The 115,343-nt window shown below is 72.3% G+C and carries 95 protein-coding genes and 2 pseudogenes (2 of these 97 cut by a window edge); 43 read left to right on the top strand and 54 right to left on the bottom strand.

The genetic code is table 11. From position 1 onward, the window contains the following. Positions 1–1,675, bottom strand: the 5' portion of a protein-coding gene (locus tag ACZ4MF_RS13245; protein ID WP_467492122.1) for an MFS transporter. Its footprint begins 146 nt before the window's first position; 1,675 of the gene's 1,821 nt are visible here — the first part of the coding sequence; the start codon lies at positions 1,673–1,675; its stop codon lies off the left edge, out of view. A gap of 81 nt (positions 1,676–1,756) precedes the next feature. Here ACZ4MF_RS13245 and treY point away from each other — a divergent pair, with 81 nt between their 5' ends. Both treY and ACZ4MF_RS13255 read left to right on the top strand, forming a co-directional pair. Then, positions 1,757–4,123 (top strand): malto-oligosyltrehalose synthase, encoded by a 2,367-nt coding sequence (treY, locus tag ACZ4MF_RS13250; protein WP_467492123.1) that lies wholly within the window; start codon positions 1,757–1,759, stop codon positions 4,121–4,123. A 191-nt stretch (positions 4,124–4,314) separates the two neighbouring features. After that, the gene (locus ACZ4MF_RS13255; protein WP_467492124.1) at positions 4,315–5,565 is read left to right on the top strand and encodes a M14 family zinc carboxypeptidase; all 1,251 of its coding nucleotides are present in this window, start codon (positions 4,315–4,317) and stop codon (positions 5,563–5,565) included. A 22-nt stretch (positions 5,566–5,587) separates the two neighbouring features. Here the strand turns inward: ACZ4MF_RS13255 and ACZ4MF_RS13260 are convergent, their stop codons facing one another. Both ACZ4MF_RS13260 and ACZ4MF_RS13265 read right to left on the bottom strand, forming a co-directional pair. Beyond that, on the bottom strand, positions 5,588–6,004 hold the full coding sequence (locus tag ACZ4MF_RS13260; RefSeq protein ID WP_467492125.1) for an SSI family serine proteinase inhibitor: 417 nt from the start codon (positions 6,002–6,004) through the stop codon (positions 5,588–5,590). Between the two features lie 127 nt (positions 6,005–6,131). Then, positions 6,132–6,683: an FHA domain-containing protein gene (locus tag ACZ4MF_RS13265; RefSeq protein WP_467492126.1), complete on the bottom strand. Its 552-nt coding sequence runs from the start codon at positions 6,681–6,683 to the stop codon at positions 6,132–6,134. Positions 6,684–6,863: 180 nt separating this feature from the next. Between ACZ4MF_RS13265 and treZ the strand changes: the two genes are divergently transcribed. Beyond that, entirely contained in the window at positions 6,864–8,609 is a 1,746-nt protein-coding gene (gene treZ / locus ACZ4MF_RS13270) for a malto-oligosyltrehalose trehalohydrolase (protein ID WP_467492127.1), read from the top strand. A 26-nt stretch (positions 8,610–8,635) separates the two neighbouring features. Here treZ and ACZ4MF_RS13275 read toward each other — a convergent pair whose 3' ends face one another. The 4 genes from ACZ4MF_RS13275 to ACZ4MF_RS13290 all read right to left on the bottom strand — a co-directional run bounded on the left by ACZ4MF_RS13275 (position 8,636) and on the right by ACZ4MF_RS13290 (position 12,576). Next, positions 8,636–9,574, bottom strand: coding sequence for an aminoglycoside phosphotransferase family protein (locus ACZ4MF_RS13275; protein WP_467492128.1), 939 nt, complete (start codon positions 9,572–9,574; stop codon positions 8,636–8,638). Positions 9,575–9,639: 65 nt separating this feature from the next. Further along, complete coding sequence (locus ACZ4MF_RS13280; RefSeq protein ID WP_467492129.1) at positions 9,640–10,767, bottom strand: aminopeptidase P family protein; 1,128 nt, start codon at positions 10,765–10,767, stop codon at positions 9,640–9,642. Positions 10,768–10,998: 231 nt separating this feature from the next. Continuing rightward, a complete protein-coding gene (locus ACZ4MF_RS13285; RefSeq protein WP_467492130.1) occupies positions 10,999–11,592 on the bottom strand; it encodes a PDZ domain-containing protein in 594 nt (197 codons plus the stop codon). Between the two features lie 117 nt (positions 11,593–11,709). Then, entirely contained in the window at positions 11,710–12,576 is an 867-nt protein-coding gene (locus tag ACZ4MF_RS13290; protein ID WP_467492131.1) for a LysR family transcriptional regulator, read from the bottom strand. 92 nt (positions 12,577–12,668) lie between these two features. On the opposite strand from ACZ4MF_RS13290, the gene ACZ4MF_RS13295 reads away from it, so the two are divergent. Continuing rightward, positions 12,669–13,391 carry a CTP synthase C-terminal region-related (seleno)protein gene (locus ACZ4MF_RS13295; RefSeq protein WP_467492132.1) on the top strand — a complete coding sequence of 241 codons (723 nt, stop codon included), beginning with the start codon at positions 12,669–12,671 and terminating at the stop codon, positions 13,389–13,391. A 48-nt stretch (positions 13,392–13,439) separates the two neighbouring features. Here ACZ4MF_RS13295 and phsA read toward each other — a convergent pair whose 3' ends face one another. Then, entirely contained in the window at positions 13,440–15,317 is a 1,878-nt protein-coding gene (gene phsA, locus ACZ4MF_RS13300) for an O-aminophenol oxidase PhsA (RefSeq protein WP_467492300.1), read from the bottom strand. A gap of 148 nt (positions 15,318–15,465) precedes the next feature. Continuing rightward, complete coding sequence (gene cyc2, locus ACZ4MF_RS13305; protein WP_467492133.1) at positions 15,466–17,628, bottom strand: germacradienol/geosmin synthase Cyc2; 2,163 nt, start codon at positions 17,626–17,628, stop codon at positions 15,466–15,468. A 183-nt stretch (positions 17,629–17,811) separates the two neighbouring features. On the opposite strand from cyc2, the gene ACZ4MF_RS13310 reads away from it, so the two are divergent. Both ACZ4MF_RS13310 and ACZ4MF_RS13315 read left to right on the top strand, forming a co-directional pair. Next, on the top strand, positions 17,812–18,612 hold the full coding sequence (locus ACZ4MF_RS13310; protein ID WP_467492134.1) for an alpha/beta fold hydrolase: 801 nt from the start codon (positions 17,812–17,814) through the stop codon (positions 18,610–18,612). Continuing rightward, positions 18,609–19,871, top strand: coding sequence for a cytochrome P450 (locus ACZ4MF_RS13315; protein WP_467492135.1), 1,263 nt, complete (start codon positions 18,609–18,611; stop codon positions 19,869–19,871). Before ACZ4MF_RS13310 ends, ACZ4MF_RS13315 begins: the two co-directional genes overlap by 4 nt. Here the strand turns inward: ACZ4MF_RS13315 and ACZ4MF_RS13320 are convergent. The 3 genes from ACZ4MF_RS13320 to ACZ4MF_RS13330 form a co-directional block, all read right to left on the bottom strand. Beyond that, on the bottom strand, positions 19,848–21,059 hold the full coding sequence (locus ACZ4MF_RS13320) for a damage-control phosphatase ARMT1 family protein (protein WP_467492136.1): 1,212 nt from the start codon (positions 21,057–21,059) through the stop codon (positions 19,848–19,850). The two genes, ACZ4MF_RS13315 and ACZ4MF_RS13320, sit on opposite strands and share 24 nt — an antisense overlap. A 22-nt stretch (positions 21,060–21,081) precedes the next feature. Beyond that, positions 21,082–21,729, bottom strand: a complete 648-nt coding sequence (locus ACZ4MF_RS13325; protein WP_356021811.1) for a ScbR family autoregulator-binding transcription factor — start codon at positions 21,727–21,729, stop codon at positions 21,082–21,084. 536 nt (positions 21,730–22,265) lie between these two features. Further along, positions 22,266–22,916 carry a Tat pathway signal sequence domain protein gene (locus ACZ4MF_RS13330; protein ID WP_467492137.1) on the bottom strand — a complete coding sequence of 217 codons (651 nt, stop codon included), beginning with the start codon at positions 22,914–22,916 and terminating at the stop codon, positions 22,266–22,268. Between the two features lie 780 nt (positions 22,917–23,696). On the opposite strand from ACZ4MF_RS13330, the gene ACZ4MF_RS13335 reads away from it, so the two are divergent. Together ACZ4MF_RS13335 and ACZ4MF_RS13340 are read left to right on the top strand one after the other, a co-directional pair. Then, positions 23,697–24,395 (top strand): DUF6230 family protein, encoded by a 699-nt coding sequence (locus ACZ4MF_RS13335; RefSeq protein ID WP_467492301.1) that lies wholly within the window; start codon positions 23,697–23,699, stop codon positions 24,393–24,395. Positions 24,396–24,400: 5 nt separating this feature from the next. Beyond that, positions 24,401–24,856, top strand: a complete 456-nt coding sequence (locus tag ACZ4MF_RS13340) for a DUF6114 domain-containing protein (protein WP_467492138.1) — start codon at positions 24,401–24,403, stop codon at positions 24,854–24,856. A 106-nt stretch (positions 24,857–24,962) separates the two neighbouring features. Here the strand turns inward: ACZ4MF_RS13340 and tatA are convergent, their stop codons facing one another. Together tatA and ACZ4MF_RS13350 are read right to left on the bottom strand one after the other, a co-directional pair. After that, positions 24,963–25,253 carry a Sec-independent protein translocase subunit TatA gene (gene tatA / locus ACZ4MF_RS13345; protein WP_467492139.1) on the bottom strand — a complete coding sequence of 97 codons (291 nt, stop codon included), beginning with the start codon at positions 25,251–25,253 and terminating at the stop codon, positions 24,963–24,965. Between the two features lie 55 nt (positions 25,254–25,308). Next, on the bottom strand, positions 25,309–25,677 hold the full coding sequence (locus ACZ4MF_RS13350) for an ArsR/SmtB family transcription factor (RefSeq protein ID WP_467492140.1): 369 nt from the start codon (positions 25,675–25,677) through the stop codon (positions 25,309–25,311). Between the two features lie 208 nt (positions 25,678–25,885). Between ACZ4MF_RS13350 and ACZ4MF_RS13355 the strand changes: the two genes are divergently transcribed. Further along, complete coding sequence (locus ACZ4MF_RS13355) at positions 25,886–26,341, top strand: tellurite resistance TerB family protein (protein WP_402064377.1); 456 nt, start codon at positions 25,886–25,888, stop codon at positions 26,339–26,341. 97 nt (positions 26,342–26,438) lie between these two features. Here ACZ4MF_RS13355 and ACZ4MF_RS13360 read toward each other — a convergent pair whose 3' ends face one another. After that, positions 26,439–27,404, bottom strand: coding sequence for an ABC transporter substrate-binding protein (locus ACZ4MF_RS13360; protein ID WP_467492141.1), 966 nt, complete (start codon positions 27,402–27,404; stop codon positions 26,439–26,441). Positions 27,405–27,636: 232 nt separating this feature from the next. Between ACZ4MF_RS13360 and ACZ4MF_RS13365 the strand changes: the two genes are divergently transcribed. The 4 genes from ACZ4MF_RS13365 to ACZ4MF_RS13380 are packed head-to-tail and all read left to right on the top strand — an operon-like array spanning position 27,637 to position 31,963. Further along, positions 27,637–30,462: an ATP-binding protein gene (locus ACZ4MF_RS13365; protein ID WP_467492142.1), complete on the top strand. Its 2,826-nt coding sequence runs from the start codon at positions 27,637–27,639 to the stop codon at positions 30,460–30,462. Further along, positions 30,459–30,935, top strand: a complete 477-nt coding sequence (locus tag ACZ4MF_RS13370) for a roadblock/LC7 domain-containing protein (protein ID WP_356021795.1) — start codon at positions 30,459–30,461, stop codon at positions 30,933–30,935. The genes ACZ4MF_RS13365 and ACZ4MF_RS13370 overlap by 4 nt, the downstream gene beginning before the upstream one ends. 31 nt (positions 30,936–30,966) lie before the next feature. Further along, on the top strand, positions 30,967–31,377 hold the full coding sequence (locus ACZ4MF_RS13375) for a DUF742 domain-containing protein (protein ID WP_467492143.1): 411 nt from the start codon (positions 30,967–30,969) through the stop codon (positions 31,375–31,377). Further along, positions 31,364–31,963, top strand: a complete 600-nt coding sequence (locus ACZ4MF_RS13380) for a GTP-binding protein (protein ID WP_467492144.1) — start codon at positions 31,364–31,366, stop codon at positions 31,961–31,963. The genes ACZ4MF_RS13375 and ACZ4MF_RS13380 overlap by 14 nt, the downstream gene beginning before the upstream one ends. A 6-nt stretch (positions 31,964–31,969) precedes the next feature. Here ACZ4MF_RS13380 and ACZ4MF_RS13385 read toward each other — a convergent pair whose 3' ends face one another. The 6 genes from ACZ4MF_RS13385 to ACZ4MF_RS13410 form a co-directional block, all read right to left on the bottom strand. Further along, on the bottom strand, positions 31,970–32,638 hold the full coding sequence (locus tag ACZ4MF_RS13385) for an ABC transporter permease (protein ID WP_467492145.1): 669 nt from the start codon (positions 32,636–32,638) through the stop codon (positions 31,970–31,972). Continuing rightward, the gene (locus tag ACZ4MF_RS13390; RefSeq protein ID WP_356021787.1) at positions 32,635–33,288 is read right to left on the bottom strand and encodes an ABC transporter permease; all 654 of its coding nucleotides are present in this window, start codon (positions 33,286–33,288) and stop codon (positions 32,635–32,637) included. The genes ACZ4MF_RS13385 and ACZ4MF_RS13390 overlap by 4 nt, the downstream gene beginning before the upstream one ends. Next, positions 33,285–34,433 (bottom strand): ABC transporter ATP-binding protein, encoded by a 1,149-nt coding sequence (locus ACZ4MF_RS13395; RefSeq protein WP_467492146.1) that lies wholly within the window; start codon positions 34,431–34,433, stop codon positions 33,285–33,287. The genes ACZ4MF_RS13390 and ACZ4MF_RS13395 overlap by 4 nt, the downstream gene beginning before the upstream one ends. Before the next feature lie 126 nt (positions 34,434–34,559). After that, complete coding sequence (locus tag ACZ4MF_RS13400; RefSeq protein WP_467492147.1) at positions 34,560–35,279, bottom strand: FAD:protein FMN transferase; 720 nt, start codon at positions 35,277–35,279, stop codon at positions 34,560–34,562. A 1-nt stretch (position 35,280) separates the two neighbouring features. Then, entirely contained in the window at positions 35,281–35,721 is a 441-nt protein-coding gene (locus ACZ4MF_RS13405) for an FMN-binding protein (protein ID WP_467492148.1), read from the bottom strand. A gap of 15 nt (positions 35,722–35,736) precedes the next feature. Next, on the bottom strand, positions 35,737–37,074 hold the full coding sequence (locus ACZ4MF_RS13410) for a ferredoxin reductase family protein (protein WP_467492149.1): 1,338 nt from the start codon (positions 37,072–37,074) through the stop codon (positions 35,737–35,739). A gap of 150 nt (positions 37,075–37,224) precedes the next feature. Here ACZ4MF_RS13410 and ACZ4MF_RS13415 point away from each other — a divergent pair, with 150 nt between their 5' ends. Together ACZ4MF_RS13415 and ACZ4MF_RS13420 are read left to right on the top strand one after the other, a co-directional pair. Then, positions 37,225–37,917, top strand: a complete 693-nt coding sequence (locus ACZ4MF_RS13415; RefSeq protein ID WP_467492150.1) for a response regulator transcription factor — start codon at positions 37,225–37,227, stop codon at positions 37,915–37,917. Then, positions 37,914–39,350: a sensor histidine kinase gene (locus ACZ4MF_RS13420; RefSeq protein WP_467492151.1), complete on the top strand. Its 1,437-nt coding sequence runs from the start codon at positions 37,914–37,916 to the stop codon at positions 39,348–39,350. The genes ACZ4MF_RS13415 and ACZ4MF_RS13420 overlap by 4 nt, the downstream gene beginning before the upstream one ends. Before the next feature lie 41 nt (positions 39,351–39,391). Here the strand turns inward: ACZ4MF_RS13420 and ACZ4MF_RS13425 are convergent, their stop codons facing one another. The 5 genes from ACZ4MF_RS13425 to ACZ4MF_RS13445 all read right to left on the bottom strand — a co-directional run bounded on the left by ACZ4MF_RS13425 (position 39,392) and on the right by ACZ4MF_RS13445 (position 44,337). Next, positions 39,392–40,591 (bottom strand): PP2C family protein-serine/threonine phosphatase, encoded by a 1,200-nt coding sequence (locus tag ACZ4MF_RS13425; protein WP_467492302.1) that lies wholly within the window; start codon positions 40,589–40,591, stop codon positions 39,392–39,394. A gap of 417 nt (positions 40,592–41,008) precedes the next feature. After that, entirely contained in the window at positions 41,009–41,416 is a 408-nt protein-coding gene (msrB, locus tag ACZ4MF_RS13430) for a peptide-methionine (R)-S-oxide reductase MsrB (RefSeq protein WP_467492152.1), read from the bottom strand. A gap of 14 nt (positions 41,417–41,430) precedes the next feature. After that, positions 41,431–42,822, bottom strand: coding sequence for a UDP-N-acetylmuramate--L-alanine ligase (gene murC / locus ACZ4MF_RS13435; protein ID WP_467492153.1), 1,392 nt, complete (start codon positions 42,820–42,822; stop codon positions 41,431–41,433). A 112-nt stretch (positions 42,823–42,934) separates the two neighbouring features. Beyond that, positions 42,935–43,408 (bottom strand): indole-3-glycerol phosphate synthase, encoded by a 474-nt coding sequence (locus ACZ4MF_RS13440; protein WP_467492154.1) that lies wholly within the window; start codon positions 43,406–43,408, stop codon positions 42,935–42,937. 128 nt (positions 43,409–43,536) lie between these two features. Next, on the bottom strand, positions 43,537–44,337 hold the full coding sequence (locus ACZ4MF_RS13445; protein WP_467492155.1) for a pyrimidine reductase family protein: 801 nt from the start codon (positions 44,335–44,337) through the stop codon (positions 43,537–43,539). 37 nt (positions 44,338–44,374) lie between these two features. On the opposite strand from ACZ4MF_RS13445, the gene zapE reads away from it, so the two are divergent. The 7 genes from zapE (at position 44,375) to ACZ4MF_RS13480 (ending at position 50,843) form a co-directional block, all read left to right on the top strand. After that, positions 44,375–45,478, top strand: coding sequence for a cell division protein ZapE (gene zapE, locus ACZ4MF_RS13450; RefSeq protein WP_467492156.1), 1,104 nt, complete (start codon positions 44,375–44,377; stop codon positions 45,476–45,478). Between the two features lie 166 nt (positions 45,479–45,644). Continuing rightward, positions 45,645–45,968, top strand: coding sequence for a hypothetical protein (locus ACZ4MF_RS13455; protein WP_467492157.1), 324 nt, complete (start codon positions 45,645–45,647; stop codon positions 45,966–45,968). 105 nt (positions 45,969–46,073) lie between these two features. Beyond that, entirely contained in the window at positions 46,074–46,655 is a 582-nt protein-coding gene (locus tag ACZ4MF_RS13460; protein ID WP_467492158.1) for a carbonic anhydrase, read from the top strand. Positions 46,656–46,663: 8 nt separating this feature from the next. Beyond that, the gene (locus tag ACZ4MF_RS13465) at positions 46,664–48,175 is read left to right on the top strand and encodes a SulP family inorganic anion transporter (protein ID WP_467492159.1); all 1,512 of its coding nucleotides are present in this window, start codon (positions 46,664–46,666) and stop codon (positions 48,173–48,175) included. Between the two features lie 181 nt (positions 48,176–48,356). Continuing rightward, the gene (locus ACZ4MF_RS13470) at positions 48,357–49,322 is read left to right on the top strand and encodes a slipin family protein (RefSeq protein WP_467492160.1); all 966 of its coding nucleotides are present in this window, start codon (positions 48,357–48,359) and stop codon (positions 49,320–49,322) included. Between the two features lie 10 nt (positions 49,323–49,332). Further along, the gene (locus tag ACZ4MF_RS13475; RefSeq protein ID WP_467492161.1) at positions 49,333–49,905 is read left to right on the top strand and encodes a YbhB/YbcL family Raf kinase inhibitor-like protein; all 573 of its coding nucleotides are present in this window, start codon (positions 49,333–49,335) and stop codon (positions 49,903–49,905) included. Positions 49,906–49,985: 80 nt separating this feature from the next. After that, positions 49,986–50,843 (top strand): polysaccharide deacetylase family protein, encoded by an 858-nt coding sequence (locus ACZ4MF_RS13480; protein ID WP_467492162.1) that lies wholly within the window; start codon positions 49,986–49,988, stop codon positions 50,841–50,843. Here the strand turns inward: ACZ4MF_RS13480 and ACZ4MF_RS13485 are convergent. Together ACZ4MF_RS13485 and ACZ4MF_RS13490 are read right to left on the bottom strand one after the other, a co-directional pair. Next, on the bottom strand, positions 50,835–51,506 hold the full coding sequence (locus tag ACZ4MF_RS13485) for an ABC transporter (protein ID WP_467492163.1): 672 nt from the start codon (positions 51,504–51,506) through the stop codon (positions 50,835–50,837). The genes ACZ4MF_RS13480 and ACZ4MF_RS13485 overlap by 9 nt on opposite strands. Continuing rightward, positions 51,503–52,405: an ABC transporter ATP-binding protein gene (locus tag ACZ4MF_RS13490; RefSeq protein ID WP_467492164.1), complete on the bottom strand. Its 903-nt coding sequence runs from the start codon at positions 52,403–52,405 to the stop codon at positions 51,503–51,505. The genes ACZ4MF_RS13485 and ACZ4MF_RS13490 overlap by 4 nt, the downstream gene beginning before the upstream one ends. Positions 52,406–52,515: 110 nt before the next feature. Here ACZ4MF_RS13490 and ACZ4MF_RS13495 point away from each other — a divergent pair, with 110 nt between their 5' ends. From ACZ4MF_RS13495 to ACZ4MF_RS13525, 7 genes are all read left to right on the top strand, one after another. Continuing rightward, positions 52,516–53,205 (top strand): peptidyl-tRNA hydrolase, encoded by a 690-nt coding sequence (locus ACZ4MF_RS13495; RefSeq protein ID WP_467492303.1) that lies wholly within the window; start codon positions 52,516–52,518, stop codon positions 53,203–53,205. 14 nt (positions 53,206–53,219) lie between these two features. Further along, positions 53,220–53,858 carry a TetR/AcrR family transcriptional regulator gene (locus tag ACZ4MF_RS13500; protein ID WP_467492165.1) on the top strand — a complete coding sequence of 213 codons (639 nt, stop codon included), beginning with the start codon at positions 53,220–53,222 and terminating at the stop codon, positions 53,856–53,858. 77 nt (positions 53,859–53,935) lie between these two features. Then, positions 53,936–54,544, top strand: coding sequence for a TIGR03086 family metal-binding protein (locus ACZ4MF_RS13505; RefSeq protein WP_467492166.1), 609 nt, complete (start codon positions 53,936–53,938; stop codon positions 54,542–54,544). Positions 54,545–54,689: 145 nt separating this feature from the next. Further along, complete coding sequence (locus ACZ4MF_RS13510; protein WP_467492304.1) at positions 54,690–56,075, top strand: MbnB/TglH/ChrH family RiPP precursor modification enzyme; 1,386 nt, start codon at positions 54,690–54,692, stop codon at positions 56,073–56,075. A 250-nt stretch (positions 56,076–56,325) separates the two neighbouring features. Next, positions 56,326–57,084, top strand: coding sequence for a DUF4142 domain-containing protein (locus ACZ4MF_RS13515; protein ID WP_467492167.1), 759 nt, complete (start codon positions 56,326–56,328; stop codon positions 57,082–57,084). Positions 57,085–57,187: 103 nt separating this feature from the next. Continuing rightward, the gene (locus ACZ4MF_RS13520; protein ID WP_467492168.1) at positions 57,188–57,973 is read left to right on the top strand and encodes a TIGR04222 domain-containing membrane protein; all 786 of its coding nucleotides are present in this window, start codon (positions 57,188–57,190) and stop codon (positions 57,971–57,973) included. Between the two features lie 150 nt (positions 57,974–58,123). Further along, entirely contained in the window at positions 58,124–59,824 is a 1,701-nt protein-coding gene (locus ACZ4MF_RS13525) for an alpha/beta hydrolase (protein ID WP_467492169.1), read from the top strand. Here ACZ4MF_RS13525 and hemQ read toward each other — a convergent pair. Both hemQ and hemG read right to left on the bottom strand, forming a co-directional pair. Then, positions 59,773–60,504 carry a hydrogen peroxide-dependent heme synthase gene (gene hemQ / locus ACZ4MF_RS13530; protein WP_071373478.1) on the bottom strand — a complete coding sequence of 244 codons (732 nt, stop codon included), beginning with the start codon at positions 60,502–60,504 and terminating at the stop codon, positions 59,773–59,775. The genes ACZ4MF_RS13525 and hemQ overlap by 52 nt on opposite strands. Positions 60,505–60,509: 5 nt before the next feature. After that, positions 60,510–61,964: a protoporphyrinogen oxidase gene (hemG, locus tag ACZ4MF_RS13535; protein WP_467492170.1), complete on the bottom strand. Its 1,455-nt coding sequence runs from the start codon at positions 61,962–61,964 to the stop codon at positions 60,510–60,512. A gap of 191 nt (positions 61,965–62,155) precedes the next feature. On the opposite strand from hemG, the gene ACZ4MF_RS13540 reads away from it, so the two are divergent. Further along, positions 62,156–63,157 (top strand): DUF4349 domain-containing protein, encoded by a 1,002-nt coding sequence (locus ACZ4MF_RS13540; protein WP_467492171.1) that lies wholly within the window; start codon positions 62,156–62,158, stop codon positions 63,155–63,157. Positions 63,158–63,184: 27 nt separating this feature from the next. Further along, entirely contained in the window at positions 63,185–64,597 is a 1,413-nt protein-coding gene (locus tag ACZ4MF_RS13545) for an FAD-dependent oxidoreductase (RefSeq protein ID WP_467492172.1), read from the top strand. Here ACZ4MF_RS13545 and ACZ4MF_RS13550 read toward each other — a convergent pair. Beyond that, positions 64,594–64,881, bottom strand: a complete 288-nt coding sequence (locus tag ACZ4MF_RS13550) for a hypothetical protein (RefSeq protein ID WP_356021735.1) — start codon at positions 64,879–64,881, stop codon at positions 64,594–64,596. The two genes, ACZ4MF_RS13545 and ACZ4MF_RS13550, sit on opposite strands and share 4 nt — an antisense overlap. A gap of 91 nt (positions 64,882–64,972) precedes the next feature. Between ACZ4MF_RS13550 and ACZ4MF_RS13555 the strand changes: the two genes are divergently transcribed. Continuing rightward, entirely contained in the window at positions 64,973–65,797 is an 825-nt protein-coding gene (locus ACZ4MF_RS13555) for a rhomboid family intramembrane serine protease (protein ID WP_467492173.1), read from the top strand. Position 65,798: 1 nt separating this feature from the next. On the opposite strand, the gene hemE is transcribed toward ACZ4MF_RS13555, so the two are convergent. After that, on the bottom strand, positions 65,799–66,866 hold the full coding sequence (gene hemE / locus ACZ4MF_RS13560; protein ID WP_356021731.1) for a uroporphyrinogen decarboxylase: 1,068 nt from the start codon (positions 66,864–66,866) through the stop codon (positions 65,799–65,801). Between the two features lie 98 nt (positions 66,867–66,964). Here hemE and ACZ4MF_RS13565 point away from each other — a divergent pair, with 98 nt between their 5' ends. From ACZ4MF_RS13565 to ACZ4MF_RS13575, 3 genes are all read left to right on the top strand, one after another. Further along, positions 66,965–67,642, top strand: a complete 678-nt coding sequence (locus ACZ4MF_RS13565) for a DUF3000 domain-containing protein (protein WP_467492174.1) — start codon at positions 66,965–66,967, stop codon at positions 67,640–67,642. Positions 67,643–67,923: 281 nt separating this feature from the next. Further along, entirely contained in the window at positions 67,924–68,580 is a 657-nt protein-coding gene (locus ACZ4MF_RS13570; RefSeq protein ID WP_069778144.1) for a response regulator transcription factor, read from the top strand. Positions 68,581–68,714: 134 nt separating this feature from the next. Beyond that, a complete protein-coding gene (locus ACZ4MF_RS13575) occupies positions 68,715–70,004 on the top strand; it encodes a ribonuclease D (protein WP_467492175.1) in 1,290 nt (429 codons plus the stop codon). On the opposite strand, the pseudogene ACZ4MF_RS13580 reads toward ACZ4MF_RS13575, so the two are convergent. Continuing rightward, positions 70,002–70,097, bottom strand: a pseudogene (locus tag ACZ4MF_RS13580) (carbohydrate ABC transporter permease); the annotation flags it as partial. The gene ACZ4MF_RS13575 and the pseudogene ACZ4MF_RS13580 sit on opposite strands and share 3 nt — an antisense overlap. Positions 70,098–70,264: 167 nt before the next feature. Between ACZ4MF_RS13580 and ACZ4MF_RS13585 the strand changes: the two are divergent. Both ACZ4MF_RS13585 and ACZ4MF_RS13590 read left to right on the top strand, forming a co-directional pair. Beyond that, positions 70,265–71,482 (top strand): thiolase family protein, encoded by a 1,218-nt coding sequence (locus tag ACZ4MF_RS13585; RefSeq protein WP_356021727.1) that lies wholly within the window; start codon positions 70,265–70,267, stop codon positions 71,480–71,482. After that, positions 71,479–73,608: a 3-hydroxyacyl-CoA dehydrogenase NAD-binding domain-containing protein gene (locus tag ACZ4MF_RS13590; RefSeq protein ID WP_467492176.1), complete on the top strand. Its 2,130-nt coding sequence runs from the start codon at positions 71,479–71,481 to the stop codon at positions 73,606–73,608. The genes ACZ4MF_RS13585 and ACZ4MF_RS13590 overlap by 4 nt, the downstream gene beginning before the upstream one ends. Positions 73,609–73,660: 52 nt before the next feature. On the opposite strand, the gene ACZ4MF_RS13595 is transcribed toward ACZ4MF_RS13590, so the two are convergent. Further along, a complete protein-coding gene (locus ACZ4MF_RS13595) occupies positions 73,661–74,677 on the bottom strand; it encodes a DUF8189 domain-containing protein (RefSeq protein WP_467492177.1) in 1,017 nt (338 codons plus the stop codon). Positions 74,678–74,747: 70 nt separating this feature from the next. Here ACZ4MF_RS13595 and ACZ4MF_RS13600 point away from each other — a divergent pair, with 70 nt between their 5' ends. Further along, complete coding sequence (locus tag ACZ4MF_RS13600) at positions 74,748–75,161, top strand: NYN domain-containing protein (protein WP_467492178.1); 414 nt, start codon at positions 74,748–74,750, stop codon at positions 75,159–75,161. 238 nt (positions 75,162–75,399) lie between these two features. Here ACZ4MF_RS13600 and ACZ4MF_RS13605 read toward each other — a convergent pair whose 3' ends face one another. The 9 genes from ACZ4MF_RS13605 to ngcE all read right to left on the bottom strand — a co-directional run bounded on the left by ACZ4MF_RS13605 (position 75,400) and on the right by ngcE (position 87,460). Then, positions 75,400–76,923: an amino acid permease gene (locus ACZ4MF_RS13605; RefSeq protein WP_467492179.1), complete on the bottom strand. Its 1,524-nt coding sequence runs from the start codon at positions 76,921–76,923 to the stop codon at positions 75,400–75,402. Positions 76,924–77,088: 165 nt separating this feature from the next. Then, positions 77,089–79,017: a 1-deoxy-D-xylulose-5-phosphate synthase gene (gene dxs, locus ACZ4MF_RS13610; protein WP_467492180.1), complete on the bottom strand. Its 1,929-nt coding sequence runs from the start codon at positions 79,015–79,017 to the stop codon at positions 77,089–77,091. A 135-nt stretch (positions 79,018–79,152) separates the two neighbouring features. Next, positions 79,153–80,463, bottom strand: a complete 1,311-nt coding sequence (locus ACZ4MF_RS13615; RefSeq protein WP_362821576.1) for a sugar ABC transporter permease — start codon at positions 80,461–80,463, stop codon at positions 79,153–79,155. Beyond that, positions 80,460–81,251, bottom strand: a complete 792-nt coding sequence (locus ACZ4MF_RS13620) for an ATP-binding cassette domain-containing protein (protein WP_467492181.1) — start codon at positions 81,249–81,251, stop codon at positions 80,460–80,462. The genes ACZ4MF_RS13615 and ACZ4MF_RS13620 overlap by 4 nt, the downstream gene beginning before the upstream one ends. A 212-nt stretch (positions 81,252–81,463) precedes the next feature. After that, positions 81,464–82,582, bottom strand: coding sequence for a substrate-binding domain-containing protein (locus ACZ4MF_RS13625; RefSeq protein ID WP_467492182.1), 1,119 nt, complete (start codon positions 82,580–82,582; stop codon positions 81,464–81,466). Between the two features lie 120 nt (positions 82,583–82,702). Further along, positions 82,703–83,914 (bottom strand): ROK family transcriptional regulator, encoded by a 1,212-nt coding sequence (locus ACZ4MF_RS13630; RefSeq protein ID WP_467492183.1) that lies wholly within the window; start codon positions 83,912–83,914, stop codon positions 82,703–82,705. A gap of 215 nt (positions 83,915–84,129) precedes the next feature. After that, positions 84,130–85,053, bottom strand: coding sequence for a carbohydrate ABC transporter permease (locus ACZ4MF_RS13635; protein ID WP_467492184.1), 924 nt, complete (start codon positions 85,051–85,053; stop codon positions 84,130–84,132). A 6-nt stretch (positions 85,054–85,059) separates the two neighbouring features. Beyond that, complete coding sequence (locus ACZ4MF_RS13640; RefSeq protein ID WP_356021707.1) at positions 85,060–85,986, bottom strand: carbohydrate ABC transporter permease; 927 nt, start codon at positions 85,984–85,986, stop codon at positions 85,060–85,062. 28 nt (positions 85,987–86,014) lie between these two features. Then, positions 86,015–87,460, bottom strand: coding sequence for an N-acetylglucosamine/diacetylchitobiose ABC transporter substrate-binding protein (gene ngcE, locus ACZ4MF_RS13645; protein WP_467492185.1), 1,446 nt, complete (start codon positions 87,458–87,460; stop codon positions 86,015–86,017). 351 nt (positions 87,461–87,811) lie between these two features. Between ngcE and ACZ4MF_RS13650 the strand changes: the two genes are divergently transcribed. Further along, the gene (locus ACZ4MF_RS13650; RefSeq protein WP_467492186.1) at positions 87,812–91,615 is read left to right on the top strand and encodes a GH92 family glycosyl hydrolase; all 3,804 of its coding nucleotides are present in this window, start codon (positions 87,812–87,814) and stop codon (positions 91,613–91,615) included. A 326-nt stretch (positions 91,616–91,941) separates the two neighbouring features. After that, positions 91,942–94,611: a SpoIIE family protein phosphatase gene (locus ACZ4MF_RS13655; RefSeq protein ID WP_467492187.1), complete on the top strand. Its 2,670-nt coding sequence runs from the start codon at positions 91,942–91,944 to the stop codon at positions 94,609–94,611. Here the strand turns inward: ACZ4MF_RS13655 and ACZ4MF_RS13660 are convergent. Both ACZ4MF_RS13660 and acnA read right to left on the bottom strand, forming a co-directional pair. After that, on the bottom strand, positions 94,572–96,086 hold the full coding sequence (locus ACZ4MF_RS13660) for a HAMP domain-containing sensor histidine kinase (protein ID WP_467492188.1): 1,515 nt from the start codon (positions 96,084–96,086) through the stop codon (positions 94,572–94,574). The genes ACZ4MF_RS13655 and ACZ4MF_RS13660 overlap by 40 nt on opposite strands. Before the next feature lie 159 nt (positions 96,087–96,245). Next, positions 96,246–98,960, bottom strand: a complete 2,715-nt coding sequence (gene acnA / locus ACZ4MF_RS13665) for an aconitate hydratase AcnA (protein WP_467492189.1) — start codon at positions 98,958–98,960, stop codon at positions 96,246–96,248. A gap of 370 nt (positions 98,961–99,330) precedes the next feature. Here acnA and ACZ4MF_RS13670 point away from each other — a divergent pair, with 370 nt between their 5' ends. After that, complete coding sequence (locus tag ACZ4MF_RS13670) at positions 99,331–100,860, top strand: helix-turn-helix domain-containing protein (protein WP_467492190.1); 1,530 nt, start codon at positions 99,331–99,333, stop codon at positions 100,858–100,860. Between the two features lie 478 nt (positions 100,861–101,338). Here the strand turns inward: ACZ4MF_RS13670 and ACZ4MF_RS13675 are convergent, their stop codons facing one another. The 4 genes from ACZ4MF_RS13675 to ACZ4MF_RS13690 all read right to left on the bottom strand — a co-directional run bounded on the left by ACZ4MF_RS13675 (position 101,339) and on the right by ACZ4MF_RS13690 (position 105,829). Further along, positions 101,339–102,442 (bottom strand): sugar ABC transporter substrate-binding protein, encoded by a 1,104-nt coding sequence (locus tag ACZ4MF_RS13675; RefSeq protein ID WP_467492191.1) that lies wholly within the window; start codon positions 102,440–102,442, stop codon positions 101,339–101,341. Positions 102,443–102,647: 205 nt separating this feature from the next. Further along, positions 102,648–103,919, bottom strand: a complete 1,272-nt coding sequence (locus ACZ4MF_RS13680) for a sugar ABC transporter permease (protein ID WP_467492192.1) — start codon at positions 103,917–103,919, stop codon at positions 102,648–102,650. Between the two features lie 5 nt (positions 103,920–103,924). Next, positions 103,925–104,704, bottom strand: a complete 780-nt coding sequence (locus tag ACZ4MF_RS13685; RefSeq protein WP_467492193.1) for an ATP-binding cassette domain-containing protein — start codon at positions 104,702–104,704, stop codon at positions 103,925–103,927. A 36-nt stretch (positions 104,705–104,740) separates the two neighbouring features. Next, positions 104,741–105,829, bottom strand: a complete 1,089-nt coding sequence (locus ACZ4MF_RS13690) for a substrate-binding domain-containing protein (RefSeq protein ID WP_467492194.1) — start codon at positions 105,827–105,829, stop codon at positions 104,741–104,743. A gap of 288 nt (positions 105,830–106,117) precedes the next feature. On the opposite strand from ACZ4MF_RS13690, the gene ACZ4MF_RS13695 reads away from it, so the two are divergent. Next, positions 106,118–108,652, top strand: a complete 2,535-nt coding sequence (locus ACZ4MF_RS13695) for a SpoIIE family protein phosphatase (protein WP_467492195.1) — start codon at positions 106,118–106,120, stop codon at positions 108,650–108,652. Beyond that, positions 108,649–109,752, top strand: a complete 1,104-nt coding sequence (locus ACZ4MF_RS13700; RefSeq protein WP_467492196.1) for a sugar ABC transporter substrate-binding protein — start codon at positions 108,649–108,651, stop codon at positions 109,750–109,752. The genes ACZ4MF_RS13695 and ACZ4MF_RS13700 overlap by 4 nt, the downstream gene beginning before the upstream one ends. Positions 109,753–109,783: 31 nt before the next feature. Here the strand turns inward: ACZ4MF_RS13700 and ACZ4MF_RS13705 are convergent, their stop codons facing one another. The 5 genes and pseudogenes from ACZ4MF_RS13705 to ACZ4MF_RS13725 form a co-directional block, all read right to left on the bottom strand. Further along, positions 109,784–111,358: a multicopper oxidase family protein gene (locus ACZ4MF_RS13705; RefSeq protein ID WP_467492197.1), complete on the bottom strand. Its 1,575-nt coding sequence runs from the start codon at positions 111,356–111,358 to the stop codon at positions 109,784–109,786. Between the two features lie 156 nt (positions 111,359–111,514). Then, positions 111,515–112,750, bottom strand: a pseudogene (locus ACZ4MF_RS13710) (MFS transporter); the annotation flags it as partial. Beyond that, on the bottom strand, positions 112,708–113,211 hold the full coding sequence (locus ACZ4MF_RS13715) for a GNAT family N-acetyltransferase (protein ID WP_467492198.1): 504 nt from the start codon (positions 113,209–113,211) through the stop codon (positions 112,708–112,710). The pseudogene ACZ4MF_RS13710 and the gene ACZ4MF_RS13715, both read right to left, overlap by 43 nt. Position 113,212: 1 nt before the next feature. Continuing rightward, positions 113,213–114,406 (bottom strand): type III PLP-dependent enzyme, encoded by a 1,194-nt coding sequence (locus tag ACZ4MF_RS13720; protein WP_467492199.1) that lies wholly within the window; start codon positions 114,404–114,406, stop codon positions 113,213–113,215. Continuing rightward, positions 114,403–115,343, bottom strand: partial view of a DUF6271 family protein gene (locus tag ACZ4MF_RS13725; RefSeq protein ID WP_467492200.1) — the 3' portion only. 349 nt of this gene lie beyond the right edge of the window; only the last 941 of its 1,290 coding nucleotides appear in the window; the start codon falls outside the window, past its right edge — the gene reads right to left on this strand; the stop codon is at positions 114,403–114,405. Before ACZ4MF_RS13725 ends, ACZ4MF_RS13720 begins: the two co-directional genes overlap by 4 nt.

Below are 115,343 nucleotides of genomic sequence, written 5' to 3' on the forward strand. Positions count from 1 at the left end.
GGCCACAGGCGTCGGTCAGGCGGCCGGTCACGGCGACCGAGAGGGCCTGTCCGCCGACGAGCGCACTGGTGGCGACCGCCATCGCCTCCGCGAGCCGGGCCGGCGGCACCGCGCGCTCGGTGAGCCCGAACACCGTGATCAGATGCGGCGCGTAGGCGACCCCGAGCACGGTGACCACGGCGTACAGGCCGGGCAGGCTGTCCGTGCGCAGCAGCGGCAGCGACAGGACGAGCGCGGCCGCCGTGGCCAGCCGCCAGCGCAGGCGCAGCCCGAAGCGGGCGGGTACGGCGGCCATGGCGAGCCCGGCCCCGGCGCTCATCACGCCCATGGCGGCGTACACGAGCCCCGCCCGGTCCTCCTGCCCGAGCCGGGCGGTCAGCGCGGTGATGCCGGACTGGCAGGCACCGAACATGGCGCCCAGGAGGGCGAGAGCCGCGCGCAGCGCGTGCACACAGCCGGGCATGCGGGCGCGCACGGCCGCACTCGCGGCACGCGCGAGGACACACCCACACCCCTCCGCCGAACCCCCGTCACGGACACGGACACGCGCCCGGCCCCGGTCTTCAGCCACGCCAGCGGCACACGCGCGGGCACAGGCACGGTCCCCGGCCGGCTCGGCGGCACACGCGCGGGCGCAGGCACCGCCCACGTCCGACTCGGCGGCACACGCACAGGCGGCGGAGACACGGTCCTCAGCCGAATCCCCGTCGCGCACGCGGGTCCGACCCCGGTCTTCAGCCACGACAGCGGCACACGCGCGGGCACAGGCACCGCCCACGTCCGACTCGGCGGCACACGCACAGGCGGCGGAGACACGGTCTTCAGCCGAATCCCCGTCGCGCACGCGGGTCCGACCCCGGACTTCAGCCACGACAGCGGCACACGCGCGGGCACAGGCACGGTCTTCGGCCGGCTCGGCGGCACGCGCGTGGGTGCGGGCGGGGGACTCGGCCGGATGCGTGTCACGCGCGTGTGCCGGGTCGGGGTCTTCCGGGGTGGCGGGTGCGGCGGCCGAGGCGGTCGGGTGCAGGGCGAAGGCGGTGCCGCAGGTGGCCACCAGGGCCGCCGCGCCGCCCATCGCGTACGCCGGATGGGCGAGCACGGAGGCGAGCCCGACCAGGGCCGGGCCGAGGACGAAGGACATCTCGTCCAGCGTGCTCTCGAAGGACAGCGCGGCGCCGACGGTGGCCTCGGGGGCTCCGGCCCGGCGGGCGAGCCCGATCAGCCGGGCGCGGGCCAGCGGGCCCACCAGCGGCACGGTGCCACCCGCGGCGGCCCCCACCAGCGCCAGGAGGGCCGTGGGCAGGCCCGCGAGGGCGCCGGCGACCAGGGAGGCCACCGCGAGCGCGTTGGCGAGCGAGAACGCGAGCACGACCCTGCGCTGTCCGTGCCGGTCCGCGAGCCGCCCCACCACCGGGCCGCAGACCACCTGGCCGAGCGCGAGCGCGCCACCGGCCAGCCCCGCGGCGGACAGGGAGCCGCTCGTCCGGGCGACGAGGAGCACGCTGCCGAACTGGACGGTGGCCGTCGGCAGCCGGCCCAGGAAGGACACGCACGGCAGCAGCGGTCCGGTCAGGGCGATCACCTGACGGTAGGTGTCGCGCGTGCGGCGCCGCTCCGGCTTCCCCGCCCCCGTCGCCCCCGTCGTCCCCGTGGTTCGAGGCGTTGTCCCCATCACTCGAAGCTAGGCACGCGCGCATGCGTGCGTGCAGGGACCGATGACACGAAACCGGGCGGTCTGGGTACGTAGGTTTCCATGACTCCTGTGCGACCCGGACCACGCGTGCCCACGGCCACCTACCGGCTCCAGCTCCAGCCCGCGTTCCCGTTCGCCGCCGCGGCGACGGCCGTACCGTACCTGGCGTCGCTCGGCGTCTCGCACCTGCATCTGTCCCCCGTCCTGGAGGCCGTGCCCGGCTCCACGCACGGCTACGACGTGGTGGACCACGCGCGCGTGCGCGAGGAACTGGGCGGCGAGGAGGGCCTGCGGGCGCTGGCGCGGACCGCGCGGGAGCACGGCATGGGCCTGGTCGTGGACATCGTGCCGAACCACATGGCGATGGCTCCCCGGCACAACCACGCCCTGTGGGAGGTGCTGCGCGAGGGGCCGGCCTCGCCGTACGCACGGTGGTTCGACATCGACTGGGAGGCCGGGCACGGTCAGCTGCTGCTGCCGGTGCTCGGCGGCCCCGTCGGCACGGAACAGGGGCGTCTCGTGGTCGACGGCGACGTGCTGCGCCACCACGACCACGCCTTCCCGCTCCGCCCGGGCACCGAGGGCCTGCCGCCGGCGGAGCTGCTGGACGCCCAGTGGTACCGCCCGGTGTGGTGGCGGCTGGCCCGCACCGAGCTGAACTACCGGCGCTTCTTCAGCATCTCGGAGCTGATCGGGGTGCGGGTGGAGGACCCGGAGGTGTTCGACGCCACCCACGCCAAGGTCCTCCGGCTGCTGCGCGAGGGCGTGCTCGACGGGCTGCGCGTCGACCACCCCGACGGGCTCGCCGACCCCGACGGCTATCTCGCGCGGCTGCACGCGGCGAGCGGCGGGCGCTGGACGGTGGTGGAGAAGATCCTCGCCGACAGTGAAGCCCTGCCGCCGTCCTGGCCCGTCGCGGGCACCACCGGGTACGACGCCCTGCGCCGGGTCGACGGCCTGTTCACGGACCGGGCCGGGGCGGATGAACTCCGCACCGCGTACCGGCGGTTCGCGGTGCCGCAGACCGACCGGGGCGGGGACTGGCCGGCCACCGCGCGCCGGGCCGCCTACCAGGTGCTCACGCACGAGCTGGCCGCCGAGACGGACCGGCTCACCCGGGTGGCCGCCCGGCTGTGCGCGGCCTCGCCGGATCTCGCGCTGCGCGACCGGGCGCCCTGGGCGCTGCGCACGGCCCTGGTGGAACTGCTGGTCCGGATGCGGGTGTACCGGCCCTACGCGTCCGGCGACGCGGCCGCCGTCGTGACCGAGGAGGCCGCCGAGGAGGCCCGGCGTGCCTTCGTCGTCCCCGAGGAGGCCGGGGCGGTGGACGTCGTACGGCGGCTGCTGACCGACCCGGCCGAGGCCGCGGCCGGGGACGGCGCGGACCGGGCGGAGCTGCGCACCCGGTTCGCGCAGACCGCGTCGGCGTTGCGGGCCAAGTCGGTCGAGGACACGGCGTTCTACCGCTACGTGCCGCTGCTGTCGGCGACCGAGGTGGGCGGCGATCCCGGCCGGCCGGGGATCTGCCCGGAGGAGTTCCACGCGTACTGCGCGCGCGTGCAGCGCGACTGGCCGGCCACCGGCACGGTGGTCACCACGCACGACACCAAGCGCAGCGCCGACGTCCGCGCGGCGCTGGCCGTGCTGACCGAATGCCCCGCGCGGTGGGCCGAGTTGATCGCCGAGGTGACGCTGCCGGAGGAGGGGGTGCCGGACGGGCAGCTGGCCTGGGCGGCCTGGCAGACGGTGTTCGGGCTGGGGCCCGCCGCGGCGGAGCGGGTCCAGGGGGCGCTGCTGAAGCACGTGCGCGAGGCGGGCCTGTACACCAGCTGGACGGAGCAGGAGCCGCCGTACGAGGAGGCGGTGGCCGCCTTCGTCGCGGCCGGGCCGTGCGGGTCGCCCAGCGAGCGCGTGGCCGCCTTCCGCACGGCGCTGGAGCCGCACGTCCGGGCCAACGTGCTCGGCACCGCGCTGGTCCATCTGACGATGCCGGGGGTGCCGGACGTGTACCAGGGCACGGAGGGCGAGTACCGGGCACTGGTGGACCCGGACAACCGGCGTCCGGTGTCCTTCCCGCCCGAGGCACCCGGCGAGAAGGACGCCCTGACGGCGGCGGCGCTCCGGCTGCGTGCCCGGCGCCCCGACGCCTTCGGCACGACGGCGACGTACACCCCGCTGACGGCCGAGGGCCCGGCGGCCGCCCATTGCGTGGCCTTCGCCCGCTCCGGAGCGGTGGTCACGGCGGTCACCCGGCTGTCCCTGCGGCTCGCGGAGGCGGGCGGCTGGCGGGAGACACGGCTGGCGCTGCCGCCGGGGCGGTGGGCGGACGTGCTCGCCGCGGGCAGGGAGTTCACCGGCCACGCGCGCGTGGCCGATCTCTTCGCCCGGCGCCCGGTGGCGCTGCTGGAGCGCGTCGCCGAGGACTGAGAGGGGTTCCAGCGGGTTACCGGCGCTCGCGGGACGCGGCCTGCACCAGCAGTGCACCCACGGCACACAGTGCCCGCACCGCGTCCCGGCGACTGCGTCCGGGCGCCCCCGGCGCCTCCCCCGCCGTATGCTTGACAGTTCACCCATCCCGTGCGGGACTGGGAGGGCGAAGCCGGGCGGACGGGTCGGGGGTGAGTTTCCTGCCGGAGCTGCGCTATCCCAGCATTCCCGAACTGATCGCCTCCGCACAGGCGTTGGCCGCTCAGGAACCCGGGCTGTGCACGCTCAGGCAGGTGGGCGTCTCACGCGCGGGAAGACCCCTGCACCTGCTCTCGGTGGGGCACGCCCGGCGGGCGGTGCTGGTGGTGGCCGGCGCGCACGCCAACGAACCGACCGGGGGCTCCACCCTGCGGGTGCTGGCCGAACGCGCCCTGGCCGAGCGCGAGTTGCGTTCGGGCACCTCGTGGCACTTCCTGCTGTGTGCCGACCCGGACGGCGCGAGTCTGCACGTGACCCCGGCGCCGCGCAGTCTGCTCGACTACCACCTCGGCTTCTACCGGCCGACGGGCGCGGAGCAGCCGGAGTGGTCGCCGTCGGTGCTGCCGCCGGACCGGCTGCCGCCCGAGACGCGGACGCTGACCGGGGTGATCGACGAACTGCGCCCGTACCTCCAGGTGACGCTGCACGGCACCGATCTGGGCGGCAGCTGGGTGCAGTTGACCAGGCCCGTGCCGGGGCTCGCCGAGCCGTTCGCGAAGTCCGCGGCGCAGCTGCACATCCCGGTGGAGACGGGTGCCTCGGACGCCGCCGGCTGGCCCGCCGCCGGACCCGGGGTGCACGTCATGCCGGGCCCGGAGACGGGCGTCGCCTACCCGAGCATGCCGGACGACGCGCGGCACAGCACCTGGTACCACGCGCACCGCTACGGCGGTCTGACGGCCGTGGTGGAGGTCCCGATGTGGGCCAGCGACCTGGTGGACGACCGGGCGCCGCACCCGGCGCCGGCGGCGGCGATACGGCGGCTGGCCCGGCGGCTGACCGGGGACGCGCGCGAGGTGGAGCGGATACTGGCCGAGGCGCAGCCCCGGCTGGACGGCCTGGACGGTCCGCTGCTGCGGGCCTCGCGCTGGGTGCTGGGACTGATCCCGGGCCTGGCCGAGGACTGGATCCACACCCCGCCGGCCGGTACGACGATGGCGTACGTCGGCAGTGTGGACGCCTTCGGGCGACGGCTTCCGCTGCGTGCGGCGGCGATGCTGCTGCGGGTGCTGCGGGAGACCGACGACCACGCGGTGCCGCGGCTGGAGCACCTCGTGGCCGACTGGTGCGACGCGTTCGCGGAGCGTTTCCGGGCCCGCTGGGTGCCGTTGGAGCACCAGGTGGAGCATCAGTCCCGGACGGTGCTGGTGGCGGCGCAGCAGGCCCGCGAGCGGGCCGGGTGAGCCGCGCCGCCGCACCCGGCGCTCACGCGTCCAGGGCGAACACCGCTCCTGTGTGCGCGTTCATGACACAGGTGTTGGTGTAGGTCTGCCGGAAGTCGACCGGCCGGCCGTTCCACCGCCCGTGCGCGTGGACGGCCACCGGGGAGTAGAGGGCCGGGCAGAAGACGTGCTCGGGCGGGATACGGCCGATGTCGCCGCCGGCGGCGGAGAGTTCGGCGCACGCCTCGGCGGCCCGCGCGTGGCCGCCCCGCGGCGGGTCGCACAGCAGCAGGGTGCTGCGCGTGGGACCGTTGCCGGTCTCGCCCTTGACGACGGTCAGATGGAGCCAGTTGCCGGTGAGCCGGTCGCGGGGCGCCGCGTGGGCCGGGCCCGCGGCGAGGAGCCCGGCGGCCGCCAGCACGGCGCCGACCGCCGCGGTCGCTCTCGTGAGGTACGTCATGCTCCCCAGCATCGGCACGCCGGCGCACGTTCCGCAGTCCGGCTCCTCCGGCTCACTCGAACGGGACGGCACGCGCACGCGTGAAGAGCGTCTGTTCGAACGCGACCGGCCGCCTCGGCCGACGGGCTCAGCTCACGGCCAGCCGGAACCCCATGCGGCCGAAGGCGACCAGATCGCCCTCGCGGACCACGATCGCGCCGGTGACCCGGCGGCCGTTGACGGTGGTCCCGTTGGTGGAGCCGAGGTCCCTGAGGACCCACGTCTCCCCCTGGCGGACCAGCTCGGCGTGCACGCGGGAGACGGTCTCGTGGTTCAGACGCAGCCCGTTGGCGGGGTCGCGGCCTATGCGCAGCGGGTGGGTCTGCCCCGGATGCGGCAGCAGCAGCTTCGGCAGCCGCTCGGCCTGCCAGGCGCGGCGCAGCCGTACGGTGAACGCGGAGACGGCCTCCACGCTGCCGAAGACCGCGCGGGACAGGCGCTTCTCGCGGGGCAGGTCGGCGACGAGGGCCGCCAGTTCGTCGGCGTGGCGGGCGGCGAGCGCCAGCTCCATGCGGCGCACGAACGTGTCGTGCGACAGCCGCCCCTTGGCGACGCCGTCGCGCAGCACCATTAGCGCCTTGTCGCGCTCCGCGTCGGACAGCCGCGCGGGGTACGTGGAGAACTCGAATGACGACGTCACGCAGGTGATTGTCGGTCAGTGAACCCCTAGTGTCCAGAAAACGCGGAATCGGTGCCACGCGTGCGTGCGTTCCGCGACACCCGCCGGGAAAGACCGAATTCGAGAGCACATTGATCGTCCGGACGGCACGATGGGGGCCGCGGGACATCATCACGGTGAGCAGACGAAGGGGAACCGTCCGTGCAATTCGAGGTGTGGGCACCGCAGGCAGACCGAGTGACGCTCCATTGTGAGGGCGCCACGCGCGCGTTGGGGCGCGATCCCGAGCGCGTGGGCTGGTGGACGGGGGAGGCGGAGGCGGACGACGGCGCCCGGTACGGGTTCGCGGTGGACGACGGTCCCGTCCTGCCCGACCCGCGCTCGCGCCACCAGCCGGACGGCCCGGACGGGCTGAGCGCGGTCGTGGACCACGGCCGGTACGCGTGGCGTACGCGGTGGGCGGGGCGCGGACTGCCGGGCGCGGTGCTCTACGAGCTGCACGTGGGGACGTTCACCCCCGAGGGCACCCTGGACGCGGCCGCCGCACGGCTGGAGCACCTCGTGGAACTGGGCGTCACGCACGTGGAGTTGATGCCGCTGTGTCCCTTCCCGGGGCGGCACGGGTGGGGGTACGAGGGAGTGTCGCTGTGGGCGGTGCACGAGCCGTACGGCGGCCCGCAGGCGCTGAAGCGTTTCGTCGACCGCGCCCACGAACTGGGCCTCGGGGTCGTCCTGGACGTGGTGCACAACCACCTGGGTCCGTCGGGCAACCATCTGCCCGCGTTCGGGCCGTACTTCACCGACACGCACCACACGCCCTGGGGTTCGGCGGTGAACCTGGACGCGCCCGGCTCGGACGAGGTGCGCGCGTTCCTGCTCGGCAGCGCGCTGGCGTGGCTGCGGGACTACCGGATCGACGGACTGCGCCTGGACGCGGTGCACGCGCTGCACGACACGCGCGCGTACCCGTTCCTGGAGGAGCTGTCGGCCGCCGTGGACGCGCTCGCCGAGGAGCTGGGCCGGCCGCTGTCGCTGATCGCGGAGTCCGACCGGAACGACCCGCGGTACATCACCCCGCGCGCGGAGCACGGCCTCGGGCTGCACGCGCAGTGGAACGACGACTTCCATCACGCCCTGCACACGGCGCTGACCGGTGAGGCACAGGGCTACTACGCGGACTTCGCGCGCGCCCCGTTCGCCGCGCTCGCCAAGACGCTGACCGGGGGGTACTTCCACGACGGCACGTACTCCGGCTTCAGGGGCCGGTGCCACGGCCGCCCGCTGGACCGCGCGCGCGTGGCCGGGCACCGCCTCCTCGGCTACAGCCAGACCCACGACCAGGTCGGCAACCGCGCGCAGGGCGACCGGCTCGCGGCCCGGCTCTCCCCCGGCCTGCTGGCCTGCGCGGCGGCGCTCACGCTGACCTCGCCGTTCACGCCGATGCTGTTCATGGGCGAGGAGTGGGCGGCGGGCACCCCGTGGCAGTTCTTCACCGACCACACCGATCCGGAGCTGGCCGAGGCGGTGCGGCGGGGCAGGCGGCGGGAGTTCGCGGCGCACGGCTGGGCCGAGGAGGACGTACCGGACCCGCAGGACCCTGCGACGCGGGACCGCTCCGTGCTGGACTGGTCGGAGCACGCGCGCGAGCCTCACGCGCGCGTGCTCGCCTGGTACCGGCGGCTGATCGCACTGCGCGGTGAGCAGCCGGACCTCACCGACCCCGATCTCGCCGACACCAAGGTGGCGTACGACGAGGAGGCCCGCTGGCTCGCCTTCCGGCGCGGCGACGTACGGGTGGCCGTGAACCTGGGCAAGGAACCGGCGGCGATCCCCCTGGGTGCCCGTCCCGCCGTGGTCCTCGCGGCCTGGGACCCGGTCGCGGCCCCGGGCTCGAACGGCCTGCTGGAACTGCCCGGGGAGTCCTGCGTGGTGCTGTCCCAGCCCTGAGCCCGGCCGGCTCGCGCGCACGCACGCTACGCGTCCTGGTCGTCCTCCTTCAGGTCCGTCACCCGTTCCAGCATGATCGGTTCCCAGGCGCGGCCCAGTTGGGTGCGCAGGAGGGGCAGCGGGCTGTCGTCGCGGCCCTCCAGGCGGTCGGTGAGGCGCAGGACCGTGTCGCAGCGGGCCAGCCACAGGCCGCGCAGGCAGGGGCGGGCGCCGTAGCCGGCGAGGGTGGCCGCGCGGACCGCCGCGCCGGAGCCGACCGCGAGGACGAGCCCGGCGATGTCCTCGGCCGGGTCGGCCACGGCCGCGTCGGTCCAGTCGAGGACGCCGCGCACCCTGCCGTCGGCGCTGACCACCAGGTGCTCGCCCTTGAGGTCGTGGTGGACGAGCACGGCACCGCCGGCCTGGGCGGCGAGGTGGGCCGCGCCGGGCGGGGTGAGCTGGTGCAGGCGTACGGGGTCGAACTCGTCGGCGGCGGCGAGGCGTTCGGCCGCCGCCACGGCCATGCGGCGCAGCGCCTCCAGGGAGCGCGGCGCGACACGCGGCACCCCGATCGTCTCGGCCTGCCGCGCCGGCACCGCGCGCAGCCCCGTGAGCAGTCCGGCCAGGTCGGCCTCGCCGACGGCCGAGACGTCGTGCTCCTCGGCGCTGCCGCCGGGGATCCGGGTGTCGAGCGTGTAGGTGAGGCCCGGCGCCCACTCACCGTGTGCGACGCCGGCCGGGACGGCGACGGGGAGGTACGGCCGTACCAGGTCGCGCAGGCGCAGTTCGCGGCGCTGGCGCAGGGCGGCCTCGCGGTCGAGGGCGAGCCGCAGCACATGCCGGGTGCCGACCCACCAGGTGGAGTGCTCGCCGCCCGCCGTGACGGGCCGGACCTCGGGTCCTCCGCCACCGGCCGCGTGCTCGTCGGTCAGCGAGCGGACGAGCCGGCGGACGGTGTCCGCGGTGGGTGTCGGTGCCTGGGTCATGGATCGCGCCGTTGCCGTTCGGGGAAAGTCGGGAAGAGGGACCGGGGCGGGTCTCCCCGGGCCGGTCAGCCCACGACGACCAGCTCGCGGGTGGTGTTGTTGAAACGACGGCCGCCCTCCTCGGTCACCGTCACGATGTCCTCGATGCGCACCCCGAACCGCCCGGGCAGGTAGATGCCGGGCTCGACGGAGAAGCACATGCCGGGCACGAGGGGCTGTTCCTCGCCCTCGATCATGTACGGCGGCTCGTGCGTGGTGACGCCGATGCCGTGCCCGGTTCGGTGGATGAAGTACGCGCCGTACCCGGCGTCGGTGATCACCGCGCGGGCGGCGCGGTCGACCTCCTGGCAGGCGACGCCCGGCCGTACGGCCGCGACGCCTGCCTCCTGGGCCGCGCGGACGATGTCGTGGACGCGGTGTTCCTCCTCGGTGGGCTCACCGACGTGGACGGTGCGGGTGGTGTCGGAGCCGTAGCCGTCCTTCAGGCCGCCGAAGTCGAGGACGACCATGTCGCCGTCCCGGATGACGCGGTCGCCGACCTCGTGGTGCGGGTTGGCGCCGTTGGGTCCGGAGCCGACGATGGTGAAGTCGACCTGGGAGTGGCCGAAGCGGCGCAGCAGCGCGGCGAGGTCGTGGCCGACGTCGGACTCGCGGCGGCCGGCGAAGGGAACCTTCCGGATCTCCTCGAACGTTGCATCGGCAGCGGCTCCGGCCGCCGCGAGGAGTTCGAGTTCGGCCGCGTCCTTGACGGCGCGCAGCATGGGGAGGGCATCGGTGAGGGAGGCGTACGAGGTGTCCGGCAGGGTCCGCTGGAGACCCAGCAGGTGCATCGCCCAGGTGTTGTCGCTGATGCCGAAGCGGCCCTTGCCGTCGAGCAGGGCGGCGGTGACGGCGTAGGGGTCCTTGCCGTCGGTCCAGTCCCGCAGGGTGAGCGCGCAGGCGCCGACCGCGTGCTCGGCGTCCGGCGCCTCCAGGGTGGGCACGACGAGCACGGGGTCGTGGCCGGGGGTGAGGACCAGCACGGTGAGCCGTTCGGTGACGGCGGTGGGCGTGTAGCCCGTGAGCCACACCATGTCCGGTCCCGGCGCCACGAGCAGCCCCGCCAGTCCGGCGTCGGCGGCGCAGCGCGCGGCGCGCTCCATCCGGGCCCGGTGGTCGGCGGCGGTGAAGGGCGGGGGCGGGTTACCGGTCATCCGGTCCTCCGAGCGCGGGTGAGTACTGGGTGATGGCGTCTCGTGCAGCATCCTGCCCGGCCGGCCGGGGTGGCGCGAGCCGTCGCCGACGCGCTCCACGGGGTGCGGTCGCGGGAGAAGGAGCTCGGCATGGGGCCATCATGGCGCGCGGGGCGGACGGCGACCAGTGGGCCTGCCGGGGTGACCGAAGCGGCCTCCCGTGGACCGGGTGCGGGCTCGGGCGCGTCCCGGTCAGGTCACCACGCCCGGTACGGCGGTCAACTGCTGGTAGCCCCCGCTGCGGTGACGCACGGTGAGGAGCACTCCCTGGCCGGGGCGGGCGTGGGCGACGGCGCGGGCCAGGTCGGCGGCGCTGTCCACGCGCGCGGGGCCGAATTGGAGCAGGACGTCCCCGCGGACCAGGCCCGCGGCGTATCCGGGGCCGGGCACGTGCACGCCCACGACCAGCGCGCCCGCCTTCTGAGCGTCGACGGCTTCCACGCCGAGCGTCGCCGCGGGCGGCACCGGAGCGGGGCTCGGCGCGGTCGCGGGGGCCCTGGCCGCGGGGGCGGACGGCGGGGTCCGGTGGCGCAGTTCGGCGAGCCTGCTCATGCCGATCACGGTGGCGCCGACCGTGCCGATGCCGACGCCGGAGAGCACCAGCAGGGTGCCGGCGCACAGGCCGAACAGCATGCCCCGCAGCCGCTGTCCACGCCGGTGCGCGGCATGCGGGCGCCGGACCGGGCCCACATCGCCGTGGTCGGCACACTCGGCCCGGTCGGCACCCGCGCCGTCGCGCGGGTCCTGTCCGGGCATGGGCTTGGGCCGCAACGCAGTCTGTTCCATGGTTCGCTCGCCTCCGGGTGATGCTCTACCCGGCGCGCGGGGCCGCGACGAGACACGAACGAGTGAGACTGGCCGGAGGGTGGCGCAGGGTAGTCATGGCACCTCGGTGGCGCGCCGTCACATCCCGCCCACCAGCTTCCGCACGACGTCCCCCGCCGCCGCCCCCGGGCCGGCCCCGTGGAGGAGTTCCGTACGGTGCACGACCCGGGGTGCGGTGAGCGGGACGGCGACCGTGCCGGGTACGGCGCCGGCGGCCGACCGGGGAAGCAGGGTGAGGCCGTGGCCGGCGGCGGCGAGGGCGGTGAGGGTGTGCAGATCGGTGCCCTCGTAGCGCAGCGCCGGGCGGAACGCGCCGCCGCCGTTCGCGGCGCGCAACTGGTCGAGCGGGAGGGCGGCGTCGGGCGCGTCGAGCCAGCAGGCGTCGGCGAGGTCGCCGAGACGCAGTCCGGGCCGTCCGGCGAGGGGGTGCCCGGCGGGCAGCAGGACGCTGACGGGCTCCTCGGCGACGCCGTGCGTGGTCAGCGGGGCCACGTCGGGCAGCCGCAGCGGATCGCTCGGCGCGGCGAGCCCGGCGACGAGGCCGAGGTCCGCGCCGCCGGTGGCGACGGCGGCCGGGATCTCCTCGTACGCGAGGACGCGCACGGTGACGCCGGCCGTCGGAAGCGCGGCGAGGACGGCGGGGCCGAGGGCGGTCGGGGTGGCGGCGAGGGTGAGGCCGGGTGCGGGCACGGCAGACATGCGGACGACGTCGGCCCGGGCCGCCTCCAGGCGCAGCAGCAGCGGGCCCGCGTGTTCCAGCAGCCGTTCACCGGCCGCGGTGGACGCGACGGGCCGCCGGGTCAACAGGGGTGCGCCCAGGTCGAGTTCGAGCGCGGCGATGTGCTGGGAGACCGCGGACTGGGTGTAGCCCAGCTCGCGGGCGGCCTCCGAGAAGGAGGCGAGGCGCGCCACGGTGACGAACGTGCGCAGCAGATGCGGGTCCATGGGCCCAGCATCCCATCACCATCAGCGTTGCTTATCGAGCGTGCAGGAATCATCGTTGGACGTGAACGAGGGGGTGCGCGAAGGATGGGGCCATGGACAACACCGCCACCGTCGCCCTCGTCGGCGACCGCTCCCCCCACGTCGTCTCGCACACCCGCATCCCCGGCCTGCTGGAGGCGCTCGCCGAGCGCGACCGGCTGGTCCTGGACGCCTACTGGATCCCCTCGCAGGACGCCGAGACCGAGGGCGCGGTGCGCGGGTTCGACGCCGTGTGGGTGCTGCCGGGCAGCCCGTACCGCAGCGAGGCGGGCGTGCTCGCGGCCGTGCGCACCGCGCGTGAGGAGGGCATTCCGTTCCTGGGCACGTGCGGCGGCTTCCAGCACGCGCTGCTGGAGTTCGCCCGGAACGTGTGCGGGCTGACCGGGGTCGCGCACGCCGAGAACGACCCGGACGCCGTGGACCCGCTCATCGAGCCGCTGGCCTGCTCGCTGGTGGGGCACGAGGCGGCGGTGACGATCGAGCCGGGCTCGCTGGCGGAGTCCGTGATCGGCGCGCGGCGCACGGTCGAGCGGTACTTCTGCGCTTACGGCCCCACCCGCCACCTCGACACGCTGGGCGCCCACGGGCTGCGGTTCTCCGGGCACGACGAGGACGGCAATCCGCGGGTCGCCGAACTGCCGGGCCACCCCTTCTTCCTGGCGTCCCTGTTCCAGCCGGAGCTGGCGGGCGACGGCTCGCACCCTCACCCGATGGTCCGGGCGCTGGCGCGAGCCGCGGTCGCGCACGCGACGTCCGGGCTCGCCCGGCCGGCCTGAGGCCCGCCGCGCACGAGTCGGCCGCCGGCGGCCGACCCGAATCTCCGCTCAGCCCATGTGCCCCTCATGACCGCCGCCGTGCCCGGCGCCGTGGTCGAACTTCATGGCCTCGGCCGGCATGACGACGAAGGGCCGCATCATGCCCATGTCCTCGTGCTCCAGCAGGTGGCAGTGGTACATGAAGCGGCCGTACGCCCCGTCGAAGCGGCCCATGACGCGCAGCATCTGGTTCCCGGGCACCCGGAAGACGTCCTTGTTGCCCCGCTCGTTGGGTGCGAGCGGGATCGTCCGGCCGGCGTCGTACCGGATCGGTGTGCGGGTGCCGCCGACGGCCGGATCGAAGCCCGAGACATCGTAGGCGTCCCGGCCGAGCAGCTGGAAGTCGGCCAGATGGATGTGCATGGGGTGGACGATCGGCGCGAGGTTGAGGAAGCTCCACTGCTCGTAGCCGCCCTCGGCGAGGGTGAAGCCGAGCGCGTCGTTGAACGTCCGCGAGGTGCGCCGGTATGTCCTGGTGGTGCCGTCGGACCCGGTGACCTGCACGATGCCGTCGGCCGGCAGTGGGAGCCCGCTCGGGTCCTCGACCTCGGTCAGCTCCCAGATCTCCGGGTGGCCGCCCGCGCCCTTGGTGGCGGGCGGGGTGAGCAGGACCATGCGGTGGCGGTGCGGGAGGTCGTGGGTGAGGCGGCGGAAGGAGCCGGAGAGCACCTCGGGCAGTTCGAAGGTGTCCTCCTCCTCGCACGACGCGCCGATCCGGAATTCCAGCACCGCCGGGTACCGCACGTCACCGGCCGGGTCGGGCACGCCCGGCGGCTGGTTCGGGCCCTTGTTGACCAGCCGCAGGGTCCGGCCCGCCAGCGCGCGGAAGTCGACCAGCAGGTCGAAGCGCTCGGCCGGCGCGGCGGTCAGCGTGGGCAGCTCGCCCTCGAAGTCGACCGGCACGGGGCGCGGCAGCAGCCCGCCGTCGCTGCCGATCTGGTGCACGACGCCCGGCACCGGCGTGCCGTGCTCGTCGATCAGGACGAGGTCGAAGATGCGCGCGTTGGAGGCGTTGAGCAGCCGGAAGCGGTACCAGGCCGGGTCCACCTCGGCGTACGGCCAGATGCGGCCGTTGACCGTGGTGTACGGGCCGGTGAAGGGTATGGAGACCGGCTTTCCGGTCTCCGGGTTGCGCTGCTGGACGATCACCGTCTTGTGCAGCAGCCGGCCGTTGAGACGGCCGTCCTCGTCGGTGTCGAGGTTGCGGTCGGCGAGGAGCAGCGGGATCTCCCGCTCCCCGGACGGCAGCCGCAGCGCGTCCTCCTCGTCGTCCCGCAGGAGGTAGGTGCCGTACAGGCCCGTCATCACGTTGAACCGCGTGATGTTCATGGCGTGGTCGTGGTACCACCACTGCACGGCCTGGTGGTCGTTCGGGTACTCCGACAGCTGGGCGTCGCCGCATCCGACGGCGTTGTCCGCCCAGCCGTCGTTGCCGCCGCCGGTCTGGGCACCGTGCAGATGTGTCACCGTCCAGGCGGGCAGGGCGGCGACGTCCTTGTCCGGCTCGACTCCCCCGCGGCCCGGCTCGGTGCTGGGCGGCGGGGTGCCGGGCGCGCTCGCGGGCACCTCGACGGAGGTGACCGGGAACTCCGCGTCCTTCGGTACGCGGTTGGTCCAGGCGATGCGGACGCGCTGTCCGCGCCGCACCTCGACGGTCGGGCCCGGCACATGTCCGTCGTACCCCCACATGAGGGTCGGCGGCAGCTGCGGGTGCAGGCGCACCCAGGTCGGACGGACGGCGATCTCGGTCTCGTGCAGGACGTCGTCCGCCGCGGGACGCAGGACCGGCGGCACGGTCAACGGCGCGGCGTACGGCGTCAGTTCACCCGGTGCCGGAACCTCCCGCCGTTCGTTCCCCCCGGCGAGCCTCTCCGGCGTCTCGGTGATCTCGGTCAAGTTCGAACACCCCCGTGTGTCCTTGACTCGGTGTCTGTGTTTGTTGTGTCTCTGTTTGTTCCCCTTACCTCTCAAGACTCCGCAGAGCACGCGAAAGTTCCCCGAACATCCCGTTCCGTACGCGAAGATTCCGCGACGGTCAGCCGAGCGACAGCGCCGGGACGGCGGGTGCGCGGCCGGGCAGGAAGCCGTGGGCGCGGCGGGCCAGGAACCCGGCCCGGTAGCGGTCGACGCTGCGGTGCCAGTTCAGGATGCCGGCGAGCCAGTTCTGCAGGTCGGCGACGTAGGCGTCCATGGCCGCACGGGCCTCGGTCGACAGCGCGAAGTCGTCGTACAGGACGGGCAGTTCATGGGCGATGACGTGCTCGAACTGCTGCATGCGCTGGGTCGTGAGGTCGTGCACGACGCGCAGCGCGGTCGGATAGTCCACGCCGAAGAAGTTCTGCACGACCAGGATCGCGTTGTGGATGTCGCCCTCGTACTCGATCTCCTTCTGGTACGAGAAGATGTCGTTGAGGAGGCAGGCGCAGTCGACGGCGGCGTTCTCCAGCGACCGGACCGGGCCGCTGCGGTGGACCTCCGGCGGGATCGCGGGGCCGTGGCCCCTGCGGGCAAGGTTCAGGGTGAGGTCGGAGCCGAAGGTGGCGCGGCGCATCTCCAGGTAGTCGACGGGGTCGGGGATGCGGTTCTGGAGCCGGTTGGACAGCTCCCACACCCAGCTCTCGGTCATCACGTCGACGGACGCCTTGAGGGCCTCCCGCTCCTCGGTGTCCATCCCCGCGGTGGTGCGCGTCCACAGGTCGGCCAGGCCACGCTCCATGCCGCCTGCGGGAGTGACGGCCGGCGCCCCCTCGACCGGCATGCACTCCGAGAGCCGGGCCGTGCTCAGCCGTGCCCCGACCAGGTCCCGGCGGTGACCGAAGACGAGCGGGTAGTAGTCGTCGGCGTACGTCCCCCAGGCGAGCCACTGGGCGCTGAGGTCGAGGGCCTCGGGGGTGGCGTCGGGGTCGATGCCGGCCGCGGCGAGGGCGAAGTCGAAGGCGGTGAGCCTGTCCTCGTCCCAGACGCCCTCCTCCAGGATGCCCATGCGGTGCGACCAGGCGACGAGGTTGTCGCGGGCGCTCTCCCGATGGGGGTTCAGGCTCACTTCGTAGGGCATGTGGAAGTCGGGCAGCACGGACGGGCCGACCTTCTGGAACGGCACATGCGTGTAGGCGCGCAGCCGTTGCCGTGCGGCGGAGGCGAGCAGGGCGCCGACGTCGGCGGCCGACGTGCCAGGGCCGCTCGGGAACTGCCAGGGCGCCTGCGTCACCGCCCCCTGGTTCATGTAGCGGCTGGAGCGCAGATGCCATTCGTGGCCGCCGGACTGCCAGTCCTGAAGTCCCTTGGTGTAGGCGGCGATCGCGGCGGCCCGGTCCGGGGTGAGGCCCTTCTCCAGGGCGACGGCCGGGACCTCGGTGAGCGCGGTGTGCTCGAACTGGTGCAGGCGTGAGGTGAGGATGTCGTTGACGGTCTCGGCGGCCTCCTGGGTGGTGCAGCCGAAGAACTTCTCCAGGACCAGGACGCCGTTGCTGTTCTCGCCCTCGTCCTCGACCTCGCGCTGGTAGGAGAACAGGTCGTTGCGCAGGTGGACGGCGTCCGAGAACGTCTCCATGAGGACGCGCAGCGGCCGGGTGCCGGCGACGGCCTCGGGCACCTCGGCGGTCGCGTACTCCACGAGCCCCGCCGACCAGGGGGCGCCGCCCACCTTGCGGCGCATCTCGATGTACTCGACGGGGTTGGCGATCCGCCCCTCGTTCATGTTCGACAGCTCCCACATCGACTCGTTGAGCAGATGCTCGGTGGCGAGGGCGAAGCGACGCCGCCAGTCCTGCGACATCGCCGGTACGGTGCGCGCCCACAGGTCCTTCAGCCCGGCCTCGACCGGGTTCTGCGGCTCGGGCACCCCGGCGCTCAGGTCGAGCGGCATGAACAGCGGCAGACGGTCGAGATGGGCCTTGCCGGCGGCGCGGTCCTGGGTGCGCTTGTACATGTCCAGGAAGTGGTCGTCGAAGAAGAAGACCCACACGTACCAGTCGGTGATCAGGGAGAGGGCGGGAGCGTCGCAGTCGGGGTGGGTGTAGGAGCACAGGAGCCCGTAGTCGTGCGCCTCCAGGTCGGCCTGCTCCCAGATCCCGGAGCCTTCCAGCATGCCCATCTCGCGTGCCCACCGGGTGGAGTGGGCCCGCGCCTCGTCGAGGTGCGGATTGAGCCGTGCGGGATACGGCATGTAGAAGTGCGGGAGTTCGAACGGCTGCGTCATGGCCGGGGCACTACCCGTGGCCCGCGGCACCCATCCGCCGCCCCGGACAGGGCCACACCATCGCGTGAACCGCCCTCGAAACCCTGACCTCGCGACGCCGGGTGTGTGCTCCGCCCGCAGGTCCCCCCGTGTGCCCCGGTCCGTGCCCTTGCCGTGCCCCCGCGCGCGGGCCACGGTAGGCGCATGACCTCCTTCGTGCTGCCCCATGAGGTGCACGGCGACGGCCCCCACCAGGTGTTCGCCGTGCACGGCTGGTTCGCCGACCGCTCCGCCTACGCGGCCGTGCTGCCGGACCTCGACCGGACCTCCTTCACCTACGCGCTGGTGGACCTGCGCGGGTACGGCGAGGCCCGGGACGCGGCGGGCCCGTACACGACGGCCGAGGCGGCCGGGGACCTGCTGGAACTGGCCGACCGGCTCGGCTGGCACCGGTTCTCGGTGGTCGGGCACTCCATGGGCGGCGCGGTGGCGCAGCGGCTGCTGGGCCTCGCCCCGCACCGGCTGCGCCGAATCGTCGGCGTCTCGCCGGTGCCGGCCTCGGGGCTGCCGCTGGCCGGCGAGCAGGCCGCGCTGTTCAGGGACGCGGCACACAAGCCGGGGAACCGGCGGGCGATCCTCGACGTCACCACCGGCGGGCTGCGCCCGGCCGCCTGGCTGGACCGCATGGTCGCCCGCTCGCTGGAGCGCAGCGACGCGAAGGCGTTCCGGGCCTGGCTGGACTCCTGGACGGGCGACGACTTCCACGCCGACGTCGAGGGCTGCGCGGTACCCGCCCTCGCGGTGGCCGGCGCGCTCGACCCGGCGCTGTCGGCCGAGGTCATGCGGCAGACCTGGCTGTCCTGGTTCCCGCGCGCCGAACTCGTCACGCTGGCGGGCGCCGGACACTACTCCATGGACGAGACGCCGCTGGAACTGATCCGCACGGTCGAGGACTTCCTGCGGGCGGACGGCGAAGAGGTGCGGACGCGGCGGGAGTCGGCGTGACCGTCCGCGAAAAGCCGCCGGTGCCGGACGTGTTCGACCCCCGCCGGTACGGCATCGGGGTCCCACACGACGACTACCGCGTTCTGCGCGAGGACCATCCGGTCGCCTGGCAGGAGGAGCCGGAGGTGCTGGGCTGGCCGGCCGGGCCCGGGTTCTGGGCGGTGACCCGGCACGCGGACGTCGTGCGGGTGCTGAAGGACGGGGCGACGTACTCCTCGTACGTCGGCGCGACCCAGATCCGGGACCCCGATCCGGTGGACCTGCCGTTCATCCGGAGGATGATGCTCAATCAGGATCCGCCGCAGCACGGCCGGTTGCGTCGGCTGGTGAGCCGTGCGTTCACGCCGGGCCGGATCGAGCGGTTCGCGTCGGTCGCCCGGGAGCGGGCGGGCGCACTGCTCGCCGGGGCGCTGGCGGCGGCGCGGGAGGGGGACGGCACGGTCGATCTGGTGGCCTCCGTCACCGACGAGTACGCCCTGCTCAACCTGGCGGATCTGCTGGGCGTCCCGGAGAGCGACCGGGGCCTGCTGCTGCACTGGACGCGGCGGGTCATCGGCTACCAGGACCCGGACGAGGCGGGCACCCCGGTGCTGGACGCGGCGGGCAAACCGGTCGATCCGCGCTCCCCGGCGATGCTGGAGGACATGTTCGCCTACGCGCAGCAGCTCGCGGCGCACAAGCGGCGCCATCCGGCGGACGACGTGCTCACGACGCTCGCCCATGAAACCGAACTCGCCCCGGCCGAGCTGGAGATGTTCTTCTTCCTGCTCACGATCGCGGGCAACGACACGGTGCGCGGCGCGGCCCCGGGCGGCCTGCTGGCCCTCGCCGGGCATCCGGCCGGCTACGTGGCGCTGCGTGCCGGAGCGGCCGGACTCCCTTCGGCCGTCGAGGAGTTGCTGCGCTGGCATCCGCCCGTGCTGACGTTCCGCCGCACCGCCGCCGAGGACACCGAGCTGGCGGGAACGCGCATCCGGGCCGGCGACAAGGTCGTCGTCTTCCACGCCTCGGCCAACCGCGACGAGCGGGTCTTCGCCGACCCCGGCCGGCTCGACCTCACCCGCTCCCCCAACCCGCACGTGTCCTTCGGCGACGGCCCGCACGTCTGTCTGGGCGCCCACTTCGCGCGGCTGCAACTGCGCCAGCTCTACGCGGAGGTACTGCGCGCCCTGCCGGAGGCCCGGCTGGCGGCGCCGCCCGCACGGCTGGTGTCGAACTTCATCAACGGGATCAAGTCACTGCGGTTCAAGGTCGGTTGAGACCTGGATCAGCGCGTGCGTGCCGCTGGTGCGCCAGCGCTGCTCCTCGGCCGCGACGAGTGCGGCCTCGGTCGCCGGGGACAGGCCGGTGACGACGTCGGACTTCAGGGTGCGCAGGGCGGCGACCGGGCCCGGAGCGTATCCGGTCGCCGCGGTGAAGGGCATGGTGGGCGGCCACAGCCGGTCGCCCACCAGACGGCGGTAGTTGAGGTCGCCCTTGAAGAGGGTGAGCGTGGCCGCGGCGAACTCGGCACGCAGGTCGTCCGGCATGTCCGCGTACGGCAGCGGGGCGCACGAGAACGGGTGGGCGCGCACGGTGAGACGGCCGTCGGCCAGCGCCGACCACAGCACGTGCGCGTACCCGGCGGCCGTGCCCGGGGCGGATCGCAGCCGGCACAGCGCGTCGACGACGTCGGCGGTCGTGGCGTCTGAGACGTAGTAGGGGTGCGGCTTGACGTGCAGCACCGCCCGGGCGGCCCGGCCCTGGTCGAGGAGGTGGGCGATCAGCAGCAGATCCGGCACGAGTTCGCGGCCCGCGTTGTCCGCGACCAGGACGAGCGTGCCGGCTCCCGTGCGCGGCAGCAGTGCGAACAGGGCGTCGCTGTCGTCGGCGACCAGCGTGGGCGCCGGGTCGCGGGTCTCGGCGCTCTCGGCGCTCTCCGCGCTCTGGGCGGAGAGCCGGAAGCCGAGGTCGGCCCGGTTGCCCCAGAGCGAGCCGTGCAGCAGGGCGCGCGCCCGCTCCTCCTCCGGCAGGCCGGCCAGGTCGTCCAGCGCGGCGAGTTCCGCATCGGTCTCGGGCGCGTCGAGTTCGGCGCGCTTGAACGGGCGGAAGGGGTCGATACCCTGCCAGGCGCCGGGGCCGACGTATCCGACGGCGTCGAGCAGCCGGCGGTAGAACCAGCTCTCGGACCACAGCCAGGGCACGTCGTACCAGGACCACCCGGTGTACGCGGGCAGGCCCCAGCCGTGCCATAGGTCCCGGTCCGGGGCGTCGGCCGGCAGCGGCTCGATCGTGCCCTCGGTGCAGCTCGCCAGCAGTTCGTCCAGCGCCCGGTGCTGTCCGGGGCCGTACGGGAAGGCGTCCCGGACCTGCTGGATGATCGCGGGGTGACGCTCGGCCAGCACGCTGTGCGGGAACGAGCCGGTTTCGTTGCCGAGGATCACGGGTGCGAACGGGGTGTCGGGCATGTGCGTCACGGTAGCGCGCGGGTCAGGCGGTTCTGATCTCCCGCTCCAGCTGCGTGGCGAGGGTGACGTAGCGGGGGCGGCGGTGCACCGGGACCAGGCCCCGGATCATCAGGTGCCACATCTCGGCGACCCGGCGCGGCAGCCGGCCCACCGGTTCGAGCGAGCGGCCGGCGACCCTGGTGCCGACGTAGAAGGAGACGAGGGAGTGGGCGACGACGCCGACGTCGAGTTCGCTGTGCACGTCGGCCTCCCGCACGGCCCCGTGGAACTTGCGGTTCGCGAACTCCAGCCACTCCGTGAACAGGTGCCTGACAGGCGGCCGTACGGCGATGTCGGCGGTGGCGAGGCGCAGCGCGGCGCGCGGCACCGGGTCCTCCACGGCGAGCCGGGCGATGCCGAACGTGGCCCGCATCAAGGCCTCCAGCGAGGAGTAGCCCCGGCTCTCGACCTCGGCGACGAGCCGGCGCGCGGCCTCGGCGTTGAGTTCCAGGATGGCCTGGGCCAGGTCCTCCTTGGCGGCGAAGTGGAAGTACAGCGCGCCCTTGGTGACCTTTGCGTGCGCGACGATGTCGCTCAGGCTGGTGGACTCGTAGCCCTGCCGGTCGAACAGGTCGGCGGCGGCCGTGATGATCGTTGCCCGGGTCTGCTCGGCGCGTAACTGCCTCGCCATGACGGGACCCCTCCTCGCGACGTTAACGAACGGGACATGCGGTTTGTTTCTCACACCCTGCACACGATAACTCACCGACCGGCACGGGGAGTCGGTCGTGCGGGCCGACGGCGCGACCCGCGCCATCGGCGACTCCCCTGGCGAACAGCCCGTCAGCGGTCTGTGATCGTGCGAGATCAGGGCGCCCTCCCCCTTCTTTGCCCGCCGATGCACGGCAGTCGCGCGACGGTGCGCGCCGCGCGCATGATCGCCACCATACGAGGCCGACGGTCGGCTCCTCAACGGGGGCTCACAGAAGGCGTGAAACAGCCGAACCGGTCGGTGCTTTGCGCCCCCGATCACGGGTGCGCCGGCCCGGCGGAACGGCGGCACGCCGGACACCTCCCGCTCGTGTCCGGCGTGTTCGCACGTTCGCACGCTCGCACGTTCTCGCGGGCGGCGTGACGCGGTCGCGCGCGAAGGCACGTGGCGGCACGCCGAAGGCCCGAGCCGCCGGTGGCGGCTCGGGCCTTCGGTGAACTTCCCGTGTTCTGAGTCTAGTTGACGTACACCTGGGCGCCGCCGTCGGTGACGGGTGCGTACTTGGCCGTGAAGTAGCCGCTGGCGAAGCACAGCGACGAACCGGAGGTCTTGGTGAACTGCTGGTTGGTGAAGGTGATGCTGCTGTCGGAGTTGTCTGTCTTCCCGGTCAGAGCGGCCGCCTGGTAGACGCAGGTGATGCTGCCCAGCAGGGTCTTCAGCTTGACCGTGGTCTGGATGGTCGAGCCACTGGCCGGGGAGACGGTGAGGGTGCCGTCGGAGGCGACGGTCGCCGTGTAGGGCAGGTTGTCGACGGTGATGCCGCTGACGCCGGTGACGCCGAAGACGTTGCTGGTGCACGAGGAGGCGTCGAAAGTGTGGCCGGAGACGGACTCGGTGGCCGTGCCGGGCGCGGCCGGGTTAGCCGTGACCGAGGCGGTGAACTGGGAGGACGTGCACGAGACACCACTGGTGCCGGTCGCGCTGGAGTAGAGCGTGGCGGACGTGCCGGAGGCGAGCGGGGCGGTGAGGGTGTCGCCGACGGCGACGGCGGTGCCGCCCGCGCCGCCGGTGGTGAGGACGGTGCCGTCGGCGGAGGCCGGGGTCGCCACGGCGAGGGCGAGAGCGGTGGCGGCGCCGGCGAGGGTGAGGACGGATCGCGTACGCATGGGCGGGTGCCTCTTTCCTGAGTGGGGATCGGGTGAGGTGAGGTGAGGGGTGGCGGGTTGGGCGGTGGTGCGGGATGGCACACGTACGGCGCCCGCGGCACGCCGGTGCGCCCGGTGCTGCGAGGAGGCGCGAACTGCCGTGGGCACACGTGCGCGTACTGCGTCACGCGAGCGGTGCGGGCGCCGGTGGCGGCGGCGCGGGGTGCGTGACGCGGTGGTGGCGGCGACGGCGGCTCGGAGTGCCGCCGGCGCGGGCCGTCGCGCCTTCTCCGTACGCGACGGGCCGTCGACGGCGGTGGGCCGGCACCGGCCGGAGGCCTCGGGGAAGACCCCCGGCCGGGCCGAGGGGGACGGCGGGCACCCGGGCCCGGGGGGAAGGGACCCGTGTGCCGCGCCGGTGTGAGCGGTTGCCGTGAGCCGAGGTGAGCGGTCGCCGGGAGAGGGCCGGGAACGCGGCCCGTGACGCTCGGCGGATCCGGCGCCACGGATCCGTGAAACAGGGGAAGTTGTAGACCTGATCAACCATCAACGTCAAGCACCGCAAGGGCAGTTGTGGCATGTGACCGAGGTCCGAACGGGTTCGACACCCTTTTTTCACATCTCCCTTGACCCTTCAAAGTAACCGGCAGTAACTTCCTCGGAGGCTACTGCCGCGTAACGAGAAAGCCCTTGCCCGCCGGGAGTGCGAGGAGGCGTGCGCGGCGGTCGCTGTCCGCGCCAGGACACCGCGCCGCCACCCGATGCCCGACCCGCAATGGATCCATGACCATGGGAGCAGACATGGCCTCGTCCCCGGACGTCCCGTCCGACGGCAACACCCCCGAGAACCCGGGAAGCGGTTCACCGTCCGAAGCACCACAGACCGCCCGGGCCGCCGGCGCCGGCGAGAGACGAGGGCGGGTCCGCGCACGCCGGGCCGCGGTGATGGCGGTGCCCGCCACCCTCGTCGCCGCCGGCCTCGCCGTCCTCACCGCGCAGGGCGCCCTGGGTGTGCAGTTCGCGATCTCCGGCATGCCGTTCACGGTCACCGCGACCGACCTCACCGGCACCGGGTTCGAGCAGTTCGGCGGGCTCGACAACATGGCGCCCGGCAGCCCGAACGCCGGGGACAGCGGCGGGCAGGAGCTGATCGTCACCTCGGCGATCAGGAACGCCACGCTCACCAAGCTGTGCCAGAGCGTCGACCTCGGCGGCACCAACCTGCTGATCACCGCGGGCGGCGGCAGCACGCCGGTGTCCGCGAGCGATCTCACCACCGACTCGACCCAGCTGTCGGGCGACGCGGCGTTCAACAACATCGAGATCGGCAACGACGCGAGCACGCTGAACAAGGCGGGCGTGAAGGGTCCGATCGGGGTCTTCAGCCAGCAGGCCGACACCGTGCACATCGCCAATCTGCGGCAGACCAACTACGCGACCACGGCAGGCGTGTTCAAGCTGCCGGGCCTCAAGCTCCGCTTCAGCGACTCGGGTTGCTGATCGCCGTGCCGGACCGTCCGCGTCGGGGTGCGAGGGCGGCCTTCCGCGGCTGGCGGGCCCGCCGGCCGTTCTGGGGCGGGCTGCTGCTCGCCCTGGGCGGCGGCTGGATCCTGCTCACCGAGAAGGCCTCGCTGAAGGTCGTGATGCACATCGGCATGCAGGGCCTGGCCGGCTATCTGCTGCCGACACTGATGGCGCTGCTGGGCCTGCTGGTCCTCTTCAACCCCTCGCAGCGGCTCTTCTACTCCATCACCGGCATCCTGGTCACGCTGGGCACCTGGCTCACGTCCAATCTGGGAGGCTTCTTCCTCGGCCTCCTGCTCGGCGCCACGGGCTGCTGCCTCGCCTTCGGCTGGCTGCCCGACCAGGAGCCGCGTGTCAGCCGTCGGGAGCGCCGCAAGCGGCTCCGGTCCGCCGCGGCGGCACACGCGGCGGCGGAGGGAGTGGAGGGCCCGGCCTGAGGTTCCGGGAGCCGGCCCCCGAGCGGTCGGCTCCTGGCCGGGAAGGGGGACGCCCTCCGCCGAGCCGGGGAGTGCGCGCCCCCGTCCGGGAGGCGGGCGGCGTCGCTCAGCGGGCCGCCGCACCCGCCGCGGCACCCGCGCCGGGTGCCGTGGCCGTGCTCGCCGCCGCGCGGACATCGCTCGACGTCAGGACCTCCGTCGGCTGCACCACCGACGTGTCCGCGGCGGCGGTGGCCGCGGCACCCTCCTCCTTCATCGCCTTCGCCTCGCTCTTGAGGATGCGCATCGACTTGCCCAGCGCCCGCGCGGTGTCGGGGAGCTTGCGCGCGCCGAAGAGGACGATGAAGACGACCGCGACGATCAGCAGATGCCAGGGTTCGAGTCCGTTGCGGAGCATGTCCGCCCCTCCCTCTCATGAACAGTTGCCATATTGCGCAACTGTACAACCTGGATCAGAGACCGCGCAGGCGACGGGCCGGGGCCTCGGCGGCGGCGTCCTTCGCGGCGAGGCTCCCGACGAGGAGTCGCACGACCTCCACGACGGCGGCCTGCTCCGCGGTGTCGACGAAGTACACCTGACGCCGGCCCTCGCGGCGGGAGCGGACCAGACCGGCGAGCTTGAGCTTGGTCAGGTGCTGGCTGACGGCCGGGAGCGCGCCGCCGACCCGTTCGGCGAGCCCGGTGACATCGCTCTCGCCCTGGATCAGCGCCCACACGATGTGCAGCCGGGCGGGCGAGGCGAGCAGCCCGAAGGCGGCGGCCGCCTCGGTGAGCACCTCGGCGGAGGGATCCTGATGGCCGGTGCCGGGCGCTGTCGCCACTGTCGCCTTCCTCTGCTTTCCGCTGCGTCGTCCGCTTCGTGACGGGGTTTCCGTCCGCGTACCGGGATCCCGGGTCGGGATTCCAGGTACGGGGACCCAGTCTAGGCGGGCGGGAACTTCCCGGCGGCGCCATGAGTTTCTACGGTGTTGTAGAAGTTGCCGCCGGTGCGCCGTGGGAGCGCCCGGCCTTTTGACACGAGGAGTGCGCATGGCCCTGTGGGACCGCATCAAGGAGTCGGCGTCGACGATGCAGACCCAGTTGGTGGCGAAGAAGAACGACCTGAAGAGCGGTGCGTTCCGGGACGCGAGCATGGCGATGTGCGCGCTCGTGGCCGCCGCCGACGGGACCGTCGACCCGTCGGAGCGGCAGCGGGTGGCCCAGCTCATCGCGACGAACGAGGTGTTGCAGAACTTCCCGGCGGACGACCTGCGCCGCCGCTTCGAGGAGAACCTGAACAAGCTGACGACCGACTTCGCCTTCGGCAAGGTGAGCGTCCTCCAGGAGATCGCCAAGGCGAAGAAGAAGCCGGCCGAGGCGCGGGCCGTCGTCCAGATCGGCATCGTGATCGGCGGCGCGGACGGCGACTTCGACAAGTCCGAGCAGGCCGTGGTGCGCGAGGCCTGCTTCACGCTGGACCTGCCGCCGCACGAGTTCGACCTCTGAGCCCCGCCGACCGGGGCGTCCACGCCGGCCGGATGTGGGCGGGGGCACGCTCGACACCGTCGACCGCGCCCCCGCCCCCGGTGTTCGCGCAGCGGCGTCAGCTCAGGCCCGCGGACTTCAGCCAGGCCTGGGCGACGTCCAGCGGGTCCTTGTTCTGGGCCTGCACCTGGGTGTCCAGGTCCAGCAGGGTCGCTGTGTCGAGCTTGGCCGAGACCGCGTTCAGCGCGTCGACGCCCTTCTGGGACAGGGCGCCCTTGTGGACGAGCGGCTGGACGTTCTCGAAGCCGAAGAGGTTCTTCGGGTCCTGGAGGACGACGAACTTCTCCTTGGTGATGGTCGGGTCCGTGGTGAAGATGTCGGCGGCCTGCACGGCGTCCTTCTGCAGCGCCGCCTGGGTGAGCGGACCGCCCGCGTCCAGCGCCCGGAAGGACTTGAAGTCGAGGCCGTAGACGGACTGCAGGCCCACCAGGCCCTGCTGCCGGGTCTGGAACTCCGGCGAGGCGCCGAGGACCAGGTCCTTCGCGACGTCCTTCAGGTCGGCGATGGTGGACTTCTCGGTCAGGCCGTACTTCTTCGCGGTGGCCGCGTTGAGCGTGACCGAGTCCTTGGACTGCGCCGCCGCCGGCTTCAGCAGGGTCAGCTTGGAGTCCAGCTTGGCCTCGATGGCCGTGGTGGTGGCGTCGGCCGTCGCCGGCTTCGCCTTCGGGTCGAGGTACGCGAGCAGCGCGCCGTTGTACTCGGGCAGCAGCTTGATGGAGCCGTTCTTGAGCAGCCCGTAGGTGGTCTCGCGGCTGCCGATGTTCGGCTTGTACGTGACCTTGACGCCCTTGGCCTTGAGCGCCTCGCCGTAGATGTCGGCGATCAGGGTGCTCTCGGGGAAGTTGTTGGAGCCGACGACGACGGTGTCGCCGCTCGCCTTGCCGTCGTCCGTCAGGGGGTTGCCGCCCGAGGAGCCGCTCTTGGAGGAACAGCCCGCCAGCAGAGCCGTCGCCGCCACGAGGGCGACGGCCGCCGTGCCCCGGTTCCTTCGGATGGACCTGCTGATGCGCTGTGTGGAAGTCACCCACTGATCCAATCCAGCCGGTTCTCGGTCAGTCAAGGGCAGCAGATTACCGATTGGCCTCGATCTGCGGTCAGTTGTACACAGAGAGCGCTGTCTTCGTCATGGATTCGTGATGCGATCTGCGCCGATTGTTCCTTCAAGAAGACTGTAATCTCTGGGTCAGTTGAAATCCGGCCACGGCAGTGCACGGGGCCCGCTTCGGTGTCGGAGAGCACCCGAGAAGGAGGCCCGTGTGTCCACGGACCAGGTGGACGCGCCCGCCCGGCACGCCCCGGCGCGGGGCAGGGTACGGGGCGTCGCCGACCGCTGGCCCTTCCGGCGCAAGCTCAACCTCCTGGTCGGCATCCCGCTGGCCGTGATCGCCGTCCTGCTGTCGTACGTCTTCACCGACCTGGTCCTGGAGTGGAACAGCTCCTCCTCGGCGGCCCGACTGGTGCGCGACAGCGTCCAGGTGGCACAGCTCGTGGACCGTATCGAGGCCGAGCACCAGCAGGCCATCCTGCTCTCGGTGAACTACGAGGCCGGGTACACCCAGTCCTCGACGTCCGCCTACGACGAGGCCCAGGACGCGGTCGACACCCAGGTGGCCAAGGTCCGCGCGGTCTTCGGGGACCGGCTGCCCGCCGGTGAGGCGCAGGCGCTGCGCGAGGTCGAGGGCCTGTCCAGCCTGCGCCTCTCGGTCGAGCAGTCGTACATGGCCGCCGACAACGTCGACCCGGCCTACGCCCACGCCTCCCAGGGCGTGATCGACGGTCTCGGTCTGGACCGGAACGCGGACCTCGCCGACACCTTCACGGGCAACCTGCTGGACTCACTGCTGCGCGCGGACGCCGCGCACGGGGCCTTCGAGACCAACGTGTTCGCGGCGAAGACGGGCGACACCAACGCGCTGATCGAGTTCACCAACGCGGTCGGTGCCTACGACCTCTACAACCACCAGGCCGACCGCTTCGCCCGGTTCGCCACCGAGGCCCAGGCCGAGGGGCTCGCGGGCATGGAGCACACCCCGGAGCAGCGCAACATCGCCCAGTCCTTCGCCGAGTTGCAGGTGGGCGTGGGTCAGCTCCAGGCGAACGGCAAGGACGAGATCCGGCAGGCGGTGCAGGACGCGCTGGCCGGCTACCCGGAGTTTTCCCAGCAGGCCGACGCCCGGCTGGCGATCACCACCTCGCTGATCGGCCAGATCGCCGCCGGCGCGGAGCACTCGGCCGGTTCCGCGCGGTGGCGCGCCGGGCTGCTGCTGAGCGGGGCGCTGCTCATGTTCGCGCTGTGGATCGCCTTCGCGGTGCTGGTGCGCCGCTCGGTGATCCGGCCCGTGCAGGCGCTGACCGGGGCCGCGCGGGAGGTCGCCGAGGTGGCCGGGCGCGAGCTGGCCCGGGTCGCCGACGACGACGCCGAGGACGACGGGCCGCCCCGGCTGCGGGACGTGCCGGTCACCGCGCGCGACGAGATCGGCGAGCTGGCCGAGGCGTTCAACCGGGTGCAGACCACCGCCGGCGCGCTGCTGGAGCGGCAGGTGGTCAGCCGCCGCAACACCGCCGAGATGTTCGGCAACGTGGGCCGGCGCGTCAGCAACCTGACGACCCGTCAACTCGCCCTGATCGACGCCGTGGAGCGCGGCGAGACGGATCCGGCGCTGCTGGAACGGCTGTACTCCATCGACCACATCGCCGTACGACTGCGCCGCAACGCCGACAGCCTGATGCTGCTGGCCGGCATCCGCGAGGGCGGGCTGGGCGGGGAGCCGACGGCGCTGTCCAACGTCGTACGGGCCGCGCTCGGGCAGATCGAGGGCTATCAGCGGGTACGGCTGTACGCCGCGTCGGACGCCCTGGCCGAGCCGGACGTCATCGGCGACCTCACGCTGATGCTGGCCGAACTCCTGGAGAACGCGGTGTCGTTCTCGCCCGAGGGCAGCCCGGTCGAGGTGACCGTGCGCACCGGCGCCGAGGGCACGCACGTCGTGATCGCCGACCACGGCCTCGGCATGAGCGCCGAGCGGCTGGCCGAGGAGAACGCCCGGCTGATCCGCCGCGAACGCCTGGATCTGGTGCCGACGAAGGTGCTCGGTCTGTTCGTGGTGGGCGCGCTGGCCCGCCGCTGGGAGATCGCGGTCGAGCTGACCCGGACGCCGGGCGGCGGTGTGACGGCCGAGGTGACCCTGCCGAGCGTGCTGCTGCGGCCGGCGAGTCCGGTGGCCGGGGCGGTCACGGTACGGCCGACGCCCGCCGGGGCGGTGTCGGGTCCGGAGCGGTCGAAGAGCACCGTGCGGCCCGCCGAGTCCGCGCAGGGCCCCTCCTCCGCCCGGTCCCGGGACGCCGACGCCGACGCCGACGCCGACGGCATCGAGCCCGCCGGCCCGCTGCCCCGCCGGCTCCCCCGCCGCGAGCCGCAGGCTCCGGAGCAGGCCCCCACGGGCTCCCGCCCCCTGCGCCGCCGGGTCCGTGGCGCCACGCTGCACACGACCGCGGGTGCCGCCCAGTCACTCCCCGCGTCGGCCCGGCCCCGCGACGCCGAGGCCGAGCGCAGCGCGCTGGAGGAGTTCGAGGCCGCCGTCGAACGCGCCCACCGCGACAGCGACACGGGCAACCACCCCCGCCCCGACACCGCGCCACTGACGGACACGGGGACACGCGCCGCCGCAGACGCACCGGCCCACACGAGATCGCACGCCGACGCCGGGACGCTCACCGACACGGCAGCACAGACCGACGGCGAGCCGCACATCGACGGGGAGGCGCACGTCGATGGGGAGGCGCAGGCCGGCGCTGTCGAGGCACACGGCGACGCGGACGCGCGCGCCGTCGACGCCTCGGCCGAGGAGCGGACGCACACCGGCTCACCGGCAGCGGACTCCGCACGCGGCCACGGCGGCACCCCGGCCGAAGTCCCGGCGCACGCCCACCGCACCCCCGCCGAAGCACCCGACCGCGGCTCGGCCGAGAACCCCGCGCACGGCCCCGGCACCCCCCGCACCCCCCTTGAAGGTGCCGTACCCGCAGTCCACTCCACCGCACCGCACGACCAGATCCAGCTTCCCGAAGGAGCCGACAGTTGAGCACGTCGACAGGTGACACCCCGACGGGCGGCGCCGCGCCGGCCGATCTCCAGGCGGCCGCGGCCGACTTCACCTGGCTGCTGAACCGCTTCGCCACCGAGACCGCCGGGGTCGTGGACGCGATCGCCGTGTCCTCCGACGGCCTGCTGATCGCGGTGTCCGAGCTGCGCGAGCCCGCCGACTCCGAGCGGCTCGCGGCGATCGTGTCGGGCATCACCAGCCTGGCCGCGGGCGCCTCCGGCAACTACGGTCTGGGCGGCCTGAACAAGGTCATCATCGATCTGGAGGGCGGCCATGTGATCGTCTCCGCGATCGGCTCCGGCGCCGTGCTCGGTGTCGTCACCGACAAGGAGGCGAAGCTCGGCAACATCGCCTACGAGATGACCCTGTTCGCCAACCGCGCCGGTGCCGCGCTGAGCCCGCAGCTGGTGCTGGAGCTCAAGAACAACGTCGCCGCCGCGTCCGCCCGCTGAGCGTCCGCGCACGGAGAGGGAGCAGATGGTCATGGCGGACGGCACGACGGGCCCCGACCCGGTCGGCCCCGCCCCCGCCGTACGTCCGTTCCTGGTGACCGCCGGCCGGATCGCGGACGACGGCTCCGGCCGGGCGCTGCCCCTGGAGACCCAGGTGGTGGCCACCGCCGAGGGGCTGGCGGCGCTCGCCGGGCTCTCGTTCGAGCAGTACGACATCGTGGCCGCCTGCCGGCTGCCGCAGTCCCTCGCGGAACTCGCCGCCCGGCTGCGCCTGCACCTCAACGTGGTCCGCGTCCTGGCCGAAGACCTTCGCGAGGCCGGGCTGTTGGCGGTGTACGTGCCGGACGCCGGCGCCACCCGCGACGCGTCCGTCCTGCGCAGGCTCATCTATGGCCTCAGGGCCGTCCCCGACTCCCGAGAGGTACCGAGTGACACCGACTGAACCGCTCGTGCTCGGCGCGGCCGCACCCGCCGCCGTACGGCCGCCGCTACCGGTGAAGATGGTGGTCGCGGGCGGCTTCGGCGTGGGCAAGACCACCGCGGTCGGCTCGATCTCGGAGATCGAGCCGCTGACCACCGAGGCGTCGATCACCGAGGTCGCGGCGGGCGTGGACGACCTCACGCACACCCCGCGCAAGACCACGACCACGGTGGCGATGGACTTCGGATGCCTGACCATCGACCCGACGCTGAAGCTGTATGTGTTCGGCACGCCCGGGCAGGAGCGGTTCGGGTTCATGTGGGACGACATCGTCGAGGGCGCGGTCGGCGGGCTCGTCATCGTCGACACCCGCCGCCTGGACGACTGCTACGCGGCCGTCGACTACTTCGAGCACCGGGACATCCCGTTCGCCGTCGCCGTCAACGCCTTCGACGGCAGGGTGGAGCACACCCTGGACGAGGTCCGCTGGGCGCTGGACGTCTCCGACGGGGTGCCGGTCGTGGTGTTCGACGCCCGGGAGCGGGGCTCGGTGCGGGACGCGCTGCTCGTCGTGCTCGAACTGGCGCTGGCCCGCACCGAGTCGTAGCGGGAGTCAGCCGCTGCGCCGCACCCCCGCCGAGACCGTGATCCGGGACAGTGCCCAGAACACCAGCAGGGTGGCGAGGGCGAGTCCGGCGACCAGGGTGGCGCCGCCGACGACCTTCTCGTAGTTCTTCTGGTAGAGGCCGTCGATGATGTAGCGGCCGAGGCCGCCGAGGCTGACGTAGGCCGCGATGGTGGCGGTGGAGACGATCTGGATGGCCGCCGTGCGCAGGCCGCTCAGGATGAGCGGGAGCGCGACCGGCGCCTCCACCTGGAACAGCACCCGCGCCTCGGGCATGCCCATGCCCCGGGCGGCGTCCACCGGCGAGGGGTCGACGGAGCGGATCGCCTCGTAGGTGGTGACCAGGATCGGCGGTACGGCGAGCACGACCAGCGGGATCATCACCGGCAGCAGACCGAAGCCGATCCAGATGAACATCAGCACGAGCAGCCCGAAGCTGGGCAGGGCCCGGCCGGCGGTGGCGATCAGCGCGAGGGCGTTGCCGCCGCGGCCGTAGTGCCCGGTGACCAGGCCGATGGGCAGGCCGATCACGGCGGCGTACAGCAGCGCCTCCAGCGCGTACGTGACGTGTTCGACGAGCCGGGTGGGGATGCCGTCGTAGCCGTGCCAGTGGGCGCTGTCGCCGAAGAAGGCGTGCGCGAAGTTCAGGACGTTCACCGGACGGCACCCTTCGTCGGCATCCAGGGGGTGAGCAGCCGGCGGACGAGGACGAGCGTCGCGTCGGCGAGGATGCCCAACACGGCCGTGGTCAGTACGGAGTTCACGGCCAGGGCGGGGCGGTGGTACGTGGTGGCGGCGTAGAGCATGTTGCCGAGGGCGCCCTGGTTGCCGATGAGCATGCCGACGCTGACCAGGGAGAGACTGGAGACGGTGGCCACCCTGAGGCCCGCGATGATCGCCGGTACGGCGATGGGCAGTTGGACCTGGAGATAGCGGCGCACCGGCCCGAAGCCCATGGCCTGCGCGGCGGCGAGGGTCTCGGGCGGCACGGAGCGGACGCCGTCGACGATCGCCGGGACCAGCACCACCAGGCTGTAGATCGCGAGCGGGATCATCACCGTGGTCTCGCTCTGCCCGAAGTAGTCGATGAGGACGACGAAGAAGGCCAGCGAGGGGATGGAGTAGAGCACGGTCGTGACGCCGAGGACGGGCGGGTAGACCCAGCGGAAGCGGACACACAGCTGGGCCACCGGCAGCGCGAGGAGCAGCCCGGCCAGCACCGGCAGCAGCCCTTCGCGCAGGTGCAGGGCGACGAGACCGAGGTAGCTGTACTGCAGGTCGCTCGGCAGGTCGAAGAAGCCGTTCACCGGACGGCCTCGGCGTCGGCGGCACCGGCTGGGTCCACGGCGCCGGCGGCCCGGCTGTGGGCGGCGCGGATGGCCTCGCCGATGACCTGCTGCGAGACGACGCCGACGGCGCGCCCCTCGCCGTCCACGGCGACGGCCCGGCCGGTGGGCGAGAGCACGGCGCCGTCGAGCGCGGTGCGCAGCGAGTCGGTGCCGGGCGCGAACGGGCGCCCGTGGTCGAGGAGTTGATCCGGGTCGACGGCTCCGGCGGTGAGCCGGCCCGGCTCGCTCCAGCCGAGCGGCCTGCCCTCCGCGTCGGTGACGAGGAGATAGGGGGCGGCGGAGCGTGCGGCGATCGTCTCGGCGTCGGCGTCGGCGGCCACGATCGGCTCGGTCTCCAACTCCAGGTCCGCGGAGGGGAAGAAGGACAGCCGGCGGATGCCGCGGTCGGCGCCGAGGAAGTCCTCCACGAAGGCGTCGGCGGGCGCGCTGAGCAGCTCGGCGGGCGGGGCGAACTGGGCGAGCCGGCCGCCGGTGCGCAGTACGGCGACCATCGTGCCCAGCTTGATCGCCTCGTCGATGTCGTGTGTGACGAAGACGATGGTCTTGCCCAACTCGTCCTGGATGCGGAGCAGTTCGTCCTGGAGCCCCTTGCGCACCACGGGGTCGACGGCGGAGAACGGCTCGTCCATCAGCAGCACCGGCGGATCGGCGGCGAGCGCCCGGGCGACGCCGACGCGCTGCTGCTGGCCGCCGGAGAGCTGGTACGGGTAGCGCTTGGCCAGCGTGGCGTCGAGCCCGACCCGCTCCATCAGCTCGGCGGCGCGGGCCCGGGCCTCCTTCTTGGGGGTGCCGAGCAGCCGGGGCACGGTGGCGATGTTGTCGAGGATGGTGCGGTGCTGGAAGAGACCGGCGTTCTGGATGACGTAACCCATCGAGCGGCGCAGGGTGTTGACCGGCTGCTGCCGGATGTCCGTGCCGTCGAGGACGATGCTGCCCTCGGTGGGCTCCACCATGCGGTTGATCATCCGCAGCGTCGTCGTCTTGCCGCAGCCCGAGGGCCCGACGAGGACGGTGATCGCGCGGTCCGGTATCTCCAGCGACAGCCGGTCGACCGCGACCGTGCCGTCCGGATACCGCTTCGTGACTGAATCTATCCGTATCAAAACGCCGAATACCCTTCGGGTTTGGCAGATTTCCGCCCGTTTTTCGGCCAGGGTCGTCGTGCGCAGGCCGTTGCGGGGAGAGTCTAGACCGCGAGTGTTTCGGCGCTTTGGCAGGAGCGTGGCCGGTCAGGCCAGGGGCAGCCCGGGGGTACGGAGCACGCTCCGGCCGGCGTCGACCGCGAACACCTCGCAGCCCGGGCGGGCGGCGGCCCAGGCCGGCCCCTCGGCGCCGAGCGCGAAGGCGGCCGTGGCGGTCGCGTCCGCCTCGGTCAGCGTCGGGGCCAGCACGGTGAGGCTGAGCAGTCCGGTCACGGGGCGGCCGGTGCGGCCGTCGAGGATGTGGTCACCGCGCTCGTACCGCCCGGAGGTGGCCACCGCCGCGTCGGTGACCGCCAGCACGGCGCACACCTGGTCGGCCCGTTCCGGGTGCCGTATCCCGACCCGCCACGGCCCGCCCGCGGCGACCACGTCGCCCCCGGCGTTGAGACAGAACCGGCGCGCCCCGGCCGCCGTCAGCAGACCGGCCGCCCGCTGCACCGACCAGCCCTTGACCACCGCGCAGGGGTCGAACTCCCGCCCGGGCAGCCGTACGTCGAAGGCGCCGCCGGTCGCGGCCCGGTACTCCTCGCACAGGCCGAGCACCTCCGTGAGGTCCGCGCTCAGCGCGCCGAACTCCACCTCGCCCCGCCCGTACCGGGACACCTCGCTGCGCGGCAGGAACGGGCTGAACCGGGCGTCCACCTCGCGCAGCCACCCGAAGACGGCGTCGGCGCTCGCACCGAAGTCCCCCTCGTCGTCGATGCGCAGCGAGACCGGGAAGCCCATGACGTGTTCGACACGCCGCACGTCAGGAGCCCTTGGCGTCGATGGCGGCCTGGAGGGACTCCTTGTATCCCTGGCTCGTGATCGTGGCCCCGGACACCGAGTCGATGTGGGCGCTCTGCGCCTTCAGGGTCTCCGCGACCAGCTCCGGTACGGCCCACTTGGTCTGCGGATGGTGCGGCGCCTGCAGCATCCGTACGGCGGCGATCCGGTCGCCGCGGAACGTCACCTCCACCTGGAAGACGCCCTTCACGGTGTCCACCGCGGTGCCGGGGACGACCTTCGACGACGAAGGGGATGAAGCGGATGAAGGGGACGACGGCGAGGAGGACGAGGAGGAGGACGGCACGGCGGCCGGCGTCGACGCGGGCCGGGCGATGTCGGCGGTCCCGGTCGAGGGCTGGTAGCGCCAGACGGGGATCAGACCCGCGACGGTCAGGAGGAAGACGGGAACGGCTCGCTTCACGGTGGGACGCCTCTCTCAGCCCGCGAGACTGAAACGCTCGAAGTGGATCTGCTTCCTGGGCACGCCCAGGTCCGCCAGGCTGCGCAGCACGGCGGTCATCATCCCGGGCGGCCCGCACAGGAAGACGTCGCGGTCGGCGATGTCCGGGACCAGCCGGGCCAGTTCGCGCGGGGCGAGCCGGTCGGGAACGACGGGCCCGGTCACCAGGTGCAGTTCGGCGCCCTTGGCGAGGGCGAGGTCGCGCAGCTCGTCGTGGAGGACGGCGTCCCGGTCGGCCGCGACCCGGTAGATGACCACGGCGTGGCCCTCCAGTTCCTCCAGCAGCGCCCGGATGGGGGTGACGCCGACGCCGCCGGCGATCAGCACGGACTCCGGGCGGGTGCGGTGCAGCGCGGTGAAGGCGCCGTACGGGCCCTCGGCGAAGACACGGGTGCCGGGCTTCAGCCGGCGCAGGGCGGCGCTGCCGGCACCGGCCGCCTTGGCGGTCAGGCGCAGGGTGCGGCCGTCGGGGGCGGCCGACAGGGAGAACGGGTTGGCCTGCCACCAGCGGTCCCTGGTGAGGAAGCGCCACAGGAAGAACTGGCCGGCCCGGGCGGGCAGCCGGTCCAGGCCGCGGCCGGTGACGTAGACGGAGACCACGTCGTCGGACTCGGGGACGACGGCCTCGACGCGCAGCCGATGCCGCAGATTGCGCCACAGCGGGAGCACCATCCGGCCCGCGACCACCGATCCGAGGGCGCCGCCCCACAGCGTGTACCAGTACGTCCGCGCGACGGGCGAGGAGGTGAACGTCGTACCGGCCGCGACCTGGTGGGTGAAGGCGAGGACCACCGCGACGTAGGTGTACAGGTGGATGAAGTGCCAGGTCTCGTAGGCGAGCCGGCGCCGGGCCCAGCGGGCGGAGACCGCGCCGACCACGACGATCAGCGACAGCGCGACGACCGCCCGCAGCACGCCCTCGGTGGTCTCGGCGAGATTCACCAGCTGGTTCACCGGGTCCATCGAGGACGCCCGGGCGTAGCCGAAGGTGATGAACACGACGTGCGTGAGCAGGGTCCACAGCACGCCGAAGCCGGTCCAGCGGTGCCAGGAGGTCAGCCGGTCCATGCCGATCCTGCGGTCCAGCCAGGGCAGCCGGGCCACCAGCAGCAGTTGGAAGGCCATGAGGAGGGCGCCGTACAGGCCGCAGAGGCGGCCGAGCACGATCAGCGTGTTCGAGGCGAAGCCGGCCTGGACGAAGAACCGGGCGACAACGGCCGCGTTGGCGGCCAGCAGGGTGTACAGCCCGGTCCGGGCCACGGCCCGGGGACGGATCGCCGCGGGGGGCGCGGGACGGCTCTGGAGGGTCGTCACGGACGGCAGCTCCTTGATCGGGTCCTGGGTGACGAGCTTCGCCCGCCGATGCTGTCGTTCTCCTGTCGGACGACTGTCACTTGAGTATCGATACGGCCGGTCACGGCGGGCAGCTCTGGCAGGGCCGGACGGGTGACGCACGATGGGCGGGTGGAGAAAGTACGCCTTCTGGTCGTGGACGACGACCCGCCGATCGCCGACCTGGTCGCCACCGTCGCCCGCTACGAGGGCTGGGAGGCGACCGCCGTCCACTCGGGCGAGGACGCGCTGCGCCAGGCCGCCGCGTTCCGGCCGGACATCGTGGTCCTGGACCTGATGCTGCCCGACGTGGACGGCTTCGGCGTCCTGGACCGGCTGCGCAGCTCGGGGACGATGGTGCCGGTGGTCTTCCTCACCGCGCGCGACGGCGTCGCCGACCGGGTCGCGGGTCTGACCCGGGGCGGGGACGACTACCTGGTCAAGCCGTTCGCGGTGGAGGAGCTGATGGCCCGGCTGCGCACGGTGCTGCGGCGCAGCGCCGGGCCCGGCTTCCGCCGGTCCGTGCTGCGGGTCGCCGATCTCACGCTGGACGAGGACACCCGCGACGTGCGGCGCGGCGAGCGGCTGCTGCAGCTCACCCCGACCGAGTTCGAGGTGCTGCGCTATCTGATGCGCAGGTCGCCGTCGGTGATGACCAAGGCGCAGATCCTCGACCATGTGTGGGAGTACGGCTTCGGCGGCCGCTCGAACGTGGTGGAGCTGGTGGTCAGCCGGCTGCGCCGCAAGCTGGACGGGCCGGACGAGGAGCCGCTGCTCCACACGGTGCGCGGCTTCGGATACGTGGTCCGGCGGGCGGCCAGGTGATCGGCCCGCTGCGCGGCGCGTACGGCAGGCTGAGGCTCGGCACCCGGCTGGCGCTGAGTCTCGGCGCGCTGTCCCTGGTCGTGTTCGCGGTGGTCGGCACGGCCCTGACCGCGTACATGCGCGGCTATCTGGAACGGCAGCTGGGCGACCAGCTGCGGCTCGTGCAGGTCGGCCAGACCAAGGACGCCTCCGCGCACGGCACGGTGGAGCGTCAGCCGTACTACGGCTGGTACACGGCCGTCTACGACGTCTCCGGCGGCTCGGCGCGCCTGCGCAGCCCCGCCGTCGTGCCCGCCGACACCGCCCCGCTCACCGCGCTCGCCGAGACCCGGGCCCGCTCCTCGACGGAGCTCTTCCGCACCGTGACCATCGCCGGGGAGGGCACCTACCGGCTGCGCGCCTGCGAGGTGGAGCCCGGGGTGGTGCTGGTGAGCGCGGCGCCCATGGCGGACGTCGAGGCGACCGTACGGCAGCTGGTCACGGTCCAGGCGGTGGCGTTCACGCTGGCCCTGCTGGCGTTCGTGGTCATCGGCCGCAGGATGCTGCGCCGGGGCCTGAAGCCGCTCAGCGACATGGCGCACACCGCCCACGGGATCGCCTCGCACGATCTGACCGACCCAGCGGCCCGGCTGCCGCTGCGCGCCGACCGCAAGGGCGGCGGCCCGGAGGTGGAGGAGCTGCGCACCGCCTTCAACACCATGCTGGAGCACATCGACGACTCGCTCGCGGTGCGCGCGGAGGCCGAGCAGCGGCTGCGCCGGTTCGTCGCGGACGCCTCGCACGAGCTGCGTACCCCGCTGATGTCGGTGCGCGGCTACGCCGACCTCTTCCAGTACGCGGCGGCCAACGAACCCGCCGAACGCGACCGCCACCTGGCCCGCCTGCGGGCCGAGGCCGCGCGCATGGGCGTCCTGCTGGACGATCTGCTGCTGCTCGCCCGGCTGGACGCGGCCGAGGTCGAGAGCCCGCTGCGCTGCGCGGACACCGACCTCGTGGAACTGGTCGGCGAGGCCGCGGACGCCTTCCGCGCGGCTCACCCCGGCCACCCGCTGGTCGTGGACCCCGGCCCGGCACCGATCCGGCTGCGTCTGGACCCGGTGCGGATCCGCCAGGTGCTGGACAACCTGCTGACCAACGCGGCCGTGCACACCCCGCCCGGGACGCGGGTGTCCGTGACGGTCACGGCCGGGGCGTCCGGCGTGTGCGTCCGGGTCGCCGACGCCGGCCCCGGCGTCCCCGTCGCCGACCGGGAGCGGATCTTCGACCGCTTCTACCGCGTCGACAAGGCCCGCAGCCGCGACCGGGGCGGCAGCGGCCTGGGCCTGTCGGTGGCGCGGGCGCTGGTGACGGCGCACGCAGGGAGTCTGGGGCTGGGTCGGGAGGAGGGGCTGACGGTGTTCACGGTCCGGTTGCCGGTGTCTGCAACTCCCTGAGGGGCGCGGGGCGTTGTCGACGCCGGCCATGGACCCGTACCCTACGGCGAGACCGCTCGCCTGTTGTGCGGCCGCGCGGCCAGCGCCGCGACATCGTCCTCCGCGTGCCGCGCGTCCAGCCGCGCGAGGATCGTGTCCAGTACGTCGTCCAGCCCGTCCCCCGTGGGGAAGCGGACGGCGGACAGCCGCGCCAGCGACTGGTCGATGTCCTCGCCCCGCCGCTCCACCAGCCCGTCGGTGAACAGCACCAGGGTCTGCCCCGGCGCCAGCGGATGCGTGGCCGACTCGTACCCGCCGAGCCCCGTGCCCAGCGGCGGCCCCACGGGCACCGTCAGCAGCCTGGCCGAGCCGTCCGGTTCGACGAGCACCGGTGGCAGATGCCCGGCGCTGGCGAGCGTGACCTGGCCCCGGCCGGGGTCGACGCCGGCCAGCAGACAGGTCGCGGGCCGGCGTTCGGCCTCCCGGGAGGAGATCTCGTCGATCTGCCGCAGCACCCGGTGCGGGGGCAGGTCGGCGGAGGCTATGTAGCGCAGCGAGGAGCGGTAGGCGTTCATGTCGACGGCGGCCTCCAGGCCGTGCCCCATGACGTCGCCGACGACCAGCAGGGTCCGCCCGAAGTGCAGCCGCACGGTCTCGCACCAGTCGCCGCCGACGACGGCGTGCCGGCCGGCCGGGAGGTAGCGGATGGCGACGTCGAGATTGGGGTGCGGGCGGCCGGGCTCTTCCAGCAGGGCGCGTTGCAGGTCGCCGGCGGTGCGGTTGACGTGTTCGTAGGCGCGGGCGTGGCGGATGTGGGAGGCGGCGCGCTCGGCGAGCAGGCTCAGCAGCTCAGCCTCCAGGGGGCGCAGCGGCTCCCCGGAGCGAGCCCACACCAGGACGCCGTACACGTCGTCCCCGCTGGTCAGCGAGAGGCACAGGGCGGCCCGGGTGCTGGGCGCGCCGGCGTGTTCCAGCCAGGGCTCGGCCGTCGTGTCGAGCGCCGGTGCGACCGCTTCCCGGGCGACCGCGGTGGCCCAGCGGACGTCGGGCAGCACATCGGCGTCCCCGTTGATCTCCTCGTACCCGGAGATCGTCTTCCCGGTCCGGCGCAGCACGGCGGCGGTCCCACCGGCCAGCCGTACGGCGGCCTCGGTCAACTCGGCACAGGTGGTGGACTCGACGAGGGTGCTGCCGATGCCGGCCAGGGCGTCGCGCAGGAGGGCGAGCCGCGCGCCGGCCGCGGCGACGTCGGCGGCCGGCACGGCCTGCGCGGCCGCCGCGGTCCGCGTGGACGCCGACGGCGCCTGGTCGTCGGCGTGGGCGTCGGCGTCGGCGTCGGCGTCGGCGTCGGCGTCGGCGTCGGCGCGACGATGGCCGCTGTCGGCAGGCCACGACCTGCGACGGGACTGGATCCAGCGCGCCACACCCAACACCCTCACAGAATCTCAAACCGGGGCGAGCAGGGCATCGGCCTCATGCATCACATTCGTACCGTTGCCCCCGTCAGACCCGGCAGCCCCGCGCGGGACCCCGTTTCTCACTCCCGCCCCGTGTCCGGTGGTGCTCATTTTCGACCGGCCGAAGCGTTTCGGACACTCCTTTTGCCAGATTCGGCGTGTCCGTTGATCCGCTTCATGCCGGGCCTCCACGAGATCGCCAGAGACGGAGGCCGACCGTCCTCAGCTCTCCTCGGTAGCCAGGCGCAGCGAGATGGAGTTGATGCAGTACCGCTGGTCCGTCGGGGTCGGGTAGCCCTCGCCGGCGAAGACGTGCCCGAGGTGCGAGCCGCACCGCGCGCAGCGCACCTCGGTGCGCACCATCCCGTGCGAGCGGTCCTCGATCAGCTCGACGGCGTCCGTGTCCTTCGGGTCGAAGAAGGAGGGCCAGCCGCAGTGCGACTCGAACTTCGTGTCCGAGGTGAACAGTTCGGCACCGCAGGCCCGGCAGGAGTAGACGCCCCGGGTCTTGGTGTCCGTGTACTCACCGGTGAACGCCGGCTCGGTGGCGGCCTGGCGCAGCACGGCGTACTCGGCCGGGGTCAGCTCCGCCCTCCACTGCTCGTCCGGCTTCTCGACGTCGTACGACATGAGCCTCAGCCCCTTTACTGCTGCGACAGGCGGTCCAGGATCAGCGGGCCCAGGTCGGTCACGTCGCCCGCGCCCATGGTGAGAACGAGATCACCGGGCCTCGCCATTCCCGCGATCACGGCGGGACTCTCCGCCTTGTCGTGCACGGCGGTGACGTCGGCGCCGGCGGCCCGCGCGGCCTCGATGATCAGCTCGCTGGTCACGCCCGGGACCGGGTCCTCGCGCGCCGGGTAGATGTCGAGGACGACCGACGCGTCCGCGAGGGCCAGGGCGTCGCCCATCTCCTTGCCCAGTTCCTGGGTGCGGGAGAACAGGTGCGGCTGGAAGAGGACGAGGATCCGGGAGTCGCCGGCGGCGGCGCGCATGGCCTCCAGGTCGGCGGTCATCTCGGTCGGGTGGTGGGCGTAGGAGTCGATCACCTGGACGCCGGCCGCCTCGCCCTTGAGCTGGAGGCGCCGCTTGACCCCGGTGTAGGCGGCGAGCGCGGGCGCCAGCTCCGCGGCGGGGATGCCGAGGGCCGCGCCGGCGGCGAGCGCGGCGACGGCGTTGAGGGCGTAGTGCCGGCCGGGCACGGAGACGGCGAAGGTCAGCTCCTGCCCGTCGAGCACCGCGGTGACCCGGCTCTTCAGCCCCTGCGGGACGATCGACAGCACGCGTACGTCGGCGTCCTCGGCCTCGCCGTACGTCACCGTCCGCACCGACCCGGCCAGCCGCCGGGTCAGCTCCCGCGCCCCCTCGTGGTCGGCGGAGATCACCAGCGTGCCACCGGGCACGATCTTCCCGGCGAAGGTCTCGAAGGACTCGTAGATCTCGTCCATCGAGGCGTAGTTGGCGTGGTGGTCCAGCTCGACGTTGAGGACGATGGCGACCTCGGGGGCGTACGTGTGGAAGCTGCGGTCCGACTCGTCCGCCTCGGCGACGAAGATGTCGCCCGTGCCGTGCAGCGCGTTGGAGCCGGGCGCGTCCAGGTCGCCGCCGATGGCGTACGACGGCTTCAGGCCCAGCTCGGTGAGCGAGACGGCCAGCATCGAGGTCGTCGTGGTCTTGCCGTGCGTCCCCGCCACGGCGATCGGGCGCAGCCCCTCCATCAGCGCGGCGAGCGCGTCGGAGCGGTGCACCACCGGGATGCCCAGCTCGGCGGCGCGGGCCAGCTCGGGGTTGTCCTGCCGGATCGCCGAGGAGACGACGACACAGCTCGCGTCGTCGGCGAGGTGCCCGGCCGCGTGCCCGATGTGCACGGTGGCACCGGCCGCGCGCAGCGCCTCGACGGTCGCCGACTCCTTGGCGTCGCTGCCGGCCACCGCGGCCCCGCGCTGGGCGAGGATCTTCGCGATCCCCGACATCCCGGCGCCGCCGATGCCGATGAAGTGCGGTCGGTCCATGGCGGCAGGAAGGCCGGGTGCCATGTGGTTCTCCCCAAAATCTCCGGTACGAGGCTGAGCGGGCCCTAGCCTATGTGCTCAAGCGCCGGGCCCTCTGCAACAAGGGGTCACCGGTCCGGCCCGGGGGACGCGGCGCTCACGCCTTGCTGTGCGAGAACAGCTTCAGCACCGGCACCCCCACCTTGTGCCGCGCCCGCGAGGCCCAGTCCCGGTGGAAGAACTCCTCCACATAGTGCGGATCGGTCAGCACGATCACCTCGTCCGCCGACACCTCCGCCACCAGGGCCTTCAGCGCCTCCAGCGGATGGTCCTCGACCAACCGCCCCTGCGCCGTGCTCCCCGCCGCGTGCAGCGCCTGCACCGAGACGTCGAGGGCCTGCTGTCCGACCCCCTTCGCCGCCGTCCCCTCCGGCGTGTCCCGCTCCCGCACCGCCTCGTCGAGTTCGCCGAGCGCGATGTCGTCGATGGCCCGCAGCAGGCGGTCCGCCTGGTCGCCGCGCGGCTGGAGGAGCACGTGGAAGGTGACCGGCTCGTCTCCGTGCAAGGTCGTGACGAACTCCACGTCGGCGGACGTCAAGGCCTTCTCGATCATCAGAACGCTTGTGAACACCGGACGCCTCTTCTCCTCCGTGGCCCGGCAGGGCCGCTGCGGAAACCATCCTGCCCCGTGCTCCCACGGGTTCTGCCGGTCTAAGTCTGCCCTCCGGAAGCTAAACGGAACGGCATATTCCGCTGATTTCAGGACCGACGGTAGCGACCGAACAGAAATCCGGCCTCCTCAAGGAGGGACACGAGCGCGAAGCGGCGCGGCACGGCGACCGACGGACCCCCGGCGATGCGCTGTGCCTCCCCCGCGGCGAGCATGGGCGAGAGCGTCAGGCACATCTCGTCCAGCACGCCCGCGGCGATGAACTGGCCGAGCAGCCGGGGCCCGCCCTCGGTGAGCAGCCGGGTGTGGCCGAGACCGGCGAGGGCGCGTACCGCGCGGGCCGGGTCGATGCCCGCGCCGTCGCCCGCGACCACCACCCGCGCGCCGGCCTTCTCGGCGGCGGCGACCCGGTCCGGGGCGGCCGCGGCTCCGGTCAGGATCAGCGTGGGCACGAGGGGCGACGTGAACAGCGGGAGCGAGAGGTCCAGGTCCAGGCTCGCGGTGACGACCGCGACGGCCGGCGCCGGGCCCTGTCCGGCGGCCGCACGGGCCCCGGCGAACTCGGCACGCGCGCGTGCCGGGCGGTACCCCTCCTGGCGTACCGTTTCCGCGCCCACGACCACGACGTCCGCGAGCGCCCGCAGCGTGCCGAAGATCCGCATGTCGGCGGCGCAGGAGATGGGCTGCGAGCGCCCGTCGTGCTGGGCCGCGCCGTCCAGCGTGGAGACCATGTTGGCCCGCAGCCACGGCCGCGACTCCCCCGGCTCCGGCTCCGGCTCCGGGTAGGCGTAGGCGGCGGCCAGCTCGGCGAGGCTCCACTCACGGTCGGCGAGCGCCGCCGTACGGTCCTGGGCTGCTGTTTCGTCGGTCACAGGGAACAGGCGTCGCATGTCGTGCAGTGTGACACGGCGCTTAGCATGGGTAATCGTGTCGTCCTCCACCGCCGCCCCCGGTTCCAGCCCCGTGATCGAAGCGGGCCCCCTCTCCCTGTGCGCCCGCGAGCCGCACGTCCCCGCGGACCGGCTCGTCGCCGAGATGGTGCCGCCGCCGCGCTTCGACTCGGTGCGCTTCTCGACGTACATCCCGGACCCGAACCAGCCCAGCCAGACCGAGGCCGTGACGGTCCTTGAGGGCTTCGCCGCCGGGCTGGGCGGGGCGCACGCCTCCGGCGCCGGCAGGCGCGGCTTCTTCGGCTTCGGCCGGGCCAGGGCGCCCAAGGCCCCGGCCGGCCCGCGCGGGGTCTACCTGGACGGCGGCTACGGCGTCGGCAAGACCCACCTGCTCGCCTCCCTGTGGCACGCCACCCCCGCCGAGCCCGCCCGCAAGGCGTTCGGCACCTTCGTGGAGCTGACGAACCTGGTCGGCGCCCTCGGCTTCCAGCAGACGGTGCAGACCCTGTCCGGGCACAGCCTGCTGTGCATCGACGAGTTCGAGCTGGACGACCCGGGCGACACGGTGCTGGTGTCGACCCTGCTCGGCAAGCTGGTCGAGGCGGGCGTCGCGCTGGCCGCCACCTCCAACACGCTGCCCGGCAAACTGGGTGAGGGCCGGTTCGCCGCCGCCGACTTCCTGCGCGAGATACAGGGGCTGTCCGCCCACTTCCGCGCCCTGCGCATCGACGGCGAGGACTACCGGCACCGCGGTCTGCCCAAGGCCCCCCGGCCGTTCTCCGACGAAGAGGTGACGAAGGCGGCGTACGCCAGCGAGGGCGCCTCACTGGACGACTTCCCGCATCTGCTGGAGCACCTGGCGAAGGTCCACCCGAGCCGGTACGGCGCGCTGACCGACGGAGTCACGGCCGTGTGCCTGACCGGGGTGCGGCCGGTGCCGGACCAGTCGACGGCGCTGCGGCTCGTGGTGCTCGCGGACCGGCTCTACGACCGCGAGGTGCCGGTGCTGGCCTCGGGGCTGCCCTTCGACCGGCTGTTCAGCGAGGAGATGCTGAACGGCGGCTACCGCAAGAAGTACTTCCGCGCGATATCGCGGCTCACCGCGCTGGCCCGGGACGCCAAGGGGCTCGTCACCCCGTAGTCAAGAGCCAGATCTCGCCACCCGACCGGCACTTTTCACGCTCTCTCGTGCTCGTAACGCGCTGTTAACCCTGCAAAGGACTTTGCAGGGTTAACGTGTTTCTTGACCAAGCATTGACCAATGTTTGGTGCGTACGAGACGCGTGAGCGCACGGAAGGGGGGGCGCATGTTCCGAGGTACGACGCCCCGGACCCCGTTCGTCCTCCTCGCCGTCACACTGCTCGCGTTCCCGTTCTTCACCCTCGCGGGATCCTTCGCACCCGCGCACACGCCCAGTCAGGCACAGGCCGACGCCGAGCCCGGAATCACCTCCCCCGCCGGGGCGGTACGTGACGGCGCGAGCTCCGCCGCGTGCGCGCAGGAGCACCCGCTCATAGCCGGCCGGGCCGCCGGCACCGACGCCCCGGGCATCCCCGGAGCCGTGGAGCCGCGCGCCCCGAAGGCCTCAAGACCCCACACCCCGGCGGCACTTCAGGCCTTCCCCTGCTGACAGCCGGCCGACGCCGGCGCGGCCCCACCGGGCCCTCTCGCTCCCCCCACCATCATCGTTCAACACCGACGCGCCCGTGCAGGCGCGCCAGGAGGAACCACACACATGCAGCCCCTCATCGACAACGCCCGTAGCTTCGGACAGCGCCCTGAGGAGTTCGCCGGACTCGCCGAAGGCCAGTCACCGCAGGTGCTCTTCATCACCTGCTCCGACTCCCGCGTCGTCCCGGCCCTGATCACCGGCGCCCGCCCCGGCCAGCTCTTCGAGCTGCGCACCGCGGGCAACATCGTCCCGCCCCACACCTCACAGCACCCGACCAGCGAGGCCGCCACCATCGAGTACGCCGTGGAGGTGCTCGGCGTCCGCGACATCGTCGTCTGCGGCCACTCGCACTGCGGGGCCGTCGGCGCGCTGGTGCGCGGCGACGACCTGACCGCCGTACCGGCCGTGCGCGACTGGCTGGCACACGCCGCCACTCCGCGCCCGGCCGGCCAGGCCGAGGACCCGGAGGTCGCCCAGGGCGTGCAGGCCCACGTCCTGACCCAGCTACTGCGGCTGCGCTCGTACCCCTGCGTCGCGCGCAAGCTGACACAGGGTCAACTCAGCCTGCACGCCTGGTACTACGAGGTGCACACGGGCTCCGTACGGGCGCACCGCCCGCAGACCGACACCTTCGAGTCCCTGTGAGCGCATCGATGACCGACGCCAAGCCGACGACCGGCAAGAACCCCCTCATATCCCGGATACCCCGTCTCCCCCACGCGCGGCAGGACTTCGCCGCGTCCCTCGTCGTCTTCCTGGTCGCGCTGCCGCTGTGTGTCGGCGTGGCCGTCGCCTCCGGTGTCCCGGCCGAACTCGGCCTGGTCACCGGCATCGTGGGCGGCCTCGTCACCGGGCTGATGCGCGGCAGCAGCCTCCAGGTGTCGGGGCCCGCCGCCGGCCTGACCGTGCTCGTCTTCGAGGCGGTCAAGGAGCACGGCCTGCCGGTGCTCGGCGTGATCGTGCTCACCGCCGGAGCGATCCAGATCGTCATGGGCCTGCTGAGGCTGGGCCGTTACTTCCGTGCCATCTCGGTCTCCGTCGTCGAGGGCATGCTGGCCGGAATCGGCCTGGTCCTCGTCGCCGGGCAGCTGTATCCGGCGCTGGCGGCCAAGGCCCCCGACTCCGGGCCGGGCAAGATCGCCGGGCTGCCCGGGGCGTTCTGGGCCGCCTTCGGCGACGGCACGGCCCTGGCCTCGCTCGCCGTCGCGGCGGGCACGGTCGCGGTCCTGCTGCTGTGGAAGCACGTCCCGGCGAAGGCGCGCACGGTCCCCGGCCCGCTGGCCGCGGTCGGTCTCGCCACGCTGGCCGCGTTCGCACTGGACCTGCCGGTGGCCACCGTCGAGGTGCGGGGGCTGCTGGGCGCCGTCCAGCCGCCGCCGCTGAGCGCCTTCGGCGAGCTGGCGGGCGTCGGGGTGCTCGGCACGGTCGTCGCCTTCACCCTGATCGCGTCCGCCGAGTCGCTGTTCAGCGCGGCGGCCGTGGACCGGCTGCACTCCGGGCCGCGCACCGCGTACGACAAGGAGCTGGTCGCCCAGGGCACCGGCAACGCGATCTGCGGGCTGCTCGGCGCGCTGCCGATGACCGCGGTGATCGTGCGCAGCGCGGCCAACGTCCAGGCGGGCGCCCGTACCAAGGCCTCCCGGGTGCTGCACGGCGTGTGGCTGCTGCTCTTCGCCGCGCTGCTGCCCGGTGTGCTGGCGTACATCCCGATCCCGGCGCTCGCCGGCATCCTGATCCACTCGGGCGCCAAGCTGGTGCCGGTCCGGGCCCTCGTGGGGCTGTGGCGCGAGCACCGGGGCGAGGCCCTGATCCTGGCCGTGACGGCGGTCTCGATCGTGGCGGTCAGCATGTTCGAGGGCGTGCTGATCGGCCTGGCGCTCGCGGTGGTCAAGACGGCCTGGGAGGCCTCGCACGTCAGGCTGGAGGTGGTCGACAAGGGCGCGGGCCCGGTCGAGGTCCACCTGTCGGGCAATGCGACTTTCCTGCGGCTGCCGAAGATCCTCGACAGCCTGGAGTCCCTCCCCCAGGACCGCCCGGTCCGCCTGGACCTGACCGGCCTGCACCACCTCGACCACGCCTGTCGTACGGCCCTGGAGAACTGGGCCGAACGCCACAGCGCGGCCGGGACGGAACCGGTGCGCGTCACGGCGGCGCAGGCCGTCTGACCGGTCACCGCCCGGGCCGCCCCGACGGCCGCTGACCCCGGGCCGGGATGCCGACGCCCCTCGGCATCCCGGCCCGGTCCTCGCTGAGTGCACCGGTCCGCCGGGACCCCTTGCAGAGCGGCCCAACCGGCTTATGGTGACAGCAGCGGACAAAAGCAGACCTCTCCGTGAGGAGGTCACCATGCTCCAGGAACTGCTGGGCGCCATCGCGGCGGCAGGTTCCGCCGGTCTGGTCTACCTGGCGATGGCGGCCCGGGTGGTCAAGCAGTACGAACGCGGTGTGCTGTTCCGGCTCGGGCGCGTCAGCGGTGAGGCACGGGCGCCGGGCTTCACGCTGGTCATCCCCTTCGTGGACCGGCTGCAGAAGGTCAACATGCAGATCGTGACGATGCCGATCCCGGCCCAGGAGGGCATCACCCGCGACAACGTCACCGTCCGGGTGGACGCGGTCGTCTACTTCAGGGTGGTCGACCCGGAGAGCGCCCTGGTGAAGGTCGAGGACTACAAGTTCGCGGTGTCGCAGATGGCCCAGACGTCGCTCAGGTCGATCATCGGCAAGAGCGACCTGGACGACCTGCTGTCCAACCGCGAGAAGCTCAACCAGGGGCTGGAGCTGATGATCGACAGCCCCGCCGTCGGCTGGGGCATCCAGGTCGACCGGGTCGAGATCAAGGACGTCTCCCTGCCCGACACGATGAAGCGGTCCATGGCCCGCCAGGCCGAGGCGGACCGCGAGCGCCGGGCCCGGATCATCAACGCCGACGCCGAGCTCCAGGCCTCCAAGAAGCTCGCCGAGGCCGCCCAGCAGATGGCCGACACCCCTGCCGCGCTCCAACTGAGGCTGCTCCAGACGGTGATGGCGGTGTCGGCCGAGAAGAACTCCACACTGGTGCTGCCCATCCCGGTGGAGCTGCTGCACTTCCTGGAGCGGGGCAACAACCCGCAGCAGGCGCCGAACGGTGACACCGCCCCGAAGACGCGGGAAGGCGACAGAGCAGTGGGGGCACCCGACGGCGACCGGGCGCTGCGGGCACCGGACGGCACCGGCACACAGCGCGCCCTGGACGGCGAGAGTACGCAGCACGTGCCGGACGCCGACACGGCGTCCGGCGCGCCGGACGGTGACGGCGGGGGGCGGTCGGGCTAGCGTGCCGGGCATGCGTGAGAGCGTGGTGGCACCGGCGGTCCTGGCGGCCGTGCTGGGCTGCGTCGCGGGGTGCGGCGGTGCGGGCCGCACGGGCGACCCGGGCGCCCGCACCCACTCGCCCACGACCGCCGCCGCCCGCATCACGGTCACGAGCAGCGCGTACGCCGAGGGCGGCACGATCCCGCGCCGCTTCACCTGCGACGGAGCCGACATCTCCCCTCCGCTCGCCGTCACCGGCGTACCCGCCCGCACGGCGTCCCTGGCCCTGGTCCTACAGGACCTGGACGCCCCGCACGGCACGTTCACGCACTGGCTGGCGTGGGGCATCGGGCGCGGCACCGCGCGTCTCGCCGCGGGAGAGCGCCCGCCGGGCGCGACGCAGGGCCGCAACGGCTTCGGGAGGACCGGCTACGGCGGCCCCTGCCCGCCCCGCGGCGACCGCCCGCACCGCTACGTCCTCACGGTGTACGCCACCGACCGCCGCCCGGCACTTTCCCCGGACGCCGCCCCGGCCGACCTCCAGAAGGCTCTGACCGGCCACACGCTCGCCGAGGGAACCCTCACCGGCCGCTACGGCCGCTGAGCCCGCCGACCGGGTGACCGTGCCGCCGCGCCGTCCGGTGTTTCGGTATACGAGCGAAGATCTCCCCGTACGTTCGCATGATGATCGCACGAGCATGCCGGATCACCGCGGTCTGTGTCCTGGGCGCGGCGCTCGCCGCCTGCGGCGGTGCGGGCGGTGGCGGTCAGGGCCCGGGCAGGTCCGCCGTACCCGTCTCCATCGTCCCTCCCGTCGTACGGCCGCCCGTGCTCGCGCCGGGGCCCGGCGGGCTGACCCCGGTCTTCGAGCACGGCCCGCGCACGCGGGGCAAGGCGGTCGCGCTGACCTTCGACGCCGACATGACCGCCGACGAGGGGCGCCGCGCGGCCGCCGGCGAGCACTTCGACAACCCCGGACTCATCAGCGCCCTGCGCGCGCTGAAGGTGCCGGCGACCGTCTTCATGACCGGCCGGTGGGCCGAGGAGTACCCGGCGCAGGCCCGCGCTCTCGGCCACGACCCGCGTTTCGAGGTCGCCAACCACTCCTACGGCCACGACGCGTTCACCGCCGACTGCCACGGCCTGCCGGCCCTGCCGGCCGACAGGATGCGCGCGGACGTGGAGCGCGCGTACGCCTCCCTGAAGAAGGCGGGCGTGGCACACCCGATGCCGTACTTCCGCTTCCCCGGCGGCTGTCACGACGAGCGGTCGCTGCGCGCGCTCAGCGGGCTCGGGGTGACGGCGGTGCAGTGGGACGTGGTGAGCGGCGACGCGTTCGCGACGGATGCCGGCGCCGTCGCCCGGCAGGTGCTGGACGGGGTGCGGCCCGGCTCGGTGGTCGTCATGCACTGCACCCGCAGCGCCGCCCCGGCCACCGAGCGGGCCGTCCGCACGGTCGTACCGGAACTGCGCAGGCGCGGCTACCGGTTCGTGAAGGTCTCCGAACTGATCGCGCAGAGCGACGGCCACCGGTCAGGGTGAGCGGCGGGAGCTGAGCCAGGCGGCCGCGGCGAAGGCGGCGGCGGCGAGCAGGAGCGCCGCGGCCAGCGGCAGCAGCGGCACCGTGATCCGGCCGGTTTGCGAACCGGTGACCAGACCGCTCACCGCGGCCTGCGCCGGGGAGCCGGTGAGCACCACGGACAGCAGCGCGCCCAGCAGCATCGCGGGCACCGCGCGGCCGGTGGAGCGCAGCACCGGCCGGTTGGTGAGCGCGCCGACGGCCGCGCCGATCAGAGCGCAGGCGAGCGTGGCCGGCAGTCCGGCCGCGCCCGCCCTCAGCAGGGGTACGCGGATCTGGTGGCCGTTGTCCGCCGGGGCGCTGATCAGCGTCACCACCGAGGTCGCCACCACCCCGAGCGCCGCCGCCGTGAGCAGCGCGGTCAGCAGGGCGGCGAGGTGGGCGCGGGCGGGGCCGCGCGCGGCGGCGGCACAGGCGCGGGCCGCGTCCGGCTCGCCGGTGGCACAGATCCGCACCAGCCAGGCCGCGACCGGTAGCAGACCGCCGGCCGTGTAGCCGAGCGAGTCGAGGACGGGCTGGCCGCTCTGCACCCCGATTCCCAGGTACGCGGCGTAGAGGAGCACCGGCGGCAGCCAGCGCTGGGAGCGCACCAGCAGGTCCAGCTGGTAGCGCAGGAGTGCGGTCATGGGCGGCTTCCTGGATCGGGGGGTGGCGCGAGGTCGTCGGGGGCCGGTGCGTGGTCCGGGGGCGGGGTGACGCGCACGACGTGCCACGGCGGGCGGGCCGTGAGCAGGGCGCGCAGCAGGATGTCCGAGCGGGAGGCGGGGACGGTGAGGCGGTAGCCGCCGGGAACCGTCTCCTCGACGGTGACGCCGGTCCGTGCCGCCTCGGGCGGCAGCGCCCCGCCGGCCGGCCCCTGCGCGACGATCAGGGCGAGCGGCCCGGCCGGTGAACTCCCGCCGTCCGTACGGGGCTTGAGCCCGCCGTCGAGCACGGTGTACGTCGCGTCCGGTGTTCCGGCCAGCCGGCGCGGGTCGTGGTCGACGAACACCACGGCGCCCCCGGCGGCGGTCCGCTCGGCCACCGCCCGCTCCAGCTCGGCCCGCGCCGCCGCGTCCAGCCCGGTCCAGGCCTCGTCCAGCACCAGCAGCTCCGGCTCGCCGAGCAGGGACTGGGCGACGGCGACCTTCTGACTGCTGCCCTTGGACAGCCGCGCCATCGGGGTGTCGGCGTGGCCGCCGGCGCCGAACCGCTCCAGCCAGGTGCGTGCGGCGCGCCGTGCCGTCGCGCGGCTCAGGCCGTGCACCGTGCCGAGGTGGGTGAGGTAGCCGAGGGGGGTGAAGGGGAGCGCCGAGGGGAAGCGTTCGGGGACGTACGCCGTGCGCGGGCGGCCGGTGACACGGCCCTCGGTCGGCGCGTCCAGGCGGGCGAGGAGACGCAGCAGGGTGGACTTTCCGGTGCCGTTCGCTCCTTCTATGCGGGTGAGGGTGCCGGGCGCGATGGTGAGGTCGACGCCTCGAAGCACCCAGGGGCCGCGGATGCCGTAGCGGCGGCCTACGGCGGACAGTCGTAAGGCACATTGCATGCGGTCATTGTGGTCGGTCGTGCCGCGGGGACCGCTGCCCTGTCCGGTCCGTGGGCCGGTCACGCCGTGCCGTGTGCCGTTTAAGGTGGGCTGTTGTGAGCCCTGATGCCATGCCCCCGACCGAGCCCGCGACCGACACGCGTGACGAAGCGCCCCAGTTCGTCCTCCCCCTCGTCGTACGGCTGGAGCGCGCCGCGCCGCCCGCCCGTGCCGACGCGCTGGAGACGGCCGCCCGGGCCGTGCTCGTGCTGCTCGGGGACGAGCGGGCGCACGGCGACGGCGCGTGGGCCGAGGCGGTACGCGACTGGGAGGACGCGCGGATCCGCAAGGTGGTCCGGCGGGCCCGTGGGGCCGAGTGGCGGCGGGCCGAGGCGCTGCCCGGGATCACGGTGACCGGCAAGTCGGCCGAGGTACGGGTGTTCCCGCCGGTCCCGCTCGACGGCTGGCCCAAGGACCTGGCCAGACTCCAGGTGTCGGGCACCGAGCTGGACGACCCGGAGCCGCCCGCCGCGCCCGATCCGGCCCAGCCCGTGCTGTGGCTGAACCCGGAGCTGGAGATGTCGGCCGGCAAGGCCATGGCCCAGGCGGGGCACGGCGCGCAACTGGCCTGGTGGGCGCTGCCGGAGGCGGAGCGCGCGGCCTGGCGGGACGCGGGCTTCGCGCTCGCCGTCCGCACCGCCGGCCCCACCGACTGGGCGCGGCTGACCGGCAGCGGGCTGCCGGTGGTGCGTGACGCCGGCTTCACCGAGATCGCGCCGGGCTCGTGCACGGTCGTCGCCGATCACCCGGCACTGCGCTAGCAGGGGCCGGCGCGATGACGCGGGTCGACGGCCGGGTCGAACGGGGCAACCGCACCCGGCAGTTGGTGCTGCGCCGCACGGTGGAGATCGCCTCGGTGGAGGGCCTGGAGGCGCTCACCGTCGGACGGCTCGCCACCGAGCTGGAGCTGAGCAAGAGCGGGGTGTTCGCGCTGTTCGGCTCCAAGCAGGAACTTCAGCTGGCCACCGTGCGGGAGGCCGCGCGGATCTTCACCGAGCGGGTGCTCCGGCCCACGGCGCAGACCCCGGCCGGGGTGGGGCGGGTGTGGCGGCTGTGCGAGCTGTGGCTGGAGTACTCACGCGGCCGGGTGTTCCCCGGCGGCTGCTTCTTCTACGGCGTCATGGCGGAGTACGACGCACGGACCGGGCCGCTGCACGACGCCGCGGTCCGCGCCCAGCGCGACTGGTCGGCCCACGTGGAGCGCACGATCGACGAGGCCCGTACGGCGGGTGAGCTGCGCGCGGACACGGACGTCCCGCAACTCGCCTTCGAGGTCGTGGCGTTGCTGGAGACGGCGAACGCCCTGTCCGTCCTGCACGACGAGGAGATCGTGTACCGCAGGGCACGGGTGGCCGTCGCGGCGCGGCTGCGGGACATGGCCGTGGACGGCGTCCCGCTCCCTCAAGTCCCGTGATCCGGCACCCGGTTGGAGCCTGGATCGGGTTTCCCGAAAAAAGAGCACGACCGTTCGCTTTGTTTTATGCTCGGGCCATGACTGTGACCGGACCGGACTTCGTGGAACTCGACCGGATCGCCGTCCAGGAGGCCGTGCGCGTGGTGGACCTGGCCACGCCCGCGGACTGGACGCGGGACACCCCCTGCGCCGGCTGGGACCTGCGCCGGCTCGTCGCCCACATGACCGCACAGCATTTCGGGTTCGCCGCCGCGGCGCGCGGCGCGGGGCGGCAGCCGGAGCACTGGCGGGAGCCCGAGGACATGAGCGAGCCCGCCCGGACCCACCGCTCGGCCGCCGCCTCGGTGCTCGCGGCGTTCGCCGAACCGGACGTACAGGGACGGGAGTTCACCCTGCCGGAGCTGGGCGGTGACTTCCCCGGCGGCCGAGCGGTCGGCTTCCACTTCATCGACTACGTCGTCCACGCCTGGGACGTGGCAGCCACCCTCGGCGTCCCCGTGCGGTTCCCCGCGCACGTCCTCGCCGCCGCCCTCGCCGTGGCCCGCGCGGTACCGGCCGACCCCGCCCGGCGCGGCCCGGGCTTCGCGTTCGCCCCGTCCCTGGCGGTGGCCGAGGGCTCCGGCGCGTTGGAGGAGATCCTGCGCGTGCTGGGCCGCGTCCCCGAGCGGTGGCCCGTGCGGGGCTGAACCTCAAATGTTGCTCTGAACGCGACAGGAACGGGATTCGGCACCGCCCGCCGGGGCGATACCTCCGTCATTCGCACGAGGGGACACGAGGGGAGGGGTCATGCGGGGAGGGACCATGCCGGGAGGGGCGATGCGGGGAGAGGCCATGGGGCGGCTGGGCGCGGGGATCGGCTGGCGGCCGGAGATCGCGGACGCCGTGGAGCGGATGCCGGGGATCGACTGGGTGGAGGTCGTGGCGGAGAACGTCTGCCCGGGGCACCTCCCTCAGTCGCTGCTGCGGCTGCGCGAGCGCGGCGTGACCGTGATCCCGCACGGGGTCTCCCTGGGGCTCGGCGATGCCGACCGCCCGGACGAGGGGCGGCTGGCGGCGCTGGCGGAGCGGGCGGAGGCCCTCGGTTCCCCGCTGGTCACCGAGCACATCGCGTTCGTGCGGGCGGGCGGGGCGCTCACCGCGTCCCCCCTGCTGGAGGCCGGGCATCTGCTGCCGGTGCCGCGCACCCGGGACGCCCTGGACATGCTGTGCGAGAACGTCCGCATCGCGCAGGACGCCCTGCCGGTGCCGCTGGCGCTGGAGAACATCGCCGCGCTGTTCTCCTGGCCGGGCGAGGAGCTGACCGAGGCGCAGTTCCTGTCCGAGCTGGTCGAGCGCACCGGCGTACGGCTGCTGATCGACGTGGCCAACCTGCACACCAACCACGTCAACCGGGGCGAGGACCCGGTCCGGGCGCTGGCCGGTCTGCCGCTGGAGGCGCTCGCCTACGTCCATGTCGCGGGCGGCTTCGAGCGCGACGGGGTGTGGCACGACAGCCACGCCCACCCCGTGCCGCGCCCGGTCCTGGACATCCTGACCGACCTCGCCGCCCGGACCACGCCGCCCGGAGTGCTGCTGGAGCGCGACGAGAACTTCCCCGAACCAGCCGAACTGGAAAGGGAGTTGACCCTGATCCGGGACGCGGTGACGGCCGGGCGGGAACGAGCCGGCACCGGTGGCGGCACGGGGGCCGCCATCGGTGCCCCCACCTCGGGCGCGGGTGACGCCGGCGGTACGGGCAGCGCCGCCGTCGGTGCCTCGCGGGCGGACGGGGGCGGCGTCGCCGTGCTCGCGCGGCCCGTGGAGGCCGCGCGTGAGCGGGTCGGCGTCGCCCAGGCCGCCGTACTGTCCTCGCTGGTGGCCGGGACTCCGGTGCCCGAGGGGTTCGACCGGGCCCGGATGCGGGTCCAGGCCCGGGCCCTCGCGGCGAAGCGGGCCGACGTGGTGGCCAAGGTGGCTCCGGAGCTGCCGGTGATCCTCGGCGCGGGGTACCGGGAGCTGTTCCTGGAGTACGCGCGCGAGCAGCCGATGAGCGGGGGGTACCGCCGAGACGCCCTGACCTTCGCCGGCCGCCTGCTGCACGCCGGCCGCCCGCGGGAGGCGGGGGCACGCCGGGAGCTGCGGGAGTGGTGGCTGGACCGGTCGGGGCCGGCGCCGAGGCGGTCCGGCGGGCGGGTGGCCAGGATGGCCCGGAAGGTGCTGCCGGGCCACCGGGGCTGAGCGGGGAGTGAGGTCGCTCACCGGCACCGACCCGGTGCAAGCGCCCCAAAGGGGCACGGGGCCGTACCCATGTGCGGCCCCGCCGCGCGGCCGTGACCAGCCACAACGCGCCGGCAGTCGCCGACGCACGGCGCGGAAACGGCGATCATGCGCGCTCCTGGCCCAGGCCCCGCAGAGAACCGGCGCCAGTAATATGCCAAGCCGCACCACATCCCCCTGCACACGCGTGCGGTGCGCTACAGGAGGCGCCATGCGACCCCGACCCCCGATCAAGGGCCGAGGCATATTCAGCGGCACCGGGCTGGTCATCGCGGCACTCGCGACCACCGCGGCGGCACTGCTCTACCCGATCTGGTCCTACGCCGACCGGCAGGACACGGCCGACGCGAGCACGCTGAGCACGCAGACCGTCACCACCCCCTACGGCCCGCTGTCGGCCCAGGACAAGGACTTCATCACCAAGGTCCGGCTCGCGGGGCTCTGGGAGCTGCCCGCCGGCGAGCTGGCGGAGCAGAAGGGCACCACGACGGCCGTCCGCACCGCGGGCCAGCACCTGGTCGACGGGCACACCTCGCTGGACGCGCACCTCCGCACGGTCGCCGGCCAGCTCGGCGTTCCCCTGCCGAACGAGCCGAACGCCCAGCAGAAGCAGTGGCTCGCGACCCTGAACGGCGCGCAGGGCGAGGACTTCGACCGCGACTTCGCCGCCGTGCTGCGCCTCGCGCACGGCCGGGTGTACGCGCTGGCCGCCCAGGTCCGGGCCGACACCCAGAACTCCCTGGTCCGCGATCTCGCCGACGACGCCAACGCGACCGTCCTCGACCACATCAAGGTCCTGGAGGCGACGGGGTACGTCGACTTCGCCACGCTCGCCAGGGAGCTGGCGGCCTCCCCCACCCCGGTGCCGACCCCGCCGGCGGTCGCCCCGAGCGCCGCCGTCCCGCTGACGCCGTCGCCGGCCCCGTCGTACTCCCTGCCGCCCGCCACCGCCGCGCCGAGCACCCCCTGACCGTGCCGGCCGCCCGGAACGGAACGTCACATACCGGCCACACTGTGTCCGGATGGTGAAAAGGGCATGGCGTTCACCCAGGCCGTCGGCATAGAAACTTGTCATGTTCTGGGTTCTTCTCCTGCTCCTGGCCTGGGCTTTCGCCGGTACGGCGTGCACCCGGCTGTGTCTTGCGGCCGTACACGCGGCGGCACCGGACGCGGCCGGTGCCGCGGTGGACCAGGAACGCGCTCACGCGTTGACGCTGTACGAGGCGGCCTTCCTCTCCGGCGGTCCCGCCCGGGTCGCCGATGTGACGATGGTCTCGATGGCCCGGCAGCGGCGCCTGCTGCTCGCGCACACCGGCTGGGCCACGGTGGTGGACCCGCGCGGGCACGACGAGATCGAGCAGTCCGTCATCGGCGCCATCGGGCCGCAGGGCCAGTCCCGGATCCAGCCCGTACGGGCCCGCGCGGCCGGCGCCGAGGCCGTACGGCGGCTCGCCGACCGGCTGGAACGCGCCGGGCTCGCCGTCCCCGACGGTGCCGGCACGACCGTCGCGGCGGCCGTGCGCCAGGTACGGGCGGGCGCGCTGGCCGTGGCGGCGCTCGGCGTGAGCGCGCTGCTGCTGCCCCTGCACACCGGGACCCCGCGGCTGCTGGTCGGCCTGTGGTTCGCCCTGCCGCTCATACTCTCCCTGAGCTGCCTCGCCATCACCCGGTTCGAGGTGCAGCCGTACTCCCGCTGGGCCTCGCCCGCCGGGCTGCGGCTGCTGGACGGACTGACCCGCAGGCCGGCCGGGGACGAGCGGTCGTTCCTCACCTCCGTCGCCGTGCGCGGGATCCGGGCGATCGGCGAGCCGGAACTGCGCGCGGCCTTCACCCATCGCGACCAGCCCTGGCGGGAGTGAGGGCGGCTGAAGGGGGCGCATCGGGGGCATTGGGGCCGACACCGGCCGGGTGGTGCTTGCCTTCCCCCACGGCCGAACGAAACATCCCTTGTGATGTCGCCGGGGCGTGGCAGTCGTGCCATCGCCGTCGCCGCACCGAAGGGATACGCGATGAGAGCTGCCGCCCTGTACTCGGCCGCCGGGACCCTGCTCCTGACCACCCTGGCCGCCGCCCCGGCGGGACACGCTCTCGACGCCGGGCGCGCACTGCCCGGCGCGCCCGGTGTGCCCGGCGCGGCCGAGCTGCGCGGCACCGCCGTGGCCGCGGCCCGCGCCCGCGCGCGGGGCATCGACTTCGGCGCGTGCTCGCGCGCCGACATCCCCGCGGCGGCGGGCACCGTGCGGTGCGGCACGGTGAGCGTCCCGCTGGACTACGCCCACCCGAACGGGCCGCAGATCAAGCTGACCGTCAGCCGGGCCGAGGCGACGCAGAAGGACCCGAGCGACGGCGAGCGGCGGGTACCCCGGCAGGGCGCCCTCGTCTACAACCCGGGCGGCCCGGGCGCCTCCAGCATGCTCTTCCCGCTGATCGGCGCCGTCCCGCAGTGGAAGCAGGTCGCCGCCGCGTACGACCTCGTCGGCTACGCCCCGCGCGGTGTGGGCCGCTCGGCGCCGCTGTCCTGCGAGGACCCCCGGCGCCTCGCCACCGCGCCCGGCGCGGCGCCGGTGCACCCGTCGGCGGCCTACAAGCGGGAGCGGATCGCCCGGGCGAAGGCGTACGCGCGCGGCTGCGCCCGGCGCTCCGGCAGCGGGCTGCGTCACTACACCTCGCTGAACAACGCCCGTGACCTGGACGTCCTGCGGGCCGCGCTGGGCGAGGACCGGCTGACGTTCGTGGGGGCGTCGTACGGCACGTACTTCGGGGCGTTGTACGCCTCGATGTTCCCCTCGCACCTGCGGCGCATGGTGCTGGACGCACCGGTGAACCCGGATCCGCAGAACATCTGGTACCGCTCCAACCTGGACCAGTCGGCCGCGTTCGAGCGGCGCTGGGCGGACTTCAAGGGCTGGATCGCTCGCCACGACGACGTCTACGGGCTCGGGAACACCGCCGGGAAGGTACAGCGCGGCTACGACACCGCGCGCGAGCGCCTGGCCCGGAAGGCGGCGGGCGGGAAGGTCGGCCCCAGCCAGCTCCAGGACGCGTTCCTGGGCGCCGGGTACTACGACGACGACTGGCCGAGCCGGGCGGCCGCGCTCTCGGCCTACCTCAAGGGCGACCCGAAGCCGCTGGTCCGGCTGGCCGCGGCAGGGCCGGACCCGGCCGCGCGGGCGGCGGCGGAGAACAGCAACGCGGTGTACACGGCGGTGGAGTGCAACGACGCCCCCTGGCCGACCGACTGGAGGACATGGGACCGGGACAACACCCGGCTCGCCCGCGTGGCGCCGTTCGAGACCTGGGACAACGCGTGGATGAACCTGCCGTGCGCCTACTGGCCGGCGCCGCGGCAGAAGCCGCTGGACGTGCGGACCCGGCCCGGTGAGCTGCCGCCGGTGCTGATCCTGGCGGCCGAGCGGGACGCGGCGGCGCCGTACACGGGGGCGCTGGAGATGAACCGGCGGCTGGCCGGTTCGGTCCTGGTGACCGAGCGGGACGCGGGCACGCACGGCATCGCGGGCGGCGCCAACGCGTGCGTCAACGACCACTTCTGGGCGTACCTGCTGGACGGCCGGGTCCCCGGGCGGCACGCGTCGTGCGCAGCACACCAGGAGCCCCGGCCGACCGCTTCGGCCGGCAAGGGCACGAAGTCCCCGCGGGGTCAGGCCAGGCCCGCCACCAGGTCCGCGACGTCCTTGCGGCGGCCCGTGTAGAACGGGATCTCCTCGCGGACGTGCCGGCGGGCCTCGGAGCCGCGCAGATGGCGCATGAGGTCGACGATGCGGTACAGCTCGTCGGCCTCGAAGGCCAGGACCCACTCGTAGTCGCCGAGGGAGAACGAGGCGACCGTGTTGGCGCGCACGTCGGGGTAGCCGCGGGCCATCTTGCCGTGGTCGGCGAGCATGCGGCGACGGTCCTCGTCGGGCAGCAGGTACCAGTCGTAGGAGCGCACGAAGGGGTAGACGCTCACGTAGTTGCGCGGCGTCTCGTCGGCGAGGAACGCCGGGATGTGCGAGCGGTTGAACTCGGCCGGGCGGTGCAGCGCCATGTTGGACCACACGGGCTCCAGGGCGCGGCCGAGCTTCGTGCGCCGGAAGAGGTTGTACGCCTCCTGGAGCTGGTCGCTGGTCTCGGCGTGCCACCAGATCATGAGGTCGGCGTCGGCGCGCAGGCCGGAGACGTCGTAGGTGCCACGGACCGTGACGTCCTTGGCGGCGAGCTGGTCGAACAGCTCCTGGACCTCGTCGGCGTAACCCGCGCGGTCCTCGGGCAGCACGTCCTTCAGCTTGAAGACCGACCACAGGGTGTAACGGATGACCTCGTTGAGGTCCTTGGCCAGCTTGCCCTTGTTCGGGATCCTGCCGGGCTCGGTGGTGGGGGCGTCGTCGCTCATGGTTCCTATTCTCCCGCTCCGCCGTGGAGGCTTTGCACCGGGTTGGCCGCCAGCTCCCGGATTCCGGTCGGATCGCCGCCGAGCCGGTCGACGGCGGCGTGGGCGCTCGCGATGCAGGCCGGGATGCCGACGCCGTCGTACGGCGCGCCGCACACCGCGAGGCCCGGCAGCTTCGCCACGTGCTCGCGGATGCGGGCCACGCGCGCGTGGTGCCCGACCGGGTACTGCGGCAGGCCGTCGGTCCAGCGGGTGACCCTGGTCCGGAGGGGCTCGGCGTCCAGGCCGGTGGCCTCGCGCAGGTCGTGCCGGGAGACCTCGACCAGGGCGGCGTCGTCGCGCTGGAGGATCTCCGTCTCGCCGTACCGGCCCACGGACGTGCGCAGCACGACCACGTCCGGGTCCTCCTTCGCGATCCAGCCCCACTTGTGGGAGGCGAACGTGGACGCCTTGATGGTGCGGCCGTCGACCGGCGGGACCAGGAAGCCGCTGCCCTCGGGAAGCCTCAGTCCGGCGCGCCGGTAGGCGAGCGTGACCAGGGCCATCGACGCGTACTCGATCGCGCGCAGTTCGGCGGCGGCCGCCGGGGACTCTGCGCCCAGCAGCCCGGCGGCCGTGGCGGCCGGTACGGCGAGGACGACCGCGTCGGCGCGCAGCACCCGCTCCCCGGCGACCACCCGCCAGCCGCCGTCGGCCTCCCGGCGCAGCTCGCTCACGGGCGCCCCGGTGCGGATCTCGCCGCCCCGCGCGCGGACGGCGTCGGCGACCGCGAGCGGCAGCGTGCCCACACCGCCCTCGATGCCCATGAAGACCGGGCCGGTCTGCCGGTCGGCGGCCGCCCTGGCCTGGATCTCGCGGACTCCTTCGGTGAGCGAGGTGTGGCTGCGGGCCGCCTGGAAGAGCTGGGGGACGGCCGAGCGCATCGAGATGCGGTACGCGTCGCCCGCGTAGACCCCGCCGAGCAGGGGCTCGACCAGGCGGTCGACGACCTCGCGGCCGAGCCGGGCGGCGACGTACTCCCCCACGGCCACGTCGTCGCCGACCTCGGTGCGCGGCAGGTCGGCGTCGCGCTCGATGCGGGCGAGGCCGTCGGCGGACAGCACGCGGGTGAGCGCGGCGGCGGTGCCGGGCACGCCCATCACATGGCCCTTGGGCATGGGCCGCAGGGCGCCCCGGGTCCAGATCGAGGCGGTCGCGGTGGCGGGCGGCTGCAGGCGCTCGTCGAGCCCGACCTCGCGCGCGAGGGCCACCGCCTCGGGGCGGCGGGCGAGCATCGACTCGGCGCCCAGGTCGACCCGCACGCCCGCGATCTCGCCGGGCAACAGCTTGCCGCCGACCCGGTCCGCGGCCTCCAGCACGGTCACGCGCGCGCCGCGGCCCAGCAGCCGGTGGGCGGCGGCCAGCCCGGCGATCCCGGCTCCGATGACGACGACATGCCCCGTACGCGTACCCGTTGCGCTCATGCCCTCCACTCTCTCAGACCCCTCTGACACTCCCGCCAGGGCCCGAAGGTCCTCTCCGCCGTGCCCCGGTGATCGCGACGCGTCCGGACCGTGACCGCATCGGAACCCGCGCCGTCAAACGTCTGCGCCCGCCCGGCCGTCGTAGGGCCGTCATCGACATCGCAGATCGCCGTCCCCAGGGGGTACCGCCCATGCGCACACCACGTTCTTCAGGCCGCCCCGTCCGGCCGCTCGCCGGGCTGCTGCTCGCCGCCTGTCTCGCCCTCGCCGGCTGCGGCGCCGCCGCCGACCAGGGCAACGCCTCGGCGAAGTCCGCCGCGGGGGACGCGGCCCGGCAGCCGGTCACGGGCGTCAACGGCGCGCCCGGCCAGGGCACTTCGGGCGCCACGGGGTCCGCGCGCCGGACGCCGAGCCTCGCTCCGGAGGCCGTCGTCCGCACCGCCTCCCTGACCGTCGAGGTCAAGGACGCCGCCAGGGCCCTGGCCGCGGCCCGGGCGACCGCCAAGGGCGCGGGCGGCTACGTCGGCGAGGAGAACACCGACCGGGACGCCGACGGCCACGAGCGGACCCGGGTCGTCCTGCGGGTGCCGAGCGCGCGGTACGACGAGGTCCTCGCCACCCTCCAGGGCACCGGCAGGCTCGTCGAGCGCACCGCGAAGGCGGTCGACGTCACCGACCAGGTCGTGGACGTGGACAGCCGGGTGCGGTCGCAGCGGGCCAGCGTGGACCGGATCCGCGCGCTGATGGGCCGGGCGGACGGGCTGAGCGATGTCGTGTCCCTGGAGGGCGAGTTGAGCAGCCGCGAGGCCGACCTGGAGGCCCTGCTGGCGCAGCAGGCGTCCCTGAAGGACCGCACGAGCCTCGCGACCATCGCCCTGTCGCTGTCCGAGAAGCCCGTGCGCAAGGCCGCCCCGGACCGCTCTCCGGGCGTCGTGGACGCCGTGTCGGGCGGCTGGCACGTGTTCGTCACGATGCTGCGCTGGATCGCCCTCGCGCTCGGCGCCGCCCTGCCGTTCGCGGCCTGCGCGGCCCTCACGGCACTGGTGTGGCTGCGGATCGTACGGCCCCGGCTGCCGCGGCGCGCGAAGCCCGCGCCCGTTCCCGTGCCGACGGCGCTGGGCCCGCTGCCGTCCACGCGCCCGGTACCGGACCCGGACTCCCGCCCTGACGCGCGCGGGACCGGCCGGGACTGACCTGACGCAGCCCCGTAGCGTGTTCCCATGACCATGAGCGATGGGCGGGGCGGCACGGAACGGCTGGTCGTGATCGGCGGTGACGCCGCGGGCATGTCCGCGGCGTCCCAGGCACGCCGGCTGAAAGGGCCCGCCGAGCTGGAGATCGTGGCCTTCGAGCGGGGCCACTTCACCTCCTTCTCGGCGTGCGGCATCCCCTACTGGGTGGGCGGTGACGTCCCCGAGCGGGACGACCTGATCGCCCGCACTCCCGAGGAGCACCGCGCGCGGGACATCGATCTGCGGCTGCGCACGGAGGTCACGGAGATCGACGTGGCCGGGCGGCGGGTACGCGCACGTGACGTCGATTCCGGCGCCGAGTCCTGGACGGCGTACGACAAGCTCGTCATCGCCACGGGCGCCCGCCCGGTCCGCCCCGACCTGCCCGGCGCGGACGCTCCCGGGGTGCACGGCGTGCAGACCCTGGACGACGGCCAGACCCTGCTGGAGACGCTGGCACGCGCGCGTGGCCGCAGGGCCGTGGTCGTGGGCGCGGGCTACATCGGCGTGGAGATGGCCGAGGCGCTGATCAACCGCGGCTTCGAGGTGACCGTCGTCAACCGCGGCAGGGAACCCATGTCGACGCTCGACGCGGACATGGGCCGCCTGGTGCACAAGGCCATGGAGGGCCTCGGCATCACCATGGTGAACGACGCCGAGGTCACCGGGATCCGCACCGGGGACGACGGCCATGCGCGCGCGGTGGCCACGGCGCACGCCGAGTACCCGGCGGACGTGGTGGTCCTCGGCATCGGCGTCCGCCCGGAGACCGCGCTCGCCCGCGCCGCCGGTCTCCCGCTCGGCGCGCACGGCGGCCTGCTCACCGACCTCGGGATGCGGGTGCGCGGCCACGAGGAGATCTGGGCGGGCGGCGACTGCGTGGAGGTGCTGAACCTGGTCTCCGGCCAGGAGCAGTACGCCCCGCTCGGCACCCACGCCAACAAGCACGGCCAGGTCATCGGCACGAACGCCGGCGGCGGCTACGCCACGTTCCCGGGGGTGGTCGGCACGGCGGTCAGCAAGGTGTGCGACCTGGAGATCGCCCGCACCGGCCTGCGCGAGAAGGACGCCGACCGGGTGGGCCTGCGCTACGAGACCGTCACCATCGAGTCCACCAACCGCGCCGGCTACTACCCCGGCGCCGCCCCCATGACGGTCAAGATGCTCGCCGAACACCGCACGGGCCGGCTGCTGGGCGTCCAGATCGTCGGCAGGGAAGGGGCGGCGAAGCGGGTCGACATCGCGGCGGTCGCGCTGACCGCGCGGATGACGGTGGAGCAGATGACGGCCCTGGACCTGGGCTACGCCCCGCCCTTCTCACCGGTGTGGGACCCGGTCCTGGTGGCGGCGAGAAAGGCGACGGCGAAGGTGCGGGCCACCGCGGCGGGTACGGTGTCCTAGGCCGTCCCGCTGATCCTCGGCAGCGAGGCCACGGACGCGCCGGCGGAGACGGCGGCCGGCTGCTCGCCCGCGGGCCGCGCGTGGGTGGCCGCGGGCCGGGTGGAGCGCAGGCGGTGGCCGACCGCCTCGTCCAGCGTCACCGGCCGCCCCGTCTGCGCGGCCAGCCGGCCGGCCTCCTGGCCGAGCCTTGCCACGTCCTCCCAGGGCAGCCGCACCACCAGGGAGATCTCCGCCTCACCGTCGGGCAGAGCATGCATCGCCGATACCTGCGGAGCGTTCGTCATCGCCTGTCCTCACGTCGGTTGAGAACAGATACGCACGGCCCGCCCCGGCCGTTCAGCGATTCGCCCATCGCGTCCCGGGCAGTACTCCTGTGTGGTCATCCCCGTCCATGACGTGAACCCGGTGCGCCGCACTCCCTGGGTGACGTACGCGCTCATCGCGGCCAACGTCGTCGTGTTCCTCCGCACGCCCGGCATGGCGGGCTCCGTGGCCGGCGGCGGCGATCTTGCGCGGCTGTGCCATCTCCAGGCGTTCATGGACCACTACGCGGCGGTGCCGAGGGAGCTGATCCAGCATCAGCTGCCGCGGCTGGTGCCGACGGGGCAGACGGGCGTGGGCCCGCGGGGGCCGGGCTGTGTCGTGGGACCGCCGTCGTACGACAAGTCCCCGCCCCTGTCGGTGTTCACGGCGATGTTCCTGCACGGCAGCTGGCTGCACCTGCTGGGGAACATGCTGTTCCTGCTGATCTTCGGCAACAACGTCGAGGACCGGATGGGCCATGTCCGGTTCTTCGTCTTCTACGTCGTCTGCGGCTACGCGGCGGGATACGGCTTCGCGCTGCTCAACGCCTCCTCGGGCGACCCGCTGATCGGGGCGTCCGGGGCGATCGCCGGGGTGCTCGGCGCGTACATCGTGCTGTGGCCGAGGGCGCGGGTCTGGGTGCTCGTGCCGTTCCTGGTCTTCCTGCCGCTGCGGCTGCCGGCCTGGCTGGTGCTGGGCTTCTGGTTCGTGCTCCAGGCCGTGTACTCCTCGGGGCACGGCGTCTCCGGCGCCGGCACCGTCGCGTACGCGGCGCACGTGGTCGGCTTCGTCGCGGGCGTGCTGCTCGCCTGGCCCCTCAAGCCCGGCACCCCGCCCCCGCCGGAGCGGCGCGGCCTGCTGTTCGGCAGACGGGCGCGGCCCCGCTCCACGTGGTGAGTCAGCGGGCGGTGCGCGTGTGGACGTACTCCGCGAGCCTGGTCAGCGCGTCCGGGTCGGTGTTCGGCATGACTCCGTGGCCGAGGTTGAAGACATGGCCCTCCAGTCCGGCGGCGGCGTCCAGCACCTCCTGGGCCTTGGCCTCGACGGTGTTCTTGTCGGTGAACAGGACCGTCGGGTCGATGTTGCCCTGGAGCGCCTTGCCGGGGCCGACGCGGCGGGCGGCCTCGTCCAGCGGGACGCGCCAGTCGACGCCGACGACGTCCGCGCCGGCCTCGCCCATGAGCTTCAGCAGCTCACCGGTGCCGACACCGAAGTGGATGCGCGGGATGCCGTACCCGGCGACGGCGTCGAAGACCTTCGCCGAGGCGGGCATGGCCGAGTTCCGGTAGTCGGCGGGGGCGAGCGCGCCGGCCCAGGAGTCGAAGAGCTGGACCGCGCTCACGCCGGCCTCGATCTGGACCTTGAGGAACGCGGCCGTGATGTCCGCGAGCCGGTCGAGCAGGTCGGCCCAGAGCTCGGGGTCGCCGTACATCATCGCCTTGGCGTTCTCGTACGTGCGCGACGGACCGCCCTCGACCAGGTAGCTCGCGAGGGTGAAAGGCGCGCCGGCGAAACCGATCAGCGGGGTGGCGCCCAGCTCGCGGGTGAGCAGACCGATGGTCTCGGTGACGTACGGGACGTCCTCGGGGGTGAGGTCGCGCAGCCGGGCGAGGTCGGCGCGGGTGCGGATCGGCTGCTCGACGACCGGGCCGACGCCGGGCTTGATGTCGAGGTCGAGGCCGATGGCCTTGAGCGGGACGACGATGTCGCTGAAGTAGATCGCCGCGTCCACGCCATGGCGCCGTACCGGCTGGAGCGTGATCTCGGCGGCCAGCTCGGGCCGCATGCAGGATTCGAGCATCGGAACGCCCTCGCGGACCTTGCGGTACTCGGGCAGCGAGCGGCCGGCCTGACGCATGAACCACACCGGCGTGTGCGGCACGGGCTCACGCCTGCACGCCTTGAGGAAGGCGCTGTCGTACGTCGCTGTCGGCTGCTGGCCCAGGGGCTCTCCGTTGGCACTCACGACGGCAAGTCTCGCACGGCCGCGAGGAGAGAAGTGCCGCAGCCCTCAGGGGGTGTCTTGCCCTGCACACAGCCGCGCTTCCCCTTACTCTTCCCCGCATGGCTGGGGCTCAGGGACGAATGTCGGACAGCGCTGACGGAATGGACGACGTGAAGGACACCGAGGAGGCGGACCGGCACTCCGGTACCGCGGGCCCACCGGCTTTCCGGGCCGCGGTCGACGCCCTGCGCAGCAGCCGGCTGCGGCCACAGGTCGAGGTGGAGCCCACTCCCGCGCCGCAGCGGCTGGCCCCGCACGCGTACGCGCTGGAGGCCGTGGTGGTCGACGGCGAGCAGGAGCTGGCCGACGGGCGGCTGGTGCTGCTGCACGACCCGGCCGGGCACGACGCCTGGCGCGGGACGTTCCGGCTGGTGACGCTGGTGCGCGCGGAGCTGGAGCCGGAGATGGCGGCCGATCCGCTGCTGCCGGAGGTGTGCTGGTCGTGGCTGACCGGGGCGCTGCAGGCGCGCGGGCTGGGCTACGGCGAGCCGAGCGGGACGATCACGCGCGCGAGTTCGCACTACTTCGGCGGGCTGGCCGAGCGGCCGGCCGCCTCGCAGATCGAGATCCGGGCCTCCTGGACGCCCCGCGAGGGCCTCGGCGGAGTGCCGGACACGGCGTCCCATCTGGCCTCCTGGTGCGATCTGCTGGCGCAGGTCGCGGGGCTGCCGCCGGCCGGTCCGGGGGACGCCTCGGTGGTCACGCTGCCGCAGCGCAGGGGCCCGCAGTCACGGTGAGATGATCGCAAGGTTCCCGGGGGTCCCCCGCTTGGACGCCTCATTGACCATCTCTTTGTCGATACGGCCACTTTCGAACCCGGATCGCATCCGCTCGAACCGACTTGATCTTCGGATGATCGATCGCGTGTCCGAATTGCACAGATTGTTACTCACTAGATCGTGATCATTCTCTAAAGGCGGACGAGTTTGCTGCCGAAGACGACTGTGACCTAGAAAGCACGGTTCGTCCCGGCTGATTCCCCACAAGCCGGCCCCGTCCCCCCACCCCAGGAGGCCTGGTGTCCGTTCTCCTCGAGCAGCCCGCAAGCCTGGTCGCCTACCGCCCGAACAAGCCGACCGCCATGGTGGTCGTGGCCGACCCGCGCGTCCGCTCCACCGTCACCCGTCACCTGTGGGCGCTCGGCGTGCGCGATGTCATCGAGGCCTCGTCCATCGCGGAGGCTCGTCCCCGCATCGGCAACCCCCGCGACATCTGCGTCGCCGACGTCCACCTGCCCGACGGCTCCGGCCTGACCCTCCTGTCCGAGACCCGCGCCGCGGGCTGGCCCAACGGGCTGGCGCTGTCCGCGGCCGACGACATCGGCGCGGTCCGCAACGCGCTGGCCGGCGGCGTCAAGGGCTACGTCGTCACCGGCACCCGTACCAACATCGGCCTGCCCGCCCGGCCCGGCGCCGCTCCCCTCGGCGCCGCCCGGATGCACCGCCGCCCCCCGGGTGCCCCGAGTCACCCGGGTGGCTACCGCGAGCTGTCCGGCCGCGAGGTCGAGGTGCTGCGCCTGGTCGCGGAGGGCCAGTCCAACAAGGCCATCGGCGTCTCGATGGGCCTGTCCGCCCTGACCGTCAAGAGCCACCTCGCCCGCATCGCCCGCAAGCTGGGCACGGGCGACCGCGCCGGCATGGTGGCCGTGGCCCTGCGCACCGGGATCATCCACTGAGCCGTTCGGCGCAGCGACCGATTCACCCGCGCGAGGTGTTCGCGCCGCCGGGCTGACCGGTTTACGACCCTCCCGCGCCCGTCGACGGAACGTTCCGTCGACGGGCGCGGTCCATACACGGATACCCTTGACAGGTGACCGACGCCCAAGACACCGCAGCAGACAGTTCCCTGCGCACCACCGGAGGCACTCCTCCGGACGACGCCGGATCTTCTGTGACGGGGGCGCCGACGCCGCTGCTCGAACCCCGCGAGGGCATTCCGCCCGTCATCGCCGACGCGGCCTCCCTCACCGAGGTGATCTCCGCGTTCGCCGCCGGCTCCGGCCCCGTCGCCGTCGACGCCGAGCGCGCCTCCGGATACCGCTACGGCCAGCGCGCCTACCTGGTGCAGCTGCGCCGCGAGGGCGCCGGGACGGCGCTGATCGACCCGATGGCCTGCCCCGACCTGTCCGGGCTCGGCGCGGCGCTGTCCGGCGCCGAGTGGGACCTGCACGCCGCCACCCAGGACCTGCCCTGCCTGCGCGAGATAGGCATGATCCCGACCCGGCTGTTCGACACCGAACTGGCCGGCCGGCTGGCCGGTTTCCCCCGGGTCGGCCTCGGCGCCATGGTCGAGGGCGTCCTCGGCTACGTCCTGGAGAAGGGCCACTCCGCCGTCGACTGGTCGACGCGCCCGCTGCCCGAGCCCTGGCTGCGGTACGCCGCCCTCGACGTGGAACTGCTCGTCGACCTGCGCGACGCCCTGGAGAAGGAGCTGGACCGCCAGGGCAAGCTGGAGTGGGCCCTCCAGGAGTTCGACGCGATCGCGACGGCACCGCCCGCCGAACCGCGCAAGGACCCCTGGCGGCGCACGTCCGGGATGCACAAGGTACGGCGGCGCCGCCAGCTCGGCGTCGTACGGGAGCTGTGGGAGACCCGCGACCGGATCGCGCAGCGCCGGGACGTGTCGCCGGGCAAGGTGCTGAGCGACGCGGCCATCGTGGAGGCGGCGCTGTCCCTTCCGGCCAACGTCCACGCGCTCGCGGCGCTGAACGGGTTCGGGCACCGGATGGGGCGGCGGCAGCTGGAGCAGTGGCAGGCGGCCGTCGACCGGGCCAAGGCGCTGCCGGACACCGCGCTGCCGCAGCCGGGCCAGCCCGTGGCCGGGCCGCCGCCGCCGCGCGCCTGGGCCGACAAGGACCCCGCCGCCGCGGCCCGCCTCGCCTCGGCCCGGGCAGGGGTCACCGCCCTCGCCGAGCAGCTCAACCTGCCGCAGGAGAACCTGGTGGCGCCGGACACGGTGCGGCGCATCTGCTGGGAGCCGCCGAAGGCCGTCGACACCGAATCCGTGGAGGCCGCGCTGACCGGCTACGGCGCGCGTCCCTGGCAAGTGGCCCTGGTGACGCCGGCGCTGGTGAAGGCGCTCTCGGCGAAGGGGGCCTGAGACGGTCTCCCCGTGGGCGCCGTAGGGGCCACGGAAGCGGAACCGGGACGTCGAGATCACGCCAAGATCCCGGGAGGGCGTGCAGGGGAAGGGGAAGGGAAGGGGACACCGCGCCGGCCGTCTCGGCGCCGGTCCACACGGAGGTGACCGCGGGCATGTGACGTTCGCCGCTCCGGCCGAGGGGACTGGGCAGCTACATTACTCACAAGTAGCATGGTCGTAAGCAAGCGCTCAGCGTCCCATTCTGGAGGAGAGCCATCGTGCCTCGTACCGTCAGGGACGTCGTCTTCGTCGACGGCGTCCGCACCCCGTTCGGCAAGGCGGGCCCGAAGGGCATCTACCACGAGACCCGCGCCGACGACCTTGTCGTGAAGGCGATCCGGGAGCTGCTGCGCCGCAACCCCGGTCTGGACCCCAAGAAGATCGACGAGGTCGCCATCGCCGCGACCACGCAGATCGGTGACCAGGGTCTGACCCTCGGCCGTACCGCCGGCATCCTCGCGGGCCTGCCGCAGTCCGTGCCGGGCTACTCGATCGACCGCATGTGCGCCGGCGCCCTGACCGCCGTCACCACCACCGCCGGCTCGATCGCCTTCGGCGCCTACGACGCCGTCATCGCCGGTGGCGTGGAGCACATGGGCCGCCACCCGATGGGCGAGGGCGTGGACCCGAACCCGCGGTTCGTGAGCGAGAAGCTCGTCGACGAGTCCGCCCTGTTCATGGGCATGACCGCCGAGAACCTGCACGACCGGTACCCGACGATCACCAAGCAGCGCGCCGACGAGTACGCGGTGCGCTCGCAGGAGAAGGCCGCCAAGGCGTACGCCGACGGCAAGATCCAGCAGGACCTGGTGCCGATCTCGGTGCGCCGCACCAACCCGGAGGCCGGCGAGACCGGCTGGGGTCTGGTCACCGCCGACGAGCCGATGCGTCCGGGTACGACGCTGGAGAACCTCTCCGGTCTGAAGACGCCGTTCCGCGTGCACGGCCGCGTCACCGCCGGTAACGCCGCCGGTCTCAACGACGGTGCGACCGCCTCGATCATCGCCTCCGAGGACTTCGCCCGCGAGCACGACCTGCCGGTCAAGATGCGCCTCGTCTCGTACGCCTTCGCGGGCGTCGAGCCGGAGGTCATGGGCTACGGCCCGATCCCGGCCACGGAGAAGGCCCTCGCCAAGGCCGGTCTGTCGATCGAGGACATCAACCTCTTCGAGATCAACGAGGCCTTCGCCGTCCAGGTCCTGGCCTTCCTGGAGCACTACGGCATCGCCGACGACGACGCGCGCGTCAACCAGTACGGCGGCGCCATCGCCTTCGGTCACCCGCTGGCCTCCTCCGGTGTGCGTCTGATGACGCAGCTGGCCCGCCAGTTCGAGGAGCAGCCGCACGTCCGCTACGGCCTGACCACCATGTGCGTCGGCTTCGGCATGGGCGCGACGGTCATCTGGGAGAACCCGCACTTCGAGGGGGACAAGTGAGCACCACCGCCGAGCTTCTGCAGCAGGCCTCCGCGCAGTTCCCCGACGAGGTCGTCACGTCCGCGCACGTACGCCACCTCGACCTGCCCTTCGGTGCGGGCCGCTTCGCGCTGATCACGCTGGACAACGGCCTGGACCACACCAAGCCGACCACCTTCGGCCCGGCCTCGCTGGCGAACCTCGACGCCGCGATCGACCAGGTCGAGAAGGAGGCCGCGGACGGCGGGATCGTCGGCGCCGGCATCACCGGCAAGCCGTTCATCTTCGCGGTCGGCGCCGACCTCAAGGGCGTGGAGATCCTCAAGGAGCACGAGCACGCCCTCGCCATCGGCAAGGGCGGCCACGAGGTCTTCAAGCGCCTGGCCAAGCTGGCCGTGCCGACCTTCGCGTACTACAACGGCGCCGCGATGGGCGGCGGCGTCGAGGTCGGTCTGCACTGCTCCTACCGGACCGTCTCCAAGGCGATCCCGGCGTTCTCGCTGCCCGAGGTCTTCCTCGGTCTGGTCCCGGGCTGGGGCGGCTGCGCGCTGCTGCCGAACCTGATCGGCGCCGACAAGGCCGTCTCGGTCATCATCGAGAACAGCCTGAACCAGAACAAGCAGCTCAAGGGCCAGCAGGTCTTCGACCTCGGCATCGCCGACGCGCTCTTCGAGGGCGCCGACTTCCTGGAGCAGTCGCTGCTGTGGACCGCCCAGGTCCTCAAGGGCGACGTCACCGTCGAGCGCCCGGTGATCGACCGCGGCGAGGCCTGGGACCAGGCCGTCGCGCGGGGCCGCTTCGTCGCCGACTCCAAGGTGCACGGTGCCGCCCCGGCCGCCTACCGCGCCCTCGACATCATCGAGGCCGCCAAGAACGGCGACCTCCAGCAGGGCTTCGACGCCGAGGACCAGGCGCTCGCCGACCTGATCATGGGCGGCGAACTGCGCGCGGGCATCTACGCGTTCAACCTGGTGCAGAAGCGTGGCAAGCGTCCCGCCGGCGTCCCGGACAAGAACCTGGCCCGCCCGGTCACCAAGGTCGGCGTCGTGGGCGCCGGTCTGATGGCCAGTCAGCTCGCGCTGCTGTTCCTGCGCCGCCTGGAGGTGCCGGTCGTGCTGACCGACATCGACCAGGAGCGCGTCGACAAGGGTGTGGGCTACGTCCACGCCGAGATCGACAAGCTGCTCGGCAAGGGCCGCATCAACCAGGACAAGGCCAACCGCCTCAAGGCGCTGGTGACCGGCGTCCTGGACAAGGCCGAGGGCTTCGCGGACGCGGACTTCGTCATCGAGGCCGTGTTCGAGGAGATCGGCGTCAAGCAGCGGGTGTTCGCGGAGGTCGAGGCCGTCGCCCCGGCGCACGCGATCCTCGCGACCAACACCTCCTCGCTGTCGGTGTCGGAGATGGCGTCGAAGCTGAAGCACCCCGAGCGGGTCGTCGGCTTCCACTTCTTCAACCCGGTCGCCGTGCTGCCGCTGCTGGAGATCGTCCGCGGCGAGAAGACGGACGACGCCTCGCTCGCGACCGCGTTCGCCGTCGCCAAGAAGCTGAAGAAGACCGCGGTCCTGGTCAAGGACGCCCCGGCGTTCGTCGTGAACCGCATCCTGACCCGCTTCATGGGCGAGATCCAGAACGTCATCGACGAGGGCACCCCGGTCGAGGTCGCCGAGAAGGCCGTCGAGCCGCTCGGTCTGCCGATGTCCCCGCTGGTGCTGCTGGAGCTGGTCGGCCCGGCGATCGGCCTGCACGTCTCCGAGACGCTGAACCGGGCCTTCCCGGACCGCTTCACGGTCTCCCCCAACCTCGCGGCCGTCGTCAAGGCGGGCAAGCGCGGCTTCTACGTGTACGACAGCGGGAAGCCGGAGCTGGACCCCGAGGTCGCCGCGCTGCTGAAGCAGGGCGATGTCGTCCTGACGGAGGAGCAGGTCCGCGAGCGCGTTCTGGACGCCGTCGCCCAGGAGATCGGGCTCATGCTCGACGAGGGCGTCGTCGCCGAGGCGCAGGACATCGACCTGTGCCTGATCACGGGCGCCGGCTGGCCCTTCCACCTGGGCGGCGTCACGCCGTACCTGGACCGTGAGGGTGTCTCGGAGCGCGTGAACGGCAAGAAGTTCCTCGCCCCGGGCGTGGCGTCGGTCCCGGCGTAACACCGGACGCAGTGTGAAGGGCCCCCGCGGCGGCGGGGGCCCTTCCGCGTGTTCAGACCTGCTGCCACGCCGTGAGCGCGAGCCCCGGCTCGTCCTTGCGCCGGGCCAGCAGGAGCTGCCCGGTCGACGGGGACAGCGTCGCCGCCGCCACGCGGCCGTCCGCGTCCTTGGCCAGGGCCACCAGGGCGTCGACGGGCAGGCGCGGACCCGACTCCGTCCACCAGGCGCCCGCCGACTCCAGCTCCGTGGGATAGGCGGCGAAGGCCACCCGGCCGCTCGCCGAGCGCTGCGCGAGCAGGGTGCAGTCGTGACCGTCGAGTTCGCAGCGGATCGCCGCGACCGGGCCGGGGCCCGCCGCGGGCACCAGGACCGCCGGTTCGCCGCCGGGGCGCCAGGCGCACACGTCCCCCGAGGTGTCCGTGAAGAACACCGTCGTGCTCTCGGGTGAGGTCGCGAGGGCGCGCAGGGTGCCGGGGCGGACCGGGGCCTTCAGGCGCTCCTGCATGACCGGCCGGGTGCCCGGCTCCTCCTGGCGCCAGCACAGCATGCCGTCGGGGACGGCCGCGTACACCTCGACCAGGCCGGACTCCCCGGTCACCGCCGCCAGGCCGTCCTGGACCTTGCTGCCCCGCAGGTCCAGCCAGGGCTCCCAGCCGCCCTTCTCCTTCTGGGCGAGGTGGTGCACTCCGGCGCCGTTGTTGCGGACGAACACATGGGCGCGGCCCTGGGCGTCCACGGTGACGGCCGGGGTGCCCGTCCGGTCGCCCTTCTTCTTCGGGTGACCGACCGGGCTCCAGTCCAGGGCCGCGAGCAGCGGGCGGAAGTGCGCGGAGTGCACCAGGCCCGACTCGCCCTCCGCCGTGGGCCGCCAGGCCACCAGGTGGGCATAGCCGTCGCCGCCCTGGCCGATCCCGGCCGAGGGGTGCAGCCGCTGATCGCCGCCCAGCCGCTGGGGCGCGGTCCAGGAGCCGCCGGGGACGCGCTCGGCCCGCCACACCACGGCGTCACCGGAGATCAGGTAGACACTGAGCCGGCCGTCTCGGCCGCGCAGGAACCAGTCGCCGTTCACCGCTTCACCCTATGCGGTGACCTTCGGGGCGCCCCCGCCGCCCTGGTCACCGGCTGAGACCCTTACCGGTATGACGGACACCACCGGCGCGCCCGACGCGGCGAGCGCACCCCCTCCCGTGCCGCTCCTCATCATCGACGGCGCGAACGTCGTCGGCTCCGTACCCGACGGCTGGTGGCGCGACCGCCGCGCCGCCGCCGTCCGCCTGCGCGACCGGATGGTGCCGTACGCGCGCTCCGGCGTGGCCGGTCTGTCCGGGCCCGTGGAGCTGGTCCTCGTGGTCGAGGGCGCGGCCCGGGGCGTGGCCTCCGTGCCCGGGGTACGGGTCGACGAGGCGCCCGGCATCGGCGACGACCGGATCGTGGAACTCACCGCGACCGCGGGCGACCGCCCCTGTCTGGTCGTGACGGCCGACCGCGAGCTGCGCCGCAGGGTGACCGAACGGGGCGCGGCGGTCACCGGCCCCCGCGCGGTGCTCGACTGAGGTACCGCAGACCGAGGGCCTGTCGGCACGTTCCCGCCGTCCGCCCGACGGGCGGGCCGCGCGGCGTCCGGTGCGCGCGGCTGCACGGCGGAGGAGGGAGTCGACGCGTGGCGCCCCCTTCGCGCGAGCGAAGCCGAGCGCGGGGAAGCCGGCGACCGACGACAACGCCGCTGGGGGTGCCCCCCTGGGGGAGCGCGTGCCGGACGCCGCACGGCAGGCGGGAAGGTGACGACAGGCGCTAGGGTGTGTTACCGGCCGACGGCCCCGGGACGTCCCCGGCCGGGGTCTGCTCCCGCAGGGCCAGCCGGCTGTGGGTGCGGCCGTAGAAGAAGTAGACGACGAAGCCGATCACCATCCAGATGGCGAACCGCAGCCAGGTCTCGGCGGGCAGGTTGAGCATCAGCCACAGCGAGGCGCACACCGACAGGATCGGGACGACCGGGACCCACGGGGTGCGGAAGGCACGGGGCAGGTCGGGGCGGGTGCGGCGCAGGATCACCACGCTGATCGCGACGACGACGAACGCGAAGAGCGTGCCGATGTTCACCAGCTCGGCCAGCTCGGCCAGGCTGGTGAAGCCGGCGACGATCGCGATGATCACGCCGAGCAGGATGGTCGGCCGGTGCGGGGTCCGAAAACGCGGGTGGACGTGCGAGAAGAAGCGCGGCAGCAGTCCGTCGCGGCTCATCGCGAAGAAGACGCGCGTCTGGCCGAGGAGCAGGATCATGCAGACCGTGGTCAGTCCGACGGCCGCGCCGAAGCTGATCACGCCCGCGTACCAGGGATGCCCGATGGCCTTGAAGGCGTCGGCGAGCGGGGCCTCCACGGACAGTCTGGAGTACTTCTCCATGCCGGTGACGACGATGGACACGGCCACGTACAGCACGGTGCAGATGAACAGCGAGCCGAGGATGCCGCGGGGCATGTCGCGCTGCGGGTTGCGGGTCTCCTCGGCGGCCGTGGCCACGATGTCGAAGCCGATGAAGGCGAAGAAGACGACGGAGGCGGCGGTGAAGATGCCCATCACACCGAAGTTGGCCGGCGCCCAGCCGAACATCAGCTGGATCAGCGGGGCCTTGAGATTGCCGCCCGCGGGCACCGGCTGGGACGGCGGGATGAACGGCTTGTAGTTCCCGCCCTTGATGAAGAAGGAACCGGCGACGATCACGATGAGCACGACGATCACCTTGATCGCGACGACGAGCGAGGTGATCCGGGCGGACAGTTTCATGCCGAGGACGAGGATGCCGGTGAGCGCGAGCACCAGGGCGGCGGCGAGGATGTCGAAGCCGAAGCCGGCGGCGTTGTCCCGGCCGGCCAGGTAGTCCGGCAGGTGCCAGCCCGCGTTGTCGAGCAGCGAGCGGATGTAGCCGGACCAGCCGACGGCCACCACCGCCGTGCCGAGCGCGAACTCCAGGACCAGGTCCCAGCCGATGATCCAGGCGGGCAGCTCGCCGAGCGAGGCGTAGCTGAAGGTGTACGCCGAGCCTGCCACAGGGACCGTGGACGCGAACTCGGCGTAGCAGAGTGCCGCGAGTCCGCACACCACGCCGGCCGCCACGAAGGCCAGGGACACCGCCGGGCCGGCGTTGTTCTTGGCGACCTGACCGGTGAGAACGAAAATGCCGGTGCCGATGATGACACCGACGCCGAAGACGGTCAGGTCGAGCGCGGAGAGGGACTTCTTGAGCGAGTGCTCCGGTTCCTCGGTGTCCTGGATGGACTGCTCGACGTTCTTCGTCCTGAACAGCGCGCTGCTCACGTGCCTACCTCCCACGCTTGTGGGTGTCCCGACCCGACCGGACACGGCCCGGCATGATCGGGAGGGTCGGGGAGCGTATGCCCCGGTAGGGGCAGGTTCACGCAAACGGGCCGGTTCCGCCACCGCAAAGGGGGGCGGAACCGGCCCGTGGGGGCGCGTTGCGGATCAGTCGCGCGCGGGCTCCACCGAGTCCACCTCGGCGGCCGTACGGTCGAACCGGCCGTCCAGCCTGGCGACCAGCCCGGTGACCTGGCGGGCGATGTCCGGGGCGGTCAGGCCGATCTCGGTGAGCACCTCGCCCCGGGAGGCGTGGTCCAGGAAGCGCGGCGGGATGCCGAAGTCGCGCAGCGGCACGTCCACGCCCGCGTCGCGCAGGGCCTGGGCGACCGCGGAGCCGACACCGCCGACGCGGCTGTTGTCCTCGACGGTGACGACGACCCGGTGGCGCTCGGCCAGCGGAGCCATCGCCTCGTCGACGGGCTTGACCCAGCGCGGGTCGACGACGGTGGTGGAGATGCCCTGCTTGTCGAGCAGGCCGGCGATCTCCAGGCACATCGGGGCGAGGGCGCCGACCGAGACCAGCAGCACGTCCGGCCGGTCGGTGCCGGGCTCGCGCAGCACGTCCATGCCCCCGACGCGTCCGACGGCCGGTACGGCGGGGCCGACGGCGCCCTTGGAGAAGCGCACCACGGTCGGCGCGTCCTCGACGGCGACGGCCTCGCGGAGCTGGGCGCGCACCTGCTCGGCGTCGCGCGGCGCGGCCAGTCGCAGCCCCGGCACGACCTGGAGGATCGACATGTCCCACATGCCGTTGTGGGAGGCGCCGTCCGTGCCCGTGACGCCGGCCCGGTCCAGTACGAACGTCACGCCGCACTTGTGCAGGGCCACGTCCATGAGGACCTGGTCGAAGGCGCGGTTGAGGAAGGTGGCGTAGACGGCGAAGACCGGGTGCAGACCGGCGTAGGCGAGCCCGGCGGCCGAGACGGCGCCGTGCTGCTCGGCGATGCCGACGTCGTAGATGCGGTCCGGGAAGGCGTCGGCGAACTTCTTCAGGCCGACCGGCTGAAGCATGGCCGCCGTGATGGCCACGATGTCGTCGCGCTCCTTGCCGAGCTCGACCATCTCGTCGCCGAACACGGAGGTCCAGTCGGCGCCCGAGGCCTTGACCGGCAGGCCGGTGTCGGGGTGGATCGGGCCGATGCCGTGGAAGCGGTCGGCCTCGTCCGCCAGGGCGGGCTGGTAGCCGCGGCCCTTCTCGGTCAGGCAGTGCACGATCACCGGGCCACCGAACCGTTTGGCCCGCGCGAGGGCCGACTCCAGCGCCTCGATGTCGTGGCCGTCGATCGGGCCGACGTACTTCAGCCCGAGGTCCTCGAACATGCCCTGCGGGGCGATGAAGTCCTTCAGGCCCTTCTTGGCGCCGTGGAGGGTCTCGTAGAGCGGCCTGCCGACGACGGGCGTGCGCTCCAGCAGGTCCTTCCCACGGGCCAGGAAGCGCTCGTACCCGTCGGTCGTGCGCAGCGTGGCCAGGTGGTTGGCGAGACCGCCGATCGTGGGGGCGTAGGACCGCTCGTTGTCGTTGACGACGATGACGAGCGGGCGGTCCTTGGCGTCGGCGATGTTGTTCAGCGCCTCCCAGGCCATGCCGCCGGTGAGGGCGCCGTCACCGATGACGGCGACGACGTGGCTGTCCCGCTTCGTGAGCTGGTTGGCCTTGGCGATGCCGTCGGCCCAGCCGAGGACCGTGGAGGCGTGGCTGTTCTCGATGACGTCGTGCTCGGACTCGGCCTGCGAGGGGTAGCCGGACAGGCCGCCCTTCTTCTTCAGCTGGGAGAAGTCCTGCCGGCCGGTGAGCAGCTTGTGCACGTAGGACTGGTGGCCGGTGTCCCAGAGCACCTTGTCCTTCGGCGAGTCGAAGACGCGGTGGAGGGCGATGGTGAGCTCGACCACGCCCAGGTTGGGGCCGAGGTGGCCGCCGGTCTTGGAGACCGCGTCGACGAGGAAGGTCCGGATCTCCCCGGCCAGCTGGTCCAGCTCCTCCAGGCTGAGCCGGTCCAGATCGCGCGGTCCCCTGATGCGGGTCAGCAGCGGCACCCGTGCCTCCTTGCGTTGAGCTGATCGAGCTTGCCGGGCTCGCCCGAGTCTAATGTTTGGGCTTTGCAGGACATGACAGCGCCCGGCACCTTTCGGGCACCGGGCAACTGTTCCTACCCCTTGTTGCGCGCGACGTTACGCGCGACCGGCGGTCTTCTGCGTCTTCCGGGTGATCGAGTCGATCACCACGGTGGTGAGCAGGACCGCGGCGGTGATCATGTACTTCACCGGCTCCGCGATGGACTCCAGCTGGAGCCCGTACTGGATCGAGACGATCACCAGCACACCGAGCAGCGCGTTCCAGGTGCGGCCCCGGCCGCCGAAGAGCGACGTACCGCCGATGACGGCCGCGGCGATCGCGTTCATCAGCAGGTCACCGGTGCCGGCGCTCTGGTTGGCCGACGCGATCTTCGAGGCCAGGAAGAGGCCGCCGATCGCGGCGAAGCCGCCCGAGATGGCGAAGACGGAGATCCGCACCGCGGTGACGTTGATGCCCGCACGCCGGGACGCCTCGACGCTGCCGCCGAGCGCGAAGATCTTGCGGCCGTACGGCGTGCGGCGCAGCACGAAGTCGGTGCCGATCAGGAAGGCGAGGAAGATCACCGTGGCCAGCGGCAGGCCCTTGTACTGGTTGTACATGTACGCCGCGGCGAAGGAGATCACGGCCAGCAGCACCGTGCGCAGGACCGTGTCGCTGAGCGGCCGGGACGGCACGCCCGCGGCCTCCCGGCGCCGGTTGCCCAGGAACGAGGTGAGGAAGAACACCGCGACCACGACGACGGCGAGCCCGTAGGCGGCGGCCACGTCCGAGAAGTAGTACGTGGTGAGCTTGCCGACCAGGCCGTTCGGGTCGAGGTTGATCGTGCCGTCGGCGCCCAGCACCTTCAGCATGAAGCCCAGCCAGAACAGCAGACCGGCCAGCGTCACGGCGAAGGCGGGGGCACCGAGCACGGCGAAGAAGAAGCCGTGCAGCGCGCCGATGGCGATGCCGGCGCCGATGGCGATGAGCACGGCCGTCCACTCGGGCCAGCCCTGGTTGACCGCGAGGACACCGGCGAGGGCGCTGGCCGCGCCGCTCACGGAGCCGACGGACAGGTCGATCTCGCCGAGCAGCAGCACGAAGACGATGCCGACCGAGATCATGCCCGTGCCGACCATCGTGATCGTGATGTCGTTGATGTTCTGCGCGGACAGGAAGTTGGAGTTCAGGACCTGGAAGATGACGCAGATGATCGCGAGGCCGAGGATGACCGGGACGGAGCCCAGCTCACCGGCCTTCATCTTGCGCTTGAACTCGTGCCAGTAGCCGACCAGGCCCTCCTGCTGGACCAGCAGGCGCGGGTCGACCGCGGTGACCGCGGCGGCCGCGGCCTCGGGGTTCTCCACGGCGGGCGCGTCCTGCGCCGGGGCCTCGTCGGCGCTTGCGGAGGTCTTGTCGATGCTCACTTGGAAACCTCCCCGTTCGTGCGCGCCGCACGGCGGGTCACGGCGTTGTCGGTGGCGCCGGTGATGGCGGAGATGATCTCCTCCTGCGAGGTCGTCTTGACCTCGAAGACGCCGTTGTTGCGGCCGAGGCGCAGGACGGCGACCTTGTCGGCCACCGCCTTCACGTCCGCCATGTTGTGGCTGATGAGGATGACGGCGTGGCCGCGCTCGCGCAGGCGCTCGACCAGGTCGAGGACCTGGGCGGTCTGCTCGACGCCGAGGGCGGCGGTCGGCTCGTCGAGGATGACCAGCTTGGGCTCGCCGAGCATCGAGCGGGCGATGGCCACGGTCTGGCGCTGGCCGCCGGAGAGCGAGGCGATCGGGATACGGACGCTGGGGATGCGGATCGACAGCGTGGTGAGCAGCTCGCGGGAGCGGCGCTCCATCTCGACCTCGTCCAGGACGCCCCACTTCCTCAGCTCACGGCCGAGGAAGAGGTTGCCGACGACGTCGATGTTGTCGCACAGCGCGAGGTCCTGGTAGACCGTCGCGATGCCCAGTGCCTGGGCGTCGTGCGGCCGGGTGATGGTGACGGGCTTGCCGTCCCACTCGATGGCACCCTCGTCGATCGGGTGCACGCCGGCGATCGTCTTGACCAGCGTGGACTTTCCGGCACCGTTGTCGCCCACCAGGGCGACCACCTCACCGGCGTGGACCTCAAGCTCTACGTCGGTGAGCGCCTGAACGGCACCGAACCGCTTGGAGACCCCGCGCAACGCCAGCACGGGCGTAGCGGACACGTGAACCATCTCCTTCGCCGCCTGACCCGGCGGGAGGTTGTGCAGAAATCTGGGTGGAAGGGTTGGGGGAAACCCTGGGGGAGTTCCGTCCGGCGCCCCGCGCCGAGCTTGCGGGGCTGTGTGATCGCGGGGCGCCGGAGGAGCCTTGCGGGCGGTCGGTCTGCTTCCCTACGGGGCATTCAAGGACGAACGTCCGTGTACGGGAAGGGACTTGGCGCCGGTTACTTGAGGCCGAGCTTGTCGCAGGCCGCCTTGTAGTCGGCGGTGCAGATGTCGGAGACGGTGTAGTAGCCCTGCTTGATGACCGTGTCCTTGATGTTGTCCTGGGTCAGCGAGACGACCGGGACGATGACCGACGGGATGTCCTTGGCGCTGCCGCTGGAGACCTTGTCCTTGGCGACGGAGCTCAGGTCCTGGCCCTTGGCGACGGCAACCGCCAGCTCGGCGGCGACGTTCGCCTCCTGCGGGTAGGACTTGAAGACGCTCATGTACTGCGTACCGGCGACGATGCGCTGCACACCGGCGAGCTCGGCGTCCTGGCCGGTGACCGGGACCTTGATGCCGGCGCCGCTGAGGGCGGTGATGATACCGCCGGCCATGCCGTCGTTGGCGGAGTAGACACCCGCGATGTTGCCCTTGCCGACCGCGGAGATCGCCGCCTCCATCTCGGAGTTGGCGTTGTCCGGCGACCACTCCTTGGTGTCGAACTCCTTGGCGACCGTGACCTTGCCGTCGAGCACCTCGTGGGCGCCCTTCTTGAACTGGGCGGCGTTCGGGTCGGTGACCGAGCCGTTGACCATCACGATCTTGGAGGACTTGGTGGCCTTGCCGCCCAGCGCCTTCAGCAGGGCCTGGCCCTGGGTCTTGCCGACCTCCTCGTTGTCGAAGGAGGTGTAGGCGCTGATCGGGCCCTCGGCGAGGCGGTCGTAGGCGACGACCTTGATGCCGGCGTCCACGGCCTTCTGCACGGAGTTCTGGATGGCCTTGGCGTCGACCGCGTCCACGATCAGGACGTCCACCTTGTTGGTGATCATGGTGTCGACCTGCTGCGCCTGCAGGTTCGCGTCCTGGCGGGCGTTGTTGTAGTCGATCGTGGCCTTGCCGTTCGTCAGCTCCTTGATCTTCTTCTCGATCAGCGGCTTGTCGAACTTCTCGTAACGCGCGGTCTTGTTCTCCGGAAGGAGGAGGCCGACCTTGATGTTGTCGCCCTTCTTCGCGGAGGACGACGAGGAGGAAGAGCTGCCGCCCTTCGACTCCTTGGCACTGCCACAGGCGGCCAGCGTGACGGCCATCGTACCGGCGGCAACGACAACGGCGGCACGACGCATACGTGCGTTCACTTGAAAACCTCCCTGACGAGGCCGCGTCGTTGCGGCCGAGGTGGCTGGAAGTCAACTCGGCCGCGAGTTCGACGTCAAGAAGTAAATCCTTAACGAGATGGCAACGGTGCCATCCGTTATCTAAGTGAAGGCAGGGGTCGCCACGGAGAGAGCCCCGGCGACATTGCCCGACAAAAGGGATGAATCACCCATCTCGCTGAGGGCCAGGGCGAGCGCCCCGAGCACCTCCGCACGACCGCCAAGTGCCCCGGGGAGGACGGACAGTTGACGTGCCGCACTGGGGATGGCGTAACGGCCGACGGACTCCCTGATCGGCCCGAGCACCAGCTCACCGGCCTCGGCGAGATCACCGCCGAGGACCACCCTGCTCGGGTTCAGCAGATTGCAGAGATTGGCCACTCCACTGCCGATGTGGCGGCCGACGTCGGCGATCACCCGACGGCAGCCCGGGTCACCTTCCCTGGCCAGCCGTACGACGCCCTCAAGCGTGAGGTCGGGGCCGTGGCTGGGCTGGAGCAGCGGGAGCACGTAGCGCGCGGCCGCGAAGGTCTCCAGGCAGCCACGGTTGCCGCAGCGGCAGACCGGGCCGGATTCATCGAGTGTAATATGCCCGATTTCTCCGGCGGTGCCGCCCGGGCCGCGATAGATCTTCCCGTCGATCACCAGACCCGCGCCGACACCGCTCGCGACCTTGATGTACGCGAGGTCGCGCACGCCCTTCCCGCTGCCCCAGACCAGCTCGCCGAGGGCGCCGAGGTTGGCGTCGTTGTCCACGTGCACGGGCACGCCGAGCCGCTCACGCAGCTCCTCGGCGGGCTTGGTGCCGCCCCAGCCCGGCAGGATCGAGGTGGAGCCCAGCGTCCCCGACTCGACGTCGATCGGGCCCGGCACGCCGAGGCCCACCCCGGCCACCTTGGACCGGTTCACCCCGGTGGCCTCGATCAGCCTGCTGACCAGCCGTTCCGCCCGGTCGAAGCCCTGTGCGGCGGACGCGTCCACATCCAGCGGCTCGGACTCCTCGGCCAGCACCTGATGGGCGAGGTTGCCGATCGCGACCCGCAGGTGGGTGTGCCCGAAGTCGACACCGATCACGATGCCGGCGTCCCCGCTCAGGCTGACGCTGCGGGCCCGGCGGCCGCCCGCGGACGTGGGCGTGACCTCGACGGTTCCGCCGTCCTTCAACTCCCGCACGATGTTGGAGACGGTCGCGGCGGACAGACCGGTCGTCCGCGCGATCTCCGCCTGCGTGAGGGACCCTGCCAGGCGTACGGCCCGGACGACCCGCTCCAGGTTGGCTCGGTGCAGCGACGACTGCGACCCTGGAGTCTCCACGACGACCTCCTGAGCGCGGGACCGCTTCGGCGAGGCCCCGCGTATGTCCAACTAGTGAACTCTAAGCTGAGCCGTTCGGGGCGACTCACGTCAAGAGGTTGAACCGTATCCGGGGCCTCGGAGACACAGCGCACACAGCGGCGCACGCCGCCCCGATGTCAGGACGGCGTGCGCACGGACGGTCGCGACGGGTGACCTCCGTCGGGGTCCGGGGGCTACTTGAGCGCCCCCGCGGTCAGGCCCTGGACGACCTGGCGCTGGAAGACGATGTACGCCCCGAGCACCGGCAGCATGGCCATCACCAGGCCCGCGAAGAGGCCGGACCAGTCGCCCTTGTAACCCTGGCTGACCGCCAGCTGGACCAGTCCCTGGGTGAGGACCTTCTTGTCGGGGTCGGTGTTGAGGACCGTGGGCAGCATGTACTGGTTCCACTGGCCCAGGAAGTTGAAGATGCCGACGCTGATCAGGCCGGGCTTGGCCATGGGCAGCATGATCTGGAAGAACGTACGCGTGTGCGAAGCGCCGTCCACGAACGCCGCCTCCGCCACCGAGGTCGGCAGGGTGCGGAAGAACGCCGTCAGGAAGAAGACGGTGAACGGCAGCGAGTACGCGATGTAGACCAGGATCAGGCCGTGGATCGTGTTCAGCAGGCCCATGTTGTTCACGACGTAGAACAGCGGGACCAGCGCGAGCATGATCGGGAAGCTCATGCCGCCGACGAACAGGTAGTAGATGAAGCGGTTGCCCGGGAAGTCGAAGCGGGCGAGGACGTAGGCCGCCATGGAGCCGAGGACCAGGGTGCCGATGAGCGAACCGCCGACCACCAGGACGGTGTTGAGGAAGTAGTCGCCCATGTTGGCGTCGGTCCAGGCCCGCGCCCAGTTGTCGAAGTGCAGGTGGTCCGGCAGCGACCAGGGCGAGGAGAAGATGGAGCTGTCGGACTTGAAGGACGTCATCACCGCCCACAGCAGCGGCGTGACCACCATGATCGCCCAGATGATCAGCACGCCGTGGGAGAAGACGTTGAGGGCACCGCCCTCCTTCTTCCTCCCGGCGGGCCCCGGGACAGGTACGTCGATCTTGGAGACGGTCGCGCCGGACTCGGCCGGCAGCGGTGCGGGGGTCTCGGTCGTCTTCATCGCTTCTCAGAACTCCAGCCGCTCGCGACGTCCCAGCCGCATCACGATCGCCGCGAAGGCGAGGGTGACGACGAGCAGGGCGACGCCGATCGTGGTGGCGTAGGCGGCCTGACCGTCCCGGAACGCCTTCTGGTACACGTACAGGACCAGCACCGTGGTCGAGTAGTCGGGCCCGCCCGGTCCGGTCGTCATGATCTGTACGACCGCGAACGACTCGGCGCCGAGCGCGAGGATGCCCATGTAGACCCAGCCGGACTGCACGGTGTCCCACAGCAGCGGCAGGGTGATCCGGAAGAAGGTGGCGGCCCGGCCGGCGCCGTCGAGCAGCGCCGATTCGTACAGTTCGGTGGGGATCGAGGCCATGCCCGCCGAGAACAGGACCACGAAGAAGCCGACCGTGGACCAGACGAGCACGGCCATCACACACCACAGCGCGAGGCTCGGATCACCCAGCCACAGCGGCTGGACGCTGCCGAGGCCGATGCCCCGCAGTATCGAGTTGATCGCGCCGCTGTCCGGGTTGTACGCGAAGGCGAACAGCAACGCGACGATCGCGATGGACAGCACCTGCGGGAAGAAATAGACGATTTTGTAGAAGGACGAGCCCCGCACCCCCGAGATCGCGGGGCCGCCCTTCCTCCGCCGTCCGCCCACATTGATCATGAAGGCGAAGAACAGCGCCAGACTGATCGTCACCAGTGGCAGCACCAGGGCGAACAGCAGACTGTGCTCCAGCGACTTCCAGAAGATGTCGTCGTGGACCATCCTCGTGTAGTTGTCGAAGCCGACCATCTTGAATTCGGGGCTCAGGCCGGTCCAGTCCGTGAACGAATAGTAGATGGACTGGATGAACGGCCAGACCACGAAGAGCGCGTACAGTCCCAGGGGCAATGCCAGAAACCCCACGATGAACCGGTACTTGCCGTGCTGCATCGCCACTCCGGTGCGGTCAGGGTGCTGTTTACTGGTGCTTGTAGTGCTTGATGGTGGTGTCCTTGGCCGCTTCGTCGGCGAATCCCTGGATCTTCTTGATGGCCTCGGCCGGGGTGAGCCGGCCGGCCATCATCTCGCCGAGGCCGGACACCCCGATCTTCTCCTTCTGGAGCTGCACGTACCAGTCCTGAAGGCGCGGATTCACCACGTTGGATCCGGCCAGCTGAAGCGCCGCGACACCCGACTTGAGGCCCGGGGTGAGCGTGATCCCGGTGGTGCCGCCGTTGTAGGCCGTCAGCGACTTCACCTTGCTGGTGAAGTTCTTCGACGACGCCTCGGAGAGCATGATGCGCAGTTGCTCCATGCCGCCCTCGGGGTTCGCCGCCTTGGCCGGCACGATGAACGGCTCACCGCCGGAGGCCCAGATGGTGCCGAACGGCAGCTTGTCGCCGCTGTCGATGCCGGAGGGCGCGGAGACGGCCAGGTTGAAGTCCTTCGGGATGACGTTCGCCGACTCGTTCTCCACCCAGGAGCCGTTCGGGATGAAGAGCGCCTCGCCCTTGGCCCAGGCGGTCTGCGACTGGATGTGGTCCAGGCCCGGGGTGCCCTTGAGGATGTAGCCCTTCTTGTACAGCTCGTAGTACGCCTCGAAACAGGCCTTGACGGCCGGGTGCTTCCAGGCGTTCGGCTCCAGGTTGTCGATGGCGTCGAGCACCTCGCGCCCGCCGACCTTGCCGATCATCGGGTAGAGCGAGAAGGGGAGGTAGTACGGGTACTTGCCCGCGTACGTCCAGCCCGCCATGCCCTTCTTCTTGGCCTTCTCGCAGACCGCGAGCATCTCGTCCCAGGTCTTCGGGTACTCCGCGCCGAGCGAGTCCAGCGCCTTCTGCGAGTACCAGACGCCGTACACCGTGTAGGCGTAGTAGAAGATCCACACCGGGTTGCCGTCGAACTGGCCCATCTCCACGATGCCGGGGCGCAGCGTGTCGCGGACCTTCTTGCCCGGGTCGTCGTACGACGGCGCGTCCAGCAGCGGGGTGAGGTCGGCGAGCTGGTTCTTGCCGACGAGGACGCCCATGTCCATCTGCTCGGCGCCGGAGTTGTCGATGAGGTCCGGCGGGTTGCCCTGGTTGAAGCGGGGCTGGAGCGTGGACTGGATCTTCTGGGTGGCGGAGAACTTCACCTGCGCCTTGGGGAAGTCCTTCTGATAGATCTTCACCGCGTCCTGGGCGTACTCCTTGCCGAAGCCGCCGTCGAAGAGGACGAATTCCATCTGGGCGCTGTCGTTGACGCCCAGCGGGTTCTTAGCGGTCTTCTTCCCCGCCTTGTCCTTCTTCTGGCCGCCTCCGCCGCTGCTCGCACAGGCGGACAGCAGTCCCATACCCGGGGCCGCGACCAGGCCGAGCGCGGCGGACCGCTTGATCAGATCGCGCCGGCCGACGCCTTCGGCACTGTTGTTCGAGGTGGATCCCATGCTCAAGTCCTCGCCTTCTCCAGGACTCAGGCGGTGAACCGGATCCTCCCCGGCACCGCTGTCGGGTCAAGCTGGGTGGTGCAGGGTCACGCTGGAAGTGCCGACAGGTATAGTCCACTTCCCGCCACGGTAGCAAGATCGAATGCACGGTTCACCAAGGGTCTTTTCCGAGTTGAGACCTCGCGGAAATACCGGCCTCCGTCGCACCGGTGGCGGAAAAACTCGCGGCATAAGTCCCTGAATGCCACACCCAACACCCTTGACACCACCGGCCACTTGACGCCCTACTGGTTCCTACGCCCGGAGCTTGACAACGTTGTCCGACATAGGGCGCAGGAGGGGAATCCGTAGATGCAGCGGAGAACTCGGCACAGATGGGGTCCGGCGGCCGTCCTCACGGCCGCCTTTGTCATGGCCGTCGGCGCACAGGGCGCGGCGGTCGCCCTGCCCGCCAGGGCTCCGGCCGCCGGCGGCGAGTTCGCGTCCTCGTTCGAGGCGGGAGACCCGGCACCCGACTGGATCGACACCGTGGACACCGCGCCCGACGGCGGCAAGCGCGCCTCGGGCGTCGACGGCGGCTACAGCACCGGCATCCCGGGCAATGTGACGGACCACGTCACCGGCGTCCGGGCGAGCGGCGAGAACACGGGCGCCGGCGAGGTGAAGGAGAACCTGGTCGACGGCGACCCCGGGACCAAGTGGCTGACGTTCCAGCCCACCGGCTGGGCGGAGTTCGACCTCGACAAGCCCGTCAGGCTGGTGACGTACGCGCTCACCTCGGCCAACGACCACGCCGAGCGCGACCCGAGGGACTGGACGCTCCTCGGCTCCACGGACGGCAAGGACTGGAAGAGCGTCGACACCCGCTCCGGCGAGACCTTCTCCGAGCGGTTCCAGACCAGGTCGTACGACCTGGCCCAGCCGGCGGAGTACCAGCACTTCCGGCTGGAGGTCACGAAGAACGGCGGCGCCCCCGACATCCTCCAGCTCGCCGACGTCCAGTTCTCCACCGGCGGCACCGGGGGCCCCGTCCCCGAGGACATGCAGACCGTGGTCGACCACGGCCCGACCGCCTCGCCGACGGCCAAGGCACGCGCCGGGTTCACCGGAAAGAGGGCACTGCGCTACGCCGGGCGGCACACGACACCGGGCCGGGCGTACTCGTACAACAAGGTCTTCGGCGTGCACGTGAAGGTCGGCGCCGACACCCAGCTGTCGTACCGGATCTTCCCGTCGATGGCGGACGGCGACCGGGACTACGACGCCACGAACGTCTCCCTGGACCTGGCCTTCACCGACGGGACGTACCTGAGCGACCTGGGCGCCCTCGACCAGCACGGGTTCCCGCTGTCGCCGCGCGGGCAGGGCACCTCGAAGGCGCTGTACGTCAACCAGTGGAACGACGTGCTCTCGCGGATCGGCTCGGTCGCGGCCGGCAAGACGGTCGACCGGATCCTCGTCGGGTACGACTCCGCCGCCGGGCCCGCGAAGTTCCGGGGCTGGATCGACGACGTGGCGCTGAGACCGGTGGCACCCGAGAAGCCGCGGGCGCATCTGTCGGACTACGCGCTGACCACTCGCGGCACCAACTCCAGCGGCAGCTTCTCGCGCGGCAACGACTTCCCCGCGACCGCGCTGCCGCACGGCTTCAACTTCTGGACGCCGGTGACGAACGCGTCCTCGCTGAGCTGGCTGTACGAGTACGCGCGCGCGAACGACGAGGACAACCTGCCGACGATCCAGGCGTTCAGCGCGAGCCATGAGCCGAGCCCGTGGATGGGCGACCGGCAGACCTTCCAGTTGATGCCGTCGGCCGCGTCCGGCACCCCGGACACCGGGCGCGAGGCACGCCAACTGCCGTTCCGGCACGAGAACGAGACCGCGCGGCCGTACTACTACGGGGTCCGCTTCGAGAACGGCGTCAAGGCCGAGATGACCCCGACCGACCACGCGGCGGTGCTGCGCTTCACCTACCCCGGCGACGACGCGAGCGTGCTCTTCGACAACGTCACCGAGCAGGCGGGGCTGACCCTCGACAAGGAGCACGGGACCGTCACCGGCTACTCGGACGTGAAGTCCGGCCTGTCGACGGGGGCGACCCGGCTGTTCGTGTACGGCACGTTCGACAAGCCGGTGACGGACGGCGGTTCGAACGGGGTGAAGGGCTATCTGCGGTTCGCCGCGGGCGCGGACCACACGGTCACCGTGCGCCTGGCGACCTCGCTGATCGGCGTCGACCAGGCCAAGGACAACCTGCGCCAGGAGATCCCCGACGGCACCTCCTTCGACACCGTGAAGGACCGGGCCCAGCGCGCCTGGGACAGACTGCTCGGCAAGGTCGAGGTGCGCGGGGCGACCCCGGACCAGCTGACCACGCTGTACTCCAGCATGTACCGGCTGTACCTGTACCCGAACTCGGGCTTCGAGAAGGTGAACGGGAAGGACCAGTACGCGTCCCCCTTCTCCCCCATGCAGAGCCAGGACACCCCGACGCACACCGGCGCGAAGATCGTCGACGGCCAGGTGTACGTCAACAACGGCTTCTGGGACACCTATCGGACCACGTGGCCGGCGTACTCGTTCCTGACGCCCACTCAGGCGGGCGCGATGATCGACGGGTTCGTGCAGCAGTACAAGGACGGCGGCTGGACCTCCCGCTGGTCCTCGCCCGGCTACGCCGACCTGATGACCGGCACCTCCTCGGACGTGGCGTTCGCCGACGCCTACGTCAAGGGGGTGCGCTTCGACGCGAAGGCGGCGTACCAGGCGGCCCTGAAGAACGCGACCGTCGTCCCGCCGATGTCGGGCGTGGGCCGCAAGGGCATGGCCACCTCGCCGTTCCTCGGCTACACCAGCACCTCCACCACCGAGGGCCTGTCGTGGGCGATGGAGGGGTACATCAACGACTACGGCATCGCGCGGATGGGCGAGGCGCTGTACAGGAGGACGGGCGAGACGCACTACAAGGACGAGTCGGAGTACTTCCTCAACCGCGCCCGCGACTACGTGAACCTGTTCGACCCCGAGGTCGGCTTCTTCCAGGGCCGGGACGACCAGGGGAACCGGCGGCTGGACCCGTCGGCGTACGACCCGCGCGTGTGGGGCTACGACTACACGGAGACCAACGGCTGGGGCGACGCCTTCACCGTCCCGCAGGACACCCGGGGGCTGGCCAACCTGTACGGCGGCCGGCAGGCGCTCGCCCACAAGCTGGACACGTTCTTCGCCACCCCGGAGACGGCCTCCCCGGACTTCGTCGGCTCCTACGGCGGTGTCATCCACGAGATGACCGAGGCGCGCGACGTCCGCATGGGCATGCTCGGGCAGTCCAACCAGCCCGCGCACCACATCCCGTACCTGTACGACGCGGCCGGGCAGCCCTGGAAGACCCAGGCGGCGGTCCGCGAGATCCTCTCCCGGCTCTACCTCGGCAGCGAGATCGGGCAGGGCTACCACGGCGACGAGGACAACGGCGAGCAGTCGGGCTGGTACCTCTTCTCGGCGCTCGGGTTCTACCCCCTGGTGCCCGGCAGCGGTGACTACTCCATCGGCTCCCCGCTGTTCAAGCAGGTCACCGTGCACCTGGAGAACGGCCGGGACCTGGTGATCAAGGCCCCGGCGAACAGCGCGAAGAACGTCTACATCCAGGGCGTGACCTTCGACGGCCGCCCCTGGAACTCCACTTCGCTCCCCCACTCGCTGCTCTCGAAGGGCGGCGAGCTGACGTTCGCCATGGGCGCCCGGCCCTCGGCGTGGGGCACGGGCACGAACGCGGGGCCGGTCTCCCTGACCCAGGACGACAAGGTGCCGGTGCCCCGGGCGGACGTGCTGAAGGGCGACGGGCCGCTGTTCGACAACACGTCGGCCACCGAGGCCACGGTGACCTCGGTGGACCTCCCGGTCGACCACGCGGTCAGGGCCGTCCAGTACACCCTGACGTCCCCGGCCGACCACACCGGGGCACCGGCGGGCTGGACCCTCCAGGGCTCGGCGGACGGTTCCACGTGGAAGACGCTGGACCACCGCTCCGCCGAGGCGTTCCCCTGGGACCGCCAGACGCGGGCGTTCACCATCGCGACGCCGGGCACCTACGCGAAGTACCGGCTGGTGCTGGACCGCGCATCGACGCTGGCGGAGGTGGAGCTGCTGGCCTGACGCGGGGACGGCGCACACGCCTCAGGAACGGCACCGTGCGCCACCCTTACCACGGAGGACCGCGCGCGCCGAGGCCGGCGCGCGCGGGATCACCCGGTCGAGCTACCTCAAGCGGGTTGACGTCCTTCGCGGTCGGGCCGGTAGAGTCAAGGAGGGGCAAGACAACGTTGTCACCGCCAAGCCGGCACCATCCGGGCGGACACACCCACCCCCTCGCCCGCCCGGCTCGCGGACCCGGTGCGTCCTGAGCACCGGGTCCGCCCAGAGCTGTCCGGCTCGCGGACCGGCCATAGCCACCCGGCAAACATGAGTGCTACAAAGGCCGCATGTCGGACATGCCTGAGGGATTCAGGCGTCTCTCCTGGCGCTCTGTGATCGGCAAGAGCCCGCGGAGCGTCGCCGGGCAGGTCATGGTCCTGCAAGTGGCGCTGGTCGTGGTCCTCGTCATCTGCGGCGTCCTCGCCCTGTTCCTCCAGTCGCAACGGGATACCAGCGCCGAGGCCAGGCGCCGGTCCATCGCCGTCGCCCAGACCTTCGCCCACTCCCCCGGCCTCCTGCCGGTGCTGCGCACGCCCGATCCGTCCAAGATCCTCCAGCCGATCACCGAGGCGACGCGCAAGGCCGCGGGCGTCGACTTCATCGTCGTCATGAACACGCACGGCATCCGCTACACGCACCCGATCCCCAGCAAGATCGGGCACCGGTTCGTCGGCCAGATCGCGCCGTCGCTGGCCGGCAAGGTCTACACGGAGAGCGTCCACGGCCCGCTCGGACACGAGGAGCAGGCGACCGTTCCGGTCGACGACGCCCACGGCAAGGTGGTCGCCCTCGTCTCCGCCGGGCTGAAGGTCAAGAACATCACCAACGCGGTCAACCGGCAGCTGCCGATCATCCTGACGGCGGGGGCCGGGGCGCTCGTGGCGTCGACCGGCGGCACGGCGCTGGTGGGCAGGCGCCTGCGACGGCAGACCCACAGCCTGGCCCCGGACGAGATGACCCGCATGTACGAGCACCACGACACGGTGCTGCACTCCGTGCGCGAAGGCGTGCTCATCGTCGGAGCCGACGGGCGGCTGCTGCTGGTCAACGACGAGGCCAAGCGGCTGCTGGACCTGCCCGCCGAGGTCGAGGGACGCCACCCGTCGCAGCTGCCGGACCTCGATCCGGACGTCGTGGAACTGCTCGTCTCCCGGCGCGAGGCCACCGACGAGGTGCTCTTCGCCGGGGAGCGGCTGCTGGCGGTCAACCAGCGCCCCACCGACAGCGCCGGAGGCCCCGGAGGCACCGTGGTGACCCTGCGCGACACCACCGAGCTGCAGGCCCTGTCCGGCCGGGCGGAGGTCGCCCGGGAGCGGCTCAAGCTGCTGTACGACGCCGGTGTGGGCATCGGCACCACCCTCGACGTGGGGAGCACCGCGGACGAGCTGGCGCGGGTCGCCGTACCGCGGTTCGCCGACTTCGTCACCGTGGACCTGGCCGACGCCGTGCTGTACGGCGACGAGCCGGGCGCCACCGCGACGGACCTGCGGCGCATCGCCATGTGCGGGATCCGGGACGACCATCCGCTGTACGAGAAGGACCGGCTGATCGACTTCCTGCCGATCACGCCCCAGGCCCGGGGGTACGGCAGCGGCCGCTCCGAGCTGGTGGTCGACCTGTCCGCCGCGCCGGACTGGCAGGCCCAGGACCCCGAGCGTACCCGCGCGATCCTGGAGTACGGCATCCAGTCGCTGATCGTCGCCCCGATCCGCGCCCGCGGCGTCGTCCTGGGCATGGCGAACTTCTACCGGGCCAAGCGGGACCCCTTCGACGAGGAGGACGTGTCGCTGGCCGAGGAGCTGGTGGCGCGCGCCGCGGTCAGCATCGACAACGCCCGCCGCTACGCCCGTGAGCACGCGCTGGCGGTCACCCTGCAGCGCAGCCTGCTGCCGCGCGCGCTGCCCGAGCAGAGCGCCCTCGACGTCGGGTACCGCTACCTTCCCGCGCAGTCCGGGGTGAGCGGGGACTGGTTCGACGTGATCCCCCTGCCGGGCAGCCGGGTGGCGCTGGTCGTCGGCGATGTCGTCGGCCACGGTCTGCACGCGGCCGCCACCATGGGACGGCTGCGCACCGCGGTGCACAACTTCTCCACCCTCGATCTGCCGCCCGACGAGCTGCTGAGCCATCTCGACGACCTGGTCGGCCGGATCGACCAGGACGAGGCCTGTGCGGAGGCGACCGGGGAGATCACTGGCGCCACCTGTCTGTACGCGATCTACGACCCGATCACACGCCGCTGCACCATGGCGCGGGCGGGGCATCTGGCACCGGCGCTGGTCCGGCCCGACGGCAGCGTCGCCTTCGCCGAGCTGCCGGCCGGGCCCCCGCTCGGCATCGGGGGCATGCCGTTCCAGACGGCCGAGCTGGAGCTGGCCGAGGACACCCGGCTGGTGCTGTACACCGACGGTCTGATCGAGGACCGCACCCGCGATCTGGACGTGGGCATGGAGCTGCTGCGGCAGTCGCTGGCACGGCACCCGGACCGGTCGCCGGACGAGATGTGCCAGGCGGTGCTGGACGAGCTGCTGCCCGGGCGGCCCACGGACGATGTCGCGGTGCTCGTCGCGCGCACCCGGGCGCTGGCGCCCGACCGGGTCGCCGAGTGGGACGTGCCCCGCGATCCGGCCGCCGTGTCGGACATGCGCCTGGCCGTGACCGCGAAAATGGCGGAGTGGGGCCTGGACGAACTGGGCTTCGCCACGGAACTCGTCCTGAGCGAGCTGGTCACCAACGCCATCCGCTACGGATCCGATCCGATCCGGCTGCGGCTGATCCGCGACCGCGCGCTGATCTGCGAGGTGGCCGACGGGAGCAACACCTCGCCGCATCTGCGGTACGCCGCGACGACCGACGAGGGCGGCCGAGGGCTGTTCCTGGTGTCGCAGATGACCGAGCGCTGGGGCGTCCGGTACAGCCCTCAGGGCAAGGTGATCTGGGCGGAGCAGGCGCTGCCGTAGCCCACCGCGGGGCCGGGCGGGCGGGGCTGCCGCGCGGCGGGGAGCTCGATGCGGAACTCGGTGCGGCCCGGCTCGCTGCGGACGCCGAGGCGGCCCCGGTGGGCGTCGGCGATCGCCCATGCCACCGCGAGGCCCGGTCCGGAGCCGCCCTCGGCGAGGCCCCGGCGGGTGCGGGACGGGTCGGCGCGGGTGAAGGGGTCGAAGACGGTGGGCAGCAGGGCGGGCGGGATGCCGGGGCCGTCGTCGCGGACCCGGACGGTGGTCCGGCCGGCCGTGCTGCCGACGGTGACGGTGACCCTCGTACCGGGCGGGGTGTGCACCCGGGCGTCGGCCAGCAGGGCGGACAGCGCCTGCTTCAGGCGCGGTCCGTCACCGGTGACCAACGGACCTGATTCCGGTGGGAGTTCGAGGCGCCACACATGGTCCGGGCCGGTCAAGCGTGCGTCCCGTACCGCCTCGGCGGCCAGCACGGCGAGGTCCACCGTCGCCGTCCGCGCGGGCCGGTCCTCGGCGAGGCGGGCGAGCAGCAGGAGGTTCTCGACCAGGCCGGTCAACCGGGCGGACTCGGTGCCGATCCGGCGCCAGGTGGCGTCGGCGGTGCCGCCCGGGCCGGGGGCGCGGTTCATGAACTCGGCGTAGCCGGCGATGGAGGCGAGCGGGGTGCGCAGTTCGTGGCCGGCGTCGGCGATGAAGCGGCGGACGCGCTCCTCGCCGCGTCGGCGTGCGGCGTGTGCGGCCTCGACCTGGTCGATCATGCGGTTGAGGGCGGCGCCGACCTGGCCGGTCTCGGTGCCGGGGTCGGCGTCGGGCGCGGGGATGCGGGCGAGCGGGGCGGGCCGGTCGGGGGTGAGCGGCGTCCGGGCGACCTCGGCGGCCGTGGCGGCGAGGTGGCCGAGCGGGTGCAGCTGGCGGCGGACGGCGAGGGCGCAGCCGGCGCCCGCGAGGAGGAGGACGGTGCCGGCGGCCGCGGCCTCGATGCGCACGAGCTGGTCGAGGATGTGCCGTACGTCGTCCCGGGGCAGGCCGGCCAGGACGCGGATGCCGTCGGCGTCGAGGGCGGTGACGCGGTAGGTGCCGAATCCGGGGACGGTGCGGGTGTGGGCCGAGCCGTCGTCGGGGACGCCGGTGAGGGCGGCGCGCTGGGCGGCGCCGAGCGGGCGCGGGCCGTCGTCCGCGCGGACGACCGCGGCGGCCAGGATGACACCGCCGGTGTCGAAGCGGGCGGCGAGCAGTCCGTCCGGGTGGCCGCCGGTGCCGAGGAAGGCGAGGTCGGCGGGGCGGGCCGGGTGACGGGCGGCGCCGGTCACGCCGGCTGCGGCGGCGGCACCGACCCGGTCGTCCAACGCGCCCATGGGGAAGGCACGTCGGGCGAGGACGGCGGTGAGCGCGAGGACGGCGCAGACGCCGTCGAGGGTGGCGGTGACGAGGAGCAGGAGGCGGGTGCGCAGCGAGCGGCCCCTCGGTCGGGGGCGCATCTCCGGGACCCGGGGGTGTCAGACATGTACGGATTCTGTTCCGGTTCGCTGGGGGAACTCTGTGTTCAGCCTGAGGATCGGTGATGACCTGGCCGGGCACGGCGAAGGGCCGCCTCCCCGTCACCGGGGAGGCGGCCCTCAACTGCCCTGCGCGACCGCTTACTTGCGGATCAGGTTGCGCAGCACGTACTGCATGATGCCGCCGTTGCGGTAGTAGTCGGCCTCACCGGGGGTGTCGATGCGGACGACCGCGTCGAACTCGACGCCCGTGTCGGTGGTGACCTTGACCGTGCGCGGCGTGGTGCCGTTGTTCAGCTCGGTGACGCCGGCGAAGGAGAAGGTCTCCTCACCGGTCAGGCCGAGGGACTCGGCGGACTGGCCCTCCGGGAACTGGAGCGGCAGGACGCCCATGCCGATGAGGTTCGAGCGGTGGATGCGCTCGTACGACTCGGCGATGACGGCCTTGACGCCGAGGAGCGCGGTGCCCTTGGCGGCCCAGTCGCGGGACGAGCCGGAGCCGTACTCCTTGCCGGCCAGGACGACCAGCGGGATGCCCTGCTCGATGTAGTTGCGGGAGGCGTCGTAGATGAACGACACCGGCGCGTCGGCCTGGGTGAAGTCGCGGGTGTAGCCGCCCTCGGTGCCCGGCGCGATCTGGTTGCGCAGGCGGATGTTGGCGAACGTGCCGCGGATCATGACCTCGTGGTTGCCTCGGCGGGAGCCGTAGGAGTTGAAGTCACGACGCTCCACACCGTGCTCGGTGAGGTACTGGCCGGCCGGGGTGTCGGCCTTGATGGCACCGGCGGGCGAGATGTGGTCGGTGGTGACCGAGTCGCCGAGCTTGGCGAGGACGCGGGCGCCCGCGATGTCCTCGACCGGGGCCGGCTCCATGCCCATGCCCTCGAAGTACGGGGGCTTGCGGACGTAGGTGGACTCGGTGTCCCACTCGAAGGTGTTGCCGGTCGGGACCGGGAGGGACTGCCACTGGGCGTCGCCGGCGAAGACGTCGGAGTAGGACTTGTTGAACATGTCCTCGCCGATCGCGTTGGCGACGACGTCGTTGACCTCGGCCTCGGTCGGCCAGATGTCCGACAGGTAGACCGGCTTGCCGTCCTGGTCGGTGCCGAGGGCGTCCCTGGTGATGTCCACCTTCATGGAGCCCGCCAGGGCGTACGCGACGACCAGCGGCGGGGAGGCCAGGTAGTTCATCTTGACGTCGGGGTTGATCCGGCCCTCGAAGTTCCGGTTGCCGGAGAGGACCGAGGTGACCGCGAGGTCGTGGTCGTTGACGGCCTTGGAGACCTCCTCCGGCAGCGGGCCGGAGTTGCCGATGCAGGTGGTGCAGCCGTAACCGACCAGGTTGAAGCCGACCTTGTCGAGGTACGGGGTCAGGCCCGCCTTGTCGAAGTAGTCGGTGACGACCTTGGAGCCCGGGGCGAGGGTGGTCTTGACCCAGGGCTTGCGGGTCAGGCCCTTCTCGACCGCCTTCTTGGCCACCAGCGCGGCGGCGACCATGACGTACGGGTTCGAGGTGTTGGTGCAGGAGGTGATGGCCGCGACGGTGACCGCGCCGTGGTCGATCTCGTACGACGTGCCGTCGGGGGCGGTCACGGTGACCGGGTTGGACGGGACGCCGTTGACGGACGCCGGGGCGTCGGAGGCCGGGAAGGACTCCTTGCCCGCCTCGTCGGCGGTGTCCACGTAGTTGCGGACGTCGAGCGCGAACTGCTGGGCGGCGTTCGCGAGGACGATGCGGTCCTGCGGACGCTTCGGACCGGCGATCGACGGGACGACCGTCGACAGGTCGAGATCCAGCTTCTCGGAGAAGTCGGGCTCGGCCGCCGGGTCGAGCCAGAGGCCCTGCTCCTTGGCGTACGCCTCGACGAGCGCGACCTGCTGCTCGCTGCGGCCGGTCAGGCGCAGGTAGTTCAGGGTCTCGCCGTCGATCGGGAAGATCGCGGCGGTGGAGCCGAACTCCGGCGACATGTTGCCGATGGTGGCGCGGTTGGCCAGGGAGGTGGCGGCGACGCCCTCGCCGTAGAACTCGACGAACTTGCCGACCACACCGTGCTTGCGCAGCATCTCGGTGATGGTGAGGACGAGGTCCGTGGCGGTCGTGCCCGGCTTGAGCTCACCGGTCAGCTTGAAGCCGACGACGCGCGGGATGAGCATGGAGACCGGCTGGCCGAGCATGGCGGCCTCGGCCTCGATGCCGCCGACGCCCCAGCCGAGCACACCGAGGCCGTTGACCATGGTGGTGTGCGAGTCGGTGCCGACGAGCGTGTCGGGGTAGGCCTGGCCGTTCCGGACCATGACGGTCCGCGCCAGGTGCTCGATGTTCACCTGGTGGACGATGCCGGTGCCCGGCGGGACGACCTTGAACTCGTCGAAGGCGGTCTGGCCCCAGCGCAGGAACTGGTAGCGCTCCTTGTTGCGGCCGTACTCCAGCTCGACGTTCTGCTTGAAGGCGTCGTTGGTGCCGAACTTGTCGGCGATGACGGAGTGGTCGATGACCAGCTCGGCCGGGGCCAGCGGGTTGATCTTCGCCGGGTCGCCGCCCAGCTCCTTCACGGCCTCGCGCATGGTCGCGAGGTCCACGACGCAGGGGACGCCGGTGAAGTCCTGCATGATCACGCGGGCCGGCGTGAACTGGATCTCCTGGCTGGGCTGGGCCTGGGAGTCCCAGCTGCCGAGGGCACGGATGTGGTCGGCGGTGATGTTCGCGCCGTCCTCGGTGCGGAGCAGGTTCTCCAGCAACACCTTCAGGCTGTACGGAAGGCGGGCCGAGCCTTCCACCTTGTCCAGCCGGAAGATCTCGTACGACTCGTCGCCCACCTGCAGCGTGCTGCGGGCGTCGAAGCTGTTCGCCGACACGACAGTCTCCTTCATTGATGTGCGCGTACCACCGTCAATCGTGCCGCCACGCCGGTCTGACCGATCCGCTGAGGTAAGGCTAAGTTAGGTAACCCTTAGCGGGTGGCGGGGTGCGGTGCGCCTGGCAGATATCTCGATGTCGAGATAACTCTAGTACATGGCCGCCGGATGGTCATGCCGGGTCGGGCCGAGCCCTGCCGTTTTTCGGCGACACGAACCACACTTTCTCCATTTTCGCAACTAACCGCGATTAATGGACAAATCACCCAGATAGCCTCATCGCCCGTGAATTCACTGGTCGCTGACGCGACATCACTCGAATGGACCCCCCTGACGGGTGCCATCTCATATCTGAGATAGCCTCAGTCTCATGTCAGACGACTACCTCGTACGCATCGGCAAGCTCATCCGTGACGCCCGGCAACACCGTGGCTGGACACAGACGCAGCTCGCGGAGGCGCTCGGCACCAGTCAGAGCGCGGTCAACCGCATCGAGCGGGGCAACCAGAACATCAGCCTTGAGATGATCGCGCGCATCGGTGAGGCGCTGGACAGCGAGATCGTGTCGCTGGGGTACGCCGGTCCCATGCATCTGCGGGTCGTCGGCGGCCGCCGGCTGTCCGGTGCCATCGACGTGAAGACGAGCAAGAACGCCTGCGTGGCGCTGCTGTGCGCCTCGCTGCTCAACAAGGGCCGCACGGTGCTGCGCCGGGTGGCCCGCATCGAGGAGGTGTACCGCCTCCTGGAGGTGCTGAACTCCATCGGTGTGCGCACCCGCTGGATCAACGACGGCGTCGACCTGGAGCTGGTGCCGCCGGCCGAGCTGGAGATCGCGGCGATCGACGCCGAGGCGGCCGTACGCACCCGCTCGATCATCATGTTCCTCGGCCCGCTGCTGCACCGCATGGACGCCTTCAAGCTGCCGTACGCCGGCGGCTGCGACCTGGGCACGCGGACCATCGAGCCGCACATGATCGCGCTGCGCCGGTTCGGTCTGGACATCGCGGCCACCGAGGGGCAGTACCACGCGCGGGTCGACCGCACGGTCCGCCCCGACCGTCCGATCGTGCTGACCGAGCGCGGCGACACCGTGACCGAGAACGCGCTGCTGGCCGCCGCCCGGCACGACGGCGTGACGGTCATCCGCAACGCCTCCTCCAACTACATGGTCCAGGATCTGTGCTTCTTCCTGGAGGCGCTCGGCGTCAAGGTCGAGGGCATCGGCACGACGACGCTGACCGTGCACGGCATGCCGCACATCGACGTCGACGTGGACTACTCCCCCTCCGAGGACCCGGTCGAGGCGATGAGCCTGCTGGCCGCCGCCGTGGTGACGGAGTCGGAGCTGACGGTCCGCCGGGTCCCCATCGAGTTCCTGGAGATCGAGCTGGCGGTCCTGGAGGAGATGGGCCTCGACCACGACCGCAGCCCCGAGTACTGCGCGGACAACGGCCGTACGCGCCTGGTCGACCTCACGGTCCGCCCCTCCAAGCTGGAGGCGCCGATCGACAAGATCCACCCGATGCCCTTCCCCGGCCTGAACATCGACAACGTCCCGTTCTTCGCGGCGATCGCGGCGACCGCGCAGGGCCAGACCCTCATCCACGACTGGGTCTACGACAACCGCGCGATCTACCTGACCGACCTCAACCGCCTCGGCGGCCGCCTCCAGCTCCTCGACCCGCACCGGGTCCTGGTCGAGGGCCCGACCCGCTGGCGCGCCGCCGAGATGATGTGCCCGCCGGCGCTGCGCCCCGCCGTGGTCGTCCTGCTGGCGATGATGGCGGCCGAGGGCACGTCGGTGCTGCGCAACGTGTATGTCATCAACCGCGGTTACGAGGACCTCGCCGAGCGGCTGAACTCCGTCGGGGCGCAGATCGAGATCTTCCGGGACATCTGACGCTCTTCAGAAAAAGCGCCGCCACACCCCTACTGACCCGCATGAACGCGAGGCGGGCGGGGAGGTGGCGGCGCCTCTGGGACTTTTCTGGGACTTTCGGCCGGGCCCGAAGGCTACCGGTCGCTGCGCACGCGACATGATGCGTCATCGGAAAGGCGTCGGCCTTTCGTAACCCGTCTCCGCGGATAGGCAGTTGACACCGGGAGGGTTGTTCGCCGCCCCCTTCAGCGTCGGCGGGTACACGGCCCTCGACGGCACCCGCCGGCCTCGGCCCACGTCGCAGACCTGGCCGCGCTCGTCCGATCCGATGGATTGCCGGTCGCACCGATCCCGCTGGCGAACTCGGCGGCAGGGTCCGCCACACCCGGGACCCTGGGTGGTCGCGCGGGAAGCGCAGGAACTCCGCCTGCGAGGTGACGGTCCCGTGCCGCTCGCGAAGACGGTCGTTCAGCGCGTTGCCGCACAGCGGCACGCTCCGTCACCACCGAATGCGGGACAGGGCCGTTGGCCGACCGGACCCGTGACTGTTGCCCCACAGAGACGAGTCGGTGCTCTTGAGGCTGGGAACGCCGCCGTACGTGCCGCCGTCGACGGTGACGAGCGGGGCGGAGAGCTGGTCTTCCAGAAGTCCGTCGCGGACCCGCACGATGATGCTCTCGTGGTCGGTCCTGCCGGGCTTGAACGTCTTCCCGTCGATCGCGGCCTTCAGGTAGTACAGGGCGTACCTGGCGTAAAGGTCGACCGGCTGGGACACGGTGGCGTCGATGGTGCCGTTGGAGATGTCCTTGAGCTCCCTGGGGGTGCCGTCGTTGGAGACGACGAACACGTGTTTCTTGTCCTTCGGGCCGAGAAACAGCCCCTGCTGCTTGAGCACGTGGAGGGTGCCGGACAGGGCCAAGCTGGACTGCATGTAGATGCCCTTGATGTCCGGGTGGGCCGTCAGGTCGGTCTGGAGCTTCTGCGCGGCGACGGCGCCGTCCCAGTTGGTGGCCTCGCCGAACACCTTGATGCCCGGGTAGTTCTTCTTCATGCAGTCGTTGAATCCCCCGGTGCGGTCACGGCCGTTGATCGATGCGAGGTCGCCCTCCAGCATCACGACCTTGCCCGTGCCGCCCAGCTTGGTGCCCAGGTACTTGCATGCCTTCTCGCCGTAGGCGCGGTTGTCGGCGCGCACCGCCATGTAGACCTTGCCGGTGTCGGGGCGGGTGTCGATGGTCACGACCGGGATCTTCGCCGCCTGCAACTCCGCCAGGATCGGCGCGATGGCAAATGTGCTCTGCGGGGCCATCGCGATGCCCTTGACGCCCTGGAGGATGAGTGTCTGCACGTTGGCGGCGAGTTTGGCGACATCGTTCTGCGAGTTGGTGGTCTTGAGCGAGAGGCCGAGCTGCTTGGCGTATTCCGGCGTGTACTTGATGTACGCGTTCCAGAAGTCGGTGTCGGAGCGCGGGTACTCGACGCCGACCAGCGGCTGGCCGCCGCCCGACGGGGCCGTGTTGCCGGAGCCGCCGCTGCAGGCGCTGAGCAGCACCAGTGCGGAGAGGGCGGAAGCAGTGGAGCAGAGGACGGATCTGAGCCTCATCGGTACTTCCTCGCGCCGGGTCCCGAAGCGCCTGCCGTCTACCCCTCGGAAGGGCTGGCCGTGACATCCCCATCGTGCCGAATTTGTGGTCTTATCATGCAAATTGCCCCTTTATCCCATATACATGCGAAAATCTCTCATCGTATCCGGCCCCGACGCCCCGCCCGGGTCGCTGTGGACAGCGCCGACGCCGCCCGTGGACGTGTCAGGCGCGCCCGTGCGCCTGCTGCGTGTGTCGGGACAGTGAGTCAATGACCACCGCGGCGAAGAGCACCCCGCCCGTGATCACCAGCTGGACGGCGGTGGGCGTGTCAGTGAGGGCCATGCCCGAGGCGATCGACTGGATGACCAGGATGCCGAGCACTGCGGACCAGGTCGTACCGCGTCCTCCGAACAGGCTGGTGCCGCCGATGACGGCCGCAGCGATGGCGTTGAGCAGCAGGACGCCGGAGCCGGAGCTCTGGCTCACCGACGTGATGCGCGAGGCCAGGAACAGGCCGCCGGTCGCCGCCAGGGTGCCGGAGACCGCGAGCACAGCCGTCTGAACGCCGGTCACGCCGAGGCTGGCGCGACGGGCCGCCTCGATGCTGCTCCCCAGTGCGTAGACCTGCCGTCCGTAGGGCGTGCGCCGGAGCACGATGTCGAGGCCCGCCACCACGGCGAGGAAGATCAGCAGAGCCAGGGGCAGGCCCTGGAACTGGTTCAGCAGATAGGCGGAGGCGAACGCGATCACCGCCACTGCTCCTGTGCGCGCCCCGATGGTATGCAGCGGGCGGTGTGGCATGCCGACGGCCCTGCGGCGGCGCCTGTTCAGGTAGGAGGTGAGGAAGACCAGGGCTGTGGCGAGTGCCGCCACCGCGTAGGCGACGCCGGCGTTGGTGAAGTAGTAGCTGGTCAGGTGGGCGATGAGCCCGTTCTCGTCGAGGTTGACGGTGCCGCTGGTGCCGAGGATGGCGAGCATGAGGCCGTTCCACGTCAGCAGCCCGGCGAGGGTGACCACGAAGGCCGGCACCCGGGTCCTGGCGACGGAGTACCCCTGGACGGTTCCTGCCGCGGTGCCCGTCAGCACGGCGGCGATCAGGGCAAGCCATTCCGGCACGCCGTTGTTGACGTTGAGCACCGCGAAGACCGCGGCGGCGAGCCCGCTGATCGAGCCGACCGACAGGTCGAGTTCACCGAGCAGCAGCACGAAGACCATGCCGACCGCGATGAGGCCCGTGCCCACGATGTCCACGCTGAGGTTGGACAGGTTACGGGGCGAGAGGAAGGCGGAGTTGATGCACTGGAAGATGACCCAGACCGCGGCGAGAACGAGGGTGACGGGAAGGTAGCCCAGCTCGCCGGCGCTCAGCCTGCGCCGCCGGACGGCGATCCAGCCCGCCGCGGCACGGGTGACGACCCTCCTGGCCCGGCGCTGACGGGCCTCTGCGGTGGCTGCCGCGGGATCGGCCCGCGTCTCGTCCGGCATGTCACGCATCCCTTTCACCACTCGGCCTCGCGGTGGGCCGACCGACGGGGCGCGTTGTCCGTGGCGCCCGTGATGGAGGAGATGATCTGCTCCTGGGAGGCGGTGCTCACGTCGAAGAAGCCGTTGTTGCGGCCGAGCCGCAGCACGGCGGCCCGGTCCGCGAGGGCCTTCACATCGCCCAAGTTGTGGCTGATGAGCAGGATCCCCAGGCCGTGGTCGCGGAGACGGTCGACGAGGTCGAGGACCTCGGTGGTCTGCTCGAACCCCAGCGCCGCGGTCGGTTCGTCCAGAAGAAGGACGCGCGGGTCGCCGAGGAGCGAGCGGGCGACGGCGACGGTCTGCCGCTGGCCGCTGGACAGTGACACCAGGGGGGCGCGCAGATCGGGGACGCTCCGGGTCAGGCGCTCCAGCAACTGTCCGGTGCGGCGCTCCATCTCCACCTCGTCGAGGAAGCCGAACCTGCGGATCTCCCGTCCGAGGAAGAGGTTGCCGACGACGTCGAGGCCTCCGCACAGCGCCAGGTCCTGGTAGACGGTGGCGATGCCGAGGTCCCGGGCTTCCTGGGGACGCCGTATGTGAACGGGCCGGCCCTCCCACTCGATGCTCCCCTTGTCCGCGGGGGCGACCCCGGAGATCACCTTGACCAGGGTGGACTTGCCAGCTCCGTTGTCGCCGAGCAGGGCGAGGACCTGGCCGGCGTGGATCTCCAGCTCGATGTCCCGGAGGACCTCGACGACGCCGAAGCGCTTGCACACGCCGTGCAGGGCGAGCAAGGGGGGCGGCAAGAGAACCATCTCCTTCCCGGGCCTGGGGCCGGCCGGTCCCGCCTGTCAGGTCAGCCCGGCCTTGTGGCAGTCGTCCGCGAGTGGCGGGGTGCAGATCTGTTCGAGCGTGTACGCGCCGTCTTTCACCAGGGTGTTCTTGATGGTGGCAAGGGTCACGGGCACCGGAGTGAGCAGCACGGCCGGAACCTCCGCGCCACTGCGGGTTTTCACCCGCCTGGTGGCCACCCCGTCGAGGCGCTGGCCACGCGCGGCGGCCACGGCCATGGCGCCGCCGGCGGCAGCCTCGGGTCCGAACGGCTTGTAGACCGTCATGTACTGATCGCCGCTGACAATGCGCCGTACGGCTGTGAGCTCGGCGTCCTGCCCGGTGACGGGGGGCAGCGGGCTGACCTTGTTGGCCTTGAGGGCGGCGATACTGCCGGCGGCGAGGCCGTCGTTGGCGGCGTAGACGCCGTCGATGGTGCCGGCGCCCAGGGCGGCGATGGCTCCGGACATGTTCCGGTTCGCCGCCTCCGTGCTCCACTGGGGTGTGTCGTACTCCTTGGCGATCGTCACCTTCCCCCGGAGTTCGGACAGTGCGCCCTGCTTGAACGACAGCGCGTTGGGGTCGCCGGAGTCGCCGTTCATCATCACGATCCGGCCGCCGTGCGCCTTGGCGCCCATGGCCGTCAGCAGTGCCCTGCCCTGGAGCCTGCCGACCTCCTGGCCGTCGAAGGAGACGTAGCCCGAGATCGGGCCCTCGGCGAGGCGGTCGTAGGCGATGACCGGGATGTGCGCGGCGGCCGCCTTTCCGACCGAGGCGCCCATGGCCCTGGCATCGACGGCCGTCAGCACGATGGCATCGACCCCGTTGGCGATCGACGAGTCCATCTGTTCCTGCTGGATGGCCACGTCACCTTTGGCGTTGGCGTACTCGATCGTGCAGTCGCCGCACAGCTGTCGGATCCTCCGCTCCAGCAGGGGCCTGTCCTGCGTCTCCCAGCGGGCTGTGGTGGATTCCGGCAGCAGCACGCCGATCTTCCGCGCGCTCCCTGCGCCGGAGGTGTTCCCGGCGCCCGATCCGCAGGCGGTGAGGGACACGGCCGTCGAGACCGCGGCCAGGGCAAGGGCGGTGTCCCGGACGCAGGCTTTCATGCGCGAGGCCTCCTTCCTCCCCGGAGCCACGCGGCTGCAACGGCGGTGCGGCAGCATGGCCCACCGGGGCGAGGCGGGGTCTCGGCCCACACCCGCCCGGACCGGGCGAAAGTGGCAGAACGACCACGCCGTCAGTGTGACACCGGCCACGGTGAACTGCGAACCCGGTGCCACGCAGTCGACACCACGGCGATCTGTCCGGTTCATCCCTCTGTGCGATTCTGGTAAAGGGAGTGCCCAGGCGATGGCCGGTCGGTACCCCGGCACGGACGGGAGGTAGATGCGGACATGCCTCACGACGGCAGTGCCGGGGGCGGACTCTCGCAGCCGGGGACAGCCGAGGCCGGCGTCGCGGACACCAGCTCACCACCGGGGCCGGAGCCTGTGAGCGTCCGCGCCCTGACGTTCGCCGGAGCAGAGCTGGCAGTGCTCTATGTGCCCGGCGCAGGCTCTGACGACCTCCGGTCGGTGGACACGGCCGGATGCGCCCCCGCCGAGTACGGGCTACCGGAGCGTCTGGTCCTGTCCGGCGGCTCGCCCGCGGCCCACGCCTTCCGCGCCCTCCACCCCGTGTGGCTGACCCCCGCGGCACTCGCCTCCTACCCCGAGGGATGTCCGGCGCCGCCGCGGGCCCGGACATCGCTCGGTGCGTTGCCCCTCGGCGCCGAGGGCAGACGGCTCGGCTGCCTCGTCGTCGTGGGCGCCGGTGAGAACGGCTTCGAAGCCGGGCAGCAGCGCTTCCTGGAGCGCTACGCCGACGCGGTCGCCGGAGTGCTGGAGGCCGGGGCCGGGGCCGGGGGAGGGACGCCGCCGGCACCCTTGAGTTCCGCACTGCGCCGCATGCGCGTCGGCTCCTTCGTCCTGGTGCCGGAAACCGGTGCGATCGACGCGGACGAGACGCTGCGCGAACTGGTCGGCATCAGGCCGGACGACTTCGACGGCAAGGCGGACTCCCTGCTCGCGCACGCACTGCCGGAAGACCTGCACGCGCTGATGTCGGTGCTGGAGCCGTCCGCCCAGACGTTCGGCCGACGGGAACTGGACTTCCGCGTCCGCTGCCCCACCGGCGGGATGCGCTGGCTGAGCCTGAGGTGCCGCGTGGCGGCGGCTGCCGACGACCGGCCGGAGCGGGTGCTGGGCGTGGTGACGGCGACCTCGGTCCTGCACCGGGGCGCCGACGACGTCTCCCGGATCCAGTGGTTGACCGCCGCACTCGACAAGGCCACCACCGTGCGCGACGTCAGTCACGTGGTGGTCACCGCACTGCGCGGACCCCTGAGCGCCGACCGGGTGGCGTTCGCCGAGCTGCAGCACGAACGGCTCCAGGTCACCCTGCTCGACCCGCCGCAGCCCGCCGCCTGGCCGCAGACATGGCGTCTCCAGTGGCGTTCGGAGTGGCCCGACGCACCCCTCAGTGCCCTGCCCACCCTGCGGATGGCACTGCGAGACGGACGTATGGACCTGTGGCCGACAGGCACAGCCTTCGAAGCGGGACTCGACGGCATCGGCCCCGGAGGCCTTGCCGTCCTGCCGCTGCCCGCACGGGACCGGGTCGTCGGCGTGTGCCTGATCGGCTGGGACCGGCCGCACGAGTTCGTCCCCGAGGAACGTTCGCTGCTGACCGCCACCGCCTCACTGGCCGGCCAGGCCCTCACCCGCGCCCACGCCTATGACGCCGAACAGGAACTCGCGACGATGCTGCAGCGCAGCCTGCTGCCGCGACGTCTGCCCGAGCTTCCCGGCGGGATCGCCGTCGCCCGCTATCTGCCCGCCCGGCGGGGACTGCAGGTGGGCGGCGACTGGTACGACGTGATCGCTCTCTCCGAGGACCGGGTGGCGCTGGTCATCGGCGACGTGCAGGGCCACAGCGCCGCAGCCGCGACGATCATGGGCCAGATGCGTACCGCGGTCAGGGCGTACGCGGTGGAGGGCCACCCGCCCGACGTGGTCGTCTCGCACGCCAACCGCCTCCTTGTCGGTATGGAGACGGATCTCTTCGCCACCTGCTGCTACGCCGAACTGGACATGGACGAGGGCGACGTCCTGTTCGTCCGGGCCGGGCACGTCGCACCGCTGCTGCGCCATCCCGACGGCAGCACCGAGGAGGTCGAGGTCGAGGGCGGCCTTCCGCTGGGCATTTCCATGGACGCGGACTTCCCGATGACCGCGGTGGCACTGGCGCCCGGAACGATGCTCGCCCTGGTCACCGACGGGCTGATCGAGGCCGTCGACCTGTCCCTGGACGAGGGCATGCGCCGCACGCGCGCCACCCTCGCCGCGGCCGACCCGTCGGATCCCGGGCGGGTGGCCGACGACCTGCTGGGCGACGTCGGCCGTCGCGAGGACGACGTGGCGCTGTTGCTGCTGCGCTACGACGGCATGAAGACCCGGCCGATCCGGTCGGGCTGGGTGGTGTGGCGGCTGCCCGACGCCGTCATGCACGCCCGCCGGTTCACCGCGCGCACGCTGCGTCGCTGGAAGGTCGAAGAAGCCACCGACCCGGTGCTGCTGGTGGTGTCCGAACTCGTCACCAACGCCCTGGTGCACACCCAGGGCCCGGTCCGTCTCGACCTGATGCTCCGCGGGGACCGGGTGCGTGTCTGCGTGAGCGACTCCTCTCCGCGGGCGCCCGCCAGGCCCGTGATCGTGGACTGGGAGTCGACCGGCGGCCGGGGTCTGCTCCTGGTCGAGGCGATGTCGGAGTCCTTCGGCACGGTGCCCGTGGCCGGCGGCAAGCAGGTGTGCAGCGAGATAGCGGTACCGCGTCGTGAACCGGCTTCGGTGGGCGCAGGACCAGGCGCCGAGGACGGGGGCCGCTCATGACGTGTCGTAGCCAACGCGTGACGCCCCGTGCGCGGTATGTCGTCGGCGCGCTTGTCGCGGGCCTGCTGGCCATGCCCTCGGCCGCCTGCACAGGAGGGGGGACAGCCACCACGGAGAGCTTCACCGTCGGCCTGCTGCTGCCGAGCCGGGTGGTGCCACGCTGGGAGCACTCCGACAAGCCGCTGATCGAGCAACGGGTGAAACAGCTCTGCCCGCACTGCAACGTCATCTACGGCAACGCCGACGACGACTCGACGGCCCAGCGGCAACAGATGATCGCCATGATCACCAAGGGAGTCAGGGTCCTCATCCTCGGCGCCACCGACAACAGGGCGCAGCGCTCTTCCGTCCAGGAGGCGCGCAACGCGGGCGTCCCCGTCGTCGCCTACGACAGGCTCGCCGACGGGCCGATCTCGGGCTACGTCAGCTTCGACGGCGTGAAGGTCGGCACGCTGCAGGGCCAGGCTCTCCTCACGGCCATGCACGCCGCGGCCAAGGGCGGGACCATCGTCATGTTGAACGGCGACCCGACCAGCCCCAACGCCGCGTCGTACAAGAGGGGTGCGCTGTCCGTCCTGCGGGGCAGGGTGAAGATCGGCCGTTCCTACGACACCCTGGGCTGGAGCACGAACAACGCGAACGCCAACATGTCCGCCGCCATCTCGGCCCTGGGCCCGGGCCGGATCGACGGCGTCCTGGCCGCCAACGACGCCATGGCCGCAGGCGTCATCACCGCACTCAAGAGCGCCCACGTCAGTCCCCTTCCACCGGTCACCGGCCAGGACGCCGACCTCGACGCGGTGCAGCGCATCGTCAGCGGCGAGCAGTCCATGACGGTGTACAAGTCCTTCCGCGCGGAAGCCGAAGCAGCCGCCGCCATGGCTGTCGCCCTGGGCCGCGGCGAGAAGCTGCACGCCATCGCCACGACGACGATCGACAGCCCCACGACCCGCCACATTCCGTCCGTGCTCCTCACCCCGGTCGCCGTGACAACCGCCAACATCAAGCAGACCCTTGTCAACGACGGTGTGTACACCGTCGCCCAGATCTGCACACCGCAGCTGCGGGCCGCTTGCGCGAAGACAGGGCTGACTCCGTAGACGGGCGGGGACCGGCGGGCCGGGTTCGTCCTCACACCACCTGGTAGTTGGCCATCATCGCCATGTCCTCGTGCTCCAGGTTGTGGCAGTGGAGCATGTACCGGCCCCGGTATCCGCGGAAGCGGACCAGCACGTCCACGACCTCGTGCGGGCGGACGTCGACCGTGTCCTTCCAGCCCGCGTCGGTGGGCTCGGGCGCCCGCCCGCCGCGCGACAGCACCTGGAAATGGGCCATGTGCAGATGCACCGGGTGGTGGCGGTCGCTGGTGAGGCGCCAGCGTTCCACCGTGCCCAGGCGCGGGCGGGCCAGGAACTCCGAGGTGCTGAAAGGGCGGCCGTTGATGGTCCACACGGCGCCGGAGCGGCGGAAGTCGAAGTGCCGGGTGGCGACGGCCGACGCCGGACGCAGGGCCGTGAAGCGCGAGAGGCGGGCCGGGACGTGGCTCGGGTCCTTCGCCTTGCGGGCGATCCGGAACCGCATGACCTGGCGCATACGGCCGTCCGCCAGGGTGTTGACCAGGGTGACGTGACTGCCCACCGGGCAGTCGGTGAAGTCCACGACCACGTCGAAACGTTCCGCCGGTGAGACGGGGATGCCGGTCAGGTGCTGGGGCGCGGCCAGCAGGCCGCCGTCGCCGCCGATCTGCGTGAAGGGGAGCCTGCCACCGTGCTCCTTCTCCAGCACCAGGTGGTAGCGGCGGGCGTTGGAGGCGTTCAGCAGGCGCAGGCGGTGCCGGGTCGCGGAGACCTCCGCCTGCGGCCAGGGGGCGCCGTTGACCAGCTGTACGTCGCCGAGGACGCCGTCCATGTACGCGTCCTGGACGCCCGGGGTGCCGGTGCAGGTCGGCGAATGGCCGGGATACCGGAAGGCACCGTCCTCCTCGAAGGAACGGTCGCAGATCATCAGCGGGATGTCCCGCTCACCCCCGGGCAGCGGCAGCGCATCCTCCTCCCGGTCGTGGACGAGGAACATCCCGGCCAGGCCACGCCAGACCTGCGGGGCACTGAAGTCCATCCGATGGTCGTGGTACCAGAGCGTCGCCGCCCGCTGGTCCATCGGGTACGTGTAGGTCTTGTGGCCCTCCGAGACCGTCCAGTCGACGACCGGGGCCTGCGTGCCGCCCATGCCGCCGTGCGTCACCTCCCCTGCCTTGAGCGCGGCGCCGCACCGCGCGGGCACCAGCACATCGGTCGGGTAGCCGTCCGAGTGCGGCGGGGTGACGCCCCCGTGCAGATGCAGGGACGTGGGCACGGACAGCTGGTTGCGGACCCGTACCTCCATCCTGCGGCCCGAGCGAGCGGTGAAGGTGGGGCCGGGAAAGATGCCGTCGTAGCCCCAGACAGTCGTCCTCAGCCCGGGGACGATCTCCACGGACCCCTCGCGCTGGGTGATGTCGTAGAAATCGGTGCCGTCGGCACTACGAGCGGGGCGGGCGCGGGGCGGTACGGGCAGGGGCACCGCGAACCGCCGGGGGCGGATCGCGCTGGCCAGGACGGTGCCCTTGCGCTCACCCGACCGCCTCGCGTACGCCGCCGATCCGGCGGGTACGGTGAGGCCGGTGGTGACCCCGGCCGTCACCCCGAGGAATCGTCGACGTGACGTCACCCGCGCTGCCCTCCCGGTGTTCGTCCGTGCGGCGCCCGGCCCCGACTCTGCTCCGACCAGCACGATCGGTCCGAGTGCGAGCGTAAACGGCCACGCCGGTCCCCGCGGGGAACGCCACACCAGCGGGATGCCCTCTCCGGACACCCCCCGCAGCCGCTACGGCACCGCGACCGGCGGCAGGTTCTCTCCCTCCCCCGGGGCGGGTTCCCGGGTGCGCCAGGGGATGCGGAACGCCGTCAGGGTGACGGTGAGCGCGGAGGCGGCGACCACCGCCATGCCCAGGGTCAGGTTCGTCGCGCTCGCGACGAAGCCGATCAGGGCGGGCCCGGCCAGCAGGCCCGTGGTGCCCATCGCGGCGACCAGGGCCAGCGCGTCCGAGCCGTGGCCGGCGGCGGCGACGTAGACGCACGGGGTGACGGCGGCGGCGCCGAGGCCGACGCAGGCGAAGCCGAGGAGGGTGGGGACCACTCCCCCGGCCGCCAGGGCGACGGCCAGGCCGGCGGCGGCGACGGCGCTCCCGGCCCGGACCACCCGGCCGTCGCCCCAGCGGGTGCGCCAGCGGTCCGCGCACGCCCGGGCCAGCAGCATCATCACGGAGACGACCGCGATGCCCAGGGGCGCGACCGTCGCGGACGCCCTGACGACGTCCTTCAGATAGAGGGTCGACCAGTCGTTCATGGCGCCCTCGGCGATCGTGCCGAAGGCCATCGCGCAGCCCATGAGGAGCGTGGTCGCCGAGGGCAGGGTCCAACGGCCTTTCTTTTTCGGCTCGTTGGGCGTCACCGGGTCCGTGTCGCGCAGCAGGGCGGGGCGGGCGACGGCGAGCAGGAGCAGCAACAGGGCACCGGCGAGGGCGAAATGGGCCGGGACGGACGCCGTCAGTGTGGTCACGCCCGAGGCCAGCAGGGCGGCGGCGAGCAGGCCCGCGCTGAAGGTGGCGTGCAGCTGGGACATCGCGGTGCGTCCGTACGTCTTCTCCAGCGCCGCGCCCTGGGCGTTCATGGCGACGTTGAGGCAGCCGACCAGGACCCCGTCCGCGCAGACGGCGAGCAGGGCCAGAGGGTAGTCCGGTACGGCCGACAGCACGGCCAGGACGGCGATCAGGCACGCGGCCGAGGCGAGCGACAGGCGCCGGGAGCCGAGGCGTCGCATCAGGGCGGCGACCAGCGGGAAGGACGCCGCCGCCCCGGCCCCGCAGGCCATCAGCAGCAGGCCCACCTCCCCGGCGCCGAGGTCCAGGCGGGTCTTCAGCGCGGGCAGGCGCGAGACCCAGGTGCCGTACTGGAAGCCGAGGAAGCAGAAGAGCGCGGCGATGGACCACTTGGCGCGCGGGAAGGAGGGGGTCGTCATCAGCTCGCCTCCCGCGGTGCGGTCAGCCGGGCCGACATGTAGACCGCGCCGCTGCCGTAGCCGGCGGGCGGGCTCGCCTCGGGGTGGGGGCGGTAGCCGTTGGACCGCCAGAAGGGCTCCTTGCCGTCGACCGCGATCAGCGACATGGTCGCGAAGCCGCGGGCCCGGGCCACGTCCGTCAGGTGGCGGACGAGGCGCGTGCCAAGCCCTCGTCGGCGCTGGGGTGTCGCGATGACGATGTCGTGCAGATGGAGGTTGGCGGAACAGGCGACCGTGTCCTCGGGGCGCCTCAGGTCGGGGCAGCGGAATCTCGGGTACGGCAGGGCCAGGACGTAGCCCGTGACCCGGCCGCCCCGGTCCAGGACGAGGCAGGTGCCGGCGGCGGCCCGGGACCGCAGCGCGGCCTCGCCCTCGGTGAGCGAGGTGCCCGCGTACGCCTCGGCCTCCAGGGCCGCCACCTGGGGCCAGTCGGCGTCGGTGACCTCCCGTATGAGGTCTCGCATGTCAGTCGTGTCCTTCCTGGCCGCGGACGCAGACACAGGGCAGCGGGCGGATGCCGTTGAAGCCCTGGGTCATGTAGCTGGTGGCGTAGGCGCCGGCGGACAGGATCCAGACCGGGTCGCCGGAGGTGAGGGAGGCGGGGACGCGCACCGGGTGGCGGCCGTCGCCGTAGGCGTCGTCGCTGTCGCAGGTGGGCCCGGCGACGACCGCGTGGACGTGCTCCCGCTCGTCCGGGTGGCCGGGGAAGACCATCCGGTGTGTCAACTGGTCCATCTCGTAGAGGCCGTTGAACTTGCCGCAGCTCAGATAGAGCCAGTAGGCGTCCGTGCCGTCCGGCTGCCGGCGGCGGGTCAGCCGGGAGACATGGGCGCGGACGGCGCCGTGGTCGGCGACCAGGTGGCGGCCCGGCTCCAGGACGAAGGCGAGCGGGGCGGGGGTGAGGCCCCGCAGGCGGTCCATGCCCTCGCGGAGCACGGTGAGGATCTTGTCGAGGGGCGGGTCGAGGGGGTTGCCGTGGCGGTCCTGGTAGCCGAGCGCGGGCAGGCCGCCGCCGAGGTTGACGTGGTCGGGTACGATCCCGCGCCCGGCCAGGGCGGCCATGGTCCCGGCGAGGGTGTCGAGGGCCTGCTGCCAGGCCTCGCAGGTCATCTGCTGGGAGCCGACGTGCACGGACAGGCCGGCCGGGGCGAGTCCGGCCGCGCGGGCCGTCTCCAGCACGCGGACGGCGTCGTCGGGGGCGCAGCCGAACTTGCGGCTCAGGCCCCACAGGGCGCCCTCACCGCTGGTGGCGAGGCGGCAGAACACCCGGGCACCGGGGGCGTGCCGGGCGATGGCCCGGACGTCCTCGACGCTGTCGGTGGCGAACGTGCGGACACCCAGGCGGTGGGCCTCGGCGATGTCGTGGTCGGACTTGACGGTGTTGCCGTAGTGGATGCGGGCGGGGGTGACGCCGGTGCGCAGCGCCTGCCCGATCTCGGCAGGGCTTGCGGCGTCGAAGCCGGCGCCGCGTTCCGCGAGGGCCCGCAGGACCTCGTCCTCAGGGCACGCCTTCAGGGCGAAGCGGATGCGGGCGTCCGGCAGCTCTCCTGCCAGGACGTCGTATTGGCGCTCGATGCCGGTGAGGTCGTAGACGATGCGGTCGCTGTCGGCGCCGGCGAGCGAGGTGGTGAGAGCGTCGCTCGGGTGCGGGGCGTTCATGGAGTGGCTGCCTTGATCAGGGCCGGCCAGGCCTCGATCAGGTGGGCGAAGGACTCGATGTCCGCCTCGGCCTCGCCCAGCAACCGGTCGCGTTCGTCGGCGAGTCGGTCGGCGAATCCGGCATAGCGGCCGCCGAGTTTCCGGTACGCCGTGTCCACCCTGTCCAGGCGCCAGATGTTCTCCGCGCGGTCCAGTCCGGTGCTCGCGCGCAGGAACTCCACGATCCGGTCGGGGCGTACACGGTGGCCGGTGTCCAGCAGGGTGTCGCCCGCGTCGGTCATGCGGTCGTAGACGTCGTGGAAGTACAGCATGGAGAGCAGGAACTTGACGAAGCGGCGCTGGTAGGCCGGGAAGCCGGTGTCGGTGCGGCGCTCGGGGGTGTGGAAGTTCTCGATGTGGCGGTTGTGCAGGATGCCGGGCAGGCCGGCGTCGTGGACGAGGTGGAGGAGGAAGTAGTCGCTGCCGATGGTGTCGGTGGCGGGGGGCAGCGGGACGCGTTCGTAGATGTCCCGGTCGAAGGCGACGTTGCACATGTCGACGCGCATCGGGTCGACCACGGTGAGGGTGGAGAGGTCGGCGGTGAAGGGGATCGTGCCCGCGCCCGTGAAGGACTCCTCGACCAGGGCCTTCTTGCGTTCCTCGGGCCAGCCGCCGGGTGCCCACAGGCTCACCACGTCGTGGTAGACGCCCTCGTCCGTGCGGCGTATCTCCGCGATGTCGACGGAGAGTTCGCCGATGAAGGAGGCTCCGGCGAGGGAGACAGGGCGGGACAAACGGTCCGGGGTGAGGGTGGTGCGGGTGACCGTGGCGGTGGCCTCCTGGGCGGGCCGGCCCAGGAACGGCAGCTCGTGGTGGACAGGGAACACCGGTCGTCCGGCGTGGTGTTGGTAGGCGCTGTCGGAGTCCCTGCGGTGCAGCGAGGTGCAGCCGAGGGCGG

It is taken from the genome of Streptomyces sp. NPDC025793 (genome assembly GCF_055558375.1).

Bases quoted from the DNA above. Each gene is read 5' to 3' on its own strand.
- ACZ4MF_RS13690 (WP_467492194.1), bottom strand. From the start codon at position 105,829: ATGAAAGCCTGCGTCCGGGACACCGCCCTTGCCCTGGCCGCGGTCTCG.
- ACZ4MF_RS13510 (WP_467492304.1), top strand. From the start codon at position 54,690: ATGGGGCGGCTGGGCGCGGGGATCGGCTGGCGGCCGGAGATCGCGGAC.
- ACZ4MF_RS13480 (WP_467492162.1), top strand. From the start codon at position 49,986: ATGATCGCACGAGCATGCCGGATCACCGCGGTCTGTGTCCTGGGCGCG.
- msrB (WP_467492152.1), bottom strand. From the start codon at position 41,416: ATGTCGTACGACGTCGAGAAGCCGGACGAGCAGTGGAGGGCGGAGCTG.
- ACZ4MF_RS13500 (WP_467492165.1), top strand. From the start codon at position 53,220: ATGACGCGGGTCGACGGCCGGGTCGAACGGGGCAACCGCACCCGGCAG.
- ACZ4MF_RS13540 (WP_467492171.1), top strand. From the start codon at position 62,156: ATGCGCACACCACGTTCTTCAGGCCGCCCCGTCCGGCCGCTCGCCGGG.
- ACZ4MF_RS13720 (WP_467492199.1), bottom strand. From the start codon at position 114,406: ATGAACGCCCCGCACCCGAGCGACGCTCTCACCACCTCGCTCGCCGGC.
- ACZ4MF_RS13260 (WP_467492125.1), bottom strand. From the start codon at position 6,004: ATGACGTACCTCACGAGAGCGACCGCGGCGGTCGGCGCCGTGCTGGCG.
- ACZ4MF_RS13460 (WP_467492158.1), top strand. From the start codon at position 46,074: ATGCAGCCCCTCATCGACAACGCCCGTAGCTTCGGACAGCGCCCTGAG.
- ACZ4MF_RS13600 (WP_467492178.1), top strand. From the start codon at position 74,748: ATGACGGACACCACCGGCGCGCCCGACGCGGCGAGCGCACCCCCTCCC.
- ACZ4MF_RS13520 (WP_467492168.1), top strand. From the start codon at position 57,188: ATGTTCTGGGTTCTTCTCCTGCTCCTGGCCTGGGCTTTCGCCGGTACG.
- ACZ4MF_RS13295 (WP_467492132.1), top strand. From the start codon at position 12,669: ATGGACAACACCGCCACCGTCGCCCTCGTCGGCGACCGCTCCCCCCAC.
- ngcE (WP_467492185.1), bottom strand. From the start codon at position 87,460: ATGGGATCCACCTCGAACAACAGTGCCGAAGGCGTCGGCCGGCGCGAT.
- ACZ4MF_RS13495 (WP_467492303.1), top strand. From the start codon at position 52,516: ATGCCCCCGACCGAGCCCGCGACCGACACGCGTGACGAAGCGCCCCAG.
- ACZ4MF_RS13515 (WP_467492167.1), top strand. From the start codon at position 56,326: ATGCGACCCCGACCCCCGATCAAGGGCCGAGGCATATTCAGCGGCACC.
- ACZ4MF_RS13620 (WP_467492181.1), bottom strand. From the start codon at position 81,251: ATGGTTCACGTGTCCGCTACGCCCGTGCTGGCGTTGCGCGGGGTCTCC.
- ACZ4MF_RS13525 (WP_467492169.1), top strand. From the start codon at position 58,124: ATGAGAGCTGCCGCCCTGTACTCGGCCGCCGGGACCCTGCTCCTGACC.
- ACZ4MF_RS13330 (WP_467492137.1), bottom strand. From the start codon at position 22,916: ATGCGTACGCGATCCGTCCTCACCCTCGCCGGCGCCGCCACCGCTCTC.
- ACZ4MF_RS13335 (WP_467492301.1), top strand. From the start codon at position 23,697: ATGGCCTCGTCCCCGGACGTCCCGTCCGACGGCAACACCCCCGAGAAC.
- hemQ (WP_071373478.1), bottom strand. From the start codon at position 60,504: ATGAGCGACGACGCCCCCACCACCGAGCCCGGCAGGATCCCGAACAAG.
- ACZ4MF_RS13465 (WP_467492159.1), top strand. From the start codon at position 46,664: ATGACCGACGCCAAGCCGACGACCGGCAAGAACCCCCTCATATCCCGG.
- ACZ4MF_RS13670 (WP_467492190.1), top strand. From the start codon at position 99,331: ATGTCAGACGACTACCTCGTACGCATCGGCAAGCTCATCCGTGACGCC.
- ACZ4MF_RS13545 (WP_467492172.1), top strand. From the start codon at position 63,185: ATGACCATGAGCGATGGGCGGGGCGGCACGGAACGGCTGGTCGTGATC.
- ACZ4MF_RS13290 (WP_467492131.1), bottom strand. From the start codon at position 12,576: ATGGACCCGCATCTGCTGCGCACGTTCGTCACCGTGGCGCGCCTCGCC.
- treY (WP_467492123.1), top strand. From the start codon at position 1,757: ATGACTCCTGTGCGACCCGGACCACGCGTGCCCACGGCCACCTACCGG.
- ACZ4MF_RS13285 (WP_467492130.1), bottom strand. From the start codon at position 11,592: ATGGAACAGACTGCGTTGCGGCCCAAGCCCATGCCCGGACAGGACCCG.
- ACZ4MF_RS13550 (WP_356021735.1), bottom strand. From the start codon at position 64,881: ATGACGAACGCTCCGCAGGTATCGGCGATGCATGCTCTGCCCGACGGT.
- ACZ4MF_RS13455 (WP_467492157.1), top strand. From the start codon at position 45,645: ATGTTCCGAGGTACGACGCCCCGGACCCCGTTCGTCCTCCTCGCCGTC.
- ACZ4MF_RS13310 (WP_467492134.1), top strand. From the start codon at position 17,812: ATGACCTCCTTCGTGCTGCCCCATGAGGTGCACGGCGACGGCCCCCAC.
- ACZ4MF_RS13355 (WP_402064377.1), top strand. From the start codon at position 25,886: ATGGCCCTGTGGGACCGCATCAAGGAGTCGGCGTCGACGATGCAGACC.
- ACZ4MF_RS13375 (WP_467492143.1), top strand. From the start codon at position 30,967: ATGGCGGACGGCACGACGGGCCCCGACCCGGTCGGCCCCGCCCCCGCC.
- hemG (WP_467492170.1), bottom strand. From the start codon at position 61,964: ATGAGCGCAACGGGTACGCGTACGGGGCATGTCGTCGTCATCGGAGCC.
- ACZ4MF_RS13675 (WP_467492191.1), bottom strand. From the start codon at position 102,442: ATGAGGCTCAGATCCGTCCTCTGCTCCACTGCTTCCGCCCTCTCCGCA.
- ACZ4MF_RS13275 (WP_467492128.1), bottom strand. From the start codon at position 9,574: ATGACCCAGGCACCGACACCCACCGCGGACACCGTCCGCCGGCTCGTC.
- ACZ4MF_RS13715 (WP_467492198.1), bottom strand. From the start codon at position 113,211: ATGCGAGACCTCATACGGGAGGTCACCGACGCCGACTGGCCCCAGGTG.
- ACZ4MF_RS13445 (WP_467492155.1), bottom strand. From the start codon at position 44,337: ATGCGACGCCTGTTCCCTGTGACCGACGAAACAGCAGCCCAGGACCGT.
- cyc2 (WP_467492133.1), bottom strand. From the start codon at position 17,628: ATGACGCAGCCGTTCGAACTCCCGCACTTCTACATGCCGTATCCCGCA.
- ACZ4MF_RS13695 (WP_467492195.1), top strand. From the start codon at position 106,118: ATGCCTCACGACGGCAGTGCCGGGGGCGGACTCTCGCAGCCGGGGACA.
- ACZ4MF_RS13650 (WP_467492186.1), top strand. From the start codon at position 87,812: ATGCAGCGGAGAACTCGGCACAGATGGGGTCCGGCGGCCGTCCTCACG.
- ACZ4MF_RS13475 (WP_467492161.1), top strand. From the start codon at position 49,333: ATGCGTGAGAGCGTGGTGGCACCGGCGGTCCTGGCGGCCGTGCTGGGC.
- ACZ4MF_RS13505 (WP_467492166.1), top strand. From the start codon at position 53,936: ATGACTGTGACCGGACCGGACTTCGTGGAACTCGACCGGATCGCCGTC.
- ACZ4MF_RS13635 (WP_467492184.1), bottom strand. From the start codon at position 85,053: ATGAAGACGACCGAGACCCCCGCACCGCTGCCGGCCGAGTCCGGCGCG.
- ACZ4MF_RS13700 (WP_467492196.1), top strand. From the start codon at position 108,649: ATGACGTGTCGTAGCCAACGCGTGACGCCCCGTGCGCGGTATGTCGTC.
- ACZ4MF_RS13680 (WP_467492192.1), bottom strand. From the start codon at position 103,919: ATGCGTGACATGCCGGACGAGACGCGGGCCGATCCCGCGGCAGCCACC.
- ACZ4MF_RS13655 (WP_467492187.1), top strand. From the start codon at position 91,942: ATGTCGGACATGCCTGAGGGATTCAGGCGTCTCTCCTGGCGCTCTGTG.
- ACZ4MF_RS13280 (WP_467492129.1), bottom strand. From the start codon at position 10,767: ATGACCGGTAACCCGCCCCCGCCCTTCACCGCCGCCGACCACCGGGCC.
- tatA (WP_467492139.1), bottom strand. From the start codon at position 25,253: ATGCTCCGCAACGGACTCGAACCCTGGCATCTGCTGATCGTCGCGGTC.
- ACZ4MF_RS13660 (WP_467492188.1), bottom strand. From the start codon at position 96,086: ATGCGCCCCCGACCGAGGGGCCGCTCGCTGCGCACCCGCCTCCTGCTC.
- ACZ4MF_RS13470 (WP_467492160.1), top strand. From the start codon at position 48,357: ATGCTCCAGGAACTGCTGGGCGCCATCGCGGCGGCAGGTTCCGCCGGT.
- ACZ4MF_RS13685 (WP_467492193.1), bottom strand. From the start codon at position 104,704: ATGGTTCTCTTGCCGCCCCCCTTGCTCGCCCTGCACGGCGTGTGCAAG.
- ACZ4MF_RS13490 (WP_467492164.1), bottom strand. From the start codon at position 52,405: ATGCAATGTGCCTTACGACTGTCCGCCGTAGGCCGCCGCTACGGCATC.
- ACZ4MF_RS13325 (WP_356021811.1), bottom strand. From the start codon at position 21,729: ATGGCGAGGCAGTTACGCGCCGAGCAGACCCGGGCAACGATCATCACG.
- murC (WP_467492153.1), bottom strand. From the start codon at position 42,822: ATGGCACCCGGCCTTCCTGCCGCCATGGACCGACCGCACTTCATCGGC.
- ACZ4MF_RS13320 (WP_467492136.1), bottom strand. From the start codon at position 21,059: ATGCCCGACACCCCGTTCGCACCCGTGATCCTCGGCAACGAAACCGGC.
- ACZ4MF_RS13485 (WP_467492163.1), bottom strand. From the start codon at position 51,506: ATGACCGCACTCCTGCGCTACCAGCTGGACCTGCTGGTGCGCTCCCAG.
- ACZ4MF_RS13565 (WP_467492174.1), top strand. From the start codon at position 66,965: ATGGCTGGGGCTCAGGGACGAATGTCGGACAGCGCTGACGGAATGGAC.
- ACZ4MF_RS13640 (WP_356021707.1), bottom strand. From the start codon at position 85,986: ATGCAGCACGGCAAGTACCGGTTCATCGTGGGGTTTCTGGCATTGCCC.